Origin of the sequence: Variovorax gossypii, from assembly GCF_003965815.1 — a bacterium.
Lineage (GTDB): Bacteria > Pseudomonadota > Gammaproteobacteria > Burkholderiales > Burkholderiaceae_C > Variovorax > Variovorax gossypii.
Window position 1 is genome coordinate 285020 of sequence record NZ_RXOE01000004.1, and the last position, 109804, is coordinate 394823.

Consider the following 109804-nt stretch of genomic DNA (forward strand, 5'->3'; position numbering starts at 1 on the left):
CCTGCTTGCTGCCCTCTTCGACCTTCTCCACCGAGTCGCCGATCAGCGTCTTGATTTCCTTGGCTGCAGCAGCGGAGCGTTGAGCCAGACTGCGGACTTCCGAGGCCACCACCGCAAAGCCGCGACCTTGCTCGCCTGCGCGTGCGGCTTCGACCGCTGCATTCAGGGCCAGGATGTTGGTCTGGAAGGCGATGCCATCGATCACGCCGATGATGTCGACGATCTTCTTGGACGAGGTGTTGATCGCGCCCATCGTGTCGACCACTTGCGAGACCACACTGCCGCCCTTCACTGCGACTTCCGAGGCAGACACAGCCAGCTGATTGGCTTGCCGCGCGTTGTCCGCGTTCTGCTTCACCGTCGAGGTCAGCTCTTCCATCGACGCGGCGGTCTGCTCCAGCGAGCTCGCCTGCTCTTCCGTACGCGACGAAAGATCCTGATTCCCCGAGGCAATCTGCGCCGATGCCGTGGCAATCGTGTCGGTCCCCGTGCGTACCTCGCCGACGATCTTCACGAGGCTGTCGTTCATGCCCTTCAATGCATCGAGCAGCTGCCCGGTCTCGTCCGTCGTGTGCGCCTCGATGCGGCTGGTCAGGTCGCCCGAAGCGACAGACTGGGCCACCTTCACGGCTTCTTCCAGCGGCCGGGCGACGATGCGCGCGATCCACAGCGCCAGTCCGAGGCCGAGCGCCACGGCGCCCAGCAGCAGGCCGATCACCCACAGCCTGGCCTGCGCATGCACGGCGTCGGCTGTCTGGCCCGCGCGGACGGCGCCCGCCAGGTTCACCTGCGTGAGCTTGTCCAGCGCGGCGTTCATCTCGCGGCTGAGCTGCAGCGACTTGCCGCGGATCATGTTGCTCACCTGGTCCGTGTCCTGCGTGTGGGAAACGGCAACGATCTTCTTGTGCTCCAGCTCGTACTGCGACAGCAGCTTCGCGAACACCGGGTAGACCTCGCGCTCCTCGGGCTCCGAGATGAGCGCCTCGTATTCGGCGCGCTTCTTCTGCAGCGCTGCCCACGAGGCGTCCATCGCCTTCTCGTACTCGGCCATCTCGTTGAACGAGCCCGACAGCGCGTGTGCCATCTCCTGCGTGCGGAAGCCCGACACCATTCCCTTGAGCTCGAGCAGCGAGCGTGTGGCCGGCAGCCAGTTGGTCGAGAGGTCAGTGGACATCTCGTGGACCTTGCCCAGCTGCATCACGGAAATCACGCCCAGGCAGGCCGTGAGCACGAGGACCGCGACGAACGACACAAGAAGCTTGGTCGCGATCTTGAGGTTGTAGAAGGTTTTGATGATCTTTCCTTGGGGGGCCGCAGCCCGATAGCGTGTGTTGTTCGGGTCCTTGCCGGGTTCAGAACTCGCGCCAGTCGCCGGCACCGGCACTGGCACCGGCACTGGAGACGGCCAGCCGCGGTGCCGCGGCAAGCGACGGCTCGACGCGCGCGGGGCGCCGCGGTTCTTCGTCCAGTTTGAAAATGCTGACGGCCTGCACGAGGCCGCCGGCCTGTTCGCGCAGCGACTGGGCGGCCGCCGAGGCCTCCTCGACGAGCGAAGCGTTCTGCTGCGTCGCCTCGTCCATCTGCGCGATGGCCTGGTTGATCTGTTCGATGCCGGAGGTCTGCTCCTGGCTCGCGGCGCTGATCTCTCCGATGATGTCGGTCACGCGCCGGACGCTGCCCACGATCTCTTCCATGGTCCGTCCGGCCTCGCCCACCAGGGCGGTGCCCGCGTCGACCTTGCCGACGGAGTCGTCGATCAGGCCCTTGATTTCCCTGGCAGCGGCGGCCGAGCGCTGGGCGAGGCTTCGCACCTCGGATGCGACGACAGCGAAGCCCTTGCCCTGCTCGCCGGCACGCGCGGCCTCGACCGCCGCGTTCAGCGCGAGGATGTTGGTCTGGAAAGCGATGCCGTCGATCACGCCGGTGATGTCCACGATCTTCTTCGACGAGGCATGGATCGAGGCCATGGTGTCCACCACCTGGCCGACCACTTCGCCGCCCCTTAGCGCCACCCCGGAGGCCGACAGCGCCAGCTGGTTGGCCTGCCGCGCGTTGTCTGCGTTCTGCTTCACCGTGCCGGTGAGCTCTTCCATCGATGCCGCAGTCTGCTGCAGCGAACTGGCCTGCTCTTCGGTGCGCACCGAGAGGTCCTGGTTGCCGGCCGAGATCTGGCCCGAGGCGGTGGCGATGGCATCGGTGCCGGCGCGCACGCCGCTCACCACGCCGGCCAGGCTCCGGCGCATGCTTTCCACGGCGCGGGTGATCACGCCCATCTCGTCGCGGCGGTCGGAGGCCAGCTGCCGCGACAGGTCGCCGCGGCCGAGGGCCTGCACGTGCTCGCTGAGCAGGCCGAGCGGCCGCACCGTGCGGCGGATGAAGACAATCAGCGCGACGCCCAGCACCAGGGCCGCCAGCACGATGCAGGCGCCGATCCAGGCCATCTGGCGATAGAGCACCGCCAGCACTTCCGAAGCGGGAAACTCCGCCACCGCCAGCCAGCCCGCCGCCTCGCTCCTGGCCACCGAGGCATAGCGCCGGTTGCCGTCGCCCGAGGCGAGCACCGGGCGCGCGTCGTCGATCCATGTCGCGTCTGCAGCCGAGATCCGCGAGAGCCAGCCTGCCGATGCGCCTTCGGGCATGAACTCGGCCAGCTTCCTGCCGGCCGCCGTCGGATGGAAGACCAGCGTTGCCGCGCCGGCGGCGCCCGCGGGGTCGACGATGTAGAGCCCGCCGGTTTCGAAGATCCGCGTTCCGCTCACGGCTTCGCCGAAGGAGGCCTGCTGCCGGGAAATGTCCAGGCCGATGTAGAGCACCGCCACGACGCGGCCCGCCGCGTCGCGCACCGGCTCGTAGACGGTCATGTAGGGACGCCCGAAGAGCGTGATGCGCCCCACGAAGCGCTTGCCCTCGCGCAGCATGGGGTAGGCCCCGCTCTTGCGGTCCAGCAGCGTGCCGACGGCGCGCTCGCCGTTCTCCTTCTTCACCGAGGTGGTGACGCGGCGGAAATCGTCGCCCTGCGCGATGAACACGGTCGCATTGGCGCCGGGGAAGTCGCGCGCGAAGGCATCCACCTCGGCGATGCGCGCTGCGTCGATGGGCGTGCCGTCGCTGCTCAAGGTTCCCTGCCCCGCGCTGTCGAGCACGAAGCTGGACGCGAACTGGCGCCGGAAGACACCGAAGGCGTTCTCCGCCGTGAGGCGCATGGTCTGGTCGAAGATGTCCAGCGAACGGGCGATGGCCTCGGCCTTCGCATTGGCGTACTGGGCGGCGCTGCGCTTCTGCTGCGCGGAAGCCATTGCGTAGAAGACCGCCAGCACCAGTGTCGCCACCAGCAGCATGCCGCCGGCCGCGGCCAGGGTCATGGTGCGGGCCAGCGGAACGAAGGCGTGTTCGCGCTTCGCGGGGTTCGCGGTATTCATGAAGAAGGCTCCCGGCTCAGAACTCGCGCCAGTCGCCGGCACCTGCACCGGCGACCGCCAGTTGCGGCGTCGCGGGCAGCGATGGAGTGGCGCGCGGGAGGGCTGGCGCTTCGACCTGCGCACGGGACGCGGCTTGCTGGTCTTCGCCCAGCCTGAAGATGCTGACTGCGCGCACGAGGATGCCGGCCTGCTCCTGCAGCGACTGGGCTGCAGCCGAGGCTTCTTCCACGAGGGCGGCGTTCTGTTGCGTCACCTGATCCATCTGCGTGATGGCCTGGTTGATCTGCTCGATGCCCGAGGTCTGCTCCTGGCTCGCCGCGGTGATCTCGCCCATGATGTCGGTCACGCGCTTCACGCTGCCCACGATCTCTTCCATCGTGCGGCCTGCTTCTTCCACCTGCTTGCTGCCCTCTTCGACTTTCTCCACCGAGTCGCCGATCAGCGTCTTGATTTCCTTGGCTGCAGCTGCGGAACGCTGAGCCAGGCTGCGGACTTCCGAGGCCACCACGGCAAAGCCGCGACCTTGCTCACCAGCACGTGCAGCTTCGACCGCCGCATTCAGCGCGAGGATGTTGGTCTGGAAGGCGATGCCATCGATCACGCCGATGATGTCGACGATCTTCTTGGACGAAGCATTGATGGAGCCCATCGTGTCCACTACCTGGGACACGACGTTGCCGCCCTTCACCGCGACTTCCGAGGCAGACACGGCCAGCTGGTTCGCCTGCCGTGCGTTGTCCGCGTTCTGCTTGACCGTCGAGGTCAACTCTTCCATCGAAGCAGCGGTCTGCTCCAGCGAACTCGCCTGCTCTTCGGTTCTGGAAGAGAGATCCTGATTCCCCGAAGCAATCTGGCTCGACGCCGTGGCGATGGTTTCGCTCGAATCCTTGATCTCCACGACGATCGACGTCAGCTGCGACTGCATCTTCTGGATGGAGCGCAGCAGGCTGCCGTCGTGCGCAGCGTCGGCCTCGACAGCCAGCGACAGGTCGCCGCCGGCGATGCGGCCGACCACGTCGGCGGCGTACTGCGGCTCGCCGCCGAGCTGCCGCCCCATCAGGCGCGCCACCAGCACACCCAGCCCGACGCTGACCACGATGCCGGCCAGCGCCAGCCCGAGCATCGTCAGTCTGGAGGTCTTGTAGGTTCCGTCGGCCTGCGCGGCGCGTTCGCGTGCAAGGTCCTTGCTGTAGGCGACCATGCGCTGGAGCACTTCCTCCAGCCCGCGCGATTCCTTCAGCAGGCGCGCGCTGTCCTCGGTCACCTGGTTGTCGAACTGGGAGCTGTCCAGCGGCTGCTTGTTCAGCAGGGCCACGAAGTCGTTCATGTGCGCCGTCAGCGGCCCGATCAGCCCCTCGAACTGGCCGAACAGCTTCGCGCCGTCCTCGGTCTCGCCGAAGAAGGACTTGACCTCGGCGGCGCGCGCCGAAAGGCTCTCGATGGATGCTTTGACCTCGTTCGCGCCCGCGTTGCGCTCGCCGCGCGTGCCGGCCGACAGCAGCGTCATCTGCGCGCGGCTGGCGTACAGCAGGCGGATGTTGGCGTCCTGTACGGCCTGCAGGGCGCGAAGCTCGTTGGCATAGAGCGCCTCGGTCGATGCGCTGATGCGCCCCATGTGAAAGATGCCGAGCGCGCTCACGGCGGCGCCGATGGCCGCGACCACGAGAAAGCTGATGATCAGCCGGACGGTGACGCGAAGATTCTGGAACCACTGCATTGTGTTGCCTTCCGTTTCTTCGCTCATGCCGCCGACGCTGCGAAGGTCAGTCGATGCGACTGATCTTCGGCATGGCCGACTCCGAGGCGGAACACGCCGACCACCTGCGAGAGGCTTCCGGCCTGCTCACGCAGCGACTGGGCTGCTGCCGAGGCTTCTTCCACGAGGGCCGCGTTCTGCTGGGTGACCTGATCCATCTGCGTGATGGCCTGGTTGATCTGCTCGATGCCCGAGGTCTGCTCCTGGCTCGCCGCAGTGATCTCGCCCATGATGTCGGTCACGCGCTTCACGCTGCCCACGATCTCTTCCATCGTGCGGCCTGCTTCTTCCACCTGCTTGCTGCCCTCTTCGACTTTCTCCACCGAGTCGCCGATCAGCGTCTTGATTTCCTTGGCTGCAGATGCGGAACGCTGAGCCAGGCTGCGAACTTCCGATGCCACCACGGCGAAGCCGCGACCTTGTTCACCTGCACGTGCGGCTTCGACAGCAGCGTTCAGCGCGAGGATGTTGGTCTGGAAAGCGATGCCGTCGATCACGCCGATGATGTCCACGATCTTCCTGGACGAGGTGTTGATCGCCCCCATGGTGTCGACCACCTGGGACACGACGTTGCCGCCCTTCACGGCCACCTCGGAAGCCGAGACCGCGAGCTGGTTGGCCTGCCGCGCGTTGTCCGCGTTCTGCTTCACCGTCGAGGTCAGCTCCTCCATCGAAGCAGCCGTCTGCTCCAGAGAACTAGCCTGCTGCTCCGTACGCGAAGACAGGTCCTGATTGCCCGAGGCGATCTGCCCCGAAGCCGTCGCGATGGTCTCGGTGCCCGTGCGCACCTCGCCAACCACTTTCGCCAGATTCGTGTTCATGTTCTTCAGCGCCTGCATCAGCTGGCCCGCCTCGTCGCGGCTGCGCACCTCGATGTTCGCGCTCAGGTCGCCCGCCGCAACCGTCTCCGCCACCTGCACGGCCTGTGCCAGCGGGCGCACGATGCTGCGCGAGATGAAGAACGCGAAGACGCCGCCGCTGACAACGACCAGCACGGTCAGCAGCAGCTGCAGGTTGAAGCTGCGCGTATTGGCCGCGTCGATGGCCTCGCTCATGTCGTCGATGGCCTTGCGCTCCAGCGACAGCAGGTCCAGCACGCGGGTTTCATAGGCCTTGGCGGCCGGCTGGAAGACTTCCTTGAAGACCCGCGCGGTAGCCACCGTGTCGCCACCCGCCTTGGCCTTTCCCACGTCGTCCTTCGCGGCCTGGTACTTCGCGCGCAGCTCGATGATGGACTTGAGGATCGCCTTCTCCTCGTCGGTCACCAGCAGCTTCTCGACCTTGGCGATGGTCTCGCTGCCCTTCTTCACGCTGTCGGAAATGACGTCGGCGAACACCACCGGCAGGCTCTCGTCGGTGGTGCGGGCGATCATCGACGTGCGGGCGATGGCCGAGTAGGTCAGCACGTACCAGTCGGAGATCAGCCGCTCCTTCGCGAGCGGGCTGCGCATCATGACCCGCGTGGCCTCCGCGTTGCTGCGCGCGGAGACCAGCGCGATGGCGGTCGAGACCACGGTGAGGCCCAGGACGATGGCGAAGGCCAGCGCCAGCCGGTTGCCGATGCGAAGGTTGGAGAGGAAGTTCATGGTGCAGGCGTTCAGGGGTGGAAGATTGGGAGCCGGGCCAGGCCTTACAGCTGTGCTGCCGTGGCGCCGGTCTCAGGCGGTGGCGGCGGCTTCGACCAGGCCCATCTCCTCGCTGGACATGAGCCGGTCGATGTCCACCAGGATCAGCATCCGCTCCTCCAGCGTGCCCAGCCCGATCAGGTAATCCGCGTCCAGCACGGAACCCATCTCCGGCGCGGGCTTGATCTGCTCCGCCGTCAGCGTGATCACGTCCGACACGCTGTCCACCACCATCCCCACCACGCGACCTCCGATGTTCAGCACGATCACCACCGTGAACTGGTCGTACGTCGGCTCGCCCAGCCTGAACTTGATGCGCATGTCGATGATCGGAACGATGATCCCGCGCAGGTTCACCACCCCCTTGATGTATTCCGGCGCGTTCGCGATCCGCGTCACCGCGTCGTACCCGCGCAGCTCCTGCACCTTCTGGATGTCTATGCCGTATTCCTCTTCGCCCAGCTTGAAGGTCACGACCTCCAGGCGGGTCGCGCCAGCGGCCGCTGCCGACGTGGATGCGGCTTGTTGCAGGGGATCTTTTGCCTTGTTCAGCATCTTTTCTTCTCCGGGTTGAATGGGGTTGGTGTGTTCGCGTGGCTTCAAGCGCACTCAGGCAGCCTCGGCGACGGCCTCGGCGGTCTCGGCCCTGAACACGCGCACGGCCTTCACGAGGCCGTCGGCCTGCTCCTGCAGCAGCTGGGCGGTGGCCGAGGCTTCCTCGACCAGCGCCGCGTTCTGCTGGGTGACCTGGTCCATCTGCGTGATGGCCTGGTTGATCTGCTCGATGCCTTGGGTCTGCTCCCGGCTAGCGGCGGTGATCTCGCCCATGATGTCGGTCACGCGCCTCACGCTGCCCACGATTTCTTCCATCGTGCGGCCCGCTTCTTCCACCTGCTTGCTGCCCTCTTCGACCTTCTCCACCGAGTCGCCGATCAGCGTCTTGATTTCCTTGGCTGCTGCCGCCGAACGCTGGGCGAGGCTTCGCACCTCGGATGCGACGACGGCGAAGCCCTTGCCTTGCTCACCAGCACGTGCGGCCTCGACCGCCGCGTTGAGCGCCAGGATGTTGGTCTGGAACGCGATGCCGTCGATCACGCCGATGATGTCGACGACCTTCTTCGACGAGGCATTGATGGAGCCCATCGTGTCGACCACCTGCGAGACCACGCTGCCGCCCTTCACCGCGACTTCCGAGGCGGATACGGCCAGCTGGTTGGCCTGCAGGGCGTTGTCCGCGTTCTGCTTGACCGTCGAGGTCAGTTCTTCCATCGAGGCCGCGGTCTGTTCCAGCGAGCTCGCCTGCTGCTCAGTGCGCGACGAAAGATCCTTGTTGCCCGAAGCGATCTGGCTCGATGCCGACATCACGCCCGCCACGTTGGCCCCCACGTCCGCGACGATCGCGAACAGGTTCGCGCTCATCTGGTTCAGGGCGCGCAGCAGGCCGGTGATCTCGTCGCCGCGCCGCACCTCGAAGCGCGCGAGGTCGCCGCCGGCGATGGCGCGCGCGACATGCACCGCCTCGTCCAGCGGGCGGAACACCGTGCGAGCCAGGAACTGGCCCAGCCCCAGCCATGCGAGGGCGAAGCCCGCGCCGCCGACGGCCACGGCACCCGGCAGCCAGCTGTGCGCGCCCGCGGATGCGACCAGCCGCGACGCCTCCATCCAGCCAGCGATGCCCAGCCCCAGCGACAGCAGCGCCGCCGCGGAGGTCACAGCGAACACACGGCGGCGCACCGGAATGCGGCGCAGCCGGGCCAGCGGGCTGGTCCAGCCGCGCGAGACCACCTCGCCCTGCTGCAGTTCGATGTCCTTTGCCTGCCCTTCGCGGATGCGGGCGTACAGCGCCTCGGCCTCTGCGACCTCGATGCGGCCGGGCTTGCTGCGCACGGACATGTAGCCCTGCGTGCGGCCGTTGCGGCGGATGGGCGTGACGTTGGCCAGCACCCAGTAGAAGTCGCCGTTCTTGCGACGGTTCTTGATGAGTCCGGTCCAGGGCAGGCCCTGGGCCAGCGTCTGCCACAGGTCGGCGAAAGCCTCGGGCGGCACGTCGGGGTGGCGCACGATGTTGTGCGCCTTGCCCATGAGCTCGGCCATCGAGAAGCCGCTGGCCTCGATGAAGGCCGGATTGGCGTAGGTGATGCGGCCCTTCAGGTCCGTGCGGGACACGAGGGCGGCGTCGGGCGACAGTTCGTATTCGATGCCCGTGACGGGGAGGTTGACGCGCATGGTCTGGCCTCCTTCTTCAGGCCAGGGCCAATCGGTTGCCGCCGAGACGGAACACGCCTACGACGCTGGAAAGGCTGCTGGCCTGTTCGCGCAGCGACTGGGCTGCGGCCGAGGCTTCCTCCACGAGAGCCGCGTTCTGTTGCGTGACCTGGTCCATCTGCGTGATGGCCTGGTTGATCTGCTCGATGCCAGAGGTCTGCTCCTGGCTCGCCGCGGTGATCTCGCCCATGATGTCCGTCACGCGCTTGACGCTGCCCACGATCTCTTCCATCGTGCGGCCTGCTTCTTCCACCTGCTTGCTGCCCTCTTCGACCTTTTCGACCGAGTCGCCGATGAGTGTCTTGATCTCTTTGGCCGCTGCAGCCGAGCGTTGGGCAAGGCTGCGGACTTCCGAAGCCACCACCGCGAAGCCACGACCTTGCTCACCAGCACGCGCGGCTTCGACCGCTGCATTCAACGCGAGGATGTTTGTCTGGAACGCGATGCCGTCGATCACGCCGATGATGTCGACGATCTTCCTGGACGAGGCATTGATCGACCCCATCGTGTCGACCACCTGCGAGACGACGTTGCCGCCCTTCACCGCCACTTCCGAAGCGGACACCGCCAGCTGGTTTGCCTGCCGCGCGTTGTCCGCGTTCTGCTTGACCGTCGAAGTGAGCTCTTCCATCGAAGCCGCCGTCTGCTGCAACGAACTCGCCTGCTGCTCGGTGCGCGAAGACAGGTCCTGGTTCCCCGAGGCGATCTGGCTCGAGGCCGTGGCGATGGTGTCCGTTCCCTCGCGCACCTCGCCCACCACCTTGGCCAGGCTCTGGTTCATGTTCTTCAGCGCCTGCAGGAGCTGCCCTGCCTCGTCGCGGCTTTCCACATCGATGCGCGCGCTCAGGTCGCCGGCGGCCACCGTCTCGGCGACCTCCACCGCGTGCCCCAGCGGGCGCACGATGCCCAGCGTCAGGCGCCAGGAGAACAATGCGCCCAGCACCAGCGCAACGGCGGACAGCACCAGCAGCGTGGTGCGGCCCGCGGTGAAGTCGGTGCCGATGCCCTTGGCGGCTTCGTCGATCTTCTCCCGCTGGTGGTTGGCCAGCGCCTCGACGGCACCGCCGTACACGGCCAGGGCCTCGGAGAACCTGGTGTCCACGAGCTTGTTGGCCTCCGCGAGCTGGCCCGAGTCCTTCAGCTTGTTGAGAACGCCCACAGTCTCCAGCACCACCGCGCGGGAGGACGAGATCCGGGCGTAGAGCTCCTTCTCTTCCGGCGTGCTCAGCATCGACTCGAGCTTCTTCTGCGCCGGGCTGATGCGGGCCGAGCCCGCCGTCTGGAGCTTCGAGAAGTAGGCGGCGATCTCCGGATCCGTGGTCTTGACCATGGCGAAATTGGCCACGGTGTTGGAGCGCAGGTTGCTGAGCCATTCGCTCGCGAGCCGCTCCTTGACCATCGCCTGCGACACCATCTCGTCGGTCGCGTTGCCCACGTTCGTGAGCCGCAACACGCCCGTGCCTGCAATGAGCGCCATCAGCAGCAGCATCGCCGCGAAGCCGAGACCCAGGCGGGTGCCGATTTTCAGATCCTTCAGACTCATTGCTCTCTTTCTTCAACAACAGGGGACTGGTTCATCCTGTTATCGGCATCGGAGCGCAGGACTTGAGTCCTTTTTTCTCAAAACTCGGTCCAGTCGCCCTTTGCGTCGCCGGCCATGGCGAGCCGGGGGGCGGCTGCGGGCTCCCTGCGCACGGGCAAGGCCTTGGCCGGACGCTTGGGCACGGGCCTGGCGGGCTTCGGGATCGGGGTGATGCGTGTGAAGCTGGGGCGCGTGGCGGCCACGGCGTTGGCGTCGAGCTTGAAGATGCTGACTGCGCGCACGAGGGTGCTGGCCTGTTCCTGCATGGATTGGGCTGCTGCCGAGGCTTCTTCCACGAGGGCGGCGTTCTGCTGCGTGACCTGGTCCATCTGCGTGATCGCCTGGTTGATCTGTTCGATGCCAGAGGTCTGCTCCTGGCTTGCCGCGGTGATCTCGCCCATGATGTCCGTCACGCGCTTGACGCTGCCCACGATCTCTTCCATCGTGCGGCCCGCTTCTTCCACCTGCTTGCTGCCTTCTTCGACCTTCTCCACCGAGTCGCCGATGAGGGTCTTGATTTCCTTGGCTGCTGCAGCGGAGCGTTGAGCCAGGCTGCGAACTTCCGAAGCCACCACCGCAAAGCCGCGACCTTGCTCACCTGCACGTGCAGCTTCAACTGCCGCGTTCAGTGCGAGGATGTTGGTCTGGAAAGCGATGCCGTCGATCACGCCGATGATGTCCACGATCTTCTTGGACGAGGTGTTGATCGCACCCATCGTGTCGACCACCTGCGAGACGACACTGCCGCCCTTCACGGCCACTTCGGAAGCCGAAACCGCAAGCTGGTTCGCCTGCCGTGCGTTGTCCGCGTTCTGCTTCACTGTCGAGGTCAGTTCTTCCATCGAAGCAGCCGTCTGCTCCAGCGAGCTCGCCTGCTCTTCCGTACGCGACGAAAGATCCTGATTCCCCGAGGCAATCTGCGCCGATGCCGTGGCAATCGTGTCGGTCCCCGTACGCACTTCGCCAACGATCTTCACGAGACTTTCGTTCATCTCCTTGAGCGCGAGCATCAGCCGGCCGGTCTCGTCCTTCGAGCGCACCTCGATGCGCGCGCTGATGTCGCCGCCGGCGACCTTCTCAGCCACCTGCACCGCCGCGCCGATCGGCCTGGTGATCGAGCGGGTGATGCCCCATGCGATGGCCACACCGAGCAGGACGGCCAGGCTGCCCAATGCCAGCATCAGGTTGCGCGACCACATGTAGCCGGCGCCGGCCTCCTCGTTGGCCTTCAGCGAGCGCCTCTCCTCGTGCCCGCCCATCGCGTCGAGTTCGGTGAGCGCGGCCCGCACGGCCGGCTGGAACTTCGAGATGAAGATCGCGGTGGCCTCCTCGTTCCTGTTCTGCAGGGCGAGTTCGCTGAGCTGGGTGTTCAGCGGCACGAGCACGGACACCTTCTCGTCGATGCGTCCGAGCAGCGCCTTGCCTTCCGGCGTGATGACTATCTTGGCCAGCGCGGTGCGGCTCTCGGTGAAGCGCTCGCGCGCGGCGGCGATCTTCTTCGACTCCTCCTTCATGGCGGCGTCGTCGGACAGGAGGATCAGGTTGCCGTCGAGGATGGCGATGTCGCGGATCGCGTCCACCATCTTGTTGACCAGGGCCACCTTGGTGTTGTTGTCGGTGACGATGCTGTTGAGGCGCGTCTGGATGTCGGACATCGCACGGAGCCCGAGGCCCGCGATACCGATCAGCAGCAGGAGAACGATGGCGAAGCCCGATCCGAGGCGGGTGCCGATCTTGAGATTGAGAAACGATTTCATGGGGTAGCTGGTTCTTCTTTTCTGGAATCCGGGGCGTTGACGTGCTGCAGGACCCGGTCAAGCCGGTCCGATACCTTCGCGGCGTCGTGGGTCGAACGGGTGACCGAGCGCATGACGATCCACACGATGGCAACGGCGGTGAGCAATGCGGCCACGGACAGCGCGCAGACCGTCAGGCGCGCCCATTCGTAGCCGGCACCGGCCTTGAAGCCGAGGCTCAACGCCACGGCCAGCATGATCAGGAGAACGGCGAAGCTCGCGCCGATGCGCAGGGCGCGCCTGGGACTGAGACGTGTGCGCATGGGTGCTTCAGACCGCCTCTGCTTCTTCGACGTCGGCGTCGAGCTTGAAGGTGCTGACTGCGCGCACGAGGTTCTCGGCCTGCTCCTGCAGCGACTGGGCTGCTGCCGAGGCTTCTTCGACCAATGCTGCGTTCTGCTGCGTGACCTGATCCATCTGCGTGATGGCCTGGTTGATCTGCTCGATGCCAGAGGTCTGTTCCTGACTGGCTGCCGTGATCTCGCCCATGATGTCGGTCACGCGCCTCACGCTGCCCACGATCTCTTCCATCGTGCGGCCCGCTTCTTCCACCTGCTTGCTGCCTTCTTCGACCTTTTCGACCGAGTCGCCGATCAGCGTCTTGATTTCCTTGGCTGCAGTAGCCGAACGCTGGGCGAGGCTTCGCACCTCGGATGCGACGACAGCGAAGCCCTTGCCTTGCTCGCCGGCGCGGGCCGCTTCGACGGCCGCATTCAACGCAAGGATGTTTGTCTGGAAGGCGATGCCATCGATCACGCCGATGATGTCCACGATCTTCTTGGAGGACGCGTTGATCGAGCCCATCGTGCCGACCACTTGCGAGACGACACTGCCGCCCTTCACAGCCACTTCCGAAGCGGACACCGCCAGCTGGTTCGCCTGCCGTGCGTTGTCCGCGTTCTGCTTGACCGTCGAGGTCAGCTCTTCCATCGAGGCCGCGGTCTGCTCCAGCGAGCTCGCCTGCTCTTCCGTACGCGACGAGAGATCCTGGTTGCCCGCCGCGATCTGCCGCGAAGCCACCGCGATCGAATCGGTGGATGCCTTGATGCGTGTCACGAGATCGGTGAGCGTGTCTTCCATCTCGCCCATGCCGCGCAGCAGACGGCCGAAGTCGCCGCCGCGCTCGGTTTCGAATTCCTTGCTCAGGTCGCCCGCGGCCACGGTCTCCGCGATGAGCAGCGCCTCGCCGATGGGCTGCACGATGCTGCGCGTCAGCAGCCATGCGATGGCGGAACCCGCCACGATCGCGAGCGCGGCCAGCCCGACGATCCATCTGCGGCCCGAGCGGTACTGGGCGCCGATGCCGGCGGCGGACTTGTCGATTTCCTGCTGCTGGTGGCTCACCATGGCGCGGATGCTCGCGTCGTAGGCGTCGAGCGCGGGCAGCAGGCGCGTGTCGGTCAGCTTCGCCGCCTCGTCCTTGCTGCCGTCGGCCTTGAGCTTGAGGATCTGGTTGCGCAGCTCGACGTAGTCGCCGCGCTTCTTCTTGATGTCCGCGCTGAGCGCCAGTTCTTCGGGCGAGGCCAGCATGGCCTCGAGCTTCTTCTGCGTCTCTGTGATGAGGGCGCTGGTGGCCGAGATGTTCTTCTGCAGGTATTCCTGCACGGCCGGGTCGTCGCTCTTGAGCAGCGAGAAGGTGCGGATGCTGTTGGTGTTGGTGCCCAGCTGCCAGGCGGCCGCCAGCCGCTCCTTGGCGAGCGAATCACCGGCCATGCCCTCGGTCGCGTCGCCCACGGCCTGCAGGCGCAGCACGCCGATGCCGGCGATGAGCACTAGCAGCGCCAGCATGCATGCGAATACGGCGCCCATGCGCCGTCCCACTGTCCAGTTCTTCATCATGCGGAACCTCTTCTTGTCTCTTCGTTGTACGGGTTCGGGCGCTCAGGCAGCGATCTTCTCGACCAGGCCCATTTCCTCGCTGGACATGAGCCGGTCGATGTCCACCAGGATCAGCATCCGCTCCTCCAGCGTGCCCAGCCCGATCAGGTAATCCGCGTCCAGCACGGAACCCATCTCCGGCGCGGGCTTGATCTGCTCCGCCGTCAGCGTGATCACGTCCGACACGCTGTCCACCACCATCCCCACCACACGCCCTCCGATGTTCAGCACGATCACCACCGTGAACTGGTCGTACGTCGGCTCGCCCAGCCTGAACTTGATGCGCATGTCGATGATCGGAACGATGATCCCGCGCAGGTTCACCACCCCCTTGATGTACTCCGGCGCGTTCGCGATCCGCGTCACCGCGTCGTACCCGCGCAGCTCCTGCACCTTCTGGATGTCTATGCCGTATTCCTCTTCGCCCAGCTTGAAGGTCACGACCTCCAGGCGGGCGCCTGCGCCCTGGTGCTGGGGCGCCTGCGCGCGTGCGGTTCCTGCTGCGATCTCTGCCATGGGTCTTCCTTGATGCGGTGAGCGCGCTAGCGGCTCAACCGAACTTCTGCATGATGCGAACCAGCTTCTCGCCGTAGCGCGGATCGGTCGCGTAGCCGGCGCGCTGCAGGCCGTGGGCGGCCTCGGTCGGGTCGTCGGTGGCCAGCACGTTCGCGTAGCGCGGGTTGCGGGTGATGAAGCGCGCGTAGTCGGTGAAGGCTTCTTCGTACGAGCCGTAGGCGCGGAACTTCGCGCGAACCTTCTGCGGTTCGCCGTCGATGTACTCGGTAGTGGTCGTCTCGACCGTCGCGCCCTTCCAGCTGCGGTCGGCCTTGATGCCGAACAGGTTGAAGCTCTGCGTGCCGTCGTCGGCGCGGATCTCGCGCTTGCCCCAGCCGGACTCGAGCGCGGCCTGCGCGAGGATCAGCGGCGCGGGCACGCCGCTCGCGGTGCTCGCTGCCTGCGCGGATGCGCCCATGCGTCCGACGAACTCGTCGGCCTGCGCCTGCAGCGAGGAATTCGCGCCGGCGCCGGGTGCGCGCCGCTCGCTGTTGAATTGATAGATGCCGAGGTCGGCACCCGTGCGGGCCGTCGGCGCCGAGCCGATGGGAATGCCGGCGCGCGGCCCGTACGGCAGGCCGCCGCGCGGTTCGAGCGACATGGGCTTCGTTCCGATCTCCGCATCGGCTTCCGCGTCGGGCGGGCCCGATGGCATGCTGCGGCGCAGCTGCGCGAGCATCGCCTCGGCCAGCCCCACGCCGCGCCCCGAGAGGTTCTGCGTGAGCTGCTGGTCGAACATCGAGAGATAGACCTTCTGGTCCTGGTTGTCGAAGAGTCCGCTCGAAGGCGTCGCCTCGCGCATGCTCTTGAGCACCATGTTCATGAACAGCGCCTCGAACTGCCGCGAGACCTGCTGCAGGCCTTCTTCCGGCGAGCTGCGCACGGTGCGCCGCAGGGCGTCCACGCCCTGCACGTCGAGCGCGAAACGCTGGTCGAGCGCGCCGCTGCGGTCGGTGGCGGATACGGTCATCGCATCGGCCTCAGATGATTTCCAGCTCGGCGCTCAGCGCGCCGGCCGACTTCATGGCCTGGAGGATGGACACAAGGTCCTGCGGATTCGCGCCCAGGCTGTTGAGCCCCTTGACCACGTCCGACAGCGAGGCGCCGCCGCGCACCATCTGGATCGCGCCGCCGCCCTGGTTCACCGAGATCTGCGAGGTCTGCGCCGCCACCGTGCTGCCGCCCGAGAACGCGCCCGGCTGGCTGATGACCGGCTCGGTGTTGATGACCACCGACAGGTTGCCGTGCGCGATGGCGCAGTCCTTCACGCGAACGGCCTGGTTCATCACCACGGAGCCCGTGCGCGCATTCACCACCACGCGGGCGCCTGCCTGCGTGGGCGTCACTTCAAGATCCTCGAGCCGCGCGAGAAAGCCCACGCGCTGCTGCGGTTCGGGCGCGCGCACGCGGATCGAACGCGCATCGATGGCCTCGGCCGTGCCCGAACCGAACTGCCGGTTGATCGCATCCACCGCGCGCTGCGTCGTGCCGAAATCGGAGCGGTTGAGCTCGATCGAGAAAGTGCCCTCGGCACCCACAGGCGACTCCACCGTGCGCTCCACCAGCGCCCCGCCCGGAATGCGCCCCGAGCTGAGCTGGTTGACCTGCACCTTGCTCCCGTTGGCCGAGGCGCCCGCGCCGCCGACCACCATGTTCCCCTGCGCCACCGCGTACGTCTGTCCATCCACGCCCTTGAGCGGCGTCATCAGCAGCGTGCCGCCGCGCAGGCTCTTCGCATTGCCCATCGAGGACACCGTCACGTCGATGTTCTGCCCCGGCCGCGCGAACGAAGGCAGCGTGGCCGTAACCATCACCGCCGCCACGTTCTTCAGCTGCATGTTCACGCCCTGCGGAATCGTGATGCCCAGCTGCTGCAGCATGTTGTTCAGGCTCTGCGTGGTGAACGGCGTCTGCATCGTCTGGTCGCCCGTGCCGTCGAGCCCCACCATCAGCCCGTAGCCGATCAACGGGTTGTCGCGCACGCCCTGGATGCTCGCCAGCTCCTTCAACCGCTCGGCATATGCGGGGCCAAAAAACAAGGACGCGACCACCGCGGCCGCCGCGAAGCGCAAGCGAGCCCGACCGTTCGCGGGATGCCGCGGAACCGGCTTTGCCGGGCCGCAGGCATCGCCCCCTGCAAGGGGGTTGGAGAAGCGACACGAAGTGCGCGAAGCCTGGGGGTTTTTCATTTAAAACGGCATGACGTTGAGGAAGAAGCGCTGCATCCAGCCCATGTGCTGCGCCTCGTCGATATAGCCCTTGGCCGAGTACTCGATGCGTGCATCGGCCACCAATGTGGAGGGCACCGTGTTGTTGCCCGAGACGGTGCGCGGATTCACCACGCCCGAGAAGCGGATGTATTCCGTGCCCTGGTTGATGCCCATCTGCTTCTCGCCGCTCACCAGCAGGTTGCCGTTGGGCATCACGTCCGTGACCGTGACCGTGATCACGCCGTTGAAGGTGTTGTTGGCGTTGGCCCCGCCCTTGGCGTTGAGCGTGTTGGTGCCCGAGAGCTTGGCGTCCTGCCCGTCGAGCAGCCCGCCGATGAGCTTGGGAATGGCGGCGAACACGCTGGCCGTGCTGCCGGTGCGGCTGGCATTCGCACCCGAATTCTTGGTGGCGTTGACCTTCTCGCTGATGACGATGGTCAGGATGTCGCCGACGTTGCGCGGCCTGCGGTCCTCGAAGAGCGCATTGGCGCCGGGGCCGTCCTGGAAGATCGCGCCGGGCGAGCGCCGGCTCTGCACCGCCGCGTAGCTGTCGGCGCGCGCGGTCATCGGCTGGTGCACCAGCGGCTCGCGCGGAACCTGCGCGCAGCCGGTGGCGAGCACCGCCACCGTGACCGCGAGCAGCGACAGCAGCCGTGCCCTCGCATCGGCCGCGCCGCAGCGAGGAAGAAGACGCAACAGAAGACGCAACGCCTGAAGCATCACAGCTGGGCCAGTCGCTGAAGCATCTGGTCCGAGGTCTGGACCGCCTTGCTGTTGATTTCGTACGAGCGCTGGGTGGCGATCATGTTGACCAGCTCTTCCACCACGTTCACGTTCGAGGCCTCGACGTATCCCTGGCTCAGCGTGCCGGCGCCGTCGACGCCGGGGTTCACCTGGTTGGGCGCGCCCGAGGCGTCGGTCTCGGCGTACAGGTTCTCGCCCAGGCTCTGCAGGCCGGTCGGGTTGACGAAGGTGGCGAGCTGCAGCTGGCCGATCTGCACGGTGTTCGTGCTGCCCGCCTGCACCACCGAGACGATGCCGTCGCGGCCCACGGTGATGCTGGTGGCGTTGGCCGGCACCGTGATGGCGGGCTGCACGGGAAAGCCGCTGGCCGTGACCAGCTGGCCGTCGCGGTCGGTCTGGAACGAGCCGTCGCGCGTGTACGAGGTGGTGCCGTCGGGCATCAGCACCTGGAAGAAGCCGCCGCCGCTGATGGCCACGTCGGTCGGCTTGTCGGTCTTGGTGAGGTTGCCCTGCGAGTGGATGCGCTCGGTGGCGACCACGTGCACGCCGGTGCCGACCTGCAGGCCCGAGGGCAGGCGCGTCTGGTCCGACGACTGGCCGCCGACCTGGCGCAGGTTCTGGTAGACCAGGTCCTCGAACACTGCGCGGCTGCGCTTGAAGCCGGTGGTGCCGACGTTGGCGAGGTTGTTGGAGACCACGTCGAGCTGCGTCTGCTGCGCGTCGAGGCCGGTCTTGGCGATGTAGAGGGAGCGGATCATTTTTCTGGGAGTCCTGCGGAAGAGGTTGCGGATCGCGTCAGCCGTAAGCCAGCAGCTTGTTGGCGGACTGCGCGTTGGTGTCGGCCGTCTGCAGCGACTTCATCTGCATCTCGAAGCTGCGTGCGTTGGCGATCATTGCCACCATGGTCTCGACCGGGTTCACGTTGCTGCCTTCGACCACGCCGCTGACCAGCGTGACGGCCTCGTCGGCCTCGGCCGGAGGCTGGCCGGCGCGCATGCGGAACAGGCCGTCGTCGCCGCGCTCGAGCTCGGTGGCCTGCGGGTTGACCAGCTTGAGGCGGCCTACTTCCGCAATGCCCGTGAGCACGTTGGAAGCCGCGTCGCGCGCGCTCACCAGGCCGTTGGAAGCGATGCTGACCGTGGAGCCCGGAGGCACCGTGAGCGCGCCGTTGTCGCCCATCAGCGGGCGGCCGCCCATGGTGGTGAGCTGGCCGTCCGCGCCGATCTGGAGATTGCCCACGCGGGTGTAGGCCTCGCCGCCGTCGGGCGTCTGCACCACCAGCCAGCCCGAGCCGCTCACGGCCACGTCGAGCGCGCGGCCGGTTTCGGTGAGCGGGCCGTGGGTGAAGTCGGCGCCCGGCGTGGTGGCGGCCACGAAGGCGCGCGTGGGCGCTTCCTGGCCGACCACGGGCACGGCGCGGAAGTTGGCGATCTGCGCGCGGAAGCCCGGCGTCGAGACGTTCGCCATGTTGTTGGCGACGGCGGCCTGCTGTTCCATGACCTGCTTGGCGCCGCTCATGGCGACGTACAACATGCGATCCACTGGGTGCTCCTGCTTCTGTCGGTCTGTCGGTCGCGCCGCGTCAGCGGATGTTCATCAGCGTCTGCATGACCTGGTCCTGCGTCTTCACTGTCTGCGCGTTGGCCTGGTAGTTGCGCTGCGCGACGATGAGGTTGACCAGCTCGGAGGTGAGGTCGACGTTGGATGCCTCGAGCGCGCCCGACTGCAGCGAGCCGAGCTTGGTGCCTTCGCCCGGGGTGCCGGTGAGCGGGTTACCCGAGGCCTGCGTCTCGGCCCACACGTTGTTGCCCTTGGGCTCCAGGCCGTTCGGGTTGGCGAACGAAGACAGCACGACCTGGCCCAGCAGCTTGGTCTGTTCGTTGGAGAACTTGCCGGTGATGGTGCCGTCGGCGTTGATCGAGAACGAGGTGAGTTCGCCCGAGCGGTAGCCGTCCTGCGCGAGCTTGCTCATGGCGTTGGCGGCGCCGAACTGCGTGGTGCCCGAAATGTCGAGCGTGGGAGTGAGTGCCGCGGCGCCGTTGGTGAGGGTGAGCGTGCCAAGGCTCAGCTGGCCGCTGGCAGGCGCGGTCATCTTGCCGGCGGAGTCGAAGGTCAGGGTGCCGAGCGCGGCGCCGGCGTTGAGTGCCGCACCGTCGGCCGTGCCGTACACGCTCCAGGTGTTGGCGGGCGTCGCGCTCTTCACGAAGTAGACGGACACGTCATGCGGGTTGCCCAGCGAGTCGTAGATGGGGCCGACGGCGTTCGAGTAGTTGAAGGTGTCGGAATCGGTCGCGTTGAAGGGCACCTTGGTGGGCGTGGTCTTGCGCGCATCGAGGTTGAACTCGGCGTCGATGCCGGTCGTGGCCTTGGGCGTCATGGGCGTGGTCGGGATCTGGATGGCCGCCGGCGTGCCGCCGCTGATGCCGCCGTTCGCGTTCGCGCCGAAGCCGGTGAGGCGCAGGCCCGAGGCGTTGACGATGTAGCCGTCCTTGTCGCGCGTGAACTGGCCGTTGCGCGAGTACATGACTTCACCGGTGGCGCTGGTCAGGCGGAAGAAGCCGTCGCCGTTGAGGATGGCCACGTCCAGCGGACGGCTGCTCGACTGGGTCACGCCCTGCGAGAAGTTCTGCGTCACGCCAGAGACCGAGGCGCCCAGGCCGACGCGCGAACCCGCGTACACGTCCTGGAAGGTGGCGGCGGCCGACTTGAAGCCGACGGTGCCCGAGTTGGCGATGTTGTTGCCGATGACGTCGAGGTTGGCGGCGGCCACGCCGAGCCCGCTGATGCCCTGGGAAAAAGCCATGATCTATGGTTCCTTGCTTGTTGGTTTCGGTGCGATGGATGCGTTGGATGCGATGGGGGAAGAAGCCCTGCGGCTCAGAGGAACAGGCGCACGTCGGACAGGCCGATGTTGTTGCCCGTCATCAGCTCGAGCGTGACGCCGTTGGCGCCCTGCTTGACCGCCGCCACCTGCGAGAAGGTGAGCGCGGTGGCCTTCACGGTCGTGCCGTTGTTGGTCGCGTTCACGCTGAAGCTGTAGGCGCCCGCGGGCACCACGTTGCCCGTGTCGTCCTTGCCGTCCCAGGTGACGGCGTTGACGCCTTCGGTCATGGAGCCGGCATCGATGGTGCGAACGACCTTGCCGGTGGCGTCGACGATCTTGATCTCGACGTCGGAGGCGGTGCCCGGGAGCTCCACGGCGAAGGCCTGCGCCGCTGGCTCCTTGCCAGCCTCGGGGTCCTTGGTGGTGAGCGTGCTGCCCGGCGAGAGCACGTTGTAGCCGATGAGCGAGGTGGCCTGCAGCAGCTGGTTGGAGCTGGTCTGGTTCACAAGGCCCGAGAGCGTGCTGTTGAGCTTCTCGATGCCGCTGACGGTGCTCATCTGCGCGAGCTGCGAGGTGAGCTCGGCGTTCTGCATCGGGTTGAGCGGGTCCTGGTTGTTCAGCTGCGTGACCAGCAGCTTCAGGAAGCGCTGCTCGCTGTCGACGTTGGAAGTGCTGCTGTTGCTGCTCACCGCGGAGGTGGCGTTCTGTCCGGTGATGGACGAGGTGTCGGAAATGGCCATGGCGCGTGCGTGCCTGTTCTCTCTGTTGTTTCTCTTGGGGGGTTACTGGCCGAGGGTCAGCGTCTTGACCATCAGCGTCTTGGCCGTGTTGAGCACCTCGACGTTGGCCTGGTAGCTGCGCGAGGCGGAGATCATGTTTGTCATCTCCTCGACCACGTTGACGTTGGGCATCGCCACGTAGCCTTCGGCGTTGGCGTGCGGGCTCTTCGGGTCGAACACGAGGCGCGGCGGCGAGGGGTCCTCGACCACGCCCGCAACCGCGACGCCGCCGATGTCCCCGGCGCCGTATGCGGAAGGCGCGACCTGGAACACCACCTGCTTCGCGCGGTAGGGCATGCCGTCGGGACCGGCCACGCTCTCGGCGTTGGCCATGTTGCTCGCGGTCACGTTCATGCGCTGCGATTGCGCAGTCATGGCCGAACCCGCCACGTTGAAGATGTTCATGGAAGTGCTGTTGAAGGGCATGGTGATGGGCGCTCGCCGGCCTGCTTACTGCTGGATCGCAGAGAGCATCGACTTGATCTTCGAGTTGATGACGGTGAGGTTGGACTCGTAGCGCAGCGCGTTGTCCGCGAAGGCGATGCGCTCGACGTCCATCTCGACGGTGTTGCCGTCGAGGCTGGACTGGTTGGGCATGCGGTAGAGCAGGTCCTTGTCGGACACGGCCTGCGAGCTGGCCTGCCCCGCCAGGTGGCGCGACGAGGTGGTGGCGAGCGACACCGACTGCGACGACGCGCGGCCGCGCTCCACGGCTTCGCTCAGGCGTGCGCTGAAATCGAAGTCGCGCGCCTTGTAGTTGGGCGTGTCCGCATGGGCGATGTTGGCCGCCAGCACCTCCTGGCGCTCCGCGCGGAGATTGAGGGCTTCGCGGTTGAAGCGAAGCGCCGCATCCAGCTTGTCGATCATGTCTTTTCCATCCGTTGAGGCGTCGCCGGCGCACGAAGGCGCGGCGACAGATGGAAAGCGAGTCTATGCACGGGGCGCGTTTGCAATCGTCCGAACAAAGGGGGTTTTCGCCTGCTGCTCGCACCTTCGCCCGGCCGATGGATTCCTAGAATTTCCGTGCGGCGCCGTGCCTTCCTCCTGCGTGGCGCACCGCGATCCAGGCCCTCTCTTCCACACATATCCGACGACCCGATGACCTCTTGCGAGCTTCGCGATCACGCCCTGCGCACCGTGCTGCCGGTGCTTGCGGCCATGGCGTGCGCGGCATCCGCGTCGGCGTTCGCCGCCGGCACCGCCCATGGAGCCGACAGCGCCGACAACGCAGGCGCGGTCATCGAGAAATACCTGCAGCAGCAGACGAACGGACTGCCGGGCAAGGTGACGATCAGCCTCGAGGGACGCGGCACCTCCGCGCTGCCTGGGTGCGAAGCGCCCGAAGCCTTCCTGCCGTCCGGCGCGAAGCCCTGGGGACGGGTGTCGGTGGGCGTTCGCTGCCAGTCGGAGCGGCCGTGGACGCGCTTCGTGCAGGCGCACGTGGCGGTGGAAGGCAGCTATTTCGTGGCCGCGCGCGCGATCGACGCGGGCCGGCCGCTGGGCGCGGGCGATGTCGCCGAGCGCACCGGCGACCTCACGCGGCTGCCGCGCTCGGTCATCACCAGCGCGGCCGAGCTGGCCGGCGTGGTCACGGTCAACCGCGTGGCACCCGGGGCGCCGCTGCGCAAGGAGCTGGTGCGCGGCGTCACCGTGATCCAGCAGGGGCAGGCGGTGAAGGTCGTGGCCCAGGGCCAGGGCTTCGTCGTGAGCACCGAGGCCAAGGCCATGACCGGGGCGACCGTGGGGGCCGTCGTGCAGGCCAAGACCCGCGACGGGCGGCTGGTCAGCGGCGTGGCGGACGAAGAGGGACAGATCCAGCTGGCGCAGTGAAGCCAGGCACCCGTACATGCCCGCCATTCATTCCTAAAGTTCTTGCGCCGGCTGCCGATATACGGGTCAGCCCCTGAGGAATCACCTTGAAAATCGATCCCCCCTCCCCTTCGGCCAAGCCCATTACCCGAGCGCCCGCGGCCAACTCGGCCCAGGTGAGCGGCGCCGACGCCGCCCAGCGCACCAAGGAAGCCGCGCCGACCTCCGCGCAGGTTCACTCGCTGCCTGGCGCCACCGGTGCCGCCGCCGCGGACTTCGACGCGGCCCGCGTGGCGGCGATCCGCGAGGACATCCGTGCCGGGCGCTACCAGGTCCGCCCCGAGCGCATCGCCGACGGCCTGCTGGCGAGCGTGCGCGACCTGCTCGGCCCGAACCGCGAGGGCGGCAGCGAATGAAACCGAGCCTGCTGGGCCATCTGCGCACCGAAACCGCCTGCATCGAGGAATTCCTGTCGGTGCTGGACCAGGAGGCGCTGGCGATGTCCGACCGCGCATTCACCGACCTGGCGTCCATTGCCACCCGGAAGACCGTGCTGCTGGAACGCATGGCCGAGCTGGACGCGCAGCGCGAGGCCCTGCAGGCGACGCTGGGCTTCGGCCCCGGCCGCGCGGGTGCCGATGCGGCCGCCGCGGCCGGCGGCGCGGAAGTGGAGCGGGTCTGGCAGACGCTGCTGCAGGTCGCCGGACAGGCAAGGGAGCACAACCTGCGCAACGGCTCGATGGTCTACGCGCACCTCGATTTCACCCAGCAGGCGCTGCATTTCCTGCAGGCCAGCGCACAGCTGTTCTACGGACCGGACGGCGTGCGCAAGACACAGGCGGGCTCAGGCAACCGCCTCGCGGCGGGCTGATCGCGTGCGGGCCGGGCTGCTGGTCGCGCTGTGGCTGTGCGCCACCGCCCTGCACGGCGTGGCGGGCGCGGCCGACGGCGTGCTGGTCGCGAACGTGGCGCCGGGCGCGCTGCCGGGCGACGCGATCAACCTCGGACAACTCGACCAGACCAGGGCCGCGCTGCGCGACGTGGAGCGCGTCGCGTACTCGGGCACCGCAATGGCCGCAGCCATGACGGCTGCGTATGTGCCTGCGCTGCAGCCGGGCGAAAAGGCCATCGGCCTGGCCGTCGGCAGCTACAAGGGCTACGCCGCGGCGAGCCTGGGCTTCAGGACCATGTCGGACGACGGGCAGATGGCCTGGGGCATGACCGTCGCCAATGCGGGGCGGGACTGGGGCTTCAACGCCGGCATCGGCTGGAAGCTCCCCCGCTCCCGGGACGAGCGCTGAGGCAGCCCGCCGGAATCGCAAACACCATCACGATCACCCACACATGGAAGCTCCCGACATGGACAACGATGCTCACGGCGACTCGCGACAGGTGGCCATGGTGGGCTGCGACGACGCCCAGGGCCGGGCATGGGGCCAGAAGCTGCGGCTGATGGGCTGCACGCCGGTCCCGTTCGACAGCAGCGCCGACTTCCTTCGCGCCGCGACGCGGGGCCACCACTTCGACCTGCTGCTGGTCGTGCTGAAGGACGAAGGCGCGTGGCCGGTGCTCACGGCCATGTGCAAGGCGCTGCGCCTGCCGATCTTCCTGGTCGCCAACGCCATGCAGCGCGACCTGCTGGCCGAGGTGCTGTCGACCACCGACCCCGAGTCGCGGGGCGCCGGCATCGACTTCGCGGTGCTGCCGGTCGACGATTTCGAGGTGGGGCTTCGCGTGCGCGAGGCGCTGCGGCGCAACGAGGCCGTGCTCAACACGCAGGCGGTGAGCGCGATGTTCGGCGACTACCGCTTCATCGGCAGCCGCAAGGTGGTGGCGCGCAAGGGCGAGGAAGTGCGCTTGAAGCCGCGCGAGTTCGAGCTGGCGCTGCTGCTGTTCCGCAATGCCGACCGGCTGCTGGAGCGCGAATGGCTGCTGGGCTCGCTGTGGACGGATTCGCGCATCGAGCGCAAGAGCCGCGTGCTCGACTGCTGCGTGGCGAACGTGCGCCGCAAGCTGTCGCTGCACAAGGGGAATGAATTCGTCCTGCACTCGGTGTACGGGCGCGGCTACGAGCTTCGCCACGTGACCGCCGCGGCGCTGGCTGGGCCGGTGGACGACTCCGGTTTTCCGGACACGTCGAACGAGCCGCTCTGGCTGGGGGAAGCTGCCCGCGCATGACTTGGTTCGATGCGGGGCAGGAGAAAACGTGACGATCGCCGGCCTCGAGGAACCGCCAACATCGAAGGGGCGGGTGCCTGGGTCAGGCCACCTCTACCAACGCCGGCGGACCGTCCCCTCCAGTATCGGCGGCCAAACTTAAGCCGGGCTGAATATCGCCGGGGCAGGCCAGAATCCGGTGCATGCAACTGCAGATCGACCCGCACCAGGTGCACCTCTGGCACCTGTACGTTCCGGAACAGGACGACGCCGCCTGCGAGGAGGCCACCATGGCCCTGCTGACGCCCGAGGAACGCGGGAAGCACGGACGCTTTCACTTCGCCCGGGACCGGCGCAGATACCTGATGACGCGAGGGCTGATCCGCACGCTTCTCTCGCGCTACGCGCCCATTGCGCCCCAGGACTGGGAATTCGAGAACAACGCCTACGGCCGGCCGGCCATCGCCAATGTGCTGCAGCAGGCGCGGCGCCTGCGTTTCAACATCTCGCACAGCGCCTCGCTGGTGGTGGCGGCGCTGACGGTGGAGCGCGAGGTGGGCGTGGATGTCGAGCACACGGGGAGAAACGCGCCGCTGGAGATCGCCGAGCATTTCTTCTCCGCCAAGGAAGCGGAAGCCCTGAGGCAGCTCCCCACCGGGCTGCAGCCGGCGCGCTTCTGGGATCTGTGGACGCTCAAGGAAAGCTACATCAAGGCGCGCGGCATGGGCCTGTCGATTCCGCTGGACCGTTTCTCCTTCGGCCTCGACGAGGGCGACGGCACCGCCATCGCCTTCAGGCACGACCTGGCTGACGATTCCCCGGGGCGCTGGCGGTTCTGGCGCATGCAGCCGGACGAGGCGCATGCCGTGGCCCTGTGCCTCGAGCGAACGGCGGTCGAAGACGTGCGGTTCGTGTGCTTCAAGGCGACGCCGCTGCTCGCGTCGGTCGAGGAATTCGAAGGTACGGTGACCCGGCAGTCACCGGGCAGCTGACGAGCGCCTGCGGCTCAGCGCTCGTCGCGATGCGCCTCGAATTCGGCGCGATTCCACAAGTCGAAATACAGCACATCCGACCACTGAAGGCCGAGCGGGTGTTTCGTGGCGCCGTTGCGGGTGCTGTCGCAGTCGTCGTCGAGGCGAAGTCCGAAGAAGGCGTCGAGCGGAGCCGGGCACTTCTGCGCGATCGCCTTTTTCAGCTGCCGGCCCGCTTCGGCAATGTCGGCCGGCAGGGCGTCGAGGGCGGCGCCCACATGGCGGCACCGCGCGATCTCCGCCTCCACGCAGGCGAGCAACGCGTCTTCCGTCTCCTCGGACATGGTGTCGAGCTCGACCGTCTCCAGCAGCAGGTAGCGGTCGCGGTGGGCTTCGAGGAACGCGATCGTCTCGTCCAGCCAGACCGGGAGTTGGACCGGGGCCGCCGGCGGCGCGGCCAGTGTGGCTGCCTTCCTGCCGGGCGAGATCAGTTCCTTGAAGCGGCCCAGGAGGGACTGCGGCTGCCTGCCGGTCTCCGGGGCCTCCAGAAGCAGCGGCCGAACGATGTCGATGAAGCGCCGCACACGCTCGAAGCCGGGATCGAAGGAACTGCTGATCGCGTGCAGCCTGGTCTTGCTCCCCGGCTCGTCGCTGTCGAAGCCGTCCGACACCAGCGAGGCACACAGCTGCGGATCGCCCGACATGAGCAGCCGGAACATGAACGGCACGTCGTACGGCCATTCGGACAGGCCCGAGATGGTTTCCGGGCGGTCGGCATAGGAAACAGGCCTGTTGCCGAGGCTGTAGAGGTAGGAACGGTTGGCCAACTGGAACTCCCCTTTTTTCTGCACGCCCGCCCTCGATCGGGCGAGGCGCGGTGCATTCTAGGAGGCCGGCTGGCGGCCTCCGGGAGGCTGCCGTGGGTGAGCTGCGGGCAAAAAAATAGCCCCTTGCGGGGCCATTCTTGGAGGAGAGGGAGGGATTCGAACCCTCGGTACTATCGCTAGTACGCCTGATTTCGAGTCAGGTACATTCGACCACTCTGCCACCTCTCCGGTGCTGTCGAGCCTGCGATTCTAGCAGACAAAAAGCCGGGTTTTGAAGCCCCGGCCGATCAGGCCTTCAAAACTTCGAGGCCGCCGAGGTACGGACGCAACGCGGCGGGCACGTTGATCGAGCCGTCTTCGTTCTGGTGGTTCTCGAGCACGGCCACGAGCGTACGGCCCACCGCCAGGCCGGAGCCGTTGAGGGTATGCACGAGTTCGTTCTTGCCCTGCGCGTTCTTGAAACGGGCCTGCAGGCGGCGCGCCTGGAAGGCTTCGCAGTTCGAGACCGAGCTGATCTCGCGGTAGGTGTCCTGCGCCGGCAGCCAGACTTCGAGGTCGTAGGTCTTGGTGGAGCCGAAGCCCATGTCGCCGGTACACAGCAGCACGACACGGTACGGCAGCTCCAGCGCCTGCAGCACGACCTCGGCGTGGCCGGTCATCTGCTCGAGCGCGTCGTAGCTCTTCTCGGGATGCACGATCTGCACCATCTCGACCTTGTCGAACTGGTGCTGGCGGATCATGCCGCGCGTGTCGCGGCCCGCGCTGCCGGCTTCGGAGCGGAAGCACGGCGTGTGGGCGGTGAGCCTGATCGGCAACTGCGCCTCGGGCACCACCTCGTCGCGCACGAAATTCGTCAGCGGCACTTCGCTGGTCGGGATGAGGTACAGCGCCGAATGGTCGGGCGCGGGCTCGCCGTCCTGGCCGCCCTTCTTCGCGGCGAACAGGTCGCCTTCGAACTTGGGCAGCTGGCCGGTGCCGCTCAGGGTGGCGGCGTTGACGATGTAGGGCACGTAGCACTCGGTGTAGCCGTGCTTCTCGGTCTGGATGTCGAGCATGAACTGCGCGAGCGCGCGGTGCAGGCGGGCGATGGGGCCCTTCATGACGGTGAAGCGCGAGCCCGCGAGCTTGGCGCCCGTCTCGAAGTCGAGGCCCAGCGGCGCGCCGAGGTCGACGTGGTCCTTGGGCGCGAAGCCCAGCGGCGTGGCGCTGGCGCCTGCACCGCCCTTGGGAGCCCAGCGGCGCATCTCGACGTTGCCGGCCTCGTCCTCGCCGACCGGCACGCTGGCGTGCGGCAGGTTGGGCACGGCGAGCAGCAGCGCGTGCAGCTCGGGCTGGATCTCCTCGAGCCGCTTCGATTGCGATTCCTGCTCGGCCTTCAGCGCGTTGACCTCGGCCATCAGCGCGTCGGTCGATTCGCCCTTGGCCTTGAGCGGGCCGATCTGCTTGTTCAGCGAGTTGCGGCGCGCCTGGATTTCCTCGGTGCGGGTCTGCAGCGTCTTGCGTTCAGCTTCGAGCGAGGTGAATGCCGAAACGTCGAGATACGGCTGGTTCTTCTTGCGTTTTTCGAGGCCGGCCACTGCGGAGGCCAAGTCTTTGCGGAGCAGGGTGATGTCAAGCATGGGGGGATTTTAGGTGGGCGTAGCATCGTCGCCCCGCCAACCCACCTCGAAGGGAAAACGATGGAAGCCTATCTGACATTCAACGGCAATGCCGCCGAAGCGCTCGCCTTCTACGCCAAGGCGCTGGGAGGCAAGGTCGCCTTCAGCATGACCTTCGGCGAAAGCCCCGCCGGCGCCCAGACGCCGCCCGCCTACAAGGACAAGATCATGCACGCCACGCTCGAGGCCCGCGGCCACAAGCTGATGGCCTCCGATGCCCCGCCCGAGTGGCCCTTCGAGGGCTACAAGGGCTTCTCCCTCTCGGTGCAGGCCGACAACGTGGACGAAGGCAGGAAGCTGTTCGACGCGCTGGCCGAAGGCGGCAAGGTGACGATGCCCTACGGCCCACAGTTCTGGGCCACGGGCTTCGGCATGCTCACCGACAAGTTCGGCGTCGCGTGGATGGTGAACTGCGAGAAGTAAGGGGTTTTCAGGCGACCGTCGCGGGATCGACGTTCGCCCCGCAGACGATCAGGCACACCTTCTCGCCCGCGCGCGGCACGTAGACGCCGGTCTGCAGCGCCGCCAGCGGCAGCGCGGCGGCCGGCTCCACTGCCAGCTTCAGTTCCTTCCAGAGCCACTGCCGGGCTGCGCGGATGGCGTCGTCGGACAGCAGCAGCGCATCCTGCACCTGCTGCTGCGTGATCTCCCAGGCGATGGCGCCGATGCGGCGCGCGCCGAGCGAATCGGCGGCGATGCCGCCCACTTCCACATCGACCGGCTCGCCGGCCTCGCGGGCGCGGAACAGCGTGGGCGCCTTCTCGGGCTCCAGCGCCACGACGCGGGCGCGCTTCTCGAACCAGCCAGCCAGGCCGCCGATCAGGCCGCCGCCACCCACGCTCACCAGCACGGCATCGGGCAGGCCGCCCTGCTTTTCGATCTCGCGGCCCAGCGTGCCGGCGCCGGCCACCACTTCGGGCTGGTCGTAGGCGTGGGTGAGCAAGGCGCCCGATTCCTTCTGGCGCGCAAGGCAGGCGGCCAGCGCATCGGGGTAAAGCTCGCCGACCACGACCACCTCGGCGCCCAGTGCACGCAGCCGTGCGCGCTTGGCTTCGGGGGACACGCCCGGCAGGAACACCTGGCAGGGCACGCCCAGCGCCTGCGCCGCGGCGGCCGTCGCAATGCCCGCATTGCCGCCCGAGGCCACGACCACGCCGCTCGGCGGGATCTCGTTGGCCAGCAGCCGGTTCATCATGCCGCGCGCCTTGAAGCTGCCGCTGACCTGCATGTGCTCGAGCTTGAGCCAGATCTCGGCGCCCGGCGCATCGACGCCGAAGGCCGCCGCCGGCAGCTTCCACAGCGGGGTTTCACGCAGGAAGTGGCGGGCGCGCTCGCCCAGCCTTTGCGATGCGCTATCTATTTCGGAGCGCCAATCGACGGCGGGGGCGGTTTGCGTATTGCTCAAGAGATGTGTCCAGGAGGCGGAATGTCGTCGAGTTTGAGGCCCTTGGGCAGCGGGAACTTGATGGTTTCCTCGATGCCGTCCATCTTGCGGACCGACACGGCGCCGAATGCGCGCACCTGGTCGATCACGTCGCGCACCAGCACCTCGGGCGCCGAGGCGCCCGCGGTGATGCCGATGCGCGTCTTGCCCTCGAACCACGCGGGCTGGAGTTCGGCGGCCGAATCGACCATGTAGCTCTCGGTGCCCAAGCGCTGCGCCAGTTCGCGCAGCCGGTTGCTGTTGGAGCTGGTGGGGCTGCCGACGACGATCACGAGGTCGACCTGCGGGCTCATGATCTTCACCGCGTCCTGGCGGTTCTGGGTGGCGTAGCAGATGTCCTGCTGCTTGGGCTCGCGCACCTTGGGAAAGCGCATGCGCACGGCTGCGGCGATGTCGGCGGCGTCGTCCACGCTCAGCGTGGTCTGCGTGACCACGGCGAGCTTGTCGGTCTGCGCCGGGGCGACCTTTGCAACGTCTTCCACGTCTTCCACCAGGTGGATGCCGCTGGAGAGCTGGCCCATCGTGCCCTCGACCTCGGGGTGCCCCTTGTGGCCGATCATGATGAACTCGTAGCCTTCCTTCGCGAGCTTGGCGACCTCGACGTGCACCTTGGTCACCAGCGGGCAGGTGGCGTCGAAGATCGAGAAGCCGCGGTCGCGCGCCTCCTGCTCCACAGCCTTGCTCACGCCGTGCGCGCTGAACACCAGCGTGGCGCCGGGCGGCACGTCGGAGAGTTCCTCGATGAAGATCGCGCCCTTGGCCTTGAGCTCGTTCACCACGTAGGTGTTGTGCACGATCTCGTGGCGCACGTAGATGGGTGCGCCGAACTTGGCGATGGCGCGCTCGACGATCTCGATGGCGCGGTCCACGCCCGCGCAGAAGCCGCGCGGCTCGGCCAGGATGACTTCGGAGATTCCGGGGTTCATAGCACGCCGATGAGCTTCACTTCGAAGGTCACGGGCTGGCCCGCGAGCGGATGGTTGAAGTCGAAGCGCACCGCGGTGTCGTTCGATTCGATGACCGCGCCCGCGTAGCTGCCCGTGCCGTCGGGCGTGGGGAACTGCACCACGTCGCCCACGGCGTACTGCTCGTCGGGGTCGCCCATCTGCGCGAGCAGCTTCCTGGCCACCCACTGCTGCATGTCTGGATTGCGCTCGCCGAAGGCCTCGCCGGCGGGCAGCTCGAAGGTGGCGTGCGTGCCCTCCTCCAGGCCCATCAGGCGCTGCTCCATGGCGGGAGAAAGCTCGCCGGTGCCCAGCGACAGGGTCGCAGGCTTGTCGGCGAAAGTGTTGATGATGTCGCCCGCCGGCCCGGCCAGCCGGTAGTGCAGGGTGAGAAAGGAGCCGGAATTCACGACTTGGGACATGGAGCAGCGGAGGTGGGCAAAGACAGGGAGGTGTCCCGATAAACTGAGCCTCATTTTAAGGACCGGGGCTTCCACCCGGCTCCGCCAAGGTTTCACCCCGGGGTTTCATGTCTTTCAAGGATCTCCCTCTCGACGCCCGCCCGCGCGAAAAACTCATCTCGCGCGGCGCCTCCGCACTGGCCGACGCCGAGCTGCTGGCCCTGCTGCTGCGCACCGGCGTGGCGGGCAAGAACGTGCTGCAGCTCGCGCAGCAGCTGCTCGAGCGCTTCGGCGGCCTCTCGGGGTTGCTGCACACCGGCGCCGAAGACCTCAAGTCGGTCAAGGGCATGGGCGGCAGCGCCAAGCGCTCCGAACTCATCGCGGTGCTCGAGCTGGCGCGCCGCGCCATGGGCGAGAAGCTGCGCGAGCGCGCGGTGTTCGATTCGCCCGACGCGGTCAAGCAATACCTTCAGCTGCACATCGGCACGCGCCCCTACGAGGTGTTCGCGGTGGTTTTCCTCGACGTGCGGCACCGCATGATCGCGCTGGAGGAAATGTTCCGCGGCACGCTCACGCAGACCAGCGTCTATCCGCGGGAAGTGGTCACGCGCGCCATCCACCACCAGGCCGCGGCCGTGGTGCTGGCGCACAACCACCCGAGCGGCAGCATCGAGCCCTCGCGCGCCGACGAGTCGCTCACGCAGACGCTGCGCGCCGCGCTGGCCCTGGTTGACGTGCGCGTGCTCGACCACATCATCGTGAGCACCGGGCAGAGCTTCTCGATGGCCGAGAGGGGGCTGCTCTGATGGCCGCGCGCGCTCCCTCGATCAAGAATCTCGCCGACCTCAAGCAGGTGCAGCGCGTGCTCGCCGAAACCCGCGAGCGCGAGGCCGCGGAGGCGGCGGCCAAGGCGCAGGCCGAACGCAAGCGCGCGGCCGAGAAAGACCTGTTCGCCCGCGCCATCGGTGCCACCGAGCCGCTGCGCCGCAAGGCCGTGGTGCCGCTCGCGCCGGAGCCGCCCGCGCCCATCCCGGTGCAGCACCAGCTCGACGAGCAGCGCGTGCTGCGCGAATCGCTTTCCGACGAGTTCGACGTGACCACGCTGCTCGACGTGGACGACGCCATGAGCTTCCGCCGCCCCGGCATCGGAACCGACGTCACCGCACGGCTGCGCAAGGGCGACTGGGCGATCCAGGCGCAGGTCGACCTGCATGGGCTGCGCAGCGACGAGGCGCGCGAGACCCTGGGCGGCTTCATTCGCAATGCCTACAAGCAGGGCCTGCGCTGCGTGCGCGTGGTGCACGGCAAGGGACTGGGTTCGCCAGGCAAGCAGCCGGTGCTGAAGACCAAGACCCAGCGCTGGCTGATCCAGAAGAACGAGGTGATCGCCTTCGTGCAGGCCAAGCCGGCCGAGGGCGGAGCCGGGGCGCTCGTGGTGCTGCTGGCGCCTGCGCGGCGCTGAGCAGCTTCTTCGGCTCAGGCCAGCAGGTTCTTCAGCGGAACGGACGCATCCGCCACCGCCGCCGCATCGGGGCTGCGGCCCGCTTCGAGCAGCTTGCGGCTCATCATGTGGTCGACCGGAGCGTTCACCGACTCGACGCATACGAGCTGGCCGTCGACGTAGTGGAACAGCGAGAACGCTTCGGGCTTCGGACCCGCGCGTCGCACGCTGCTCAGGCCCGGCGTGCCTTCCGCGGGCATCAGGCCCACCATCTGCAGGCGCATGCTGCCCTGGTCGGACCAGAACCACGCGACCGCGTCGTGCGCGCGTGCCTCGCCGGTCAGCGTGGCGACCGCCGTGCGCGCCTGGTCGTTGGCGTTCTGCACCGATTCGAGCCGCAGCGCGCGGCCCGCGCGGCGATCGGGAAAGCGCGTGCAGTCGCCCACCGCGAGCACGCCGGCCGCGCTGGTCTGCATGTGGCCATCGACCACGATGCCGTCCGCGCACTCGATGCCCGCGGCTTGCGCGAGCGCGGTCTCGGGCACGGCGCCGATGCCCAGCAGCAGCAGGTCGACCGGCTGCTTCTCGCCGTTGACCTGCAGCGACACCAGCCGGTCGCCTTCGACCTCGAACGCGCCGGTCTGCGCGCCGAGCACGATGTCGATGCCCGCCGCGCGATGCGTGGCCAGCACGTGCGCCGACAGCTCGGGCGACACGGCACGCCCCAGCAGGCGTGGCGCGCTCTCGATGACCTGCACCGTCTTGCCGAGCGCCTTGGCGGTGGCCGCCACTTCGAGCCCGATGAAGCCGCCGCCGAGCACCGTGACCTTCTCCGCCGCTGCGAGCCGCGTGCGCAGGCGATGCGCCTCGTCGGCCGCACGCAGGCTGGCGACGTTCTCCAGGCCGGGCTTCAGGTCGGGCATCTGGCGCGCGCGCGTACCGGTGGCCAGCACCAGCTGCTCCCACGGCAGGATCGCGCCGGAACGCAGCGTGACGGTGTGCGCCTCGCGGTCGATGGCCACGGCCGCATCGCCCAGGTGCAGCGTGATGCCCGCCTCGCGATACCAGTCGGCGGCCTTGTGCGGCTGCGTGGTTTCCTCGGCGCTCTTCAGGAAGGCCTTGGACAGCGGCGGGCGGTGATACGGCTCGCAGGCCTCCTCGCAGACCAGGTGCACGCGCGCGCCCTGCCCGGCTTCAGCGAGGCCGGCGCAAAGCTGGGCCGCGGCGTGGCCGCCGCCGATGATGACGATGGAATTCATGGAAAGGTCCTTCGAGTCAATGTCTATTCAGTTCGCTGACGGTCCCGCCCTGTTGGCGGAACACCGCGGAACCGGCTTTGCCGGGCCGCAGGTGTTGCGCCCGGCAGGGGGTTGGCGCAGCGACACGAAGTGCGCGCAGCCTGGGGGCGAGCCTTATTCACCGCGGTTGCGCATCCAGTCGGCTGTCTTGAAGAAGGAGTCGCGAAGGCGTGCGCGCAGGTCTTCCGGCACGCCCGTCTCGCCCATCGCCTGGTCCATGCAGGCCAGCCACTGGTCGCGTTCCTTGATGCCGATGGTGTGGCCGCCAATGCTCTGCGGCAGGTGGCGCGCGCGCAGCATCGGGTGGCCGAAGCGATCGGTGTAGTGCTGCGGCCCGCCCAGCCAGCCGCAGAGGAACCAGAACAGGCGCTGGCGTGCATTGTCGAGGCTGGTGCCGTGCACCGCGCGCAGTTGCGCGTAGGCGGGCTCGAGGTCCATCAGGTCGTAGAAGCGCTCGACCAGCGCCTCCACTTTCGGCTCGCCGCCGATCCAGTCGAAGGGCGTGCCGGCGGGCGGCTTTTCTTGAATCTGCATGGGCGGAAGTATCCCCTCAGGCGCCTGCTAGAGCTGCACGAGGCCGGGAATGCCCACATCGGGGTTCACGTCGGCCTCGTAGTCCACGCCCTCCACGGCGAAGCCGAAGAGCCGCAGGAACTCGGTCTTGTAGCCGGCGAAATCGGTGAGCTCGCCGAGGTTGGCGTCGGTCACCTGCGGCCAGAGCTCCAGCACGCGCGACTGCACCTGCGGCGCCAGCTCCTTGTAGTCGGCGCGCAGGCGGCCTTCCTCGTCGATGTGCGGCGTGCCGCCGTAGAGGCTTTCGGCGTAGAGCCCGTGCACCTGCTCGATGCAGCCCTCGTGCGTGCCCTCTTCCTTCATCACCTTGAAGAGCAGCGACAGGTACAGAGGCATCATCGGAATCGCCGAGCTGGCCTGCGTGACCACCGCCTTGAGCACCGACACGCGCGCGTCGCCGCCCTTGGCCGCGAGCTGCGCGCGGATGCCCAGCACCTTCTGGTCGAGGTCCTTCTTGGCCTCGCCGATGGAGCCGTTCCAGTAGATGTCGTGCGTGATCTTCTCGCCCAGGTAGGTGAAGGCCGTGGTCTTGGCGCCATCGGCCAGCACGCCTGCCTGCTGCAGCGCGTCGATCCACATCTGCCAGTCTTCGCCGCCCATCACGGCCACGGTGTTGTCGATTTCCTCCTGCGTGGCGGGCTCGAGCACCGATTCCTTCACGGTCCCGCTGTCGGTGTCGAGGCCGCGCAAGGTCACCGCCTTGCCCACGGGCTTGAGCACCGAATTGAAGACCTGGCCGGTCTTCGGATGCGTGCGCCGCGGCGCGGCCAGGCTGTAGACGACGAGGTCGACCTGCCCCAGGTCGGCGCGGATGGTGTCGATGACCTGCTGCTTCATCGCGTCGGAGAAACCGTCGCCGTTGATGCTCTTCGCATAGCGGCCTTCGGCGTGTGCTGCGCGCTCGAAGGCGGCGGTGTTGTACCAGCCGGGCGAGCCGGGCTTGGTCTCGGTGCCGGCGCGCTCCATGAACACGCCCAGCGTGTCGGCGCCGCAGCCGAAGGCGGCCGTGATGCGCGCCGCGAGGCCGTAGCCTGTCGATGCGCCGATCACCAGCACCTTCTTCGGGCCGCCTTCGATGGCAGGCTTTGCCTTGACGTATTCGATCTGCTGGCGGACGTTGGCTTCGCAGCCGGCGGGATGGGTGGTGACGCAGATGAAACCGCGCACGCGGGGTTTGATGATCATGAGGATCTCGCTCGAAGAGATGCTGGAGGGAGGCGGGAAGGACCGGGAGAAAGGCGCCCGAAGCGCGTTTTTTGCGCCGCGAATTTAACCCAGCCCGAAAAAGCGGCCTTCAGCTTAACCATATGCATATGTCGATTGACGATTTAATAATCAGGGGTTTTATTGATATGGTCTCGCCCCTCTGCTTTCCACCAAGGAGAAGAACATGCGCATGAACCTGATTGCAGCCGCGGCCCTCGCCGCTTCCACTTTCCTGCTCGGCACCGCCGCCCACGCGGACCAGCTGGCCGACATCAAGAAGAAGGGCGAACTGGTCGTCGGCGTGCTCGGCACGGACGAGCCCGCGACCTTCGTCGACCCCAAGACCCGCCAGATCGTCGGCTACGAGGTGGACCTGGTGAACGCCGTCGCGAAGAAGATCGGCGTGAAGCCGGTGCTCAAGCAGATCGCCGTGGCCGCGCGCATTCCCGAGCTGCAACAAGGCCACGTGGACCTGGTGGCCGCCGGCCTCACGCACAACAAGGAGCGCGAGGCGCAGATCGATTTCTCGCTCACCACTTTCGTGACGGGCCAGAAGGCCATCGTGAAGAAGGACAGCGGCATCTCCGAAGTGCCGCAGCTCGCCGGCAAGAAGGTGCTGACCATCCGCGGCGGCACGCAGGAGCCGAACATCCGCAAGGCCGTGCCCAACGTCGAGGTCGTGACCTTCGACACGAGCCAGCAGGCCTTCCAGGCCCTGCAGCAAGGCAAGGGCGTGGGCTACGTGGACGACGAGGCCGCGCTGCTGCGCAGCTACGCCAAGCTGGGCCCGCAGAAGGCGCAGTACGTGGTGCTCAAGCAGAACCTGAGCACGGAGGCGCTGGCCATCGGCATCAAGAAGGGCGAGAGCGGCCTGAAGGCCGTGGTGGACGACACGCTGCGCGATCTCGAGAAGTCGGGCGAAGCGCAGAAGATCTTCATCAAGTGGTACGGCCCCGACACGGCATCGGGCTTCCAGTCGCGCGACTTCAAGCTCGAGAGCGACAAGATCGACTGAGCCAGGTCTCGAGCCTTTCTCCTTCCCCCGCTGGGGGAAGGCCGGGATGGGGGCAAGCGGCCTTCGCATGAGCGCCGCGTCGTTCCAGGCGCCGCCGTGCCCCTACCCCAACCCTCCCCCAGCGGGGGAGGGAGCCAAGCCCTCTCGCGGCGGTGATACTGTCGCCCCCCATGCCCCTGTTCGACTATTCCTTGCTGCTGACCGGCAAGTACCACGACATGCTTGTCGCGGGCCTGCTGCTGTCGCTGCAGCTGCTCGTGGCCTCGCTGGTGCTGGCGCTGCCCATCGCGCTGGTGGTGGCGCTGCTGCGGCTGTCGCCCTTCGCCCCGCTGCGCTGGCTCGGCTTTGCGTACGTGGAGTCGATCCGCAACATCCCGCTGCTCGCGCACATGCTCTTCTGGTATTTCGGCGCGCCCGAGCTGCTGCCTGAGGACATCAAGCAGTGGCTCTACGCGGGGCACATCGAGGCCTACAGCGCCATCATCGCGCTCGCGCTGTACACGGCGGCCTTCATGGCGGAAGACATCCGAAGCGGCATCCGCGCGATTCCCACCGTGCAGTTCGAGGCCGGCCGGGCGATGGGCTTCAGCTACCTCGCCACCATGCGCCGCGTGGTGCTGCCGCAGGCACTGCGCGTGACCATCCCGCCGCTCATCTCGCAGACGCTGAGCCTGTGGAAGAACACCTCCATCGCCACCGTGATCGGCGTGGCCGAGCTGATGTACCAGGCCGGCCAGGTCGAGAGCGCGACCTTCCGCAGCTTCGAGTCCTTCGCGTTCGCGAGCGCGGCCTACCTCACGGTGTCGCTGGCGATCACGGGACTGGCGACCTGGTATCACCACCGGTATCCGGTGCGGACGATCTGAGGAAGGCGACGGCGCGATGCTTCAGATCATCAACGACTACTGGGTCTACTTTCTCATCGGGCAGTACCCGAACGGCCCGCTTGGCGGGCTGGTGCTCACGCTGCTGCTGGCCTCCTGCGGGCTGGTGCTGGCATTGCCGCTGGGCATCGTGCTCGGGCTGGCGCGCGTGAGCCCGTGGCGCTGGCTGCGCTGGCCGGTCACGGGCTTCGTGTTCGTGGTGCGCGGGCTGCCGCTGCTGATGGTGATCTTCTGGGCCTATTTCTTCCTGCCCAGCGTCACCGGCGTGAAGACCGACCAGTTCACCACCATGCTGATCGCGCTGGTGATCTTCGATGCCGCCTACCTCGCCGAGATCGTGCGCGCCGGCATCCAGGGCCTGCCGCGCGGGCAGATGGAAACCGCCCGCGCACTGGGCCTGGGCTACGGCGCCGCGATGCGCCTCGTGGTGCTGCCGCAGGCGCTGCGCAGCATGCTGCCCTCGCTGGTGAACCAGTTCGTCTCGACCATCAAGGAGACCTCGCTGGGCTACATCATCGGGCTGGCCGAGGTGTCGTTCATCGCGACGCAGATCAACACGCAGGTGTTCACCAAGCCCGCGCAGATCTACCTGATCCTGGGCGGCACGTATTTCATCCTGTGCTTCGGCCTCTCGCGCTTCGCCTACTGGCTGGAACGCCGGCTCGCTCGCCGCGGCATCTCCACCGCCGCCACCAAGGTGTCCGCATGATCGAACTCGAAAAAGTCAACAAGTGGTACGGCAGCTACCACGCGCTGGTCGACGTGACCGAGACCATCCACAAGGGCGAGGTCGTCGTGGTGTGCGGGCCCTCGGGCTCGGGCAAGTCGACGCTGATCCGCACCTTCAACCGGCTGGAGCCGATCCAGTCGGGCCGCATCGTCGTTGACGGGCAGGACATCCACGCGCCGGGCCTGGACGTGAACGAATTCCGCTCGCGCATCGGCTTCGTGTTCCAGCAGTTCAACCTGTTCCCGCATCTCACGGTGCTGCAGAACTGCACGATGGCGCCGATGCAGCTGCGCGGCCTCACGCGCAAGCAGGCCGACGAACGCGCGATGGCGCTGCTGAACCGCGTCGGCCTGTCGAACAAGGCCAACGCCTGGCCGGGCGAACTGTCGGGCGGCCAGCAGCAGCGCGTGGCAATCGCCCGCGCGCTGGCCATGCAGCCGCCGCTGATGCTGTTCGACGAACCCACCAGCGCGCTCGACCCCGAGATGGTCGGAGAGGTGCTGCTGGTGATGCGCGACCTCACGCGCGACGGCATGACCATGGTCTGCGTAACGCACGAGATGGGCTTCGCGCGCGAGGTGGCCGACCGCGTGCTCTTCATGGACGAAGGCAAGGTGCTGGAGCGCGCCACGCCCGACGACTTCTTCAACCGGCCGCAGCATCCGCGCGCGCAGCAGTTCCTGGCCGACATCCGCTCCCCCTTCGCGAGAGACGCATGACCGACTCATCCCTCCCCCTCATCGACGTTTCCGCGCTCGTCGCAGGCACCGCCGGGCGCGATGCCGTCGCCGCGCAGATCGGCGCCGCCTGCCGCGCGCACGGCTTCTTCTACGTGACCGGCCACGGCGTCGACGCCACGCTGGTGAAGCGGCTCGAAGACCTGAGCCACCGCTTCTTCGATCTGCCCGAAGAAACCAAGATGCGGTGGCGCATGGCCCTCGGCGGTCGCGCCTGGCGCGGCTTCTTCCCGCTCGGCGGCGAGCTGACCTCGGGCCGGCCCGACTGGAAGGAAGGCCTGTATCTCGGCACCGAGCTGCCCGCCACGCATCCGCTGGTGCAGGCGAAGACGCCGGTGCACGGGCCGAACCTGTTCCCCGACGTGCCGGGCTTTCGCGAGACCATCCTCGACTACATGGAAGCCGTCACGCAGTTGGGCCACCGGCTGATGGAAGGCATTGCGCTGAGCCTCGGCCTGGAGGCCGGCTACTTCGCCGAGCGCTACACGGCCGACCCGCTGATCCTGTTCCGCCTCTTCAACTACCCGTCGCAACCGGTGCCCGAAGGCCTCGACGTGCAGTGGGGCGTGGGCGAGCACACCGACTACGGGCTGCTGACGATCCTGCACCAGGACCACATCGGCGGCCTCGCGGTGCACACGCCCGATGGATGGATCGACGCGCCGCCGGTGGCGGGCTCCTTCGTCTGCAACATCGGCGACATGCTCGACCGCATGACCGGCGGGCTCTACAAGTCGACGCCGCACCGCGTGAAGCGCAACACCTCGGGGCACGACCGGCTGTCGTTTCCCCTCTTCTTCGATCCGAACTTCGAGGCGCGCGTGCAGCGCATCGAAGGTCTGGCAGGGGCGGAAGCGCGCGACGACAGCGCCGAGCGCTGGGACCGCGCCAACGTGCACGCCTTCAGCGGGCGCTACGGCGACTACCTGCTCGCGAAGGTGTCGAAGGTGTTTCCGCAGTTGCGCGACGAGGTGCTCTGAACGGTGGGCACCGGCTCGTCGAGGAAGGCGTCTTCCCAGCGCTCGACTTCGGCGTCGGGATCGGAGATGGGCACGAGCTTGTCGCTGCGGCAGTAGAAGGTCCAGCCCTCGAACAGCACGTCGTAATAGGTGCCGGGCAGGTAGCGCTCGCTGGGCGCTTCGTAGGGCGCGGAGACCACCTCCACGATCCGGCCCACGGCACGCTCCGTGAAGGGCGACGCCAGGCAGCTGTCGACCACGTGGCAGAGCGTGCCGATCTTGATCATGCGGATTGCGCGTTGCGCGCCGGCTGCGGAAACCAGCGCGGCAGGTGCGCCAGCGCGTCGTGCAGCGAATCGAGCACGTGGAACGCCCGCTCGACGATGGATTCGGGCGGATGCTTGAGATCGGGCACGACCACCACCCGCAAGCCCGCCGCCAGCGCTGCCTTGGCGCCGTTCTCGCTGTCCTCGAAGGCGATGCATTCGGCCGGGTCCACGCCGAGACGCTCGGCCGCGAGCAGGTAGAGCGCCGGATCGGGCTTGGCGCGCACAACCTCGTCGCCGCCCGCGAAGGCCGAGAAGTGGTCCAGCACGCCGAGGCTGCCGAGGCAGGACTGGATCTGCACGCTGGTCGACGACGAAGCCACGGCGCAGCGCGTGCCGCGCTCGCGCAGCGCCGCCAGGATCTCGGCGGCGCCGGGCTTGATCGGGAACAGCGGCGTGCCGTCTGAGCGCTCCAGCTGCAGGCGCTGGCGCACGAGGTCTACTGCGTGGCTGTACGCGTCGGGCCCACCCAGCAGCGAGGCGAGGATCTGCTCGGACTCGGCGGTGGCCAGCCCCACCACCTGCATGTACTGGCTGTGCGAAAGCTCGATGCCGAGCGTGCGGGCGACATCGATCCAGGCAGCCATGATGGGGCGCTCCGAGTCGATCAGCAGCCCGTCCATGTCGAAGATTGCGGCGGCGAACATCGGGGCATCCTAATGAAAAACGAAAAAGGGGCCTGAGCGGCCCCTTTTTTCTTTCCTGTGCGAAGAGACCTCAGTCCCGCGCCAGCGCCCGGTTGAGCCCCAGCGCCGCCAGCGTGGCGATCGCACCCGACAACAGGTACACGCTCACGTAGGCCAGGCCGAAGTGGGCCGAGAGGCCGAGCGCGACCAGCGGAGCGAAGGCCGCGCCGATCAGCCAGGCCACGTCGGCCGTGAGCGCCGCACCGACGTAGCGGTACTTGGGCGCGAAGTTGGAGGTCACCGCGCCGGCTGCCTGGCCGTACGAGAGGCCCAGGATCACGAAGCCCAGCAGGATGAAGATGTCCTGGCCAACGCGGCCGCCGTCGAGCAGCGTGGGAGCGAAGCCGCTGAAAGCGGCGATCACCGCGGCCAGGCCGCCCAGCGTGAAGCGGCGGCCGATGCGGTCGGCCAGCAGGCCCGAGGCCACGATGCCGGCGGCGCCGAAGGCCGCGCCGATCATCTGGATCACCAGGAACTCGGTGACCGACTGGTCGGAGTACAGCGTGATCCACGACAGCGGGAACACCGTGATCAGGTGGAACAGCGCGTAGCTGGCCAGCGCGGCGAACGCACCGATCAGGATGTTGCTGCCCTGGGAGCTGACCAGCTCGGTGACGCTGGTGGGTTCCAGTTCGCGCTCTTCGAGCAGGCGCGAGTATTCGTCGGTGGCCACGAGGCGCAGGCGGGCGAAGAGCGCCACCACGTTGATCGCGAAGGCCACGTAGAAGGAATAGCGCCAGCCCCAGTCGAGGAAGTCTTCCGACGGCAGGCTGGAATACAGGTAGGCGAAAAGCGCGCTGGCAATGAAGAAGCCGATGGGCGCGCCCAGCTGGCCCAGCATGGCGTACCAGCCGCGGCGGTTGGCCGGCGCGTTCAGCGCCAGCAGCGACGGCAGGCCGTCCCACGAGCCGCCCAGCGCCAGGCCCTGGCCGAAACGGAACACAGACAGCAGCACGATGGCCGTGAAGCCCAGGCTCGAATAGCCCGGCAGGAAGGCGATGCCGGCGGTGGAGGTGCCAAGCACGAAGAGCGCCAGCGTGAGCTTGGCTTCCCGCCCGAAACGTCGCTGGATCATCATCGAGATGACAGTTCCGAACGGACGCGCGATGAAGGCGAACGAGAAGATCAGGAACGAATAGAGAACGCCCTCGAGATGCTGCTCGAACGGGAAGAAGACCGCCGGGAACACCAGCACCGAGGCGATGCCGTAGACGAAGAAGTCGAAATATTCGGAGGCGCGACCGATGACCACACCGACCGCGATCTCGCCGGGGGCGATGTGCGAGTGGTCGTCGCCCTGCCGGGCGCCGCCGTGATCGGCCGGATTCGGCAGCGGCTGTGCGCCTTGCGAAATGATGCTGGACGTCGTCATTGCTTGCTGTAATTCAGGTGTAACGCCGCGGCGCGACACCATAAGACCATGGGAGACCCCAGAGCGTCGCACCGAATCACATTTACCGCCATAGGACAAAACGTCCAATAGGCGAAACCCGTCATCGGGCGTAGATTGTGGGGTCTTTTTGCGTCGCCCCTGCACCTCTTTTCCCCCGGCATGCACATCCTCAAGAACCTTCGCCGAGCACTCCTGCTGCTCTCCGCCATGCTCCTGGCGGGCTGCAACACGGTGCTGATGAACCCCTCCGGCGACATCGCCCATCAGCAGGGACGCCTCATCGTCGTCTCCACCGTGCTGATGCTGATCATCATCATTCCGGTGATCGGCCTGACCATCTTCTTTGCCTGGCGCTATCGCCAGTCCAACAAGGAAGCCACCTACAGCCCCGACTGGGACCACTCCACCCAGCTCGAGCTGGCGATCTGGGCGGCGCCGCTGCTCATCATCATCGCGCTGGGCGCCATCACCTGGATCAGCACCCACGTGCTCGACCCCTACCAGCCGCTGCGCCGCCTCGACGCCCAGCGCCCGATCCCGGCGGAAACCAAGCCGCTGACGGTGGAAGTGGTGGCCCTCGACTGGAAGTGGCTCTTCATCTACCCCGAGCAGGGCATCGCCACGGTGAACGAGCTGGCCGCCCCGGTGGACCGTCCGATCACCTTCAAGATCACGGCCTCCTCGGTCATGAACTCCTTCTTCATTCCCGCGCTGGCCGGCCAGATCTATGCCATGCCGGGCATGGAGACCAAGCTGCACGCCGTCATCAACAAGCCGGGCGAGTTCGAAGGCTTCTCCGCCAACTACAGCGGCGCCGGCTTCTCGGGCATGCGCTTCAAGTTCCACGGCCTGAGCAACGAAGGCTTCGACCAGTGGGTGCAGAAGGTCAAGACCGGCAAGGACGGCGAACTCTCGCGCGACCTCTACAAGAAGCTCGAAGTGCCGAGCGAGCGCGAGCCCGTGCGCCACTACCCCACCGTTGCCTCCGACCTGTACGACGCGATCCTCAACCAGTGCGTGGACCGCAACAAGATGTGCATGAAGGAAATGATGGCCATCGACGCCAGCGGCGGCATGGGCAAGCCCGGCGCCTTCAACGTCGCCACCAAGCAGGCATGGGACGTCGACTCCCTCGATACGCCCAAGCGCAAGTACGTCACCGCGATGTGCACCACCGAAGAATAAGATGTTGCAGAACCTTGACCTGACGAAGCTCGTCTTCGGCCGCCTCTCCTGGGAGGCGATTCCCCTGCACGAGCCGATCCTGCTCGTGACCTTTGCCGGCGTGATCCTGGGCGGCCTGGCCGTCCTGGGCGCACTGACCTACTTCAAGCTGTGGGGCACCCTGTGGCGCGACTGGATCACCAGCATCGACCACAAGAAGATCGGCATCATGTACATCATCCTGGGCCTGGTGATGCTGCTTCGCGGCTTCGCCGACGCGCTCATGATGCGCGCCCAGCAGGCCATCGCCTTCGGCGACAACGCGGGCTTCCTGCCGCCGCACCACTACGACCAGATCTTCACCGCCCACGGCGTGATCATGATCTTCTTCGTGGCGATGCCGCTGGTCACGGGCCTCATGAACTTCGTGGTGCCGCTGCAGATCGGCGCGCGCGACGTGGCCTTCCCGTTCCTGAACAACTTCAGCTTCTGGATGACCACCTTCGGCGCAGGCCTGGTGATGGCGTCGCTGTTCGTCGGCGAGTTCGCCAAGACCGGCTGGCTGGCCTACCCGCCGCTGTCGGGCATCCTCTTCAGCCCCGACGTGGGGGTCGACTACTACATATGGTCGTTGCAGATAGCGGGGGTGGGCACGTTGCTTTCCGGCGTGAACCTGCTGGCCACCATCGTGAAGATGCGCGCACCCGGCATGACCATGATGAAGATGCCCGTCTTCACGTGGACCGCCCTGTGCACCAACGTGCTGATCGTCGCCGCCTTCCCGGTGCTGACCGCCGTGCTGGCCCTGCTGTCGCTCGACCGCTACGCAGGCACCAACTTCTTCACGAACGACCTCGGCGGCAACGCCATGATGTACGTGAACCTGATCTGGATCTGGGGCCACCCCGAGGTGTACATCCTGATCCTGCCGGCCTTCGGCATCTTCTCGGAAGTGGTCTCCACCTTCTCCGGCAAGCGCCTCTTCGGCTACGCCTCGATGGTGTACGCCACGGTCGTGATCACCATCCTGTCGTACCTCGTCTGGCTGCACCACTTCTTCACCATGGGCTCCGGCGCCAGCGTGAACTCGTTCTTCGGCATCACGACGATGATCATCTCGATCCCGACGGGCGCGAAGATCTTCAACTGGCTCTTCACCATGTACCGCGGCCGCATCCGTTTCGAGCTGCCCATGATGTGGACCATCGGCTTCATGATCACCTTCGTGATCGGCGGCATGACCGGCGTGCTGCTGGCCGTTCCCCCGGCCGACTTCGTACTGCACAACAGCCTGTTCCTGATCGCCCACTTCCACAACGTGATCATCGGCGGCGTGCTGTTCGGCATGCTGGCGGGCATCACCTACTGGTTCCCGAAGGCCTTCGGCTACAAGCTCGACCCGTTCTGGGGCAAGTGCTCGTTCTGGTTCTGGATCGTCGGCTTCTGGTTCGCCTTCATGCCGCTGTACATCCTGGGCCTGATGGGCGTCACCCGCCGCATGAGCCACTTCCAGGACATGTCGCTGCAGATCTGGTTCCAGGTCGCCGCCTTCGGCGCCGTGCTGATCGCGCTGGGCATCGCCTCGTTCCTGATCCAGCTGGTGGTGAGCTTCATCCGCCGCGACAAGCTGCGCGACACCACGGGCGACCCGTGGAACGGCCGTACGCTGGAATGGGCGACCTCGTCGCCGCCGCCGGCCTACAACTTCGCGTTCACGCCGCGCGTGCATGACAACGACGCCTGGTCCGACATGAAGGCCCGCGGCTACCAGCGCCCGCTGGAAGGCTTCAGCCCGATCCACATGCCCAAGAACACGGCCGCCGGCTTCATCATCGCGGCGCTGGCAGCGGTTTGCGGCTTCGCCCTGATCTGGCAGATGTGGCTGGTGGCCGGCATCGGCTTCGTCGCCATGCTCGCCGCCACGATCATCCACACCTTCAACTACAAGCGCGACTACTACATCCCCGCGGAAGATGTCGTCCGCACCGAAGACGCGCGCACGCGCCTGCTGGCTGCCAATGTCTAATACCACCGCTATCTCTTCCCCCGGCAACGTGGCCGCGAGCGCGCCCGCGTTCGAGGTCTTCAACGTCCGCAACGAAGACCACCACCCCGAGAACGGCACGCTGCTGGGCTTCTGGCTCTACCTGATGAGCGACTGCCTCATCTTCGCCTGCCTGTTCGCGGTGTACGGCGTGCTGGGCCGCAGCTACGCGGCCGGCCCCTCGGGCGCCGACCTGTTCGACCTGCCGCTGGTGGCGATCAACACCTCGCTGCTGCTGCTGTCGTCCATCACCTACGGCTTCGCCGTGCTCGAGATGCAGAAGCGCCGCATGCGCGGCATGCTGATCTGGCTGGCCATCACCGGCCTGCTGGGCGCAGGCTTCATCGGCCTGGAGCTGTACGAGTTCGCGCACCTGATCCATGAGGGCGCGGGCCCGCAGCGCAGCGCCTTCCTGTCGTCGTTCTTCGCGCTGGTGGGCACCCACGGCCTGCACGTGACCTTCGGCATCGTCTGGCTCATCGTGCTGATGATCCAGCTGCCCAAGCACGGCTTCACCGCCGCCAACCGCCGCCGCCTGATGTGCCTGTCGATGTTCTGGCACTTCCTGGACGTGGTCTGGATCGGCGTCTTCACCTTCGTGTATCTGATGGGATCGCTGCAATGAGCGCGCACACCGAAACCGCCGGCCACGGCGCACATGGCCACGACGACCACGGGCACGACGACGGCCCGGTGAGCCACAGCACCTTCAAGGGCTACATGACCGGCTTCGTGCTGGCCGTGATCCTCACCGCCATTCCGTTCTGGCTCGTGATGGCCAAGGTCTTCGACAAGCCCAACACCACCGCGCTCGTCATCCTGGCCTTCGCCGTGGTGCAGATCGTGGTGCACATGGTGTACTTCCTGCACATGGACGCCAAGTCCGAGGGCGGCTGGAACATGCTGGCGCTCATCTTCACGCTCGTGCTCGTGGTCATCACGCTGGCCGGTTCGCTGTGGGTCATGTACCACATGAACACCAACATGATGCCGCACTCGATGCACGACATGAAGAACATGCCCTGATGGCGCAGCAGGCCGTCCGCCGGCGCTCCACCGCCGCACGGGTGGCGCTGGCGGTCTGCGCAGTCCTCGCCTTCGCCGGCTTCTTCGCGCTCGGCACCTGGCAGGTCGAGCGCAGGGCCTGGAAGCTCGATCTCATCGCACGCGTCGACCAGCGCGTGCATGCCCCGGCCGCCACGGCCCCCGGGCGAACCGAATGGCCCACGGTCAACGCGGCCAACGACGAATACCGGCATGTCCGCCTTGCCGGCACCTTCCTCCACGACAAAGAGACGCTGGTGCAGGCCAGCACCAGGCTGGGCGCCGGCTTCTGGGTGCTGACCCCGCTGCGCAACAGCGCCGACGGCACCGTGGTGCTCGTCAACCGCGGCTTCGTGCCGCCTGAAGCACAGAAACGCGCGGCACGTACCGCGACCGAGCCCCAGGGCGAGACCACCGTGGCCGGCCTGCTGCGCCTGACCGAGCCCAAGGGCGGCTTCCTGCGCAAGAACGATCCGGCCGGCGACCGCTGGTTCTCGCGCGACGTGCAGGCCATCGCCGCCGCGCGCGGCCTGGCCGACGTGGCGCCCTACTTCGTCGATGCGGAGGCCGCGCCGCCCCCTGCGAATGCCACCGACACCCCCGCCTGGCCCGCCGGCGGCCTGACTGTCATTTCCTTTCCCAACAGCCACCTCGTCTACGCCCTGACCTGGTATGGCCTTGCCCTGATGGTGCTGATCGCGGCCTGGTTCGTGCGGCGCAGCGAAAATGCGGCCCATGCCGACGCCCGCCCCGCCGACCAAGATGCCCGCCGCGACGGCTGAATCCGCCGCGGTCGCGGGCGAGCTGCACCCGCCCCGCGCCGGCGTCGCGAGCCTGGACAACGCCATCGGCCACCAGAACATGCAGCAGCTGATACAGCTGCGCTGGTTCGCGGTGGTCGGGCAGGTCGCCACCATCCTGGTGGTGCACTACGGCTTCGAGATCCGGCTGCCGCTGGACCACATGCTGCAGGTGCTGGCCTGCCTCGCCCTCTTCAACATGGTGAGCCTGCTGCGCTCGCGCAGCCACCGGCGCGTGACCAACGGCGAACTGTTCCTCGCGCTGCTGGTCGACGTGGCCACGCTCACGGCGCAGCTCTACCTGAGCGGCGGCGCGACCAACCCTTTCGTGTTTCTCTTCCTGCTGCAGGTGACGCTGGGCGCGGTGCTGCTGAAGGCCTGGTCGACCTGGACCATGGTCGTCATCACCAGCATCTGCTTCGCCGGACTGGCGCTGTTCTCGCGCCCGCTCGCGCTGCCGCTGGACCACGACCGCGGCCTGTGGAGCCCCTACATCCAGGGCATGCTGGTGTGCTTCGCGCTGAACGCCGCCCTGCTGGTGATCTTCATCACCCGCATCAGCCGCAACCTGCGTGCACGCGACGCGCGGCTGGCCGACCTGCGCCAGCGCGCCTCGGAAGAAGAGCACATCGTGCGCATGGGCCTGCTGGCCTCGGGCGCGGCGCACGAGCTCGGCACGCCGCTGGCCACGCTGGCGGTGATCCTGGGCGACTGGCGCCGGCTGCCGCATTTCAGCTCCGACCCCGAACTGCTGACCGAGGTGGCCGAGATGGAGCTGCAGATCCAGCGCTGCAAGAGCATCGTGAGCGGCATCCTGCTGTCGGCCGGCGAGGCGCGCGGCGAATCGTCGGAAGAAACCACCGTCAGCACCTTCCTCGACGACCTGGTCGAGGAATGGCGCACCACCCGCCCGGTGGAAGACTTCGAGTACGACAACCGCTTCGGCCGCGACCTGCCCATGGTTTCCGACTCGGCCCTCAAGCAGATGATCTGCAACGTGCTCGACAATGCGCTGGAGGCGTCGCCGCACTGGCTGCGCCTCGAGGCGGCACACGACGCCGACGCGCTGACGATCACCGTCACCGACGCGGGCCCCGGCTTCCTGCCGGCCATCCTCAAGGAGTTCGGCAAACCCTACCAGTCGAGCAAGGGCCGCGCGGGCGGCGGGCTGGGGCTGTTCCTGGTGGTGAACGTGGCGCGTACCGTGGGCGGCCGCGTCGCGGCGGCCAACCGGCCGGAGGGCGGCGCCATCGTGAAGATCACGCTGCCGCTCGCGGCCATCGTGCTCGAGGAAGAAGAGACGGAAGTGGACGACGACGCGGACGACGAGGAAGCCCTCGCCGCCAGCCAGCAGGACCATCGGAATGGAAGGCAATGAGCGAAACGGAAGCTGAAGAGCAGCGCCAGTTGCTGATCGTCGAGGACGACGGCGCCTTCGCGCGCGCGCTCGGTCGCTCCTTCGAGCGCCGCGGCTATGCCGTGGCGCACGCGAGCAACCTCGCGGAAGTGGAAGCCCTGCTGGCCACCTCCACGCCCGGCTACGCCGTGGTCGACCTCAAGCTCAACGGCGAGGCCTCGGGCCTGGCGTGCGTGCAGATGCTGCACCGGCACAACCCGAAGATGCTGATCGTGGTGCTTACGGGCTTCGCCAGCATCGCCACCGCGGTGGAAGCCATCAAGCTCGGCGCCTGCCACTACCTGGCCAAGCCCTCGAACACCGACGACATCGAGGCCGCCTTCGGCCGCGCCACCGGCACCACCGAGGTCGAGCTGACCAATCGCTCCACCTCGATCAAGACGCTCGAATGGGAGCGCATCCACGAGACGCTGGCCGAGACCGGCTTCAACATCTCGGAGACCGCGCGCAGGCTCGGCATGCACCGGCGCACGCTGGCGCGCAAGCTGGGCAAGCAGCAGGTCAAGTAGCCGACCGGCTTTCATCGAACAAACCACTCTTGCGCACGGATCGACGATGACTTCCTCCCTTCCCTCGCAGACACGCGCCTCTCAACGCAGCAAAGCCTCCGTCCTCGCGGCACGCGACCAGACGGCGATGGAAGAGCTCTTCAACGCCCTGAGCCACGGCCTGGGCCTTGCGCTGGCCATCGCCTCGCTGCCCATCCTGGTCTACAGCGCGGCGCAGAAGGGCCAGGCCGCGGGCGTGGTCGGCGCCGGCCTGTTCGCGGGCACGGCCATCGTGCTGTACCTGATCTCGACGCTCTACCACGCGCTGCCGATCGGCCGCGCCAAGGCCTGGTTCAACCGGCTGGACCACGCCGCCATCTACCTCTTCATCGCAGGCAGCTACATGCCCTTCCTGTTCGGCGTGCTGCGCGGCCCGCTGGGCTGGACGCTGTTCGGCGCCATCTGCGCGGCGGCGGCGCTGGGCGTAGGCGCCAAGCTGTTCAACCGGCTGAAGCATCCGCTGTGGTCCACCGGCCTTTACGTGGCGATGGGCTGGATGGCGCTGATGGCCGCGGTGCCGCTGTACGAGCGCATGTCGGCGGCGGGACTTGGCTGGCTGGTGGCCGGCGGGCTCTTCTACACGGCCGGCGCGGTGGTGTTCCTGTTCGACAACAAGGTGCGCTTTGCACACTCGGTGTGGCACCTGTTCGTGCTCGCGGGAAGCACCTGCCATTTCTTCGCCGTGCTCTGGCACGCGCACGGCTGAGCGCTCATTCCAGGAACACCATGGAACCGGCTTTGCCGGGCCATCGGTGTTGCCCCCGGCGAGGGGGTTGGCGCAGCGACACGAAGTGCGCAAAGCCTGGGGGAGTATCAATAATGCGGGGGGAGTTCGTCGCGTGGGTTGCGCGCGGCGCCATCCTGGCCTGAGCTCTGCATCTGCTCCTTCAGCTGCGTGACCTGCAGGATCAGCCTGTCGATCTGCTGCTGCTGGCGATAGATCGTCATGTTGAGCTGGTCGAGCAGGTCTTCGGCATAGCTCGACTTGATCTCGAGCTCGGTCACGCGTTCGGCAATGAGGTCGTGGGGCGGGTTTTCCATGCCGCTATTGGACAGGAAGCCCGCCCCGCTCTTTGTGACGCCTTGCTTAGCGACGCACTTTCGCCTCGAGCAGATCGGCCATGCCGATGCGCCTTGCGAACTCGATGCGCACGCGCTCGGACACCTCGAACACCTCTGCCGCGCCGTCGCCCACGAAGTCGATCAGCGAACGCATCGGCCGGGTGCCGGCCGGCAGGCCCACGATGCGCACGATCTCGTCGGCCACGGCCTGCGGGTCGGCGTTGTCGGGCGTCAGCGCCGAGAGGCGCGCGCCGATCTGGTCCATCAGGCCGTCGTAGCGGCCGTATGCCGCCGCCGTGGTTGCATCGGCAGGCTTGCCCGCGCTCGGGAAGTGGTCGGTGCCTTTGGTGAAGGCGCCCGGCACGACGATCGAGGTTTCGATGCCGAAGCGCGCGATCTCGTAGGCCAGCGTGACGGCCAGCGAATCCATTGCCGCCTTGGCCGCGCCGTAGGGGCCCATGAACGGCGGGAAGCCGCCCTTGGTGGTGGTGCTGCTGATCCACAGCATCAGCCCCGACTCCTGGGCCCGCAGGTACGGCAGCACCGCACGATTCACGCGCTGCGCGCCGAGCACGTTGGTGTCGAACACCTTCACGATCTCCTCGGGCGTGAAGGCCTCCGTGGGCCCGACCACCAGATGGCCGGCGTTCTGCATCACGACGTCGAGGTGGCCCTGCTCCCGCACGATGGTCGCGGCGGCCGCATCGGCCGATTCCTGCGAAAGCACGTCGAGTTCGAGCGGATGCAGCTGGATGTTCTTCGCCGCGGCCAGCGCGCGCAGCTCGGCGGCGCGGCCGTTGTTGCGCCCGGCGATGTCGCGCATCGAGGCGTAGACGATGTGGCCCGCCTCGGCGAGCGACTGGGCGGTGAGCTTGCCGATGCCGGTACCGGCGCCGGTGACGAGGATGACGGATTGCATGATGAAACTCCTGGAATCAATGAACGAATGAATGAAATGCGAGGGGTCGACGAGCGCGTCTTCTTCAATGCACGCGCCGCTGCAGCGCATGGGCGGTCCACGCGGCTACCGAGCCCAGCGCGGCGGCGCCGGCCAGCGTTCCGAACAGCGAGAGTGACGGCGGCTGGTGGATCGCGAAGAAGGCGATCAGCCCGAGGAAGTAGCAGAGCAGGTTGTTGAAGCGCGGCACGCCGCGCAGCGACACCACGACGAGCGCGACGACCAGCACCACCAGAGGCAACGCCACGGCGCCCACGACGGGGCCCAGCGCACCGATGGCCAGGGCTGCAGCCTTGCCGATCAGCACGCCGAACCCCACGCACACGAGGTTGAACACGCCGTCGCGCGCCGTGACGCCGCGGGTGTAGAAGGCCACCCAGCCGACGAACATCGCCCACACGGGCAGTTCGAGGACGAGGGCCAGCGCCGAGGCTGCGGCGGCAACCACCGCGGCGGCCAGCGTGAAGGCCGAATAGGCCAGGCTGAAGAAGCGCGGGGCGGCAGCAGACGGATTTGGTCGGCTCATGACGATTTCTCCTGGGAACGGGCCGGCGTGCTTCAAGCCAGGCCGCCGTTGGCGCGCAGGATCTGGCCGTTGACCCAGCCTGCGTCGGGGCCGGCCAGGAAGGAGACCACCGAGGCGATGTCCTCGGGCTGGCCCAGGCGCTGCAGCGGCGGCGCCTTCGCGAAGTTCTGGATCTGCTCCTCGGTCTTGCCCTCGAGGAAGAGCGCCGTGGCGATCGGCCCCGGCGCCACGGCATTCACCGTGATGTTGCGGCCACGCAGTTCCTTGGCGAACACGTGCGTGAAGGACTCGACCGCCGCCTTGGTGGCGTTGTAGATCGCATAGCCCGGCATGTTCAGCGCGAGCACCGTGCTCGAGAAGTTGACGATGCGCCCGCCCTCGTTGAGGCGCGCGGCGGCCTCCCGCAGCGTGTTGAAGGTGCCGCGCACGTTGATGTCGAAGGTCTGGTCGTAGAGCGCGTCGGTGTGCTCGGCCAGCGGCAGGGTCTTGAGCACGCCGGCGTTGTTGACCAGCACGTCGACCTTGCCGAGCTGCGCCTCGACGGCGTCGAACATGGCGCGCACTTCGCCGGCGCTGGCCACGTCGGCCTTGACGGCGATGGCCCTGCCGCCGGCGGCCTGGAGTTCGGCCACGAGGGCCTCGGCCTGCGCCGGGCTCGACGCATAGTTGACGGCGACCGCGAAGCCGTCCCTGGCGAGGCGTTGCGCGACGGCGGCGCCGATGCCGCGCGATGCGCCGGTGACGATGGCGACCTTGGGTTGGGGTGAGTGGGTCATGGCTGTTCCTTTGCAGTGGTGGGTGGTTGGTGAAGCGAATCTTCGATCGTTCCATCCAAAAGATAATCAGCCGTCTTTTGCCATTACCATTCCATTTACTTCAACAATAGAACCGGCGCCGCCCATGGACCGCTTCCAGGAAATGCAGGCCTTCGTGCGCATCGCCGAGCGCCAGAGCTTCACGCAGGCAGCCGAAGACCTGCAGATTCCCCGCGCGACCGTCACCAACCTGATCAAGCGCGTCGAACAGCGCATCGGCACCCGGCTGCTGGAGCGCACCACCCGCACCGTGCGCCTCACGCAGGACGGCGAGGCCTACTACCGCCGCTGCGTGCGGCTGCTGGCCGACGTGGAAGAGGCCGAGGGCCTGTTCCGCGACGCCGCGCCCAAGGGCCTGCTGCGCGTGAACCTGCAGGGCACGCTGGCGCGTCATTTCGTGGTGCCGGCGCTGCCGGGCTTCCTGGCGCGCTACCCGGAGCTGGAGCTGCACATCGGCGAGGACGACCGCCTCGTCGACCTGGTGCGCGAGGGCGTCGACTGCGTGCTGCGCGCGGGCACGCTGCAGGACTCGTCGATGGTCGGGCGGCGCGTGGCGCTGCTGCCGCAAGTCACGGTGGCGAGCCCCGCCTACCTGGCGGTGCACGGCGAGCCGCGGAGTCCGGAGGATCTGGCCTCGCACCGCGCCATTCACTACATCTCCAGCGCCACGGGCAAGGCGGTGCCACTCGAATTCACGGTCGACGGGCGGCTGACGAGCGTGCAGCTCGGCGGCATCGTCTCGGTGACCGGGGCCGACCTGTACACCGGCTCGGCCGTCGCGGGACTGGGGCTGGTGCAGGTGCCGCGCTACCGCGTGGCCGGCGAACTGGCGGACGGACGGCTGAAGGTTCTATTGCCGGAGTTCGCGCCGCCGCCGATGCCGGTCTCCGTGCTCTATGCGCAGAACCGGCAGCTGTCGTCGCGCGTGCGCGTGTTCACGCAGTGGCTGCGCGACATCTTCGAGGCCGCCGAAGCGGCCTGAATCATCAGCAGGCCGTCGACTCCAGCGCCACGGCGCCGGCCTCGGCATGCGTCTCGCCGCGCAGGAAGGCGAACACGACGATTGCCGTCAGCACCGTCACGCCAGCCAGCACGTACAGCAGCGTGCCGAACGCCGCGCCATAGGCATGCAGCAGCCCCGCGCGGTCAATTCCGGGCAACAGCGCCAGCGCTTGCGAGAGGTTCCCGGTGGTCACGCGCTGCGCCGCCTGCGATGCGGCAGCGGCATGGCCCAGCTGCGCCGTCACCAGCGCAGTCAGCCCGGCGCCGACCAGCGCCAGCGCAATGCCCTCCCCCGCCACCCGCACCGTGTTGAAGATGCCCGAGGCCATGCCCGCGCGCTCGCGCGGCACCACGCTCACGGCCAGCCCGTCCATCAGGCCCCAGGGCAGCCCGATGCCGGCGCCGATCAGCAGCAGCGGCCACACCATTCCGGCGAGCGGCGTGCCCGGCGCACAGCGGCTGAGCCAGAACAAGCCGGCGGCGCACACCAGCAGCCCCACGGCCGAGATCGCGCCCGCCGAGAACCGGTGCGCCAGCGATGCCGCCAGCGTCGGCACGACGAGGATCGGCCCCGAGAGCGCGAACATGAAGGCGCCCGCCTCGATCGCGCTGCGCCCTTCGAGCCCCACGAAGCGGATCGGCAGCAGCACCAGCAGCACGACGAAGCCATAGGCCGGCGCGGCGGCCAGCAGCTGCACGCCCACGAAGCGCGGAAAGCGGAACAGCGACAGGTCGAGCATCGGATGCGCCACGCGCCTCTCGATGGCGACGAAGACGGCGCCCATCGCCGCCGCGCCCGCCAGCGCGCCGAGCACCCACGGGCTGCCCCAGCCGCTGTCGGGCGCCTGCAGCACGCCCAGCGTCAGCAGGCTCAGCGCGGCGGTGAAGCTCAGGGTGCCCGGCACGTCGAGCCCCATGGCCTGCGGGTTGCGCGATTCGTGCATCGACAGCGCGGCGATGCACAGCGCCGCGAGGCTGACCGCACCGGGGCTCAGCATCACCGCCTGCCAGCCGAAACTCTCCGCGAGCCAGCCCGAGAGGATGGAGCCGCAGGACAGCCCCACGCCGAACGAGGTGCCGATCAGGCTGAATGCCCGCGTGCGGGCCGCGCCGTCGAACACCTGCGCCAACGCGGCCGTGCCCGCCGCGAAGGCCGCCGCCGAGCCCAGCCCCTGCAGCGCACGCGCCAGGTCGAAGGACACGATGCCCGGCGCCAGGGTCAGCAGCGAGGCGCTGAGCGCCACCACCGCGAGCCCCAGCAGGAAGACGCGCTTGCGCCCGTATGCATCGGCCAGCGCGCCGGCGGCCATCAGCGTGGCGCCGAAGCTCAGCATGAAGGCGTTGGTCACCCAGTTGAGCTGCACCGGGCTGCCGCCCAGGGCGTCGCGGACGGCGGGCAGCACCACCGCCGGGCCGGTGAAGCTCAGCGGCATGCCCAGCGCCGCGAGGCAGACGGCGGCCAGGAGCCAGTTTCTGGAGGAGGACGGGGACATCGGGAACGTGCCTTCGCGGAAGGTGGAAAAGGAAGGCACGAAGATAGAAAGGAATCAATGCAATGAGAATTGCCCCATTGCTCCTCACACTCCCAACCAAAGGTTGCCAATCCATGGACAGCTTCAGCGGACTCGAATCCTTCGTACGGGCGGCCGACCACGCGAGCTTCGCCAAGGCCGGCCGGGAGCTCGGCATCTCGGCCTCGGCGGTGGGCAAGAACGTCGCGCGGCTCGAGCAGCAGCTCGGTGTGCGCCTCTTCAACCGCACCACGCGGCACATGCGGCTCACACAGGAAGGAGCCCTCTTCCACGAGCGCTGCCGCCGCATCCTCGACGAGCTGGACGACGCGCGGGCCATGATGCAGGACGCCGTGGCCGCCCCGCGCGGACGCCTGCGGGTGAGCCTGCCGACCATCGGCTATCGCTTCCTGCTGCCGATCCTGCCGGCCTTCAGGGAGCGCTACCCCGAGATCGAGCTCGACCTCGACTTCAACGACAGGCTGGTCGACGTGATCGCCGAGGGCGTCGACGTGGCGATCCGCAGCGGCGACCTGGTCGACTCGCAACTGGTGGCGCGCCGGCTCGGCCCGTTCCGCTTCGTGCTGGTGGCCTCGCCGGCCTACCTGGAGCGCCACGGCGTGCCGCAGATCCCCGCCGACCTCGCTCGGCACACCTGCCTGCGCTACAAGTTCGTCACCGGCGGAAAGATCGAGGACTGGGACTTGCCCGGCCTACCCACGCAACTGCCGCCCGGCCTGCTGTGCAACAACATGGAAGCCATGCTGGGCGCGGCCGTGGCCGGCCTCGGCGTGGCCTACATGCCCGACTTTCTCGCACGCGATTCGCTGTGCCGCGGCGAGCTGCAGCGCGTGCTGGCCACGCACCTCGTGCGGCAGGGCCAGTTCTCGGCGCTGTGGCCGTCGAGCCGGCAGCTGTCGCCTAAGGTGCGGGCGTTCGTGGACTTCGCGGGGGAGCGGATGTTCAGAGAGGAAGTCATGGCGCCATGACCGGACGCCAGCCGCTCCAGACTGAATTCAGACCATAATGAGTCCGACCAGGAATCAGGGATGAGCACCATGAATTTCTCGACCCAAGTCAAACCCATCAGCTACCTCAAGAGCCATGCCGCGGACATCGTGAAGACGCTGTCCGACACTCGTGAACCGATGCTCATCACCCAGAACGGCGAAGCCAAGCTCGTGGTGATGGATGTTCGCTCCTACGAGGAGCACGAAGCCACGCTCGCGCTTCTCAAGGTGTTGGCACTTGGCAACCGCGAGATCGAGCAGGGCCAGTTCCGCTCGGCGGAAGATGTGTTTGCGGACCTGGACCGCCAAGATGCAGAAGACGAAAAAGACACGAAATGAAGGTCGTGTTCCTGCGATCCGCGGAAGCCGACCTGAAGGACCTGAGGCGCTATCTCATCAGGAATTTCGGTGCGCAGGCCTGGACAGACTGCTATGGAAAGATCAGGAAGTCCGTCGCGATGATCGAGGCCCATCCGGAAGCCGGCCGGGTTCCCGAAGAGCTCGAAAACCTGAACGCAGCCCAGTACCGGCAGGTCATATCGGGCATGAATCGCATCATCTATGAAGTGAGAGCGGACACGGCTTACATCCACGTCGTCTGCGACACGCGAAGAGACCTGAAGGGCCTGCTCATGCGACGCATGGTCGGCGCCGCATGAGTTGAGGGCCGCGCCCGTCAGGCGACCTCTGCCGGCTGCTCCGCCTGCTGACTTACAGCGACGGCCTGCTCTTCGACGCGCTGCGCCGCTGGAGCCTCCACAGGCACTACAGCTACAGGCTCGACGGGCTTGGCGCTTTCGGCGACCACCGGCTTCGCCGGTTCGGGAGTCGCAGGTGCAGGCACTTCCGCAGGCGCGACGGCCGGTGCAGCGACTGCAACAGGCACCGCTTCTGCAGGCTTTGCGCTTTCCACGACGACTGGTTCCACCGCCTCAGGCTTGGCCACCTCGGCCTTTGCAGGGGCTGCGACCTTCGCCGGCACGGGCATGGCTGGTGCCGGTGCGGCCAGTGCGACAGGCGCTGCTTCCATCGGCTTGGCGCTTTCCACGACAACGGACTTTGCAGGTTCGGCCTTGACGGGTTCAGGCTTCGCGGCCTCGGTCTTCGCGGGAGCTGGAATCACGGCCGCCGCCTCGGCGGACTTGGCCGACTTCGCAGGCTTCGCGGGCGCGGGCTTCACCGGTTCCGGCGTCGCCACCACCGGCTTCGAGACTTCCTGCTTCACCGGCTCGCTCGCCATCCGGCTCAGCGCCAGCGCAGCCTTCAGCGGGAACAGCGTGCGCTCGTCGCCCTCCGCGGCATTGCTCACCGTGGTGCCCGCGGTCTCGCTCAGGCTGGCGGTGCGCACCGCGTCGAGCCGGTGCGCGGGCACCATGAACGGCGAATGCGTGGTGTAGACGATCTGGTTGCCGAAGTCCTTCTCCAGGTGCGCCAGCAGGTCGGCCTGCGAATGGGGGTGCAGGTGCAGGCCGGGCTCGTCGAGCAGCAGCACGGCGTCTTCCGCGTTGCCGCCACGGGTGTCGGCGAAGAAGGCGACGTAGAACGAGAAGAACCACTGGAAGCCGCGGCTGCGCTCCTCCAGGTTCACCTCGACCTCGTAGGCGGCGTTCGGGTCGGACACCAGCGTGTCGAGGTACTGGCCGTCGAGGTTGAAGCGAACCTTCAGCGCGCGGTCCTTCCAGATGCGGCGGATCTCGGCCGTCACCACCGAGCCGGCGCGGTTGACGAGCTGGTTGCGCGTGGCCTGGTCATTCCTGTCGAGCAGGGCCTGCAGCTGTCGCAGGTCGAGTCCCGCGACCTTGCACAGCTTGCCGAAGCTCCGCTGCTCGGGCGTGAGCTGGCCCCAGCCCTCGCGTCCCAGGTATTCGGCGATGTTCTGGCGGCCGGGCAGCGCCGGGTATTCGTCGACGTAGACAAAACGCGGCAGCTTGCCGATCACCCATTCCTGCGCGCGCTCCAGCGCGGGGGCGTCGTTGGCGATGGAAAGCGCGGTTTCCTCCAGCTCGGCGAGCATCTGGTCCTGCTTGTCGCTGAGCTCGGCGCCCGACACGGCCAGCGCCTTGCGCAGGGCCTGGGCCGCCTTGATGGCGCCCGCCGACCACTTGATGTAGTCGGGGCTCATGATCATCGCGGCGTCGAAGACGTCGGTTTCCTGCTCGAGAGCGGCCTTCGCGGCTTCGTCGGCGACCTTCTCGGCGGCCGCCTTCACGGCCGGCACGATCTTGCGGACCTTGGCCTTGGTGTCGCTCACGTCGAGCGACAGGGCGCCGAGCCCTTCGAACCCGGCCGAGCGGGCGGCGGCATAGCCCCGGCTCGCGGTGACGTGGCGCACGCCCGCCGCGCGCGGCAGGATCGCGGCCAGCTCAGCCTGCTCGCCTTCGTCGAGGCTCCAGCGCGTGAACACGACCGGGGTGTCGCCCGTGCACTCTTCCAGGCGGCGGTGGCGCGGGAAGTCCTTGATGGGGCTGAGTTCGGCAATGCCTTCGGCGGGGTTCAGGCTGTGGAGCGCACGCAGCAGGTTCGACTTGCCGCTGTCATTCCGGCCGAGGATCGCGGTGATCTGCGTGGAATCGATGAGGCCGCTGTCGTTGATCGAGCGAAAGTTGGTGATCTGGAATGACGCCAGGCGCATGCGAGGATTTCTCTCTTCTGAAATGAGTACGGGGCCGGGGAATGTATTGCATCCCCGGCCCCGTCTCGCCCCGAAGAGAAGAAAAATTACTCGGCCGCGCGCCGCAATGTGTCGACCACCGGCCGGCGAAGCACCTCGCGCAGGCCCCACCACCCGGCGCCGAGCGCCAGCACCGCGCCGGCCAGCGCACCGGCCACCGGCACCAGCGGCGAAGCGGTCCAGGTGAACTCGAACACGTAGCGCGCCAGCCCCCAGCCGATCAGCGCGGCCACGATGCTCGCGAGGAAGCCCGCCAGCAGGCCCACGCCCGCGAGCTCGGCGCGCTGCACCTGCCGCAGCAGGCTGGCGCGAGCGCCCACCGCGCGCATCACCGCGAACTCGCGTGCACGCTCCTCGCGCGTGGCCGTCACCGCGGCGAACAGCACCACGAGCCCGGCCGCGAGCGTGAAGCCGAACAGGAACTCGACCGCGCGGATCACCTGGTCGAGCACGCGCTGCACCTGGTTGATGGTGGCGCTCATGTCGACGTTGGTCACGTTCGGGTAGCTGCGCACCAGCGCGTTGTCGAAGCCGCGCGTCTCGGGCGCGCGGAAGGCGCCCATGTAGGTGGTGGGCACGTCGGCCAGCGAGGCCACCGTGTACATCACGAAGAAGTTGGCGTGCATCGAGCCCCAGTCGACCTTGCGCAGCGAGGTGATGCGCGCGTCGTTCTGCATGCCGCCGATGTCGAAGCGCAGCATGTCGCCCATCTTGAGGCCCAGCGTCTCGGCCAGGCCCTCTTCCACGCTCACCTCGCCGACGGCGCCGGGCGTCCACTTGCCGGTGGTGATGCTGTTGTGCGCAGGCGCGTCCACGCTGTTGCTGAGGTTGAACTCGCGGTCCACCAGGCGCCTGGCGCGGTCTTCGGTGTAGTCGTCAGGAGACACCGGCTTGTCGTTGATGGCCACGAGGCGGCCGCGGATCATCGGGTACCAGTCGAACTTGCTCACGCCCGCGTCGCGCAGCGACTTCTGGAAGGCCTCGCTCTGGTCGGGCATGACGTTGATGACGAAGCGGTTCGGCGCATCGGGCGGCGTGGCCTGGCGCCAGCTCGCCACGAGGTCGGTGCGCAGCAGCACCAGCAGCACCAGCGCCAGCAGGCCCACCGAGAGCGCGCTGACCTGCACCACCGCGTAGGCCGGCCGCGCCGAGATCTGCCGCGTGGCCAGCACCAGCCAGCGCGGCGCGGTCGCCTCATTGACGCTGCGGCGCAGCACCTTCACCGCCAGCCAGCTCAGCAGCGCGAACACCGCCACCGCGCCCGCGAACCCGCCGACGGCGATCAGGCCCAGCTTGATGTCGCTGCTCGCAGCCATCAGCAAGGCCGCGAAGCCCGCAACGCCGACGCCCAGCACCGCGAGCGACGCGGGCTTGAGCCCGCCCACATCACGCCGGATCACGCGCAGCGGCGGCACGCGCGCCAGCTGCAGCACGGGAGGCAGGCCGAAGGCGAATAGCAGCGTGAGCCCCATGCCCAACCCGAAGGCCACGGGCCACAGCGTGGCCGCGGGCAGCGCGGTCTCGACCAGACCTGCCAGCAGCAGCACGAACACGTAATGCACCGCGAAGCCGATGGCCACGCCCAGCGCGCTGGCGACGATGCCGATCACCGCGAACTCGAAGGCATAGGCCACGGCGATGGTGCGCTGGCTCTGCCCGAGCACGCGCAGCATCGCGCAGTCGTCGAGGTGGCTGGCAGCGAAGCCGCGCGCGGCCAGCGCCACGGCCACCGCCGACAGCAGCGCCGCGAGCAGCGCGACCAGGCTCAGGAATTTCTCGGCGCGGTCGAGCGTCTGGCGCATCTCGGGCCGGCCGCTTTCGAAGGAGTCGAGCCGCACGCCGCGCAGCTCGCCCTTCTTGATGGTGGCATCGGCCCAGTCGGTGAAACGCTTGACCGCGGCGTCGCTGCCCGCCACGGCATAGCGGTAGCCCACGCGGCTGGCAGGCTGCACGAGCCCGGTGCGGGCCACGTCGGCCTGGTTGAGCATCACGCGCGGCGAGAAGCTCATGAAGCCGGCGCCGCGGTCGGGCTCCAGCGTGATGACGCGACCCACGCGCAGGCCGGTGTCGCCCAGCAGCAGCGTGTCGCCGACCTTCAGTCCCAGCGAATCGAGCAAGGATGCATCGACCCACGTTTCACCGGGCGGAGGAATGTCTCGCGTGACGGCGCCGGCGCCGTCGATGGTGGTGGAAGTCTGCAGGCTGCCGCGCAGCGGATAGCCGGCCGTCACCGCCTTCAGCGCCACCAGCTTGCTGGCGCCGCCCTGCGCGTCGTCGGCGCGGGCCATGGTCGGAAAGCCGTAGGTACTGGTGCCCTCCAGCCCCAATGCCTTCGCCTGCGCCACGAAGGCCTCGGGCGTGGGGTTGTCGCTGACGATCACCGCGTCGCCGCCCAGCAGCTGGCGCGCGTCGCGCTTCAGGCCGCCCTGCAACCGGTCGGCGAAGAAGCCGACAGCCGTGAGCGCGGCCACGGCCAGCAGCACGGCGACGATCAACAGGCGCAACTCGCCGGCACGCAGGTCGCGCCAGAGCGTGCGCCAACCCAGACGGAGGGAGGCATTCATGGCGCGAACGATAGCCGACGCCCGGCGGCATGGCGGGTTTCGAGGGTTATTGCGCTCCTTTTGCCCTTGATCCTGGCAGGATGCTGTCGCATGATGCGACAAACGCATCCCGTTTGTCGCAAACCGGGCACGCCCGGCAAGCGGAATACGAGGCCATAAAAACAGCCCGTTGCCGGACCCGTCCTTCCCACAAGGAGTGTCGATGCCACGATGTCAGCAGCAGCGCTTGCAGATCATCGGCCTGTGCCTGACCGCGGGCCTGCTGGCGAGCGCCTGCGACCCCAAGCCCTCCTCGCCGCCGATGCCGAAGGCCTCGACCGGCGCGAGCCCGACGGGCATCGCCCCCGCCGCCTCCGGCGACAAGGTCGAATCCTCCACCTCACACCAGGGCCCGTCCGAAGGCGGCGCGGCCGTGGGCGGCATGAGCGGCCCGGGCGGCACCGGCTCTTCCGGCGGTGCGGCGCCCGCGCCCAGCGGAGGCGACGGCACCGCGCCAAAGTAGCCGGCGCGGCCCGCCAGGTTCATTCGAGTTACCCGCAAGAAGAAAAGAAGACCACGATGAAACACCCCATCACTTCACCGCTGCAGGAGGTTCCGTCATGGACATGAACCGCCGGCAATTCTTCCGCGTCAGCAGCGCGGGGCTGGTCGGCTCCAGCATCGTGGCGCTCGGCTTCTCGCCGACCGCCGCGCTGGCCGAGGCCCGCAACTTCAAGCTCGCGCGCACCACCGAGACGCGCAACACCTGCCCGTACTGCTCGGTGGGCTGCGGGCTCATTATGTACAGCCTGGGCGACAAGGCGAAGAACGTGGTGTCCGACATCCTCCACATCGAGGGCGATGCCGACCACCCCGTGAACCGCGGCACGCTGTGCCCCAAGGGCGCCGGCCTGCTCGACTTCGTGCACAGCCCCATGCGCCTGAAGTACCCCGAGGTGCGCGAGCCCGGCGGCACCGAGTGGAAGCGCATCGGCTGGGGCGAGGCGCTCGACCGCATCGCCAAGTTGCTGAAGGCCGACCGCGACGCCAACTTCCAGACCACCAACGCCGACGGCAAGACCGTGAACCGCTGGACCAGCTCCGGCATGCTCTGCGCCTCGGCCTCGTCCAACGAAACCGGATACATCACGCACAAGGCATTCCGCTCGACCGGAATGCTGGTGTTCGACAACCAGGCACGCGTCTGACACGGACCCACGGTGGCCAGTCTGGCCCCGACGTTCGGCAGAGGCGCGATGACCAACCACTGGCAGGACATCCAGAACGCGGATGTCGTGCTGATCATGGGCGGCAACGCCGCGGAGGCGCATCCGTGCGGCTTCAAGTGGGTCATCGAGGCCAAGAAACAGAACAAGGCAAGGCTGGTCGTGGTCGACCCGCGCTTCACGCGCTCGGCCGCCATGGCGGATTACTACGCGCCGATACGCGCCGGTTCGGACATCGCGTTCCTCGCGGGGGTCATCAACTACCTGCTTGGCAACGACAAGATCCAGACCGAGTACGTCCGCAACTACACCAACGCGACCTTCATCGTCGGCCCCGACTACAAGTTCGAGGACGGCCTGTTCAGCGGCTACAACGCCGAGAAGCGCAACTACGACCCCAAGTCGTGGGGCTACGCGCTCGACGAACAGGGCATGGCCAAGGTCGACATGACCATGCAGGACCCGAACTGCGTGCTGCAGGTGATGAAGCGGCACTACTCGCGCTACACGCCCGAGATGGTGAGCCGCATCACCGGCACGCCGAAGGACAAGTTCCTGAAGGTCTGCGAGTACATCGCGAGCACCAGCACCTCCCAGCGCACCATGACCATCATGTACGCCCTGGGCTGGACGCAGCACAGCCAGGGCTCGCAGATGATCCGCACCGGCGCCATCGTGCAGCTTCTGCTGGGCAACATCGGCGTGCCCGGCGGCGGCATGAACGCGCTGCGCGGCCACAGCAACATCCAGGGCCTCACCGACCTGGGGCTGCTGTCGAATTCGCTGACGGGCTACATGTCGCTGGCACGTGACAACGAGCAGACGCTGGAGGACTACTACAAGACCCGCGCGCTCAAGCCCCTGCGTCCCAACCAGATGAGCTACTGGCAGAACTACCCGAAGTTCTTCGTCAGCATGCAGAAGGCCTGGTGGGGCAACGCGGCCACGGCCGAGAACGACTGGGCCTTCCACTACCTGCCGAAGATCGACAGGCTCTACGACGTGCTTCAGGCCTTCGAGCTCATGAACCAGGGCAAGCTCAACGGCTACATCTGCCAGGGCTTCAACCCGGTGGGCTCGTTCCCCGACAAGAAGAAGATCGTCGACGGGCTCTCGAAGCTCAAGTTCCTGGTCACCATCGATCCGCTGCAGACCGAGACCAGCGAGTTCTGGCGCAACTTCGGCGAGTTCAACGACGTCAAGACCGCCGACATCCAGACCACGGTGTTCCGCCTGCCTTCCACCTGCTTCGCGGAGGAAGACGGCTCGCTCACCAACTCCAGCCGCTGGCTGCAGTGGCACTGGAAGGGCGCGGAGCCGCCGGGCGAGGCCAAGGGCGACATCGAGATCGTCGCGGGCATCTTCAACCGCATCCGCGCGGCCTACGCGAAGGACGGCGGCGCCTTCCCCGACCCGATCGTCAAGCTCACCTGGCCCTACAAGATTCCGCACTCGCCCTCCGCGCAGGAGCTGGCGATGGAATACAACGGCCGCGCGCTGGCCGACCTGACCGACCCGAAGGACCCGACCAAGCCGCCGCTGGCCAAGGCCGGCGAGCAGCTCTCGGGCTTCGGCCTCTTGCGCGATGACGGCTCGACCGCCTCGGGTTGCTGGATCTACGCCGGCGCCTGGACGCAGGCCGGCAACCAGATGGCACGGCGCGACAACGCCGACCCGTACGGCATCGGCATGGTGCAGAACTGGGCGTGGGCCTGGCCCGCTAACCGGCGCATCCTCTACAACGGCGCTTCGACCGACCCGACCACCGGCAAGCCGTGGATCGCGAAGCGCGGCCTCGTCGCGTGGAACGGCAAGCAATGGGGCGGCGCCGACGTGCCCGACATCCGCCCCGACGCGAGCCCGACCGACGCCGACGCGGTGCGTCCCTTCATCATGACCGCCGAGGGCGTAGCGCGACTCTTCGCTCCCACCGGCATGGCCGAGGGGCCGCTGCCGGAGCACTACGAGCCCTTCGAGTCGCCGCTGGTCAACAACCTGATGCACCCGAACAACGAGAAGGCGCGCGCCAACCCCGCGGCACGCATCTTCAAGGGCGACCTCGAGAGGCTCGGCGTGCCGAAGGACTTCCCGTACGTGGCAACCAGCTACCGGCTCACCGAGCACTTCCACTACTGGACCAAGAACGTACGCACCTCGGCCATCATCCAGCCGCAGCAGTTCGTCGAGATCGGCGAGGAGCTTGCCAAGGAGAAGGGTATCGGCCACGGCGACATGGTGAAGGTGTCGAGCAAGCGCGGCTTCATCAAGGCCGTGGCTGTGGTCACCAAGCGCATCGTCGGTCTGCAGGTGGACGGGCGCACGGTCCATACCGTGGGGCTGCCGAACCACTGGGGCTTCGTCGGCATCGCGAAGCCGGGCTACCTGGTGAACACGCTGACACCCTTCGTGGGCGACGCGAACACGCAGACGCCCGAGTACAAGTCGTTCACCGTGAACATCGAGAAGGCCTGAACGATGTCCTCTCTTCAAACCCTCGACATCGCCGCCCGCTCGGCCACGACCACGCCGTCGCCCGAGATCCGCCATCGTCCGCAGGTGCAGCCGCTCGCGAAACTGATCGACGTGTCGGCCTGCATCGGCTGCAAGGCCTGCCAGGTCGCGTGCATGCAGTGGAACGACCTGCGCGACGAAGTCGGCACCACGCACGGCACCTACGACAACCCGGTCGACCTCACGCCGGCCTCATGGACGGTGATGAAGTTCTCCGAGGTCGAGCCCGAGGCCGGCAAGCTCGAGTGGCTGATCCGCAAGGACGGCTGCATGCACTGCGACGACCCCGGCTGCCTGAAGTCGTGCCCCTCGCCTGGCGCGATCGTCAAGTACGCCAACGGCATCGTCGACTTCATCAGCGAGCATTGCGTGGGCTGCGGCAACTGCGTCACCGGCTGCCCCTTCGACGTGCCGCGCATCAGCAAGGTCGACAACAAGGCCTACAAGTGCTCGCTGTGCTCCGACCGCGTGGGCGTGGGCCTGGAGCCGGCCTGCGTGAAGGCCTGCCCCACCGGCGCGCTGCACTTCGGCACCAAGGAAGACATGCACGAGTACGCCTCGGAGCGCATCGTCGACCTGAAGGAGCGCGGCTTTTCCAACGCCGGCGTGTACGACCCGGCAGGCGTGGGCGGCACGCACGTGATGTACGTGCTGCAGCATGCCGACCGGCCGCAGCTCTACGCCGACCTGCCGAAGGACCCGCAGATCAGCCCGCTGGTCTCGCTGTGGAAGGGCGTGGCCAAGCCGCTCGCGATGGTTGCCATGATCGGCGCCGTGGTGGGCAGCTTCTTCCACTACATGAAGACCGGCCCCATCGAGCCCAAGGACGACCACCCCGACGCCGACCGCGACGGCAAGCCCGACGACGTGGTGGTGATCGAAGAGCCGCCGGCCTCGCCTTCATCCAACGCACCCCGCGCATGAGGAGAAGAACGCGATGACACGCTACTACCTTCGCCGCTACCGCGACGCCACGCGCATGAACCACTGGTTCGTCGCAATCATGTTCTTCGCCGCCGCGCTCTCGGGCCTGGCCTTCTTCCACCCCAGCCTGTTCTTCCTGACCAACCTCTTCGGCGGCGGGCCGTGGACGCGCATCCTGCATCCATTCATGGGCCTCCTGATGGTGCTGGGCTTTGTGTTCCTGTTCTTCACGATGTGGCGCGAGAACATCCTCGACAAGGGCGACCGCGAGTGGATCGCCAACGCGCCGAAGATGCTCAAGGGCGACAAGTCGGGCATGCCGCCGGTGGGCAAGTACAACGCCGGGCAGAAGCTGGTGTTCTGGGCCTTCGGCATCAGCCTGCTCCTGCTGCTGGTGACGGGCTTCATGTTCTGGAGCCCGTGGTTCGTAGGCTTCTTCCCGATCCTCGTGCGGCGCATCGCGGTGGTGGTGCACGCGGCCTCGGCCGTGGTGCTGATCCTTTCGGTCATCACGCACATCTACGCGGCGATCTGGGTCAAGGGCACGCTGCGCGCGATGACACGCGGCACGGTCACCGAGGGATGGGCCAAGCTCAATCACCCTCTCTGGCATCGCAAAATGACGCGAGGTGAGTGATACTGCGCCGATGACGAGCTCCCCCGGCAACCCACCGCCGATCCGGACCACACGCATCCTCGAGCCTGAGCAGATCGCCATGCAGGCCGGGCGGCAGATGCCGTTCCTGCGCCTGCCGGTGCGCTCCCTCGTGTTCTCCGACCGGCAATTGCGGCTGCGCCAGCTTGCAGCATCGCATCCGATGCGCGAGTACCTGATCTTCATCGCCGACCTCGCGCAGGCGCAGCACCAGGTGCTGCAGGACTACGCGTCGGTCGAGCTGCCCGAATCCGAAGCGCTCGAAGCCGCCGCGAAGGTGCTCAAGCCGCCGATGCCCGCCTTCGGCTGGACGCGCGATCCCGTGTGGCTGAAGGAACTGCGCCGCCTGCTCGGCCTCTTCCGCGCCCGCTTGCCCGAAGGCCCCGCGCGCGACACGCTCGACCGCGTGGTGGCCGCTGACGATGCATGGGTCAACGAGCAGGCCGATCGGCTCTCGCGCCGCATCATGTTCGGGCTCGATCTCGCAGCCGCGCCGCTGATCGCCGCCGGGCTGCAGGCGTACTGGACGCAGCTGGTGCTGCAGGTCGCCGAGCGCGAGGGCGAGAACATCTACGGACGTACCGATCCCGGCAACGAGTGCCCCTGCTGCGGCAGCGCGCCGACAGTGAGCATCACGCGCATCGGCGCCGACGAAGCGGGCTTCCGCTACCTGCACTGCTCGCTGTGCGGCACCGAGTGGCACTACGTGCGCATCAAGTGCACGCACTGCGAGAGCACCAAGGGCATCCACTTCGAGTCGCTCTCGCCGCAGCCCGGCGTAGAGCTGCCTGCGACAGGCGCGCGTGACGGCGCCGTCAAGGCCGAGTGCTGCGACAGCTGCGGCCATTACCTCAAACAGATCGCGATGGAGAAAGACCCCGAAGTCGAACCTGTCGCCGACGACCTGGCGAGCGTCACGCTCGACCTGCTCGTCTCCGAAGCCGGCCACCAGCGCAGCGGCCACAACCTGATGCTGCTCTTCGGCGACCCCGAAATACCCGACGACGGCGGAGGCGGCTGATGGCAACGCCCGAAGAGTCCGTGGTCCACGGCTCGACGGCAAGGCCCCAGGATCTGCCTTCTGTCGATCAACTGCTGCGCCTCGCCGTGCCGGGCGCATTGCTGGCCGAGCACGGCCATACGCTGGTGGTGAAGGAAGCGCGCGCGCTGCTCGAAGGGCTTCGCGCGCGGGCCGTGGCGGGCAAGCTCGCCGCTGCCGACGTGCAGCCCGACGCGCTGGGCGATGCGCTCGCATCGCGCATCCAGGCCCGCCTCGCGCCGCGCATGAAGGCGGTGCTGAACCTCACGGGCACCGTCATCCACACCAACCTCGGTCGCGCGCTGCTGGCCGACGCGGCGCTGCAGCGACTGCTCGCGGTGATGACATCGCCCAACAACCTCGAGTACGACCTCGCCACCGGCAGCCGCGGCGACCGCGACTCGCTGGTGGAAGAGCTGCTGTGCACCATCACCGGCGCCGAGGCGGCCACGGTGGTCAACAACAACGCGGCTGCCGTGCTGCTCACCATCGCGGCGCTGGCGCGCGAGCGCGAGGTGATCGTCTCGCGCGGCGAGCTGGTGGAGATCGGCGGCGCCTTCCGCATGCCCGACGTGATGGCCAGCGCGGGCGCGCGCATGGTCGAGGTCGGCACCACCAACCGCACGCATCCGCAGGACTACGAACGCGCCATCAACGAGCGCACCGCGCTCGTGATGAAGGTGCACACCAGCAACTACGCGGTGCAGGGCTTCACCGCCGCGGTCGACGAAGCCACGCTCGCCGGCATCGCGCACGCGCGCGGCGTGCCGCTGGCCACCGACCTGGGCAGCGGCTCGCTGATCGACCTCGCGCACTACGGCCTGCCGCGCGAGCCGCTGCCGCAGGAAATGCTCGCGGCCGGCTGCGACGTGGTCACCTTCTCGGGCGACAAGCTGCTGGGCGGGCCGCAGGCCGGGCTCATCGTGGGCAGCAAGGAGGCCGTGGGCCGCATCCGCAAGTTCCCGATGAAGCGCGCACTGCGCATGAGCAAGCTGCCGCTGGCCGCGCTCGAAGCCACGCTCTCGCTGTACCTTCGGCCCGAACGCCTCGCGCAGGACCTGCCGACGCTGCGGCTGCTCACGCGGCCCGCCGATGCGATCCGCGAGATGGCCGAGGCGCTGAAGGCGTCGGTGCAGGCCGCCGTATCGCCGCGCTTCACCGTCGAGGTGGTGCCGCTGCTCGGGCAGATCGGCTCCGGCTCGCTGCCGGTGGAGCGCCTGCCCTCGGCGGGTCTAGCACTCGCACCGGCCGGCACTTCGAAGAAAGGCATCGGCACCGCGCTCGATGCCCTCGCCACCGCGTTGCGCGGCCTTCCGCTGCCCGTGATCGGCCGCATTGCCGAAGACCGCCTGCTTCTCGACCTGCGCTGCCTGGAAGACAGCGCCACCTTCACAGGCCAGCTCGACACCCTGCGCGAGCGGCTGATGTAGCAGCCCCCGATTCCCTCAACCACCTGTCTGGAGAAAGCGATGAACCCCCTCGAAGTGCTCGCCGGTATCGAAACGCAAACGCTGCAGCCTCTGGCCCAGCGCACCGACGCAGAGGGACGCTTTCCACGAGAGACGATCTCGGCGCTGGGCGAGACAGGCCTGCTGGGGCTGGTCTCGGCCGCGTCGGTCGGGGGCCAGGGGCTGGGCCTGAAGGAAGCCGCGCAGGTGGTGTCGCGCATCGCGCAGACCTGTCCTTCCACCGCGATGGTGGTGTGCATGCACTACTGCGCCACTGCCGTGCTCGAACAGTTCGGCCCCGAGTCCGTGCGGCGCGCAATCGCCAACGGCAAGCACCTGAGCACGCTGGCCTTCTCCGAAGCCGATTCGCGCAGCCACTTCTGGGCACCCACCGGCACCGCGCGCGCGGACGGAAGCAACGTGGTGCTCGACGCCCGCAAGAGCTGGGTCACCTCGGCCTTCGAGGCCGACAGCTACGTGTGGTCGAGCAAACCTCTCGCGGCCGAAGGCGCAAGCACGCTGTGGCTGGTCGACGCCAAGTCCGACGGCCTGAGCCAGCCCGGCCGCTTCGACGGGCTGGGCCTGCGCGGCAACGCCTCGACGCCGATCACTGCAAAGGACGTACGCATCGCGGCCGGTGCGCGGCTCGGCGAGGACGGCAAGGGCTTCGACACCATGATGGGCGTGGTGCTGCCGTGGTTCTCGGTGCTCAGCGCCGCGTGCTCGACCGGCCTGATGGAAGGCGCCCTGAGCCGCGCCATCGGCCATGTGAGCCAGACGCGGCACCTGCATCTCGATTCGTCGCTGGCCGACCTGCCCACCGTCCGAGCCTATCTGGCAAAGGCACGCATCAAGGCCGACATGGCGCAGGCGCTGCTGGACGACACCGTCGCCGCCATCGGCGCGGGCCGCGCAGACACCATGCTGCGCGTGCTCGAGGTAAAGGCGGCAGCAGCCGAATCCGCGCTCGAAGTGACCGACATCGCGATGCGCGTGTGCGGCGGCGCGGCCTTCCGCAAGGAAGCGGGCATCGAACGCCTCTTCCGCGATGCGCGTGCATCGAGCGTGATGGCGCCGACCTCCGACGTGCTCTACGACTTCATCGGCAAGGCCATCACCGGCCTGCCGCTGTTCTGAGAAAGGGGCCGCGCGATGCCGCAGCAGACGCTGATCATGGGCGCCGTGGCCTACGCGCCCAAGGTCGTCACCATCTGGGAAGGCTTCAAGGCCTTCTTCGTGAAGAACGGCCTGCCCTTCGACTACGTGCTGTATTCGAACTACGAAAGCCAGGTCGAGGCGCAGTTCGACGGCACGCTGCACCTGGCGTGGAACTCGCCTCTAGCTTGGGTACGTGCCGAGCGCATCGCGCGCAGCCGGGGGCTGCAGGTGCAGGCCGTGGCCATGCGCGATACCGACTGCGACCTGCGCTCGGCCATCGTGGTGCGCGCCGACAGCCCGGTGCAATCGCTGGCCGATCTGCGCGGCAGGAGCATCGGGTTCGGCGCGCTCGATTCGCCGCAGGCCACGCTGATCCCGCTCGACCATCTGCGCACCGAAGGCCTGCTGAAGCCGCGCGACTTCCAGGCGCGCTACTTCGACGTGCTCGGCGGCAAGCACGGCGACCACATCGGCGGCGAGCGCGACGCGGCCCTCGCGCTGATGGCTGGCGAGATCGACGCCTGCTGCCTGATCGACGGCAACCACCTGGCCTTCGGCCTCGACGGCACGCTGCCTTCGGGCAGCACGCGCGTGCTGGCGCGCACCGGCGCGTACGACCATTGCAACTTCACCACCAGCCCGGATGCACCGGCCGCGCTCATCGACCGCTTCGTCTCGCTGCTGATGGCGATGCGCTGGGACGACCCGCAGGTGCGCCCGCTGCTCGAACTCGAGGGCCTGCGCGAATGGCGCACCGGCCGCACCAGCGGCTACGCGCTGCTCGAACGCGCGGTGGACGACGAGCACTTCTACGACGGCGATGGCCGCATCACCAATCCCGACTATCGATATTGAGTCGCTGGGCCTCGACCAGGGCGCCCTGCTGCTCATCCGCCGCGCGCTGGCCGAGCGGCCGGTGGGCGGCGAGCTGCGCGTGCGCGGGAACTCGCCCGACTGGCGCATGCACCTGGAGGCATGGTGCCGCAGCCAGGGGCACGTGCTGCACTTCGACGCGGCGCAGGAAGAAGCGTTCGTCACGCGCGGCCCGCATGCCGAAGGCCGCTGGCTCGGTGCGCAATCCACGGGCTTCGCGCAGGGCGACGCCGACGGCGCGCCGGCCGAAGACGCCGCGCCCGGCTGGGGCCTCGCCGCGCGCGGCGCCACAGTGGAGGCCGGCAGCCCGCCCTTCTTCTTCGCGCTGCACCGCCGCGACGAGCTCTGGGCCGAGACGGCCGGCGAGCTCTACCGGCAGGCGGCGGCAGCCCAATGGGATCCGGCGACCGCCATCGACTGGGACGCGCCCTTCGAGCTGCCGAGCGCCGTGGAAGCGGCCGTGGTGCAGGTGATGACCTACCTGATCGAGAACGAGAACGCCGCGCTGCTGGTTCCGGCGCGCCATCTGGGCCAGATCCACCCGCACTTCCGCGAAGTGCTGCAGCTGCTGGCGCTGCAGTGCGCCGACGAGGCGCGGCACGTGGAGGTGTTCACGCGCCGCGCCACGCTGCGCGGCCACCAGCCCGCGCTGTCGACGGCCGGCGGGCAGGCCTCGCTGCGCACGCTGTTCGACGCGCCCGATTTCTCCATCGCAACCTTCCTGCTGGCCGTGCTCGGCGAGGGCAGCTTCGTGAACCTGCTCAACTTCCTGCACGCGCACGCACCCGACCCGGTGACCCGGCAGATCGCACGGCTCGCCGCGCGCGACGAGGCGCGCCACGTCGCCTTCGGCATGGCGCATCTCGAATACCGGCTCTCGGTGCAGCCCGACTACCAGGTGCGGCTGCGCAACGCCATCGAGCTTCGCTACGACACGCTGGCCGGCACTGCGGGCCTCAACGAGGAAGTGTTCGACTCGCTGGTGCTGCTGGCGGCCGGCGAGCTCTCGCCTTCAGCCGTCGCGCGCGGCCATGCGGCCGTGCAACAGTTGCAGCGCGACATGGCGGCCGGCCGTCGCGCGCGCCTCGCGCGGCTGGGCTTCGACCGCGACGAGGCACAGCGGCTGTCCGAACTGCACACCCGCAACTTCATGTGACGACGCACCCACGATGATCATCGGCACTGCAGGCCACATCGACCACGGCAAGACCACGCTGGTGCGCGCGCTCACCGGCGTCGACACCGACCGGCTGCCCGAGGAGAAGCGGCGCGGCATTTCCATCGAGCTGGGCTACGCGTACCTGCACGCGCCCGACGGCGTGTCGCTCGGCTTCGTCGACGTGCCGGGCCACGAGCGACTGCTGCACACCATGCTGGCCGGCGCGACCGGCATCGACCATGCGCTGCTGGTGGTGGCCGCCGACGACGGCGTGATGCCGCAGACGCGCGAGCACCTGGCGGTGGTGGCGCTGCTGGGCGTGCGCGAGGCGACGGTGGCCATCACCAAGATCGACCGCATCGACGAGGCCCTGCGCGAGGCGCGGCTGGCCGAGGTGCGCGCCGGCATCGCAGCCCTGCTCGCGCCTACGCCGCTGGCCGGGGCGCCGATGCTGGCGGTGTCCGCCACGACGGGCGAAGGCATCGACGCACTGCGCGAGCGGCTGCTGGAGGTGGCCCGGCAGGAGCACGCGCGCGAGGAAGGCCTGGCCTTCCGCCTCGCGGTGGACCGGTCGTTCAGCCTGTCGGGCGTGGGCACGGTCGTCACCGGCACCGTCTTCAGCGGCACGGTGCGCGTCGGTGACGAGCTGCGCGTGGTGCCCGGCAACCGCACGGTGCGCGTGCGCGGCATCCATGCGCAGAACCAGCAGGCCGAGTCGGCGCATGCGGGCCAGCGCTGCGCGCTGGCGCTGGCCGGTGTCGCCAAGGACGAAATGCATCGCGGCGACTGGGTCTGCACGCCGGGCATCGCGCTTTCCACCGACCGCATCGACGTGCTGCTCACGCTGTGGCCCGACGAGGCCAGGCCCCTGCGCTCGGGCACGACGGTGCACGCGCACCTCGGCGCGAGCGACATGATGGCGTCGCTCGCGCTGCTCGATCGCGATGCGCTCGCGCCCGGTGAAACGGCGCTGGCCCAGCTCGTGCTCAAGGAGGCGGTAGGCGCCTGGCATGGCGATCGCGGCGTGCTGCGCGATGCCTCGGCCACGCGCACCGTGGCCGGCGTGCGCGTGCTCGATCCGTTCGCGCCGGTGCGCTATCGCCGCACGCCCGAGCGGCTGCGCACGCTCGCGGCCTGGGCCATCGAGGACCGCGCGGCGCGCGTGGCCGCGCTGCTGCACAACGCACCGCTCGGCATGGACACCGCGCGGACGGCGCAGGCGCTCTCGCTGTCCGACGAGGCTGCGGTGCCGCTGCCCGGCGATGCGGTGCGCATCGAACACACGGCCATCGCGCAATCTCACCTGGACGCACTCGAAGAACAGATCGCAGGCCGCCTCGCGGACTTCCATCGCACCGCGCCGGACGAGGTCGGGCCCGATGCGCGCCGACTCAAGCGGCTTGCAGGCCCGCGCGCGGACGACTCGCTCTGGCGCCACGCGCTCGACGACCTCGTCGCGCGTGGCGCGCTGGTGCGCAGCGGCACCTGGCTGCATCTGCCCGACCACGCGGCGCGCCTCAACGAGGCCGAGCAGAAGCTCGCGCAGAAGCTGCTGCCAAAACTGGCCGACGGCGGCTTCGATCCGCCGTGGGTGCGCGACCTGGCCAAAGACTGCGCGGCGAGCGAGCCGATGGTGCGGCAGACGCTCGCGAGCCTCGCGCGGCGCGGCGAGGCCTTCCAGGTGGTGAAGGACTTGTACTATCCGCTGGCGACCGTGGAGCGGCTGGCAATCATTGCGCGGGATTGCCTCGATGGCCCCGAAGGGCTGCAGGCCGCGAGTTTTCGCGATGCGACCGGGTTGGGGCGCAAGCGCGCGATCCAGTTGCTGGAGTTTTTCGATCGTGTCGGCTACACGCGGCGGGTGAAGGACACCCACCTGCTGCGGCCGGATACGTCGTTGTTCGGGGCGAGGCCGTGAACGACGAATCGAATCATGGAGGGAGATCGCCCCTGGTGGGGCGGCCGGGCTTCAAACCCGGTTGGTGGCGCCAGCCGTCGCCGGGAAGGTTCGACTCCTTCCTTCCTCCGCCATTTTTGTCTTGCTCCTTCCCCCTTTGGGGGAAGGCTGGGATGGGGGCAAACAGCGCTGGTTTTCTCACAGCGCTTCATCGACCGCCACCTGCCTCCACCCCGGCCCTCCCCCGGGAGAAATGCGGAGAACTACGGCACCACGTGCAGCGAGGGCTCTCCTGGTTCGACACGGCCGATCACCGCGGCGCGTGCGAAGCCTTCGTCACGGAAGACCTTCAGCACCGCATCGACCGCTTCAGGCGCGCAGCTCACGAGCAGGCCGCCGGAGGTCTGCGGGTCGCTCAGCAGGTTCTGCGTGGTGGCGTGCAGGCCGGGCGCGAGGCTCACTTCCGCGCCGTAGCCGGCCCAGTTGCGGCCGGAGGCGCCAGTGACGAAGCCTTCGGCGGCCATGGCCAGCACGTTCTCGAGCAGCGGCACCTTCGACCACTCGACGACCGCCCTGAGCTTCGCGCCGCGCGCCAGTTCGAGCGTGTGGCCGGCCAGGCCGAAGCCGGTGACGTCGGTCAGCGCATGCACGCCGTCGAGGGCCGACAGCGCGATGCCGGGGGTGTTGAGCTTCGTCGTGTTCTCGATCAACTGCCGGTAGCCGGTCTCGGAGAGCTGCTCCTTCTTGAGCGCGGCCGAGAGCACGCCCACGCCGAGCGGCTTGCCCAGCACCAGCACATCGCCCGCCTTCGCGTCGGCGTTGCGGCGCACGCGCTCGGGGTGCACCAGGCCCATGGCGACGAGGCCGTAGATCGGCTCGACCGAATCGATGGTGTGGCCGCCGGCGATCGGGATGCCGGCCGCGCGGCACACGTCCTGCCCGCCGCGCACGATCTCGGCGATGACTTCCACCGGCAGCTGGTTGATCGGCATGGCGACGAGCGCCAGCGCCATGATCGGGCGCCCGCCCATGGCGTAGACGTCGCTGATCGCGTTGGTCGCGGCGATGCGGCCGAACTCGTACGGGTCGTCCACGATGGGCATGAAGAAGTCGGTGGTCGCGATCAGCGCCTGCTGGTCGTTGAGCCTGTAGACGGCCGCGTCGTCGGCGGTCTCGATGCCCACCATGAGCTCGGGCGGGATCAGCCCGCCGGCCTGGTTCTTCAGGATCTGCGACAGCACGCCCGGCGCGATCTTGCAGCCGCAGCCGCCGCCATGCGAAAAACTCGTGAGGCGCAGAGGCGCGAGCGGGTTCATGAGCGTTGGGTTCATGGGGCGATTATCGAATCGGGCCCGCTTTCTACAATCCCGTCCCTTCCTATCCCGCACGCACCTGAGGCGCATCCATGAAAAAGACACTCACCCGACTGGCCCTTGCCCTGACCTTCTCCGCCGCGAGCCTCGGGGCCTTCGCCCAGGGGGTGCTGCGCGTCTCGGCCATTCCCGACGAGGCCCCCACCGAGCTGCAGCGCAAGTTCACGCCGCTGGGCGACTACCTGAAGAAGGAAACCGGCATGGACGTGCAGTTCACGCCCGTGACCGACTATGCCGCCGTGGTCGAGGGCCTGGCCACCAACAAGATCGACCTGGCCTGGCTCGGCGGTTTCACCTTCGTGCAGGCGCGCATCCGCACCAACGGCGGCGCGGTGCCGATCGTGCAGCGCGCGGAGGACGAGGTGTTCACCAGCAAGTTCATCGTGCCGGTGGACAGCACCGCGAAGACGCTGGCCGACCTGAAGGGCAAGACCTTCGCCTTCGGCGCGCCCTCCTCCACCTCGGGCAGCCTGATGCCGCGCTACTTCCTGCTGCAGGCGGGCATCAACCCCGAGAAGGACTTCAAGACGGTCGCGTTCTCGGGCGCGCACGACGCCACCGTGGCCTTCGTGGCCGCATCGCGCGCGGAAGCCGGCGTGCTCAACGCCTCGGTGTGGGACAAGCTGGTGGAGGCCAGGAACCCCAACGCCGCCAAGGTGCGCGTGCTGGCCACCACGCCGACCTACTACGACTACAACTGGACGGTGCGCCCGGGGCTCGATGCCGCCGTCACGAAGAAGCTGACCGACGCCTTCCTGAAGCTCGATCCGGCCAACCCGGCGCACAAGGAAATCATGGCGCTGCAGCGCGCGAGCAAGTTCATTCCGACCAAGTCGTCGAACTACGACGGGATCGAGACGGCGGGCAAGTCGGCTGGTCTGATCAAGTGAGCCTGCGCGGATGAGTTTTTCGCTGGAAGGCGCGGGCGTCGTTCACCCCAACGGCCAGCGCGCTCTGGCCGGCGTGACGCTGGCCGCGCGCGACGGCGAACGCATCGCCGTCATCGGGCCCTCGGGTGCCGGCAAGACCACGCTGCTGCGCGTGCTCGGCGCGGCGCTGCGGCCCACCGAAGGCGAGGTGCGGGCGCTGGGCGCCAGGCCGTGGCAGCTGACGGCGACGGCGCTGAAGAAGCTGCGCGCGCGCATCGGCACCGTGCACCAGTCGCCGCCCATCGCGCCGAGGCTGCGCGTGGTCACCGCCGTGCTCGCGGGCCGGCTCGGCGAGTGGTCGATGCTGCGCGCGCTGGGCTCGCTGCTGCATCCCTCGGACATCGCCGGCGCCCATGAGGCGCTCTCGCGGCTGGCGATGGAAGACCGGCTGTTCGAACGCTGCGACCGCCTCTCCGGAGGCCAGCTGCAGCGCGTGGGCATCGCGCGAGTGCTGTACCAGCGCCCTGCATTGCTGCTGGCCGACGAGCCGGTGTCCGCGCTCGACCCCACGCTGGCCGACGCTGCCATCGGCCAGCTCGTTGCGCAGAGCGAATCGACGGGCGCCACGCTGATGGCCTCGCTGCACGCGGTGGACCTGGCGCTGCGCTGGTTTCCGCGCATCGTCGGCATGCGCGGCGGAACGGTGATGTTCGATCTGCCGGCCGCGCAGGTCACGCCCGAAATGCTCGATGCACTCTACGCCAGCGAAGGCGGCATCGCGACGCAACGGCCGCTGCCGGCCGGCGCGATGGTGGAGGCGGCCTTCCACCGGCCGGACTGTCCTTGAACGCCGCAACCAGGGCTGCCGCACTGCGCGATCCGCACGCCGCGCGGCGGCTGGCCGCCTGCGCCGCCGCGCTCGTCATCGCGTGGCCGATGCTGGCGCTGTCCGAATTCAAGCCGTGGGCACTTTTCACCGGCGGCAATCTCGCGGTCATCGGCGGCTTTCTCGCGGGCTTCTTCCCGCCCGACGGCTCGCCCGCCTTTCTCGCCCTGCTCCTCAAGGCCACGCTGGAGACGCTGGCCATGGCCACGGCCGGCACCGCGCTGGCGCTGCTGATCGGCGCGCCGCTGGGCTTCGTGACGACGCGCGCGCTTTCCATCTCGCGCATCGGGCCGGGGCCGGGCCGCGTGCAGGCAGGCATCGTGCGGCAGGCCGCGCGCTGGCTGCTGATGGTGCTGCGGGCGATTCCGGAGATCGTCTGGGCACTGCTCTTCGTGCGCGCGCTCGGGCTCGGCCCGGCCGCGGGCGTGCTGGCGCTGGCCATCACTTACGGCGGCATGCTGGGCAAGGTCTATGCGGAGATCCTCGAGTCGGCCGACACCCGCCCCGCCCGCACGCTGCTCGAATGCGGCAGCGGCCGGCTCGCGGCGCTGTGCTACGGCCTGCTGCCGAACACGGCGCAGGAGCTGGCCTCGTACACCGTCTATCGCTGGGAATGCGCGGTGCGCGCCTCGGTGGTGATGGGCTTCGTCGGCGCGGGCGGGCTGGGGCAGCTGATGGACCAGTCGATGAAGATGCTCAACGGCGGCGAAGCCAGCAGCATCCTGCTGGTGTTCCTGGCGCTGGTGCTGCTGGCCGACCTGCTGAGCAGCGCGCTGCGGAGGCTGCTGGCATGACGACGAAGACAATGCCTCCGCGCCCGCCACCGTGCTGGCGATGCCGCATCGCCCTGCTGCTGATCGGCGCGGCCGTCGTGGCGAGCTTCGTCTACCTGGGCATCGACTATCGGGCCCTGGGCTCGGCGGAATCGCTGCGGCTCATGGGCAAGTTCGTCGCCGAGTTCTTCCCGCCCGACGTGTCGCCGGACTTTCTCGCCAGGGTCGGGCATGGGGCCTTGCAGACGCTGGCGGTGTCGGCGCTGGGCACCGTGCTGGCAGCCCTTGCGGGCGCGGTGCTGGCCTTGCCTGCCTCCGGCCGCGCCGGGTGGATGCCGCGCCATGCGGCGCGCTTCGCCCTCAACTTCCTGCGCAGCGTGCCCGAGCTGGTCTGGGCCGCGCTGATGGTGCTGGCCGCCGGCATCGGGCCGTTCGCGGGCGCGCTGGCGCTGTCGCTGCACACCACGGGCGTGCTGGGCCGGCTGTTCGCCGAGGCGCTGGAGAACGCGCCGCGCGAACCCGAGCACGCGCTGACGCTCTCGGGCGCGGGCCCTGTCGCCTCCTTCAGCTACGCCAGCCTGCCCATCGTGCTGCCGCAATGGGTGGCCTACACGCTCTACCGCTGGGAAATGAACATCCGCATGGCGGCCGTGCTGGGCTTCGTGGGCGGCGGCGGGCTGGGGCAGTTGCTGTACTTCCACCTGTCGATCTTCCAGCAGCAGCAGGCGATGACGGTGCTGATCGCGATGTTCGTGCTGGTCACGCTGGTGGACTTTGCGAGCGCTCGCTTGCGCAAGGGCCTAGGACCGGCCTACGCCTGATTGCCTCGGTCGCCGACAATCGGGGCATGAGGTTCCTTCTGCCATGAGTCATCGCCAGCCCGTGCGGGTGGCCGACCGCCACGCCTTCGACACGCTGATCGACGCCCGCTCGCCGGCCGAGTTCGCGCTCGACCACATTCCCGGCGCCATCAACTGCCCGGTGCTGAACGACGAGGAACGCCACATCGTCGGCACCGTCTACGTGCAGACCGGCGCCTTCGAGGCCCGCCGCATCGGCGGTGCGATGGTGGCTGCCAACATCGCACGGCACCTGCGCGAGACGCTGGCCGACCGGCCCGAGAACTGGAAGCCGCTGGTCTACTGCTGGCGCGGCGGCATGCGCAGCGGCTCCATGGTTACCTGGCTACGTTTGGTCGGCTGGGACGCCCAGCAGCTCGCGGGCGGCTACAAGAGCTTCCGCCGGCACGTGATCTCGCAGATCGACACGCTGACGCCGAAGCTAGACCTGCGCGTGATCTGCGGCGCCACCGGCAGCGCCAAGACGCGCGTGCTGCACGCGCTGGCCGCGCGCGGCGCGCAGGTGCTCGACCTGGAAGACTTCGCCCGCCACAAGGGCTCGCTGCTCGGCTCGCTGCCGGGCGTCGCGCAGCCTTCGCAGAAGCACTTCGAGACGCGCATCGGTGCGGTGCTCGAAAGCATCGACCTCTCGCGTCCGCTGTACGTGGAGGGCGAGAGCATCCGCATCGGACGGCTGTCGCTGCCCTTGCCGCTGGTGGCACGCATGCGTGCGGCGCCGTGCATCGAGGTGTCGGCCACGCCCGAGACCCGGCTGGCCTACCTGCTTCGCGACTACGCCTACCTGGGCGACGACCGCGACGCGCTGGCCGACAAGCTTGGCGCGCTGAAGGAGCTGCAGGGCAAGGAAACCGTTTCTCGCTGGCAGCAGTGGGCGCACGAGGCCGACCTGCCGCATCTGTTCGCGGAGCTGATGTCGCTGCACTACGACCCGCATTACCAGAAGTCGCAGGAGCTGCACTTCCGCAGCTGGGCGAAGCGCCAGCGCGTTGTGGCGGGCGATCTATCGGATCAGGGCATCGACGCCGTGGCCGATGCGGTGCTGGCGCTCGACAGCGGCGCCGCGAGCCCGTCGGCATAGAGCACGCCGCGCGGCGCACGGCACAGGCCCCAGAACCGCAGGCCGCAGAGCTCGGCCATGCGCACGCCCATGGCGGTGGGCGCCGAGATGGTGGCCATCGCCGCGATGCCGAGGCGCGCGCACTTGCGCACCAGCTCATGGCTGCCGCGGCTGGACATCAGCACGAAGCCCGGCTCCTGCAGGCGGCCCGCCTGAGCGAGCCTGCCGAGCAGCTTGTCGAGCGCGTTGTGGCGGCCCACGTCTTCCATCAGGTCGGTGAGTTCGCCGTCGACCGTGGCCCATGCGGCCGCGTGAATGGCGCCTGCCTCGGCGTTGAACACCTGGCGCGGCGGCATGGCGGCGAAGGCGCGCAGCACGGTCGGCAGGTCGATGCGTTCGATCCAGTCGCGCGGCGGCACGGGCTGCGGTGAGAGGTCCAGTCCAGCGAAGCTCTCGACGCCGCACACGCCGCAGCCGGTGCGGCCCGCGAGGCTGCGCCGGCGGTCCTTCAGGCGTTCGAAGCTGCGCGTGGAGATTTCGAGCTGCACCTCGATGCCGGGCATGCCATCCGGCAGGCCGGCATCAGAAGCATCGACGGTGCGCACGTCGATGCCGCGGCAGTCGCTGGCGGTGTCGAGGATGCCCTCGCTCAGCGCGAAGCCGAGCGCGAAAGCTTCCAGGTCCTGCGGCGTGGCCATCATCACCGCGTGCGAAACGCCGTTGAACACCAGGGCCACCGGCACCTCGGCCGCCAGGGTGTCATCGCGCAGCTCGCCTTCGGGCGCGACGCCGCGCTCGCCGAACACGCGCACGGCGTGCCGCGACAGCGGCGGCAGGGTGTCTTCGGGATCGTCGGTATCTGGCTGCGACATGTTGGCTCCGGCTGGGCGAGCCATTGTCGGCTCAGTCGCGGCTTTCGTCTTCGGGAGGCAGGGTTCCCACCTGTGCCCGCCCGGCTTCAAGCAGGTGCGCGACCCAGCGGTCGTCGTGCTGCACCACGCGCACCCAGCCGGGGCCGCGTACGCCGCCGATGGCCGCATCGCCCATCATGGTGAGCCGGCGCATCAGCACGCTGGCGCCCTGGCCGAGCCGCTTGCCCAGGCGCGGCAGCGAGACACCGGTGCCGTCGGGCTCCTGCGCGAGCATGCGCAGGATGGCCACCGACAGGCTGTCCTGCAGCAGGGCACTCATGCCGCTGCCACCATGCCGTCCGCTTCGTCCTCCGCCAGCTTCTGGATGGGCAGCTCGTGCGGCACCAGCACCACGGGAATGGACTTGGAAGTCGGCGTGCCCGCGTTCTCCGCCACTGCCGAGAGCGGCACCAGCGGATTGGTCTCGGGGTAGTAGGCAGCGATGTTGCCGCGCGGGATGTCGTAGGCCACCAGCTTGAAGCGGTCGGCGCGGCGCTCCTGGCCGTCGTTCCACACGGTCTGGATGTCGACCCAGTCGCCGTCCTTCATGCCGAGCGCGCGGATGTCTTCCTTGTTGATGAAGACCACGCGGCGCTGGCCGAACACGCCGCGGTAGCGGTCGTCCATGCCGTAGATGGTGGTGTTGTACTGGTCGTGCGAACGCGTGGTCAGCAGCGTGAAGACGATGGTGTCGCCCTTCTTCGCGAAGCGCGCGCGGGCACGGTGCGACGGGGTGTCCAGCGGCACGGCGTGCGTGAAGAACACGGCCTTCTTCGAGGCGGTGTTCCACACGCGCTCGCTCGCGGTGTTGCGCAGGCGGAAGCCGCCGGGGTGCGCGACGCGGGCGTTGAAGTCCTTGAAGTCGTCGAACACGGCTTCGATCTTGTCGCGGATGCGCGCGTAGTCCTCGACGAGCCACAGCCACGGCGTGCTGCTGCGCGCGCCGATGGTGGCCGCGGCAAGCCGCGCCACGATGGCCGGCTCGGACAGCAGATGCTCCGACGCGGGCGGGTTGATGCCCATCGAGATGTGCACCATGCTCATCGAGTCTTCCACCGTCACGCCCTGCTGGCCGCCGGCCTGCATGTCGATCTCGGTGCGGCCCAGGCACGGCAGGATGAGCGCCTCGCGCCCGTGGATCACGTGGCTGCGGTTGAGCTTGGTGGTCACGTGCACCGTCAGCTCGCACTGCTTCAGCGCCTTCCAGGTCTGGTAGGTGTCGGGCGTGGCGGCCGCGAAATTGCCGCCGAGCGCGAAGAACACGCGGCCCTTGCCGTCGAGCATCGACTGGATGGCCTCGACGGTATCGACGCCGTTGCGGCGCGGCGGCTCGAAGCCGAACACCTTCTGCAGCCGGTCGAGCAGCGCGGCGGGCGGCTTTTCCCAGATGCCCATGGTGCGGTCGCCCTGCACGTTGCTATGGCCGCGCACCGGGCAGGCGCCAGCGCCTTCGCGGCCCATGTTGCCGCGCATCATGAGCAGGTTGCCGATCATCTGGATCGTGGCCACCGAATGCTGGTGCTGCGTGATGCCCATGCCCCAGCAGGCGATGACGCTCTTGGCGCCCAGGTACACGTCGGCCGCGGCGCGGATCTGCTCTTCGCTCAGGCCCGATTCGCGCACCAGCACGTCCCACGGCTCGGCGCGCAGGTCGGCCGCCAGCGCCTCGAAGCCGGTGGTGTGCTCGGCGATGAATTCATGGTCGAGCACCGAGGGCTCGCCGCGCGCCACGGCTTCGTCCTCGCGCTCGATGACGTGCTTCATCATCCCCTTGATGGCGGAGAAGTCGCCGCCCACGCGCAGCTGGAAATAGTGCGTGCTGATGGGCGTGGAGCCCAGCGTCGCCATCTCCAGCTTGTCCTGCGGGTCGGCAAAACGCTCCAGGCCGCGCTCGCGCAGCGGGTTGAAGCTCACGATGCGCGCGCCGCGCTTCGAGGCCGCGCGCAACTCGCCGAGCATGCGCGGGTGGTTGGTGCCGGGGTTCTGGCCGAAGATGAAGATCGCGTCGGCCTTCTCGAAGTCGTCGAGCGTGACCGTGCCCTTGCCCACGCCGATCTGCGGACGCATGCCGCTGCCGCTGGGCTCGTGGCACATGTTCGAGCAGTCGGGGAAGTTGTTGGTGCCGTACTCGCGCACGAAGAGCTGGTACAGGAAGGCCGCCTCGTTGCTCGCCCGGCCCGAGGTGTAGAAGATGGCCTGGTCGGGGTCGGGCAGCGCGTTCAGGTGACGGGCGATCCGCGCGAAGGCGTCGTCCCATTCGATCGGCACGTACTTGTCGCTCGCCGCGTCGTAGGCCATGGGGTGAGTGAGCCGGCCCTGGTCCTCGAGCCAGAAATCGCTCTGCTCGGCCAGCTCGGCCACCGTGTGCTTCGCGAACAGCTCCGGGCCGGCACGGCGCGCGGTGGCTTCGGCGGCCACGGCCTTGACGCCGTTCTCGCAGAACTCGAAGGTGGAGGCATGGTTGCGGTCGGGCCAGGCGCAGCCGGGGCAGTCGAAACCGTCGGGCTGGTTGGCCGAGAGCAGCGTCTTGGCGCCCTTGATGGGAATGTCCTGCCGCAGCAGCGCGTTCGTCACGCTGCGCAATGCGCCCCAACCGCCCGCGGGGCCCTTGTAAAACTCGATCTTCTGCTCGCTGCTCATGCGAGCGAGTGTTCGCCGTGGGCCGGCGGAGCGTCAAATTGAATCGGGACATGCGGTGATTCAAAAAGGAAATGAACGGGCCGCCGCCCTTCCCTCAGTGATAGTCGTCTTCGCGCTGGTGCCTGACGGCGGCCACGACGATCGAGTCGCTTGCTTCAATTTCGAACAGCGCCACATAGCCGCTGGCGCCGAACGGGATCACGAGCTCGCGGATGAAGGGGCTGTCGCCGGCTTTGCGGCAAGTGAAGGGCGAAAAGCCGAGGGTCGCTATGCCCTGCTCGATCGCTTCGAGTGCCCGCGCAGCCAGTTCAAGATCGCCGTCTCTGGCGAGTTCCCGTTCCAGGACGAAGTCGTACAGCCGCTCCAGGTCTTCGGCCGCCTGGCGCGTGAACCGGACCGAGTAGCTCACCGGCGGGCTGCGCCTTGCCGCTTCTTCGCTGCCGATTCGAGCTTGGCCCTGAGGCGCTGCATCACTTCGCCCGCCTCGACGTATTCACCACTGCGCCGCGCGCTGGCCAACGACTTCATGCCGCGGGCGACGAACTCGGCCTGGCTCTTTCGCTGCAGCACACAGGCGCGGACGGCCGCTTCGACGAACTGGGACAGGGTCTCGCCTTCGCCGAGCACCCGTTCGACCTCGTCCCGGAATTCGGGCTCGACACGCACGGAGGGAATGGTGGCGGTTTTCATCGCCAAAGTGTATCGCTTATGCGATGCAAGACGTCAGTTGCGCACGTCCTGCATCAGCAGCCCGCGCAGCTTGCGCCTCAACGGCGTGTCTTCCACGTGCTGCACGCCGGCAACGTCGCGCAGCGCGAAGTCGCGGCTTTCGGCATTGTGCAGGTCGATCTCGCGCACCACCCTGCCCTCGCTGTAGACGAAGGCCACGTCGGCCAGGGCGAGGACGTCCTCGATGTCGTGCGTGATCATCAGCACCGGAATGCCCCATTGCCTGCGCACCTGCGCGAGTTCGTTGCGCAGCTCGGCGCGCAGCATGGGGTTGAGCGCGGCGAAGGGCTCGTCGAGCAGCAGCACCTGCGGTTCGCAGGCAAGGGCTCGCGCGAGCGCCACGCGCTGCCTCTGGCCGCCGGAGAGGTTCTGCGGGCGGCTGTCGGCGAGCGCGGCGAGGCCGAAGCTCTCCAGCAGGGCCTGCACGCGCTCGGCATCCTTCGCGGCGGGCTTGCGGCGGTGCCAGGCGGTCAGCCCGAAAGCCACGTTCTCGCGCACGCTCAGGTGCGGGAACAGCGCGTAGTCCTGGAACAGGTAGCCGATGCGCCGCTGCGGTGCCGGCACGTCGATGCCCTGCGCCGAATCGTAGAGCGTGCGGCCGTCGAGCCGCACGTGGCCCGAACTGGGATGCAGCAGGCCTGCGATGGCCTGCAGGGTGAGCGACTTGCCCGCGCCCGACGGGCCGTAGAGCGCGGCAAAGGGTACGTCCGTCGCGAAACGCACCGCGAGATCGAAGCGCCGGCGGCCGTCGGCCACCGTGAGCTTCAGATCGACATCGATCATGGCTTGCCGAATCCGTAGCGCGTGAGCACTTCCTGCGCGGCGGGCGTCGAGAGGAAGGCGATGAAGTCGCCGGCCAGCGCCTTCTGCTTGCTTTCGGCGACCACGGCGATCGGGTAGGTCACGGGCGTGTGGCCGGTGGGCGTGAAGGCGATCTTCACCTTGTCGCCGGCCACGGCCGCGTCGGTGCGGTAGACAAAGCCGGCCTCGGCCTCGCCGCGGCTCACGTAGTCGAGCACCTGGCGCACGCTGTCGGCCTGAACGAACTTGGGCTCGAGCGTGGTCCAGAGGTTGGCGTTGTCCAGCACCTGCTTGGTGTAGCGGCCGACCGGCACGGTCGCGACCTTGCCGACGGCGATCTTCTTTACGCCCGCGCTGCCCAGGTCCTGCAGCGACTTCAGGCCCACGCCCTCCTTGGCGGGCTCGATGAGCACCAGGCTGTTGGTGACGAAGTCCTTGCGCGTGGCGGCATCGATCGCCTTCTGCTCGACGCCGCGGTTCATCGTCTCCTGGTCGGCGCTGGCGAACACGTCCACCGGCGCGCCCTGGCCGATCTGCTGCAGCAGCACGCCCGAGGCGGCGAAGTTGAAGCGCACCGAGGCACCCGCCTTGGCCGCCTCGAACTTGGGTCCGATCTCCTTGAACGCGTCGGTCAGGCTGGCGGCGGCGGACACGGTGATCTGCTGGGCCGCTGCGGCCAGCGGCAGCGCGAGCGCGACGACGAGGGACAAGAGACGGAATGGACGCATGATGATCTCCGGAAAGTAATAGAGAGCTGAGAACTAAAGAGAAACTACGTCCCCTTCGGGGAACACCGCGGAACCGGCTTTGCCGGGCCGCAGGTGTTGCCCCTGCAAGGGGGTTGGCGTAGCGACACGAAGTGCGCGAAGACTGGGGGTGTGCTCATTTCAGCGAGAAGAAGCGGTTCGACAGCACCAGCACGGTGATCGACAGCAGCGAAGTCACGATGACCAGCAGCAGCGCGAGGTCGTCGTGCCCCTCCTGCACCGCGTCGTATATGGCCATCGACAGCGTCTGGGTCTGCTTCGGGATGGAGCCGGCCACCATCAGCGAGGCGCCGAACTCGCCCATGGCGCGCGCGAACGCGAGCAGCGTGCCGGCCAGGATGCCGGGCCAGGCCAGCGGCAGCGTGACGCGCAGGAAGACCGAGAACGGCGACTGCCGCAGCGTGCTGGCGGCGGCTTCGAGCGAACGGTCGACGCCCGAGAACGCCGCGCTGGCCGACTTGAGCACCAGCGGCAGCGCCACCACGGCCGAAGCCACCACCGCGCCGTGCCAGCTGAAGATGATGGTGTAGTCGAGGTGCTCGCGCAGCCACGCGCCCAGCGGGCTGCGGCGCCCGGCCGCCACCAGGATCGCGTAGCCGATCACCGTGGGCGGCAGCACCAGCGGCAGCATGAACGCGGCCTCCAGCACGTTGCTGCCGAAGAACCTCTTGCGCGCGAACACCCAGCCCAGCGCCACGCCGACGATCAGCGCCAGCACGGTCGCCACGGCGGCGACCTTGAGCGACAGCACCAGGGGGAACCAGTCGGTCGAAGCGATGAGCGAATTCGTCGTGTTCATGAAAATACGGCGAGATTGTTACACGGGTGAGCCCTAAGGTTCACACGGGGATGCGCAAACCAATGAGTCTTCATATACTGGGGAATACAGCGTTGGAGACACCCCCATGCGCCCTTCCGCCCACGAAACCGTCGTCCGCTCGATCTCCGGCCAGCCGGAGCTTCGCCATCACGTGACGCAGGTACGGGAATGGCGCATCGAGCGCACCATGGACGCCGACGGCTTCGTGCTGTCCATCACCGGCTCCGACGGCGCGAGCCAGTCCTTCTTCGTGGCGACGGCCGACGCGGACGACATCGGCGAGGTGCTGCGTCGCCAGGCAGTGTGGGTCGACCGGCCACAGGGAGCGATGAAGGAGCAATGAAGGAGCGGCGACACGCATGTGGCGGCACATGACAGGTGCGGAACGCATTCTCGAAGTCCTGCTGACGCGGCGCTCGGTATCGCCCCGGCGCCTGGAGCAGCCCGGGCCCAATCCCGACGAGCTCGACGCGATCATCAGGGCCGGCCTGCGCGCGCCCGACCACGGCGGCCTGCATCCGTGGCGGGTGATCGAGTTTCGCCCGCAGAACCGCGAAGCGCTGGCCTGGTGCTTCGAGCAGGAAAAGCTCCGGCGCGATCCGCTGGCCAGCCCCACCGACCTGCGGCGCGCCCGCGAGCACGCCACCCGGCCGCCGCTGCTGCTGGGCTTCGTGGTATCCCCGCGAGAGCGCAGCAAGATCCCGACGCGCGAGCAGTGGCTGAGCGCGGGCGCTGCACTGGGCAACCTGCTGAGCGCCGCTCATCAGCTGGGCTATGGCGCGATCGTGCTGAGCGGCGAGCGCTGCTTCGACGAGACGCTGGCGCGGCAGGTGGGCGTGCTGCCGGGCGAGTACCTCGCGGGCTTCATCAGCATGGGCAGCATCGGCGAGGCGCCGCCGCAGGCGCGCGAGGTGCTGTCGCAGAGCGTGTGGTCTTGCTGGCAGGGCTGGCAGGAAGAAGCCGGCCAGCCTGGCCGACCCGAGCAGCCCGGTCAGTCCATCCTGCCGTCGGACCGGGTGCGCGGCAGTTGATCGAGCCTGTCGCCGAACCAGCCGATGCGCGCGGTTTCGCGCACGTCGAACTTCGGCACGTAGGGCTTGATGTCGAGCACGGGCGTGCCGTCCATCATGTCGTTGCCGCTGAAGTGCAGCGTCGTGCCCTCGACCGAGGTGAGCCGCACGATCGACAGGCCCAGCCGGTTCGGCCGTGCCGGCGCGCGGGTGGCGAAGACGCCGTGCGAGGCGTTGCCCTGCTCCAGGAAGGGCACCACCTCCAGCCGCTCGTGCGCGCACCGGTGCAGGTGCGTGACGAGGATCAGGTAGTCGAAGCCCTCGATGTCGCGCAGGCCCGGCGCGAACTCGGCGAAGACCTCGACGCGCCCGGTTTCATCGGGCGCTCCGGCGGTCTGGATCGGCATGCCGGTGGCCTCGGTGAAGCGGCTGCGCACCAGCCCGACCGGACGGCAGACGACATCGGCAACGGCTTCGGAACTCATGGCGCCAGCAGCCGTGTCAGCGCGCGGATGTCGGCCGCGGCCGCAAGGCGCGCGGCGTTCTCGATGGCCCTGTAGTGCTTGACGATCTCCTCGCCCACCGGCGTGAGCGCCGTGCCGCCGCCGCGCGAGCCGCCGGCGGCGGTGTTCACGGCCGGCGAGGCCAGCGACTGGTTCATCTCGTCGATCAGCATCCAGGCCCGGCGGTACGACATGCCCAGCAGCCGGGCTGCCGCCGAGATCGAGCCGGTCTCGGCCACGGCTTCGAGCACGGCGATCTTGCCTGGGCCGATGGCGATGGTGTCGTCCCGGTAGACGCGCAGACGGAACTGGACTTTGGATTTCATGTGGGCGCCAAGCGTAAACCAATGCGGGCCGCCATTGTCCGCCCGCGGCGGGCCGGCGCGGCCGACAGCCGTCATGCAAGAACGAATACGGCGCATGCGCCATGGGAAAACAAGGAGTTCCAGTGAAAGACCGCACCCTGTTCCTGATGTCCGCGCGCTGGCTGCGCCGCGGTGCCGCTGCCGCCACGGCCATCGCGGCGATGGCGATGCTGGCGGGTTGCGCCGGCAGCCCGCCGCGCACGAGCGGCATGGCCCCGCACACTGCGGCCGCCGTGCCCGGCGAGGATACGTCGCCCTCCTTCACCGTCTCGGGCGCCGTGGGCAAGCGCGCAGTCTTCGACCTCGCCGCACTGCAGGCCCTGCCCGCCGTCACGGTGACGGTCGGCAGCAACAGCTACACCGGCGTGAGCCTGTGGGCCTTGCTGAACGATGCGACGGTGGGCCTCAGGCCCGACACCGCGGTGCGCAACCCGGTGCTCTCGATGTATGTGGTGGCGGTGGGCAGCGACGGCTACCGCGCGGTGGTCTCGCTCGCGGAGATCGCACCCGAATCCGGCAACCGCGTTGCGCTGGTTGCCTACAGCCTGAACGGCGCGCCGCTGGGTCGCAACGGCGTGGCTCGGCTCGTGCTGGCCGGCGACGTGAAGCCGGGCCGTTCGGTGGCCCGGCTGGCGGCGATCGAAGTGTTCGCCGCGCAGCCTTCGGGCCGCTGATCCTGCGAGAAGGAAATCAGCCGAAGAACTTGGCCGCGCTGACCAGCGTCTTGTAGACGCCCCAGGCCAGCGGAATGCCCACAGCCAGCCAGGCCAGCGCGACGACCGCCGGGCTCACCGTGTCGGCACGGCCCGAGCCGCTGCCCACTTCGGCGGCCGAGGCCTTCTCGTGCGCAAGCTTCTTCTCGACGGCCAGCTCTTCGTCGCTCATGAAGTGCTTGTCGGCCACCGGGCGCACCAGCAGGTTGGCGATGAAGCCGATCACCAGCATGCCCACGAGGATGTACATGGTCTGGTTGTAGACCTGCTCGCGCGGCAGGCCCAGGCCCAGCTGGTACTCGCGCATGTAGTTCACGACTACCGGGCCGAGAATGCCGGCCGTGGCCCACGCCGTGAGCAGGCGGCCGTGGATGGCGCCCACGAACTGCGTGCCGAACAGGTCGGCCAGGTAGGCCGGCACGGTAGCGAAGCCGCCGCCGTACATCGACACGATCACGCAGCACGCGCCCACGAAGAGCAGCTTGCTGCCCGCGCCGGCCGACGAGGGAATGCTCGCGTACAGGATGCCGCCGAGAACGAAGAACACCGTGTAGGTGAGCTTGCGGCCCAGCTTGTCCGACAGGCTCGCCCACACGAAGCGACCGCCGATGTTGAAGAGCGACAGCAGCGCGGTGAAGCCGCCCGCCACAACGGCGATGGCCGCCAGTTGCGTCTTGTCGAGTTCGCCGTACTTGGCCGGCAGGTCGATCAGCGAGCCGCCGAACACTTCCTGCAGCATGGGCGATGCCATGCCGATCACGCCGATGCCCGCGCTCACGTTCATGCACAGCACCAGCCACACGAGCCAGAACTGCGGAATGCCCCAGACCTTCTTCACGTGCACGTGGCGCTGCGTGATCATGGTGTTGCTGGTCTGCGCCGGCGGCGGCGTCCAGCCTTCGGGCTTCCAGCCCGAGGGCGGCACGCGGTAGCCCAGCGCGCCGGCCATCATGAAGACGAAGTAGCCCAGCGCCATCACGACGAAGGTCTGCATCACGCCCACATCGGTGGCGGTGGAGAAGCGCTTCATCAGGTCGACCGCCAGCGGCGAGCCGATCATCGCGCCGCCGCCGAAGCCCATGATGGCCATGCCGGTGGCCATGCCGCGGCGGTCGGGAAACCACTTGATCAGCGTGCTCACCGGCGAGATGTAGCCGAGGCCGAGGCCGATGCCGCCGATCACGCCCGAGCCGAGGATCATCAGCCAGAACTGGTGCAGGTGGATGCCCAGTGCCGACAGCAGCATGCCGCCGCACCAGCACAGCGCCGACACCACGCCGGCCTTGCGCGGGCCCGCGCGTTCGAGCCAGCCGCCCCACAGGGCCGCGGAGCAGCCGAGGAAGACGAAGAACAGGGTGTACATCCAGCCGAGCGTTGCCACGCGCCAGTCGCAGGTGGTGGCGAAGAGCTCGGCGAAGAAGCTCATGTCCTTGGCGCAGGCCTGGGCGCCGGTGCCGGCGGTGCCCAGCGCCTTCGACAGCGGCAGCCAGAACACCGAGAAGCCGTAAGCCATGCCGATGCACAGGTGGATGGCCAGTGCGGCCGGCGGCACCAGCCAGCGATTGAAGCCGGGGCCCGCGATGATGCGTTCTTTTTCCAGGAAGCCGGGTTGCTGCTGCACCCCGCTTCCACCAATGCGATCTCCCTCGAGAACGCCCGCAGATGAGCCTGCCATATTTCTCCTAGTTCGCCGGACGTGTAAGTTATTGCTAATCCGGGCCGCGGAGTGTGTGCGAACGCTTTAATCGCCGTCAAATTCGATCAGGGCATGACCTGATTCAATAACTAAATGAAGAGGCCTCTTTGTGGCTCTTTGTTTGCAGCCGCCGGCCGCCTCGTCATTCGCCGAGCATGCCGCTGTGCTGCTGCAGCTGCGCCTGCCACTCGGGCGTCTGCAGGAAGGCCAGCGCCGCCTCGAGTGCGCGCGAGGCGCGCACGCCGTCCTGCGTCATGAAGCCGACGGGCGTGCGCACGTCGGGCTCCACCAGCGGCAGCGCCTCGAGTTCGCGATGGCTTCGCACCGCATCGACCATGCTGCCGGGCAGCACGCTGTTGATCGTGCCCGCGCTCACCGCCAGCGCAAGCGCCAGCACCGAATTGGTCTCGATGGACGGCACCACCGACACGCCCACCTCGCGCAGCGCCTGGTCGACGATGGTGCGGTTGTGCATGTCGGAGGTGAGCAGGCACAGCGGCAGCCTGCCCGCCTCGGCCCACGACATCGGCTCGCCGATGCGCAGCTGGTCGGCCGACGCCTTCTTCGCACGGCGCAGCAGGAAGTAGTGCTCCACGCTCTGCGGCCAGGCCGTGAGCTTGATGCCCGGCAGGTGCATGCGCTCGGTGTAGCCCAGCGCGAGGTCGACCGACAGGTTCTCGAGGCCCGTCTCCAGGTCCTGCGAGCTCATCGAGAGCACGGCCGGCACGATGCCCGGATGGCGCTCCTGCAGCATGGCCGCGAAGCGCGACAGCAGCGGGATCGCGGTGGGCACGGCCGCCATGCGCAGCCGTCCGTGCGGGTTGTTCATGTCGCTGCGCAGCTCCTGCAGCAGCACTTCGTTGTCGCGCAGCATGCGCTGCGCCGTGGCCAGCACGCGCTCGCCCTCGTGCGTGAGGCCCACGTACACGCGGGCGCGCTTGACGATGACGACGCCGAACTCCGTCTCCAGCGCGCGCAGCGCGTTCGACAGCGCCGGCTGCGTGATGTGGCAGGCCTGAGCGGCGCGGCCGAAGTGCTTGTGCTCGTTCAGCGCCACCAGGTAGCGCATCGAGGCGAGCAGGTTCATCGAAAGGCCGTTCCTAGGTGTTCTTGCTGATCGAGATCGTCGGGAACTTCGCCGAGAAGTCCTTCGCCTTCTCGGCGATGCCGACCGCCACGCGGCGCGCCACGGCCTTGTAGATGCCGGCGGCCTCGCCGTCGGGGTCGGACACCACGGTCGGCGCGCCGCTGTCGGCCTGCAGCCGGATGTTGATGTCCAGCGGCAGCGCGCCGAGGTACTCCATCTGGTATTCGGCCGCCATCTTCTTGCCGCCGTCGGCGCCGAAGATGTGCTCGGCATGGCCGCAGTTCGAGCAAACATGCACCGCCATGTTCTCGACGATGCCGAGGATCGGCACGCCGACCTTCTCGAACATCTTGATGCCCTTCTTGGCGTCGAGCAGCGCGATGTCCTGCGGCGTGGTGACGATCACCGCGCCCGTCATCGGCACGCGCTGGCTCAGCGTGAGCTGGATGTCGCCGGTGCCGGGGGGCATGTCGACGATGAGGTAGTCGAGGTCTTTCCAGTTGGTCTGGCGCAGCAGTTGCTCGAGCGCCTGCGTAGCCATGGGGCCGCGCCAGATCATGGCCTGATCCTGGTCGACCAGGAAGCCGATCGACATGACCTGCACGCCGTGGCGCTCCATGGGCTCCATGGTCTTGCCGTCGGCGCTGTCGGGGCGGCCCTCGATGCCCATCATCATGGGCTGGCTCGGGCCGTAGATGTCGGCGTCGAGCAGGCCGACCGTGGCGCCTTCCGACGCCAGCGCCAGCGCCAGGTTGGCCGCCGTGGTGCTCTTGCCCACGCCGCCCTTGCCCGAGGCCACCGCGATGATGTTCCTGACGTTGGGCATCAGCTGCACGCCGCGCTGCACGGCATGGCTGATGACCTTGGTGACGATGTTGACCGACACGTTCTCCACGCCCGGCAGCGCCTTGGCGGCCGCCACCAGCTCCTTGCGGATGGCCGCGTGCTGGCTCTTCGCCGGGTAGCCGAGTTCGAGGTCGAACGAGACGTCGCCCTCCGAGACCTGGAGGTTTTTGAGCGACCGGGTCGCCGCGAAAGCCTTGCCGGTGTTAGGGTCCTGGACGGCCTTGAGTGCCTCCATGAGCCCTTCTGGGGTGAGTGCCATTGATCAAACTCCTGAATGGCCGGTAGTCTAAGGTGCTCCACAGGCCCGCACCGCACGGTCCTCCAATAGCCCGACAACGAACAAAAATGCCCGAGACAAGCCCCGTCACAGGTCTCCTGCTCACCGGGGGCGGCGCCCGGGCCGCCTACCAGGTCGGCGTGCTGGAAGCCATCGCCGAGATCCGCCGCGCGGCGGGCATCGCGGTCACAGGCACCGGCAACCCCTTCCAGGTCATCACCGGCACTTCGGCCGGCGCCATCAACGCGGCGGCGCTGGCCTGCGGCTGCGACGACTTCGACCACGTGGTGGGCCACATCGCCGATGTCTGGAGCCGGTTCCGCGCCGAGCAGGTGTACCGCGCCGATTCGCTCTCGGTGATCGGCAGCGGCACGCGCTGGCGCATGCTTCTCGGGTTCGGGCGCTTCGCGGCCAACTGGATGCGCATCAAGCCGAAGTCGCTGCTCGACAACTCGCCGCTTGCCGAGCTGCTGCAGCGCATGGTGCTGCTCGACCGGCTGCCGCAGCTCATGCAGAAGGGCCACCTGCAGGCGCTGGCCGTGACCGCGTCGAGCTACAGCTCGGGCGAGCACGTCACTTTCTTCGAGGCGGCCGTGCCGATGGAGCCGTGGGTGCGCTCGCAGCGCCTTTCGGTGCGCGACCGCATCACGCACGCGCACCTGCTGGCTTCGTCGGCCATTCCCTTCGTGTTCCCGGCCACGGCGTTGCCGATGCAGGGCCACACCGAATACTTCGGCGACGGCTCGATGCGCCAGTCGGCGCCCATCGCGGCGGCCATCCACCTCGGCGCGCAGCGCATCGTGGTGATCGGCGCAGGCCGCATGCACGAGCCGCGCGACGCCACAGCGCCCAACACCCACAGCGGCTATCCGACGATGGCGCAGATCGCGGGCCATGCGCTCTCCAGCATCTTCCTGGACGCGCTGGCGGTGGACATCGAACGCCTGCGCCGCATCAACCACACGCTGGGGCTGATTCCCGAGGAAGCGCGCGCGCAGAGCACGCTGCGCCCGCTCGACCTGCTGGTGATCTCGCCCTCGGAACGCCTCGACGTGATCGCGGCGCGCCACGTAGACGCCCTGCCCGGCGCTGTGCGGCACCTGCTGGGCGGCTCGAAGGTCGCGGCCGACGTGAAGGGCGGCGCGCTCGCGAGCTACTTGCTGTTCGAGTCGAGCTACACGCGCGACCTGATCGCGCTGGGCCGCGCCGACACGATGAAGCAGCGCGACGAGGTGCTGCGCTTCTTCGGCTGGAACGCGGCTTAGGGCCGGGTCACGCGCGCCTGCCGGCCAGCCACCGCGCCTGCGCCTCGACGACCTCTTCGCCGGAACGCCCGGTGATCGCGCGGTACACGCCCGGCGCCGTCGCGCCTTCGGTGCTGATGAGCAGCACGCGGGCATCGGCGCCCAGTCGTGCCGCGTCGCGGGCAGAAGGGTCGGCCGCCAGTGCCTGCAACGCCGCGAGGCCGGCGGCGCCCGATTCGCCGCTGAGCACCGGCACATCGCCCGCTTCCCCGCTCGCAAGCACGCGCATCGCCTGTTCGGCCTGTGCGTCGGTCACCGTCATGAACAGGTCGACGGCGGGTTGCAGGAAGCGCCACGCGAGCGGCGAGGTCTCGCCGCAGGCCAGCCCTGCCATCACCGAGTCGACCGAGCCCGTCGCACGGCTCGGGCGGCCGTTACGCGCGCTCTGCAGCAGGCAGTCGGCCTGTTCGGGCTCGACGACGATGAAGCCCGGGCGGGCCGCGCCGAAGCGCTCCCAGAAATGGCTGACGACGCCCGCGGCCAGCCCGCCCACGCCGCCCTGCACGATGACGTGAGTGAAGGGACACGGCGCATCGGCGGCAATGTCTTCGAGCAGTTCGTCGGCCAGGATGCCGTAGCCCTGCATCACGTCGCGCGGCACCTCCTCGTAGCCCTCGTAGGAGGTGTCGGAAACCACCTCCCAGCCATTGGCACGGGCCAGCCGCGCGGCCTCTTCGACCGATTCGTCGTAGTTGCCGGCGATGCGCACGATCTCGGCACCCAGCGCCGCGATGGGAGCCTCGCGCTCCTCGCTGACCTGCGCATGCAGCACGATCACGCAGCGGCAGCCGATGCTCTGCGCGGCGGCAGCCAGTGCGCGGCCGTGGTTGCCGTCGGTGGCGCTGACGACCACGAAGTCGCGCAGTGCTTCAGCGTGCCTGCCCGCCAGCAGGTCCGCAGGCGTCCAGCCGCTTTCAGGCCAGCGGCGAAGCACCAGCCGCAGCAGCGCCACGGGCGCGCCGAGCACCTTGAAGCTGCCGAGCGCCGAGCGCGCCGACTCGTCCTTCACCGTCAGCCCGCCGATGCCGAGCCGACTCGCGAGCCCCGGCAGCGACCATGCCGGCGTGGGCGCAGGCTGCAGCCGGCTCCATGTCGAGAGCCATTGCCGGCTTTCCTTGCCGCGCGCGATGCTCATCACATCGCGCAGGGATTCGTCGTATGCGCGGTGCCGCGCCTGGGGGTTCCTGAAAATCATGGGATCCGTTCGATCGATCAGTTGGTGGCGCCGGCCGGCGCGGGCAGGCGCATGCGGACGATCTCCGCGAAGTAACGGGCGCCCGTGGCGAGCACCTCGTCGTTGAAGTCGTAGCTGCCGTTGTGCAGCGGCGTGTCGCCGGCCTCGCCCTCGGCGCCGTTGCCGAGGAACACGAAGGCGCCAGGCACCGCCTGCAGAAAGGCGCCGAAGTCTTCCGAGATCATCATCGGCGCCACGTTCGCATCCACGTTCTCCGCGCCCACGATGGCCGTGGCGGCGGCCACCGCCACGGGCACGCACTCGGCCCAGTTCACGGTGGGCGCGAACTCGTGCGTGTAGCTGAACTCGCAGCCGGCGCCGTGCATGCGGCAGATGCCTTCGCTGATCTCGCGCATGCGCGCGGCCAGCATGCGCTGCACCTGCGGGTCGTAACTGCGCGTGTCGCCCTTGATGACGACGTTCGACGGGATCGCGTTGCGGATGCCGTCGGTGATGAACTCCGTGCACGACACCACCGCCTGCGCGCCCGGATCGAGCGTGCGCGACACGATGGTCTGCAGCGCCAGCACGATCTGCGCGCCGATCACGATGGGGTCGATGCCCATGTGCGGCCGGGCGGCATGCGTGCCGCGGCCCTTCACGTGGATCACGAAGTTGTCCTCGCTGGCCATGAGGCCGCCCTCGCGCGTGGCGAAGGTGCCGGCGCGCATGCCCGGCATGTTGTGCAGGCCGTAGATCTCGTCGACCGGGAAGCGCTCGAAGAGGCCGTCTTCCATCATCGCCTTGGCGCCGCGGCCGTGCTCCTCGGCGGGCTGGAAGATGAAGCGCACGGTGCCGTCGAAGTCGCGACGCTCGCGCAGCAGCTGCGCCGCGCCGAGGATGATCGACATGTGGCCGTCGTGGCCGCAGGCGTGCATCTTGCCGGGCGTGCCCGAGGCGTAGGCGCGGTCGGTGGGCAGCTCGGTGATGTTGAGCGCGTCCATCTCGGCGCGAAGGCCGATCGTGCCCTTGCCGCTGCCCACCTTCAGGTTGGCCACGAGGCCGGTGCCGCCGATGCCGGTGTGCACCTCCAGGCCCAGCGCCTTCAGCACGCGGGTGACGAAGGCTGATGTCTTCGCCTCCTCGAAGCCGGTTTCGGGAATGGCGTGCAAGGCGCGGCGCCAGCCGGTAAGCGTGTCGCGCAGGGGTGCGTCGTGGAGGTTCATGACGGGATGCTATTGACAATGGTGCGAGACAGGTACGCAAAATCGAGGCCTCCGACGCAACGTTTTTGCGCGCACCACCGTTCATCCATGACCCCGCTCGACGCCCTCGACCTCCGCCTGCTGGAACTGATCCAGGCCGACAGCCGCATGCCCCAGAGCGAACTGGGCGAGCGCGTGCACCTGTCGACCGCGGCTGTGAACCGCAGGCTCAAGCGCATGCGCGACGAGGGCGTGATCCAGCGCTACGGCGCCGTGCTGTCTCCGGCCGCGCTGGGCCATCCGCTGACCATCGTGGCCGAGGTGGAAACCGAAAGCGAGCAGCTCGAGCTGCTCGACGCGATGAAGAAGAGCTTCAGGGACTGCCCGCAGGTGCAGCAGTGCTACTACGTGACCGGCGAATGGGACTTCATCCTCGTCTTCGTGGTGCGCGACATGGCGCAGTACACGGCGCTCACGCGGCAGCTCTTCTTCCAGAGCAACAACGTCAAGCGCTTTCGCACGCTGGTCACCATGGACCCGGTGAAGCTCAGTCTGGACGTGCCGGTGTCCGGAAGCTGAGCCGTTCGGCCGGCGACATCAGCATCGAGCGCAGCAGCAGCGCCACCGCGCAGACGATAGGCACCAGCGCCAGCAGCCGGCCCGGTTCGAAGGCCAGGCCGGCGGCCACGCCGAAGGCGCAGCCGATCTTGATCCACGGGGGGACCGCCTCCCAGCCGCGCCGGTGCGTGGCGGCGAATCCGACGAGCGCTACCCAGCCATACAGACCGCCGAAGACGGAGAAGACCCAGCTCAGCAGGTAGTAGACCGTGTCCATGTCGCGGAACACGATCGCCGTGCCCAGGCTCTGCCAGGTGTGGCGCCAGCCGTCGAAGAGGAAGAAGCCGGTGGCCGAGGCGGCCCACCAGAAGAAGGCATACAGGCTCGCTATGCCGGCCAGCGCGGCGAGCCAGGCGAGTGCGCGCCGCGTGATGTCGTCGTAGGGCATGTGGTCGCGCCACGCGACGATGTGTCCGTTGTCCATTCGGGGCTCCAGTGGTTTTCGCAATGGAGACCGAAGTTAGGCACCGGATGTGCGGGCTGCGTGAAGCCCGTGTGAAATGCGGTGAACGGAAGAAGCCGGCTCGCGGGCCCTGCCGCTACTGGAAGAGCGCGACGAAGGCGTAGATGCCGGCGACCAGCCAACCGGCCTTTGCCGCATTGCCCGCGCTTTCCCTGGAGATCGGATACATCTTCGCGCGCCTCCATGCCCACACGTTGAAGGCCACCGCAAGCACCAGCCCGCTCACGAAGAAAAGCCCCGAATGCAGCCCGAGCCCGCCGATCAGCGAGACCATGAAGATCACGATGCCGCCCACCCAGATGCCGCTGCTGGTGCTGGCCAGCACATGCGAAAGGCCGCCGCAGGCCGAACATTCTGCCGGCACGGCACGGCTGGACCAGCGCTTGGCGAGACCGCCGATGCTGGGCTCCTTGCAGCGTGGGCAGATGTGCTTCATGCGTGAAGCATCGCGATGGTCACCCCCGCGACGACGATGACAATGGCAAGAAGTATCTCGAAACGGGCGATGCAGAACAACAAGACGGTCGGCACGCCGCTGGCAAACACCCGGAGGCGATCCGCCACGCGATTGCCGCGCGGGAGCGCCGCCGCGATGACCAGCGGCACCACCGTGAGCACGAAGCCCAAGACGAGCAGCGCCGCCACCGCCTTGAACAAGAAAGAGAGCGGGATCGTCATCGGCGCCGTCAGGCGGTCAGCCCGCCTCGGAAATCCCCAGCTCCGAACACACCCGCCCCAGCAGCGCCTTCAGCGACGCCACCTCGGCTTCCAGCCGCGCCACGTTGGCCTTGAGCGCCGCGACCTCGCCGAGCGACACGTCGTTCGCCGCATATGCCGCATCGGACGAGGCACCTGCAGGCCCGGCCACCTCTTCGGCCGGCGCACCGCTCAACAGATGCGCCCAGCGGCTCTCGCGCGCGCCCGGCAGGCGCGCCAGCTTCACCACGAGCGCGCCGGCCGGCCGTTCCGCGAGCTCGTTGAGAAATCCCTCGACCGACGAGATGTCGGCGAAGTTGTGCATGCGGTCGCAGGCGATGCGCAGCTCGCCCGCCGTCTGCGGGCCGCGCAGCATCAGCACGGTGAGCAGGATCACCGACTGCGACGGAATGCGCAGCACGCGATCGACGTTGTGCTCGTAGCGGAAGGCCCGCCCGCCGCTGGTCTCGGCCACGAGGCTGTAGCCCCTGAGGCTGTCGACGGCGGCCTGCACCTGCGACTCGGTGAGTTCGAGCACGGGGTTGCGGCTGGTCTTCTGGTTGCAGCCCGACACCAGCGAATTGAGCGTGAGCGGATAGCTGTCGGGCACGGTGCGCTGCTTTTCGGCGAGCACGCCGAGCACGCGGGTTTCGACAAGGGACAGGACGGGCAGCGAGGTGGTGGAAGACATGGCTCGAAATCGATGATGAAACTCAGGGCGACGCAACGCCGAGGATAGGCCCCAGCTCCCGCACGAAATCGCTTCTGTGCAGCGACGGCGAATGCAGCGCCGACACCGTGCCGTCGAGGTACAGCGCGTCGCGGCAGTGGAGCACGTCGCGGAAGTAGAGCGCGAACTCGTGGAAGTTCACCGGTACGTCGCTGATGACGAAGATCGCGGTGTGGCCGATCACGCCGACGCCGTTGCGGATCTTGCGCGAATCGGAATGTGGAATGAAGGCAGGATGCACGACGCCGCGGCGCAGCAGCAGCGGGCCCGACTGGGTCGCCAGGCGCACGCCCTTCGCCAGCGCCGGGTACTCCGACGACTCGACGACGCGCGGCCCGGCGTCCGACACGAGGAACACGCCGTTGGGCTTGAGGAAGAAGTTGCCCGCGCCGTCGGCCAGGTTGAGCGGCGACTCTTCGCGGCCGCCGCGCACCAGCAGGCCGACCGGGGAGAAGTCCTCGTGGTACATGCCGGCGTTCATCGCGAAGCCCAGCTGGCGGCCACGCTCCTTCAACCAGGCATCGAGCCGGTCGAAGCGCTTGAACGGCACGCCTGCGTCGTCGCGCAGGAACAGCTCGAGCCGTTCCTTGCGCAGGTCGATCTTCACCACGGTGAAGCGCTGGTCGGCTGCGGCAAGACCAGCCAGGCCCGCGAACAGCAGGACTCCCAGGAGCAGCGCAAGCCTTCTTCTCATGCGGCGCCCGCAAGCCCCCGCCGGGTTCAGCCGCCGTTGATGCGGCTGACCAGCGCCTTCGTGAACGCCTCGGTGCCCGCCGTGCCGCCCAGGTCGCCGGTGCGCACCTTGTCGATGTTCAGCGTCTCGTCGATCGCGGTGCGCAGGCGCGTGGCCAGTTCGGGCAGCTTCACGTGGTCGAGCATGAGCGCGGCGGCCAGCAGCAGTGCGGTGGGGTTGGCGATGCCCTTGCCGGCGATGTCGGGCGCGGAGCCGTGCACGGCCTCGAAGATCGCGGCATCGGTGCCGATGTTGGCGCCGGGCGCCATGCCCAGGCCGCCGACCAGGCCGGCCACGAGGTCGGACAGGATGTCGCCGAACAGGTTGGTGGTGACCAGCATGTCGAACTGCCAGGGGTTGAGCACCAGCTTCATCGCACAGGCGTCGATGATGACCGTGTCGAGCTCGAACTTGCCCTTGTACTTCTTTTCGTAGAGGTCCAGGCCGGTCTCCAGGAAGATGCCCGTGAGTGCCTTCATGATGTTGGCCTTGTGCACCAGCGTGACCTTCTTGCGGCCGGTGGCGATGGCGGTTTCGAAGGCGTATTCGAGCAGGCGGCGGCTGCCCTGGCGGGTGTTGATGCCGGTGGCCATGGCCACGGCGTGCGGGTCGCCGTCGATGGGCACGTAGTGCTCGTGGCCGATGTAGAGGCCCTCGAGGTTCTCGCGAACGACCACCAGGTCGATCTTGTCGAATCGGCCGCCGGGAATGATGGTGCGCGCGGGGCGCAGGTTGGCGTACAGCTGGAATTCCTCGCGCAGCCGCACGTTCGACGAGCGGTACCCGCCGCCCGAGGGGGTCTCCAGCGGGCCCTTCAGGGCCAGCCGGGTCTTGCGGATGCTGTCGAGCGTGGCCTGCGGCAGCGGATCGCCCGAAGCCTTGACGCCGCCCAGGCCGGCGATCTGCGTGTCCCAGACGAAGGGAGCCTTCAGCGCATCGAGCGCGGCCAGCGTGGCGTCGACGATTTCGGGGCCGATGCCGTCGCCGGGGATCAGGGTTGCGGGAATGGAAGTGGTGGTCATCGGCTGCGTCTCGCTTTCAGCTTTTCTGGATCGGGGGGCTGGAGCATACGTCGCCCGCGCGACAGCCCGCCGCCGAGTGCCCCCACGCTCAGGCCACCTTCTGCGCCAGTTCGTCGTCCACCAGCGCCAGCCGGCCCACGACGCGGCCCGGCGCAAGCAGCGCCCCGGGAGCGATCACCGCATTGGCCCCGATCCGCACCCCGTCGCCGACCAGCGCACCGAACTTCTCGCACCCCGTGCCCTGCAGTGCCCCGCCCTCGCCGCCGCGCACGAAGACCTGCTTGTCCGCGCGCTCGTTGCGGTGGTTGCAGACGATGCTGCCGGCTTCCATGTTGACGCCCGCGCCGATGACCGAATCGCCGACGAAGTTGAAATGGGCCAGCGCCGTGCCTTCGAAGACGAAGGACGATTTCAGCTCCACGCCCGGCCCGATGCTGCAGCGGGCGTCGACCCAGTTGCCGCCGCGCAGGTAGGCCCCTGCGGCCACGAAACAGCCCGGACCGAGGATCAGCGGCCCCTTGAGCACCGCGCCCGGCTCGACCCTGGCGCTGGGGTGAATGGCCACTTCGCCCTCGACGGCATAGTCGCCGGCAGGCAGTCCGGCCAGCAGCCGGCGCACGATTTCCGGGGCGTGCGGCGGCAATTCCCAGGGCAGCGAGGCAGCCCATGGCGCAAGGGGAGACCCGGCGAATCCGGCGACGTAGGCGGCAAGTTCGATGTCGTGCGTCATGGGGTCGATGCTGCCACCAGACCCGCCGCGGGACGCCGCAACCTAAAATGCCCGGTTCTCCCCGTCAGCCACTCCGAAAGCGCCCTCCCCGATGTCCGCCCCGCGCAAGCTCTTCGTCACCACCGCCCTGCCGTATGCCAACGGCAAGTTCCACATCGGCCACATGATGGAATACATCCAGGCCGACATCTGGGTGCGGAACCAGCGAATGAACGGCGCCGACGTCAACTTCGTGTGCGCCGACGACGCCCACGGCGCGGCGATCACCATCGCGGCCGACAAGGCCGGCGTGACGCCGCAGGCCTTCGTGGCCGAGATCGCGGCCGGCCGCAAGCCGTACCTCGACGGCTACTACATCTCCTTCGACAACTGGCACTCGACCGACGCGCCCGAGAACCACCAGCTGGCACAGGACATCTACCGCGACCTGCGCGCCAACGGCCTCATCAGCACCAAGAGCGTCGAGCAGTTCTACGACCCCGAAAAGGGCATGTTCCTGGCCGACCGCTTCATCAAGGGCGAGTGCCCCAACTGCCATTCGAAGGACCAGTACGGCGACAACTGCGAGGTGTGCGGCGCCGTGTACGCGCCCACCGAGCTGATCAACCCCTACTCGGCCCTGTCGGGCGCCAAGCCCGAACTGCGCAGCTCGGAGCACTTCTTCTTCAAGCTCTCGGACCCGCGCTGCGAGGCCTACCTGAAGGAATGGACGGCGGCCGCCGGCCACGTGCAGCCCGAGGTGCAGAACAAGATCCGCGAATGGCTCTACAAGGACGACGAGGGCAAGGGCGGCCTCGGCGACTGGGACATCAGCCGCGACGCACCCTACTTCGGCATCGAGATCCCCGATGCGCCAGGCAAGTACTTCTACGTGTGGCTCGACGCCCCCGTGGGCTACCTGGCCTCACTGAAGAACCTGCTGGACAAGCGCTGCATCGAGCTCGGCGGCGACGGCATCTCGTACACCGAGTACATGGCCGACCCCGACCTGGAGCAGGTGCACTTCATCGGCAAGGACATCATCACCTTCCACACGCTGTTCTGGCCCGCGATGCTGCACTTCAGCGGCCGCAAGGCGCCAGACGCGGTGTACGTGCACGGCCACCTGACGGTGAGCGGCGAGAAGATGAGCAAGAGCCGCGGCACCGGCATCGACCCGCTCAAGTACCTGTCGATCGGGCTCGACCCCGAATGGCTGCGCTACTACATCGCCGCCAAGCTCAACGGCCGCAACGAGGACATCGACTTCAACCCCGAGGACTTCGTCGCTCGCGTCAACAGCGACCTCGTGGGCAAGTACATCAACATCGCCAGCCGCGCGGCGGGCTTCATCGGCAAGCGCTTCGGCGGCAAGCTGGGCGAGGTGTCGGCCGACGGCGACGCGCTGCTGTTCGCGCTGCGCGACGCGGCGTCGCAGCTGCATTCGCTCTACGACGGCCGCGACTACGCCCGCGCGCTGCGCGAGGTGATGGCGCTGGCCGACAAGGTCAACGAGTACGTCGACCAGAACAAGCCATGGGAGCTGGCCAAGAAGGAAGGCGCCGAGGCGCGCCTGCACGACGTGTGCACCGTGTGCATCGAGGCCTTCCGCCTGCTCACGCTGTACCTGAAGCCGGTGCTGCCGGCGCTGGCGGTGAACGTCGAGGCCTTCCTGAACATCCAGCCGCTGGCCTGGACCGACGCCGCGCAGCCGCTGCCCGTCGGCCACGCCATCGGCGAGTACAAGCACCTGATGCAGCGCGCCGACGTCAAGCTGGTCGACAAGCTGTTCGACGCTCCGGAACCTGCCGCAGCCCCCGTGGCCGCACAGCCCCAGGAACTGCCGGGCGGCGAAGCCATCGCGCCGACCATCACCATCGACGACTTCGCGAAGATCGACCTGCGCATCGCCAAAATCGTTGCCTGCGAGAAGGTCGAGGGCTCGACCAAGCTGCTGCGCCTGACGCTCGACGCCGGTGAAGGCACCGACCCGCAGGGGAGTCCAGTTCTGCGCAACGTGTTCAGCGGCATCGCCTCGGCCTACCAGCCCGAGCAGCTCGTAGGCAAGCTCACGGTGCTGGTCGCCAACCTCGCGCCGCGCAAGATGAAGTTCGGCGTGAGCGAAGGCATGGTGCTGGCAGCCAGCCACGGCGACGAGAAGGCCCACCCCGGCATCCACGTGCTCGAACCCTGGCCGGGCGCTACGCCGGGCATGCGGGTTCGCTGATCGACTTCGAAAAAGGAACCGCCATGACCACCCTGCTGCGCCGCGCCCTCGTGCTCGCCTCGCTTTCGACTCTGCTCGGCGGCTGCGCGGTGGTGACGGTGGCCAGCACGGCGGTGAGCGTGGGAGCCGGCGCGGTCGGGCTGGCGGCGGATGCGGCCATCGGCACCGCGCGCATCACGGGCAAGGCCGTGGGCGCGGCGGCCGACGCGGTGATTCCCGACAGCCAGTAAAGCTCTCGCGCAGCTCAGTCCGCCAGGCCCAGGCGGGCTATGTGCGGCGGCGTGTGCGACGCCCTTTCCTTTCGCACGAAGGCAGACCTCAGCCCGGCGTGCGGCTCGCGGGCGTCGAAGAAGTTGCGGCGCATGTGCGCCAGTTCCTCGTCGCGGTAGCGCTGCAGCGGCTTCAGCGATTCGTCCTGCTCACGGATCGCCTTCTTCCGCGCGACACGTTCGGCGAAGTCGGGCGAAGCGGCCAGCTCGGCGGCGAGCCGGGCCACCTCGTCGCCCAATTCCTCCGGCGCGGCCCGCAGCACGCGCTCCGCCATCCCGAGTTCGACCGCGCGCTTCGCGCTCACCGGCAGCGCCGACTGCGTGAGCCGCAGCGCCTCGCTCTCGCCCACGCGGCGCGGGAGGATGTAGGTCCAGTACTCCGAGCCGTGCAGGCCCATCAGCTTGTAGTGCGGGTTGAGCACGGCGCCGTCGCGGCACCAGACCTCGTCGGCCGCCAGCGCGAGCATCACGCCGCCGGCCGCGGCGTTGCCGCCCAGCGCCGACACGGTGAGCCGGTCGGTGGTGCCCAGCACGGCCTCGACCAGATCATTCATCGCGTGGATGTTGGCCCACGATTCCTCGGCCGGGTCTTCGGCCGCCTCGATCACGTTGAGATGGATGCCGTTGGAGAAGAAGTCGCGCATGCCGCCCAGCACCAGCACCGAGGTCGCGCGCGTGCAGGCGAAGCGGTAGGCCTCCAGCAGCCGCCGGCACTGGGCGGTGCTCATCGCGCCGCCGGGAAAGGAGAAGTTCAGCACGCCGACCGCGCCCTGCTCGCTGTAGCGGATGTCAGAAAAGGTACGGCGCCCGGCCGGCAGATCCAGTGGTGCCGGTACCTCAGGCACCGTGGAAGGCAGCAGTTCGCCGAGCGCCTCGGTGGCAGGCAGCTTGTAGCTGGGCAGCCTCGAACCGGGCTCGCGCCAGGGCCTCAGCTGCCGGATCCACACCGCGCCGTCGACGGTGGCGCGGCAGATGGCGCCGGCGCGGGTGGCGATCAGCTCGCCGGGCTTGCCGCCGCGCAGCTCGTCCTCGGGATGGCCGCCGTGCAGGTACCACTGCGCGCCCAGCAGTTCGTCGAGCACGCCGGGCTGCGAATCGGCCGCGCGCAGTTGGCGCAGGATCGTCTCGGTGGTGTCGGAAGTCCAGTCGATGCGCCGCCGGGCCTGCTTCATGAAGGGCCGCCAGCCGGCGGCCAGCGCCGCGGGTTCCTGCTTCTGCGGCTTGTGCCTGCCCGAGGCGAAGCGCTCCACCGCGAGCAGCACCGCGTCGACCGCCGCATCGGCCACTTCGCCGCGATAGAGATCGCTCTTGCCGGCCTGCGGGGGCACCTTCAGCGGCGACCACGCCCAGACATCGCCCGCGTCCATCTCGGCCACGGCCTCGAGCACGGTGACGCCCCAGCTTTCGGCGCCGCCCTGCAGCGTCCAGTCGAGCGACGAGGGGCCCCGGTCGCCCGGCGGGCCGGGATGCACGATCAGGCAGGTGTGGGCGCGCCAGATGTCCTCTGGAATCGCGCTGGTAAGCATCGGCGCCACGATGAGCTGGGGCGCCTGCGCCCGCACGGCTTCACGCATTTCGTCGTCATTGCCGAGGGCCAGCACCACGCCGACGGTGTGGCCCCGATCCTGCAGTTCCGCCAGCACCCGCTGCGTCAGGCTGTTGAACGCGCTCGCGACAAGCAGGATGTGCATCTGACGGCCCCGGTAATGTCGGTGACGAAATGTCAATGAATGTCAAAAATGTATCTGCATCCTTTGTTTTGAATAAGTCGACCGAAAGTTTTCCTTCGGCGACCAGGCCGATCAGACCGACCGGGCGTGCCGCAGCAGGAACGGCAGAACCCGCGCCAGCACCTCGTCGGGCGCCTCTTCCGCCATCTGGTGGCCGCAGTCGATGGTCCCGCCTTCGACCTCGTCCGCCCAAATCTTCCAGATCTCGAGCGGATCGGGCTTCGCGGTGTTCGACGCGCTCCACAGCACCTGCACCGGACACGCGATGCGGCGCCCCGCGGCAAGGTCGGCGCGGTCGTGCTGCAGGTCGATGGAGGCTGCGGCCCGGTAGTCCTCCACGATCGCGTGGCGCACCGACTCCTTTGCAAAGGCGCGGTGGTATTCGGCCAGCGCCTGCGGCGTGACGGCATCGACCTTCTGCACCGCGTTGCGCAGCGCCCAGTCGAGGTAGTAGGCCGGGTCGGCGCGCAGCATGCGCTCGGGCAGGTCGAAGGGCTGCGCGAACAGGTACCAGTGGAAGGCCTTGAGCCCGAAGGCCATGCCGGCGCGCTTCCACATTTCCTCGGTCGGCACCACGGTGAGCGAGACGAAGCAGTTCACCGCCTCCGGCGAATCAAGGCACAGCCGGTAGCCCACGCGCGCGCCGCGGTCGTGGCCCATGACGGCGAAGCGGGTGAAGCCCAGGGCGCGCATCAGCGCGAGCTTGTCGGCCGCCAGCGTGCGCTTGCTGTGGTTGACGTGCAGCGGGTCTCCGGCCGGGCCGGTGCTGTCGCCATAGCCGCGCAGGTCGGGCGCGACCACGGTGAAATGCCGGGCCAGCGTCGGCGCGATGCGATGCCAGGCCACGTGCGTCTGCGGATAGCCGTGCAGCAACAGCAGCGGCGGTCCGCTGCCGCCGACTTCGGCGTGGATGACGGCATCGCCCAGCGGCACGTCGTGCACCGCGAAGCCGGGGAAGAACGGCGTGCGGCTCATTGCAGGGCCTCGGCGAAGAAGTCGGCCATGCGCTCCAGCTGCTCGTCCATCATGTGGCGGCCGTGCACGATGCGCGCGCCCTGGCGCTGGGCCAGCGCGAGAAGCGGCGTGGTGTGCGGCTCCATGATGACGTCGGCCACGGTCTGGCCGGCGCGGATCGCCGATGGCGCGATGGGCAGCGGATCGCCATCGCGCATGCCGGCCGGCGTGGCGTTGACGAGCAGGTCGCGCGGGCTCGCGGCGTCCCAGTCGCCCGCGGCATGGCCCAGCGCGCGCAGCCGATCGACGAGGTCCGCGCGTTTCGCGTCGTCGGCATCGCGCACGTCGATGCGCGCCGCGCCGGCTGCGGCCAGCGCGAAGGCGATGGCGTTGCCCGCGCCACCCGCGCCCGCGAGCCCCACGCTGCGGCCATTCACGTCGAAGCCGTTGCGCACGAGCCCCGAGACAAAGCCCGCACCGTCGAGCAGGTCGCCCTGCCACGCATCGCCCTTGCGGCGGACGACGTTCACCGCCCGCGCCTCGCGCGCGGCGCGCAGCGTTTCGATGGGCAGGCCGGCCACGAGCTGCTTGTGCGGCACGGTGACGACCACGCCCGCCACGTTGCGCACCGCGAGCAGCGTCTGCAGCAGCGGCGCCACGTCGGCCGCCCGCACATGCAGCGGCACGAGCACCGCGTTGATGCCGCGCCGCTGCAGCAGCCTGGTGAGCGGCAGCGGCGCCTTCACCTGCGCGACGGGGTCGCCGATGATGCCGAGCACGGCGGTCCTGCCGTCGAGCTTCAGGCCGCTCCAGTCGAGGGCGGTGTCGGGGAGGATGTCGTCAGGCATGGGCATGGCCGTTTCTGTGAAGGAATTCGGTGGTGGTGCGGAAGGCCGCGGCGGCGCGCGCATGCGGATCGAGCGTGGCCATGCGGATCGCGCTGGGGGCCTCGACCGACAGCAGCGCATCGGGCGCGAGATGCATGAGCAGGCGATGCACCGGCAGTTCGCCCTCGCCGGGAAAGAGCCGGTGCGCCCGCCCCTCTTCCCCGGGCGACAGGCCCGGATGGCGCCGGGCGGGCGCGTCGTTGATCTGCATGAAGTACCGGTCGATGTGCGTGCCTTGCATGTCGTCGGGCACGCAGCCGGCGCGGAAGAAATGCAGCGCGTCGATCACCACGCGCGCCGTGTCGCTTCTCGACGCGGCCACGAGCTGCTGCGCCGCCCGCAGCGAGCGCGCGGCCGTGTAGATCATGAATTCCACGCCGAGCGCGAGCCCGTGCGGCCGCGCGCGTTCGGCCAGCGCCGCGAGGCTGTCGCCCGCGCGCGCGGCGTCGCTGTCGTCCACGTTGACCATGAGGCAGCGCGCGCCCAGCGCCTCGGCCGATTCGAGCACGCCCGCGAGCGGCGCCGCGTCGAAACCGGGCCCGATGCGCACGATCTCCACGTCGTGCACGCGCAGCCCCAGGTCGCGCAGGCGCGCCGAGGTCTCCCGCAGCATCTCGCCGCCCACGGCCATCGGGAACGGCGCTTCGCCAAGGCGCGCGGGGTTCAGGCGGATGCCGACGCCCGCGAAGCCCGCCGCGTGCGCGGCCTCCACCAGCCGGGGCGGCGCGGCGTCGAGCATCCCGAGGTGGGCGAGCGACAGGCGGAAGTTCATGCCTCGGCAGTGTGCGCCCGCGGCGTTTCGGCCGCAGCCTGCCTCAGGGGCACACCCTGTGCCGTCAACAGCGCCTGCAGCCGCCTGACGTCCACGTCGCGCGGCAGCACGCCCGCGTCGGCCGCGAGCGCCGCCGCCGTGCCGGCCGCCTGCCCCGTCAGCCAGCACTGAGGAATCTCGCGCATGAAGCCGTGCGAGTTGGTGTCGCACGAGATGTGCTTGCCCGCCGCGAGCACGCCGTCGAGCTTCTCGGGCACCAGCGCGCCGTAGGGCACGGAGATGTTCGGAAACTTCGGCGACGGGCTCGGGCTGATGCCCACCTCGTCGGCCTCCACCGCGCCCGCGTCCCACGCGCCGCGCCGCACGCTCTTCACGCCCACCAGCCGGCGGCCGTGGCGCGTGCCGATCTGCGGCGCCATGAGCATGTGCCA

Annotated in this window: 114 protein-coding genes and 2 tRNA genes (2 of these 116 cut by a window edge); 49 read left to right on the top strand and 67 right to left on the bottom strand. The window is 68.3% G+C overall.

All coding sequences use genetic code 11. The annotated features are described in order from the left end of the window. From EJP69_RS18120 to flgB, 20 genes are all read right to left on the bottom strand, one after another. Window positions 1-1294: the 5' portion of a methyl-accepting chemotaxis protein gene (locus EJP69_RS18120; protein ID WP_126472055.1), read on the bottom strand. Its footprint begins 425 nt before the window's first position; only the first 1294 of its 1719 coding nucleotides appear in the window; its start codon is at window positions 1292-1294; its stop codon lies off the left edge, out of view. Window positions 1295-1352: 58 nt separating this feature from the next. Further along, a complete protein-coding gene (locus EJP69_RS18125) occupies window positions 1353-3419 on the bottom strand; it encodes a methyl-accepting chemotaxis protein (protein ID WP_126471887.1) in 2067 nt (688 codons plus the stop codon). Window positions 3420-3435: 16 nt separating this feature from the next. Further along, window positions 3436-5136, bottom strand: a complete 1701-nt coding sequence (locus EJP69_RS18130; RefSeq protein WP_126471889.1) for a methyl-accepting chemotaxis protein — start codon at window positions 5134-5136, stop codon at window positions 3436-3438. 23 nt (window positions 5137-5159) lie between these two features. Next, a complete protein-coding gene (locus EJP69_RS18135; protein WP_126471891.1) occupies window positions 5160-6761 on the bottom strand; it encodes a methyl-accepting chemotaxis protein in 1602 nt (533 codons plus the stop codon). 72 nt (window positions 6762-6833) lie between these two features. After that, entirely contained in the window at window positions 6834-7355 is a 522-nt protein-coding gene (locus tag EJP69_RS18140) for a chemotaxis protein CheW (RefSeq protein ID WP_093445745.1), read from the bottom strand. A 54-nt stretch (window positions 7356-7409) separates the two neighbouring features. Next, the gene (locus tag EJP69_RS18145) at window positions 7410-9026 is read right to left on the bottom strand and encodes a methyl-accepting chemotaxis protein (RefSeq protein WP_126471893.1); all 1617 of its coding nucleotides are present in this window, start codon (window positions 9024-9026) and stop codon (window positions 7410-7412) included. Between the two features lie 16 nt (window positions 9027-9042). Further along, the gene (locus EJP69_RS18150; RefSeq protein WP_126471895.1) at window positions 9043-10608 is read right to left on the bottom strand and encodes a methyl-accepting chemotaxis protein; all 1566 of its coding nucleotides are present in this window, start codon (window positions 10606-10608) and stop codon (window positions 9043-9045) included. A gap of 77 nt (window positions 10609-10685) precedes the next feature. After that, on the bottom strand, window positions 10686-12404 hold the full coding sequence (locus tag EJP69_RS18155; protein ID WP_126471897.1) for a methyl-accepting chemotaxis protein: 1719 nt from the start codon (window positions 12402-12404) through the stop codon (window positions 10686-10688). After that, window positions 12401-12706, bottom strand: coding sequence for a hypothetical protein (locus tag EJP69_RS18160; protein WP_093302117.1), 306 nt, complete (start codon window positions 12704-12706; stop codon window positions 12401-12403). Before EJP69_RS18160 ends, EJP69_RS18155 begins: the two co-directional genes overlap by 4 nt. Window positions 12707-12713: 7 nt before the next feature. Continuing rightward, a complete protein-coding gene (locus EJP69_RS18165; RefSeq protein ID WP_126471899.1) occupies window positions 12714-14282 on the bottom strand; it encodes a methyl-accepting chemotaxis protein in 1569 nt (522 codons plus the stop codon). A 42-nt stretch (window positions 14283-14324) separates the two neighbouring features. Continuing rightward, window positions 14325-14837, bottom strand: coding sequence for a chemotaxis protein CheW (locus tag EJP69_RS18170; RefSeq protein WP_093197921.1), 513 nt, complete (start codon window positions 14835-14837; stop codon window positions 14325-14327). Window positions 14838-14871: 34 nt separating this feature from the next. Further along, on the bottom strand, window positions 14872-15846 hold the full coding sequence (gene flgJ / locus EJP69_RS18175) for a flagellar assembly peptidoglycan hydrolase FlgJ (RefSeq protein ID WP_093197924.1): 975 nt from the start codon (window positions 15844-15846) through the stop codon (window positions 14872-14874). Between the two features lie 10 nt (window positions 15847-15856). After that, entirely contained in the window at window positions 15857-16948 is a 1092-nt protein-coding gene (locus EJP69_RS18180) for a flagellar basal body P-ring protein FlgI (protein WP_126471901.1), read from the bottom strand. A 117-nt stretch (window positions 16949-17065) separates the two neighbouring features. Beyond that, on the bottom strand, window positions 17066-17806 hold the full coding sequence (locus EJP69_RS18190) for a flagellar basal body L-ring protein FlgH (RefSeq protein WP_420824221.1): 741 nt from the start codon (window positions 17804-17806) through the stop codon (window positions 17066-17068). Beyond that, window positions 17806-18588: a flagellar basal-body rod protein FlgG gene (gene flgG, locus EJP69_RS18195; protein WP_093197930.1), complete on the bottom strand. Its 783-nt coding sequence runs from the start codon at window positions 18586-18588 to the stop codon at window positions 17806-17808. The genes EJP69_RS18190 and flgG overlap by 1 nt, the downstream gene beginning before the upstream one ends. Before the next feature lie 37 nt (window positions 18589-18625). After that, window positions 18626-19372, bottom strand: coding sequence for a flagellar basal-body rod protein FlgF (gene flgF / locus EJP69_RS18200; RefSeq protein WP_093197932.1), 747 nt, complete (start codon window positions 19370-19372; stop codon window positions 18626-18628). Window positions 19373-19412: 40 nt separating this feature from the next. Next, on the bottom strand, window positions 19413-20633 hold the full coding sequence (flgE, locus tag EJP69_RS18205) for a flagellar hook protein FlgE (protein WP_093197935.1): 1221 nt from the start codon (window positions 20631-20633) through the stop codon (window positions 19413-19415). A 74-nt stretch (window positions 20634-20707) separates the two neighbouring features. Beyond that, window positions 20708-21394: a flagellar hook assembly protein FlgD gene (locus EJP69_RS18210; protein ID WP_093197936.1), complete on the bottom strand. Its 687-nt coding sequence runs from the start codon at window positions 21392-21394 to the stop codon at window positions 20708-20710. Window positions 21395-21436: 42 nt separating this feature from the next. Further along, window positions 21437-21838, bottom strand: coding sequence for a flagellar basal body rod protein FlgC (flgC, locus tag EJP69_RS18215; RefSeq protein WP_170217164.1), 402 nt, complete (start codon window positions 21836-21838; stop codon window positions 21437-21439). A gap of 45 nt (window positions 21839-21883) precedes the next feature. Beyond that, complete coding sequence (gene flgB / locus EJP69_RS18220) at window positions 21884-22300, bottom strand: flagellar basal body rod protein FlgB (RefSeq protein ID WP_093302127.1); 417 nt, start codon at window positions 22298-22300, stop codon at window positions 21884-21886. A gap of 231 nt (window positions 22301-22531) precedes the next feature. On the opposite strand from flgB, the gene flgA reads away from it, so the two are divergent. The 6 genes from flgA (at window position 22532) to EJP69_RS18250 (ending at window position 26391) form a co-directional block, all read left to right on the top strand. After that, window positions 22532-23263, top strand: coding sequence for a flagellar basal body P-ring formation chaperone FlgA (gene flgA / locus EJP69_RS18225; protein WP_176947471.1), 732 nt, complete (start codon window positions 22532-22534; stop codon window positions 23261-23263). A gap of 86 nt (window positions 23264-23349) precedes the next feature. After that, window positions 23350-23658 carry a flagellar biosynthesis anti-sigma factor FlgM gene (flgM, locus tag EJP69_RS18230; protein ID WP_126471903.1) on the top strand — a complete coding sequence of 103 codons (309 nt, stop codon included), beginning with the start codon at window positions 23350-23352 and terminating at the stop codon, window positions 23656-23658. Further along, window positions 23655-24113 carry a flagella synthesis protein FlgN gene (locus tag EJP69_RS18235; RefSeq protein WP_176947472.1) on the top strand — a complete coding sequence of 153 codons (459 nt, stop codon included), beginning with the start codon at window positions 23655-23657 and terminating at the stop codon, window positions 24111-24113. The genes flgM and EJP69_RS18235 overlap by 4 nt, the downstream gene beginning before the upstream one ends. A gap of 4 nt (window positions 24114-24117) precedes the next feature. Next, window positions 24118-24543 (top strand): YadA-like family protein, encoded by a 426-nt coding sequence (locus EJP69_RS18240; RefSeq protein WP_093197947.1) that lies wholly within the window; start codon window positions 24118-24120, stop codon window positions 24541-24543. Window positions 24544-24586: 43 nt separating this feature from the next. After that, window positions 24587-25420, top strand: a complete 834-nt coding sequence (locus tag EJP69_RS18245; RefSeq protein ID WP_206169346.1) for a winged helix-turn-helix transcriptional regulator — start codon at window positions 24587-24589, stop codon at window positions 25418-25420. A 182-nt stretch (window positions 25421-25602) separates the two neighbouring features. Further along, window positions 25603-26391: a 4'-phosphopantetheinyl transferase family protein gene (locus tag EJP69_RS18250; RefSeq protein WP_126471907.1), complete on the top strand. Its 789-nt coding sequence runs from the start codon at window positions 25603-25605 to the stop codon at window positions 26389-26391. A 14-nt stretch (window positions 26392-26405) separates the two neighbouring features. Here the strand turns inward: EJP69_RS18250 and EJP69_RS18255 are convergent, their stop codons facing one another. The 3 genes from EJP69_RS18255 to serS form a co-directional block, all read right to left on the bottom strand. Continuing rightward, window positions 26406-27197 carry a DUF7822 domain-containing protein gene (locus EJP69_RS18255; protein WP_126471909.1) on the bottom strand — a complete coding sequence of 264 codons (792 nt, stop codon included), beginning with the start codon at window positions 27195-27197 and terminating at the stop codon, window positions 26406-26408. 138 nt (window positions 27198-27335) lie between these two features. Further along, window positions 27336-27425, bottom strand: a tRNA-Ser gene (locus EJP69_RS18260). A 59-nt stretch (window positions 27426-27484) separates the two neighbouring features. Then, window positions 27485-28816 carry a serine--tRNA ligase gene (gene serS / locus EJP69_RS18265; protein ID WP_126471911.1) on the bottom strand — a complete coding sequence of 444 codons (1332 nt, stop codon included), beginning with the start codon at window positions 28814-28816 and terminating at the stop codon, window positions 27485-27487. 60 nt (window positions 28817-28876) lie between these two features. On the opposite strand from serS, the gene EJP69_RS18270 reads away from it, so the two are divergent. Continuing rightward, on the top strand, window positions 28877-29278 hold the full coding sequence (locus EJP69_RS18270) for a VOC family protein (protein ID WP_093197961.1): 402 nt from the start codon (window positions 28877-28879) through the stop codon (window positions 29276-29278). Window positions 29279-29285: 7 nt separating this feature from the next. Here EJP69_RS18270 and EJP69_RS18275 read toward each other — a convergent pair whose 3' ends face one another. Genes EJP69_RS18275 through EJP69_RS18285 form a run of 3 tightly spaced genes read right to left on the bottom strand, consistent with a single transcriptional unit; the run spans window position 29286 to window position 31665 of the window. Further along, a complete protein-coding gene (locus EJP69_RS18275; protein WP_126471913.1) occupies window positions 29286-30260 on the bottom strand; it encodes a threonine/serine dehydratase in 975 nt (324 codons plus the stop codon). Continuing rightward, entirely contained in the window at window positions 30257-31225 is a 969-nt protein-coding gene (gene ispH, locus EJP69_RS18280; protein WP_093197966.1) for a 4-hydroxy-3-methylbut-2-enyl diphosphate reductase, read from the bottom strand. Before ispH ends, EJP69_RS18275 begins: the two co-directional genes overlap by 4 nt. Then, entirely contained in the window at window positions 31222-31665 is a 444-nt protein-coding gene (locus EJP69_RS18285; protein ID WP_019656687.1) for an FKBP-type peptidyl-prolyl cis-trans isomerase, read from the bottom strand. Before EJP69_RS18285 ends, ispH begins: the two co-directional genes overlap by 4 nt. A gap of 107 nt (window positions 31666-31772) precedes the next feature. Between EJP69_RS18285 and radC the strand changes: the two genes are divergently transcribed. Next, window positions 31773-32450, top strand: a complete 678-nt coding sequence (gene radC, locus EJP69_RS18290; protein WP_093197968.1) for a RadC family protein — start codon at window positions 31773-31775, stop codon at window positions 32448-32450. Further along, a complete protein-coding gene (locus EJP69_RS18295) occupies window positions 32450-33106 on the top strand; it encodes a Smr/MutS family protein (protein WP_093302146.1) in 657 nt (218 codons plus the stop codon). The genes radC and EJP69_RS18295 overlap by 1 nt, the downstream gene beginning before the upstream one ends. A gap of 14 nt (window positions 33107-33120) precedes the next feature. On the opposite strand, the gene EJP69_RS18300 is transcribed toward EJP69_RS18295, so the two are convergent. The 3 genes from EJP69_RS18300 to fabV form a co-directional block, all read right to left on the bottom strand. Next, complete coding sequence (locus EJP69_RS18300; protein WP_093197973.1) at window positions 33121-34344, bottom strand: NAD(P)/FAD-dependent oxidoreductase; 1224 nt, start codon at window positions 34342-34344, stop codon at window positions 33121-33123. Window positions 34345-34497: 153 nt separating this feature from the next. Continuing rightward, window positions 34498-34917 carry a group II truncated hemoglobin gene (locus EJP69_RS18305; protein WP_007839268.1) on the bottom strand — a complete coding sequence of 140 codons (420 nt, stop codon included), beginning with the start codon at window positions 34915-34917 and terminating at the stop codon, window positions 34498-34500. A 27-nt stretch (window positions 34918-34944) separates the two neighbouring features. Beyond that, window positions 34945-36141, bottom strand: a complete 1197-nt coding sequence (fabV, locus tag EJP69_RS18310; RefSeq protein ID WP_126471915.1) for an enoyl-ACP reductase FabV — start codon at window positions 36139-36141, stop codon at window positions 34945-34947. Window positions 36142-36346: 205 nt separating this feature from the next. Here fabV and EJP69_RS18315 point away from each other — a divergent pair, with 205 nt between their 5' ends. The 5 genes from EJP69_RS18315 (at window position 36347) to EJP69_RS18335 (ending at window position 40508) form a co-directional block, all read left to right on the top strand. Beyond that, entirely contained in the window at window positions 36347-37177 is an 831-nt protein-coding gene (locus EJP69_RS18315) for an ABC transporter substrate-binding protein (RefSeq protein WP_126471917.1), read from the top strand. 170 nt (window positions 37178-37347) lie between these two features. Further along, window positions 37348-38043: an amino acid ABC transporter permease gene (locus EJP69_RS18320; protein ID WP_126471919.1), complete on the top strand. Its 696-nt coding sequence runs from the start codon at window positions 37348-37350 to the stop codon at window positions 38041-38043. A gap of 16 nt (window positions 38044-38059) precedes the next feature. Further along, complete coding sequence (locus tag EJP69_RS18325; protein WP_093302151.1) at window positions 38060-38770, top strand: amino acid ABC transporter permease; 711 nt, start codon at window positions 38060-38062, stop codon at window positions 38768-38770. Continuing rightward, window positions 38767-39510 (top strand): amino acid ABC transporter ATP-binding protein, encoded by a 744-nt coding sequence (locus EJP69_RS18330; protein ID WP_093302154.1) that lies wholly within the window; start codon window positions 38767-38769, stop codon window positions 39508-39510. The genes EJP69_RS18325 and EJP69_RS18330 overlap by 4 nt, the downstream gene beginning before the upstream one ends. Continuing rightward, entirely contained in the window at window positions 39507-40508 is a 1002-nt protein-coding gene (locus EJP69_RS18335; protein WP_093302156.1) for an isopenicillin N synthase family dioxygenase, read from the top strand. Before EJP69_RS18330 ends, EJP69_RS18335 begins: the two co-directional genes overlap by 4 nt. On the opposite strand, the gene EJP69_RS18340 is transcribed toward EJP69_RS18335, so the two are convergent. From EJP69_RS18340 to EJP69_RS18350, 3 genes are all read right to left on the bottom strand, one after another. Next, window positions 40451-40774 (bottom strand): hypothetical protein, encoded by a 324-nt coding sequence (locus EJP69_RS18340; protein WP_093302159.1) that lies wholly within the window; start codon window positions 40772-40774, stop codon window positions 40451-40453. The two genes, EJP69_RS18335 and EJP69_RS18340, sit on opposite strands and share 58 nt — an antisense overlap. After that, window positions 40771-41460 (bottom strand): HAD family hydrolase, encoded by a 690-nt coding sequence (locus tag EJP69_RS18345; RefSeq protein WP_093302161.1) that lies wholly within the window; start codon window positions 41458-41460, stop codon window positions 40771-40773. Before EJP69_RS18345 ends, EJP69_RS18340 begins: the two co-directional genes overlap by 4 nt. 70 nt (window positions 41461-41530) lie before the next feature. Further along, on the bottom strand, window positions 41531-42871 hold the full coding sequence (locus tag EJP69_RS18350; RefSeq protein WP_093197997.1) for an MFS transporter: 1341 nt from the start codon (window positions 42869-42871) through the stop codon (window positions 41531-41533). Between the two features lie 180 nt (window positions 42872-43051). Here EJP69_RS18350 and cyoA point away from each other — a divergent pair, with 180 nt between their 5' ends. Genes cyoA through trhA form a run of 8 tightly spaced genes read left to right on the top strand, consistent with a single transcriptional unit; the run spans window position 43052 to window position 50615 of the window. Then, complete coding sequence (cyoA, locus tag EJP69_RS18355) at window positions 43052-44077, top strand: ubiquinol oxidase subunit II (protein WP_093197999.1); 1026 nt, start codon at window positions 43052-43054, stop codon at window positions 44075-44077. A 1-nt stretch (window position 44078) separates the two neighbouring features. Further along, complete coding sequence (gene cyoB / locus EJP69_RS18360; protein WP_093198002.1) at window positions 44079-46082, top strand: cytochrome o ubiquinol oxidase subunit I; 2004 nt, start codon at window positions 44079-44081, stop codon at window positions 46080-46082. After that, window positions 46075-46725, top strand: coding sequence for a cytochrome o ubiquinol oxidase subunit III (gene cyoC, locus EJP69_RS18365; protein WP_093198004.1), 651 nt, complete (start codon window positions 46075-46077; stop codon window positions 46723-46725). Before cyoB ends, cyoC begins: the two co-directional genes overlap by 8 nt. After that, window positions 46722-47126 (top strand): cytochrome o ubiquinol oxidase subunit IV, encoded by a 405-nt coding sequence (gene cyoD, locus EJP69_RS18370; protein ID WP_093198007.1) that lies wholly within the window; start codon window positions 46722-46724, stop codon window positions 47124-47126. Before cyoC ends, cyoD begins: the two co-directional genes overlap by 4 nt. Next, window positions 47126-47926 carry an SURF1 family protein gene (locus EJP69_RS18375; protein ID WP_126471921.1) on the top strand — a complete coding sequence of 267 codons (801 nt, stop codon included), beginning with the start codon at window positions 47126-47128 and terminating at the stop codon, window positions 47924-47926. Before cyoD ends, EJP69_RS18375 begins: the two co-directional genes overlap by 1 nt. Continuing rightward, entirely contained in the window at window positions 47907-49322 is a 1416-nt protein-coding gene (locus EJP69_RS18380; RefSeq protein WP_093302487.1) for an ATP-binding protein, read from the top strand. The genes EJP69_RS18375 and EJP69_RS18380 overlap by 20 nt, the downstream gene beginning before the upstream one ends. After that, complete coding sequence (locus EJP69_RS18385) at window positions 49319-49870, top strand: response regulator transcription factor (RefSeq protein WP_126471923.1); 552 nt, start codon at window positions 49319-49321, stop codon at window positions 49868-49870. Before EJP69_RS18380 ends, EJP69_RS18385 begins: the two co-directional genes overlap by 4 nt. Window positions 49871-49916: 46 nt before the next feature. Then, entirely contained in the window at window positions 49917-50615 is a 699-nt protein-coding gene (trhA, locus tag EJP69_RS18390; protein ID WP_206169347.1) for a PAQR family membrane homeostasis protein TrhA, read from the top strand. A gap of 107 nt (window positions 50616-50722) precedes the next feature. Here the strand turns inward: trhA and EJP69_RS18395 are convergent, their stop codons facing one another. The 4 genes from EJP69_RS18395 to EJP69_RS18410 form a co-directional block, all read right to left on the bottom strand. Further along, window positions 50723-50950, bottom strand: a complete 228-nt coding sequence (locus EJP69_RS18395) for a SlyX family protein (protein WP_093302172.1) — start codon at window positions 50948-50950, stop codon at window positions 50723-50725. Between the two features lie 46 nt (window positions 50951-50996). After that, window positions 50997-51890, bottom strand: coding sequence for an SDR family NAD(P)-dependent oxidoreductase (locus tag EJP69_RS18400; RefSeq protein WP_126471925.1), 894 nt, complete (start codon window positions 51888-51890; stop codon window positions 50997-50999). A gap of 64 nt (window positions 51891-51954) precedes the next feature. Continuing rightward, window positions 51955-52455 carry a DUF1097 domain-containing protein gene (locus tag EJP69_RS18405; RefSeq protein WP_126471927.1) on the bottom strand — a complete coding sequence of 167 codons (501 nt, stop codon included), beginning with the start codon at window positions 52453-52455 and terminating at the stop codon, window positions 51955-51957. 32 nt (window positions 52456-52487) lie between these two features. Continuing rightward, entirely contained in the window at window positions 52488-53231 is a 744-nt protein-coding gene (locus tag EJP69_RS18410; RefSeq protein ID WP_126471929.1) for an SDR family oxidoreductase, read from the bottom strand. Between the two features lie 124 nt (window positions 53232-53355). Between EJP69_RS18410 and EJP69_RS18415 the strand changes: the two genes are divergently transcribed. Next, window positions 53356-54252, top strand: a complete 897-nt coding sequence (locus tag EJP69_RS18415) for a LysR family transcriptional regulator (protein ID WP_126471931.1) — start codon at window positions 53356-53358, stop codon at window positions 54250-54252. A 4-nt stretch (window positions 54253-54256) separates the two neighbouring features. Here EJP69_RS18415 and EJP69_RS18420 read toward each other — a convergent pair whose 3' ends face one another. Further along, complete coding sequence (locus EJP69_RS18420) at window positions 54257-55765, bottom strand: MFS transporter (protein WP_126471933.1); 1509 nt, start codon at window positions 55763-55765, stop codon at window positions 54257-54259. 113 nt (window positions 55766-55878) lie between these two features. Between EJP69_RS18420 and EJP69_RS18425 the strand changes: the two genes are divergently transcribed. The 3 genes from EJP69_RS18425 (at window position 55879) to EJP69_RS18435 (ending at window position 57452) form a co-directional block, all read left to right on the top strand. Then, window positions 55879-56772 carry a LysR family transcriptional regulator gene (locus tag EJP69_RS18425; RefSeq protein ID WP_126471935.1) on the top strand — a complete coding sequence of 298 codons (894 nt, stop codon included), beginning with the start codon at window positions 55879-55881 and terminating at the stop codon, window positions 56770-56772. 69 nt (window positions 56773-56841) lie between these two features. Continuing rightward, complete coding sequence (locus tag EJP69_RS18430) at window positions 56842-57132, top strand: type II toxin-antitoxin system Phd/YefM family antitoxin (RefSeq protein ID WP_126472059.1); 291 nt, start codon at window positions 56842-56844, stop codon at window positions 57130-57132. Further along, entirely contained in the window at window positions 57129-57452 is a 324-nt protein-coding gene (locus EJP69_RS18435) for a type II toxin-antitoxin system RelE/ParE family toxin (RefSeq protein WP_126471937.1), read from the top strand. Before EJP69_RS18430 ends, EJP69_RS18435 begins: the two co-directional genes overlap by 4 nt. 17 nt (window positions 57453-57469) lie before the next feature. On the opposite strand, the gene EJP69_RS18440 is transcribed toward EJP69_RS18435, so the two are convergent. Both EJP69_RS18440 and EJP69_RS18445 read right to left on the bottom strand, forming a co-directional pair. After that, a complete protein-coding gene (locus EJP69_RS18440; protein WP_240652195.1) occupies window positions 57470-59425 on the bottom strand; it encodes an AAA family ATPase in 1956 nt (651 codons plus the stop codon). 86 nt (window positions 59426-59511) lie between these two features. After that, entirely contained in the window at window positions 59512-62028 is a 2517-nt protein-coding gene (locus EJP69_RS18445; protein ID WP_126471939.1) for an ABC transporter permease, read from the bottom strand. Window positions 62029-62230: 202 nt separating this feature from the next. Between EJP69_RS18445 and EJP69_RS18450 the strand changes: the two genes are divergently transcribed. From EJP69_RS18450 to EJP69_RS18505, 11 genes are all read left to right on the top strand, one after another. Further along, window positions 62231-62530 carry a hypothetical protein gene (locus tag EJP69_RS18450; RefSeq protein ID WP_126471941.1) on the top strand — a complete coding sequence of 100 codons (300 nt, stop codon included), beginning with the start codon at window positions 62231-62233 and terminating at the stop codon, window positions 62528-62530. A 97-nt stretch (window positions 62531-62627) separates the two neighbouring features. Further along, on the top strand, window positions 62628-65705 hold the full coding sequence (fdnG, locus tag EJP69_RS18460; protein WP_148112194.1) for a formate dehydrogenase-N subunit alpha: 3078 nt from the start codon (window positions 62628-62630) through the stop codon (window positions 65703-65705). Window positions 65706-65708: 3 nt separating this feature from the next. After that, window positions 65709-66668 carry a formate dehydrogenase subunit beta gene (gene fdxH, locus EJP69_RS18465; RefSeq protein ID WP_093198046.1) on the top strand — a complete coding sequence of 320 codons (960 nt, stop codon included), beginning with the start codon at window positions 65709-65711 and terminating at the stop codon, window positions 66666-66668. A gap of 13 nt (window positions 66669-66681) precedes the next feature. Next, window positions 66682-67305, top strand: coding sequence for a formate dehydrogenase subunit gamma (locus EJP69_RS18470; protein ID WP_093302200.1), 624 nt, complete (start codon window positions 66682-66684; stop codon window positions 67303-67305). 10 nt (window positions 67306-67315) lie between these two features. Further along, window positions 67316-68344 carry a formate dehydrogenase accessory protein FdhE gene (fdhE, locus tag EJP69_RS18475; protein WP_126471945.1) on the top strand — a complete coding sequence of 343 codons (1029 nt, stop codon included), beginning with the start codon at window positions 67316-67318 and terminating at the stop codon, window positions 68342-68344. After that, entirely contained in the window at window positions 68344-69792 is a 1449-nt protein-coding gene (gene selA, locus EJP69_RS18480) for an L-seryl-tRNA(Sec) selenium transferase (RefSeq protein ID WP_126471947.1), read from the top strand. The genes fdhE and selA overlap by 1 nt, the downstream gene beginning before the upstream one ends. A gap of 39 nt (window positions 69793-69831) precedes the next feature. Beyond that, complete coding sequence (locus EJP69_RS18485; protein WP_126471949.1) at window positions 69832-70947, top strand: acyl-CoA dehydrogenase family protein; 1116 nt, start codon at window positions 69832-69834, stop codon at window positions 70945-70947. A 15-nt stretch (window positions 70948-70962) separates the two neighbouring features. Continuing rightward, window positions 70963-71823: a phosphate/phosphite/phosphonate ABC transporter substrate-binding protein gene (locus EJP69_RS18490; protein WP_126471951.1), complete on the top strand. Its 861-nt coding sequence runs from the start codon at window positions 70963-70965 to the stop codon at window positions 71821-71823. Further along, window positions 71789-72997, top strand: a complete 1209-nt coding sequence (locus EJP69_RS18495; protein WP_126471952.1) for a diiron oxygenase — start codon at window positions 71789-71791, stop codon at window positions 72995-72997. The genes EJP69_RS18490 and EJP69_RS18495 overlap by 35 nt, the downstream gene beginning before the upstream one ends. A 13-nt stretch (window positions 72998-73010) precedes the next feature. Then, window positions 73011-74918: a selenocysteine-specific translation elongation factor gene (gene selB / locus EJP69_RS18500; RefSeq protein ID WP_126471954.1), complete on the top strand. Its 1908-nt coding sequence runs from the start codon at window positions 73011-73013 to the stop codon at window positions 74916-74918. A 17-nt stretch (window positions 74919-74935) separates the two neighbouring features. Beyond that, a tRNA-Sec gene (locus EJP69_RS18505) sits at window positions 74936-75031 on the top strand. Between the two features lie 129 nt (window positions 75032-75160). On the opposite strand, the gene selD is transcribed toward EJP69_RS18505, so the two are convergent. After that, the gene (gene selD, locus EJP69_RS18510) at window positions 75161-76228 is read right to left on the bottom strand and encodes a selenide, water dikinase SelD (RefSeq protein ID WP_240652196.1); all 1068 of its coding nucleotides are present in this window, start codon (window positions 76226-76228) and stop codon (window positions 75161-75163) included. Window positions 76229-76302: 74 nt separating this feature from the next. On the opposite strand from selD, the gene EJP69_RS18515 reads away from it, so the two are divergent. The 5 genes from EJP69_RS18515 to mnmH are packed head-to-tail and all read left to right on the top strand — an operon-like array spanning window position 76303 to window position 80736. Next, window positions 76303-77160: a putative selenate ABC transporter substrate-binding protein gene (locus tag EJP69_RS18515; RefSeq protein ID WP_093198071.1), complete on the top strand. Its 858-nt coding sequence runs from the start codon at window positions 76303-76305 to the stop codon at window positions 77158-77160. Between the two features lie 10 nt (window positions 77161-77170). Next, complete coding sequence (locus tag EJP69_RS18520) at window positions 77171-77986, top strand: phosphonate ABC transporter ATP-binding protein (protein WP_093302220.1); 816 nt, start codon at window positions 77171-77173, stop codon at window positions 77984-77986. Then, on the top strand, window positions 77977-78819 hold the full coding sequence (locus EJP69_RS18525; RefSeq protein ID WP_420824222.1) for a PhnE/PtxC family ABC transporter permease: 843 nt from the start codon (window positions 77977-77979) through the stop codon (window positions 78817-78819). Before EJP69_RS18520 ends, EJP69_RS18525 begins: the two co-directional genes overlap by 10 nt. Beyond that, window positions 78816-79619 carry a phosphonate ABC transporter, permease protein PhnE gene (gene phnE, locus EJP69_RS18530; RefSeq protein ID WP_206169348.1) on the top strand — a complete coding sequence of 268 codons (804 nt, stop codon included), beginning with the start codon at window positions 78816-78818 and terminating at the stop codon, window positions 79617-79619. The genes EJP69_RS18525 and phnE overlap by 4 nt, the downstream gene beginning before the upstream one ends. A gap of 43 nt (window positions 79620-79662) precedes the next feature. Then, window positions 79663-80736, top strand: coding sequence for a tRNA 2-selenouridine(34) synthase MnmH (mnmH, locus tag EJP69_RS18535; RefSeq protein WP_126471958.1), 1074 nt, complete (start codon window positions 79663-79665; stop codon window positions 80734-80736). On the opposite strand, the gene fdhD is transcribed toward mnmH, so the two are convergent. The 8 genes from fdhD to modB form a co-directional block, all read right to left on the bottom strand. After that, window positions 80667-81587, bottom strand: coding sequence for a formate dehydrogenase accessory sulfurtransferase FdhD (gene fdhD / locus EJP69_RS18540; RefSeq protein ID WP_093302228.1), 921 nt, complete (start codon window positions 81585-81587; stop codon window positions 80667-80669). The genes mnmH and fdhD overlap by 70 nt on opposite strands. A 31-nt stretch (window positions 81588-81618) precedes the next feature. Beyond that, window positions 81619-81906, bottom strand: a complete 288-nt coding sequence (locus EJP69_RS18545) for a hypothetical protein (protein WP_093198085.1) — start codon at window positions 81904-81906, stop codon at window positions 81619-81621. Beyond that, on the bottom strand, window positions 81903-84266 hold the full coding sequence (locus EJP69_RS18550) for an FdhF/YdeP family oxidoreductase (RefSeq protein ID WP_126471960.1): 2364 nt from the start codon (window positions 84264-84266) through the stop codon (window positions 81903-81905). The genes EJP69_RS18545 and EJP69_RS18550 overlap by 4 nt, the downstream gene beginning before the upstream one ends. A 94-nt stretch (window positions 84267-84360) precedes the next feature. Next, window positions 84361-84675: a type II toxin-antitoxin system RelE/ParE family toxin gene (locus EJP69_RS18555; protein WP_126471962.1), complete on the bottom strand. Its 315-nt coding sequence runs from the start codon at window positions 84673-84675 to the stop codon at window positions 84361-84363. Continuing rightward, window positions 84672-84956: a YlcI/YnfO family protein gene (locus tag EJP69_RS18560; RefSeq protein ID WP_126471964.1), complete on the bottom strand. Its 285-nt coding sequence runs from the start codon at window positions 84954-84956 to the stop codon at window positions 84672-84674. Before EJP69_RS18560 ends, EJP69_RS18555 begins: the two co-directional genes overlap by 4 nt. Window positions 84957-84989: 33 nt before the next feature. After that, complete coding sequence (locus tag EJP69_RS18565) at window positions 84990-85778, bottom strand: ABC transporter ATP-binding protein (protein ID WP_126471966.1); 789 nt, start codon at window positions 85776-85778, stop codon at window positions 84990-84992. Beyond that, window positions 85775-86524 carry a molybdate ABC transporter substrate-binding protein gene (gene modA, locus EJP69_RS18570; protein WP_126471968.1) on the bottom strand — a complete coding sequence of 250 codons (750 nt, stop codon included), beginning with the start codon at window positions 86522-86524 and terminating at the stop codon, window positions 85775-85777. Before modA ends, EJP69_RS18565 begins: the two co-directional genes overlap by 4 nt. Before the next feature lie 154 nt (window positions 86525-86678). Beyond that, entirely contained in the window at window positions 86679-87362 is a 684-nt protein-coding gene (gene modB / locus EJP69_RS18575) for a molybdate ABC transporter permease subunit (protein WP_126471970.1), read from the bottom strand. A gap of 106 nt (window positions 87363-87468) precedes the next feature. Here modB and EJP69_RS18580 point away from each other — a divergent pair, with 106 nt between their 5' ends. Next, complete coding sequence (locus EJP69_RS18580) at window positions 87469-87726, top strand: hypothetical protein (RefSeq protein ID WP_093198102.1); 258 nt, start codon at window positions 87469-87471, stop codon at window positions 87724-87726. Window positions 87727-87754: 28 nt separating this feature from the next. After that, window positions 87755-88414, top strand: a complete 660-nt coding sequence (locus EJP69_RS18585; RefSeq protein WP_240652197.1) for a nitroreductase family protein — start codon at window positions 87755-87757, stop codon at window positions 88412-88414. On the opposite strand, the gene tsaA is transcribed toward EJP69_RS18585, so the two are convergent. Then, window positions 88375-88878: a tRNA (N6-threonylcarbamoyladenosine(37)-N6)-methyltransferase TrmO gene (tsaA, locus tag EJP69_RS18590; protein WP_126471972.1), complete on the bottom strand. Its 504-nt coding sequence runs from the start codon at window positions 88876-88878 to the stop codon at window positions 88375-88377. The two genes, EJP69_RS18585 and tsaA, sit on opposite strands and share 40 nt — an antisense overlap. Next, complete coding sequence (locus EJP69_RS18595) at window positions 88875-89222, bottom strand: winged helix-turn-helix domain-containing protein (RefSeq protein ID WP_093198108.1); 348 nt, start codon at window positions 89220-89222, stop codon at window positions 88875-88877. The genes tsaA and EJP69_RS18595 overlap by 4 nt, the downstream gene beginning before the upstream one ends. A 122-nt stretch (window positions 89223-89344) precedes the next feature. Here EJP69_RS18595 and EJP69_RS18600 point away from each other — a divergent pair, with 122 nt between their 5' ends. Next, on the top strand, window positions 89345-89935 hold the full coding sequence (locus EJP69_RS18600; RefSeq protein ID WP_126471974.1) for a molybdopterin-binding protein: 591 nt from the start codon (window positions 89345-89347) through the stop codon (window positions 89933-89935). A gap of 16 nt (window positions 89936-89951) precedes the next feature. Here EJP69_RS18600 and EJP69_RS18605 read toward each other — a convergent pair whose 3' ends face one another. The 3 genes from EJP69_RS18605 to apbC form a co-directional block, all read right to left on the bottom strand. Beyond that, complete coding sequence (locus tag EJP69_RS18605) at window positions 89952-91649, bottom strand: OFA family MFS transporter (RefSeq protein WP_126471976.1); 1698 nt, start codon at window positions 91647-91649, stop codon at window positions 89952-89954. Between the two features lie 163 nt (window positions 91650-91812). After that, on the bottom strand, window positions 91813-92757 hold the full coding sequence (locus tag EJP69_RS18610; protein ID WP_093198116.1) for a LysR family transcriptional regulator: 945 nt from the start codon (window positions 92755-92757) through the stop codon (window positions 91813-91815). Window positions 92758-92770: 13 nt separating this feature from the next. Beyond that, window positions 92771-93862, bottom strand: coding sequence for an iron-sulfur cluster carrier protein ApbC (gene apbC, locus EJP69_RS18615; protein WP_126471978.1), 1092 nt, complete (start codon window positions 93860-93862; stop codon window positions 92771-92773). Between the two features lie 86 nt (window positions 93863-93948). Between apbC and EJP69_RS18620 the strand changes: the two genes are divergently transcribed. Further along, the gene (locus tag EJP69_RS18620; RefSeq protein WP_126471980.1) at window positions 93949-95145 is read left to right on the top strand and encodes a patatin-like phospholipase family protein; all 1197 of its coding nucleotides are present in this window, start codon (window positions 93949-93951) and stop codon (window positions 95143-95145) included. 7 nt (window positions 95146-95152) lie between these two features. On the opposite strand, the gene EJP69_RS18625 is transcribed toward EJP69_RS18620, so the two are convergent. Both EJP69_RS18625 and EJP69_RS18630 read right to left on the bottom strand, forming a co-directional pair. Beyond that, window positions 95153-96379: a diaminopropionate ammonia-lyase gene (locus tag EJP69_RS18625; protein WP_126471982.1), complete on the bottom strand. Its 1227-nt coding sequence runs from the start codon at window positions 96377-96379 to the stop codon at window positions 95153-95155. A 17-nt stretch (window positions 96380-96396) separates the two neighbouring features. After that, complete coding sequence (locus EJP69_RS18630; protein WP_126471984.1) at window positions 96397-97584, bottom strand: M20 aminoacylase family protein; 1188 nt, start codon at window positions 97582-97584, stop codon at window positions 96397-96399. 87 nt (window positions 97585-97671) lie between these two features. Here EJP69_RS18630 and EJP69_RS18635 point away from each other — a divergent pair, with 87 nt between their 5' ends. Next, window positions 97672-98142 carry an Lrp/AsnC family transcriptional regulator gene (locus EJP69_RS18635; protein WP_240652198.1) on the top strand — a complete coding sequence of 157 codons (471 nt, stop codon included), beginning with the start codon at window positions 97672-97674 and terminating at the stop codon, window positions 98140-98142. On the opposite strand, the gene EJP69_RS18640 is transcribed toward EJP69_RS18635, so the two are convergent. The 7 genes from EJP69_RS18640 to EJP69_RS18670 all read right to left on the bottom strand — a co-directional run bounded on the left by EJP69_RS18640 (window position 98111) and on the right by EJP69_RS18670 (window position 102555). Beyond that, the gene (locus EJP69_RS18640) at window positions 98111-98605 is read right to left on the bottom strand and encodes a hypothetical protein (protein ID WP_126471988.1); all 495 of its coding nucleotides are present in this window, start codon (window positions 98603-98605) and stop codon (window positions 98111-98113) included. The two genes, EJP69_RS18635 and EJP69_RS18640, sit on opposite strands and share 32 nt — an antisense overlap. Window positions 98606-98720: 115 nt before the next feature. Next, window positions 98721-99080 (bottom strand): hypothetical protein, encoded by a 360-nt coding sequence (locus tag EJP69_RS18645; RefSeq protein WP_126471990.1) that lies wholly within the window; start codon window positions 99078-99080, stop codon window positions 98721-98723. After that, the gene (locus EJP69_RS18650) at window positions 99077-99322 is read right to left on the bottom strand and encodes a hypothetical protein (protein ID WP_093302268.1); all 246 of its coding nucleotides are present in this window, start codon (window positions 99320-99322) and stop codon (window positions 99077-99079) included. Before EJP69_RS18650 ends, EJP69_RS18645 begins: the two co-directional genes overlap by 4 nt. 16 nt (window positions 99323-99338) lie before the next feature. Then, window positions 99339-100031: a YceH family protein gene (locus EJP69_RS18655; protein ID WP_126471991.1), complete on the bottom strand. Its 693-nt coding sequence runs from the start codon at window positions 100029-100031 to the stop codon at window positions 99339-99341. Between the two features lie 22 nt (window positions 100032-100053). Continuing rightward, window positions 100054-100764 carry a phosphodiester glycosidase family protein gene (locus EJP69_RS18660; protein ID WP_126471993.1) on the bottom strand — a complete coding sequence of 237 codons (711 nt, stop codon included), beginning with the start codon at window positions 100762-100764 and terminating at the stop codon, window positions 100054-100056. A gap of 26 nt (window positions 100765-100790) precedes the next feature. Further along, a complete protein-coding gene (locus EJP69_RS18665; RefSeq protein WP_093198144.1) occupies window positions 100791-101825 on the bottom strand; it encodes an isocitrate/isopropylmalate dehydrogenase family protein in 1035 nt (344 codons plus the stop codon). Between the two features lie 88 nt (window positions 101826-101913). Continuing rightward, complete coding sequence (locus tag EJP69_RS18670) at window positions 101914-102555, bottom strand: LbetaH domain-containing protein (protein ID WP_126471995.1); 642 nt, start codon at window positions 102553-102555, stop codon at window positions 101914-101916. A 91-nt stretch (window positions 102556-102646) separates the two neighbouring features. Here EJP69_RS18670 and metG point away from each other — a divergent pair, with 91 nt between their 5' ends. Further along, window positions 102647-104761 carry a methionine--tRNA ligase gene (metG, locus tag EJP69_RS18675; protein WP_126471997.1) on the top strand — a complete coding sequence of 705 codons (2115 nt, stop codon included), beginning with the start codon at window positions 102647-102649 and terminating at the stop codon, window positions 104759-104761. A 23-nt stretch (window positions 104762-104784) separates the two neighbouring features. After that, complete coding sequence (locus EJP69_RS18680; RefSeq protein ID WP_126471999.1) at window positions 104785-104991, top strand: hypothetical protein; 207 nt, start codon at window positions 104785-104787, stop codon at window positions 104989-104991. A 14-nt stretch (window positions 104992-105005) separates the two neighbouring features. Here EJP69_RS18680 and EJP69_RS18685 read toward each other — a convergent pair whose 3' ends face one another. From EJP69_RS18685 to EJP69_RS18700, 5 genes are all read right to left on the bottom strand, one after another. After that, window positions 105006-106721, bottom strand: coding sequence for an enoyl-CoA hydratase-related protein (locus EJP69_RS18685; RefSeq protein WP_126472001.1), 1716 nt, complete (start codon window positions 106719-106721; stop codon window positions 105006-105008). A 111-nt stretch (window positions 106722-106832) separates the two neighbouring features. After that, window positions 106833-107735 (bottom strand): alpha/beta fold hydrolase, encoded by a 903-nt coding sequence (locus EJP69_RS18690; RefSeq protein WP_126472003.1) that lies wholly within the window; start codon window positions 107733-107735, stop codon window positions 106833-106835. Then, window positions 107732-108568, bottom strand: a complete 837-nt coding sequence (locus EJP69_RS18695) for a shikimate dehydrogenase family protein (protein WP_170217156.1) — start codon at window positions 108566-108568, stop codon at window positions 107732-107734. Before EJP69_RS18695 ends, EJP69_RS18690 begins: the two co-directional genes overlap by 4 nt. Continuing rightward, window positions 108555-109373 carry a sugar phosphate isomerase/epimerase family protein gene (locus EJP69_RS29510; protein ID WP_170217157.1) on the bottom strand — a complete coding sequence of 273 codons (819 nt, stop codon included), beginning with the start codon at window positions 109371-109373 and terminating at the stop codon, window positions 108555-108557. Before EJP69_RS29510 ends, EJP69_RS18695 begins: the two co-directional genes overlap by 14 nt. Then, a protein-coding gene (locus EJP69_RS18700) for an FAD-dependent oxidoreductase (protein ID WP_126472007.1) crosses the window boundary here: on the bottom strand, window positions 109370-109804 show its 3' portion. It continues 1011 nt past the right edge of the window; the window shows 435 of its 1446 coding nt (coding positions 1012-1446); the start codon falls outside the window, past its right edge — the gene reads right to left on this strand; the stop codon is at window positions 109370-109372. The genes EJP69_RS29510 and EJP69_RS18700 overlap by 4 nt, the downstream gene beginning before the upstream one ends.

Bases quoted from the DNA above. Each gene is read 5' to 3' on its own strand.
- EJP69_RS18345 (WP_093302161.1), bottom strand. From the start codon at position 41,460: ATGTTCGCCGCCGCAATCTTCGACATGGACGGGCTGCTGATCGACTCG.
- EJP69_RS18680 (WP_126471999.1), top strand. From the start codon at position 104,785: ATGACCACCCTGCTGCGCCGCGCCCTCGTGCTCGCCTCGCTTTCGACT.
- EJP69_RS18435 (WP_126471937.1), top strand. From the start codon at position 57,129: ATGAAGGTCGTGTTCCTGCGATCCGCGGAAGCCGACCTGAAGGACCTG.
- EJP69_RS18270 (WP_093197961.1), top strand. From the start codon at position 28,877: ATGGAAGCCTATCTGACATTCAACGGCAATGCCGCCGAAGCGCTCGCC.
- flgB (WP_093302127.1), bottom strand. From the start codon at position 22,300: ATGATCGACAAGCTGGATGCGGCGCTTCGCTTCAACCGCGAAGCCCTC.
- EJP69_RS18400 (WP_126471925.1), bottom strand. From the start codon at position 51,890: ATGCAATCCGTCATCCTCGTCACCGGCGCCGGTACCGGCATCGGCAAG.
- EJP69_RS18495 (WP_126471952.1), top strand. From the start codon at position 71,789: ATGGCCGCATCACCAATCCCGACTATCGATATTGAGTCGCTGGGCCTC.
- EJP69_RS18640 (WP_126471988.1), bottom strand. From the start codon at position 98,605: ATGGACAACGGACACATCGTCGCGTGGCGCGACCACATGCCCTACGAC.
- flgA (WP_176947471.1), top strand. From the start codon at position 22,532: ATGACCTCTTGCGAGCTTCGCGATCACGCCCTGCGCACCGTGCTGCCG.
- EJP69_RS18135 (WP_126471891.1), bottom strand. From the start codon at position 6,761: ATGAACTTCCTCTCCAACCTTCGCATCGGCAACCGGCTGGCGCTGGCC.
- EJP69_RS18630 (WP_126471984.1), bottom strand. From the start codon at position 97,584: ATGAACCTCCACGACGCACCCCTGCGCGACACGCTTACCGGCTGGCGC.
- EJP69_RS18585 (WP_240652197.1), top strand. From the start codon at position 87,755: ATGACAGGTGCGGAACGCATTCTCGAAGTCCTGCTGACGCGGCGCTCG.
- EJP69_RS18130 (WP_126471889.1), bottom strand. From the start codon at position 5,136: ATGCAGTGGTTCCAGAATCTTCGCGTCACCGTCCGGCTGATCATCAGC.
- EJP69_RS18320 (WP_126471919.1), top strand. From the start codon at position 37,348: ATGCCCCTGTTCGACTATTCCTTGCTGCTGACCGGCAAGTACCACGAC.
- serS (WP_126471911.1), bottom strand. From the start codon at position 28,816: ATGCTTGACATCACCCTGCTCCGCAAAGACTTGGCCTCCGCAGTGGCC.
- EJP69_RS18695 (WP_170217156.1), bottom strand. From the start codon at position 108,568: ATGCCCATGCCTGACGACATCCTCCCCGACACCGCCCTCGACTGGAGC.
- EJP69_RS18250 (WP_126471907.1), top strand. From the start codon at position 25,603: ATGCAACTGCAGATCGACCCGCACCAGGTGCACCTCTGGCACCTGTAC.
- EJP69_RS18410 (WP_126471929.1), bottom strand. From the start codon at position 53,231: ATGACCCACTCACCCCAACCCAAGGTCGCCATCGTCACCGGCGCATCG.
- selD (WP_240652196.1), bottom strand. From the start codon at position 76,228: ATGAACCCAACGCTCATGAACCCGCTCGCGCCTCTGCGCCTCACGAGT.
- ispH (WP_093197966.1), bottom strand. From the start codon at position 31,225: ATGAACCCCGGAATCTCCGAAGTCATCCTGGCCGAGCCGCGCGGCTTC.
- EJP69_RS18415 (WP_126471931.1), top strand. From the start codon at position 53,356: ATGGACCGCTTCCAGGAAATGCAGGCCTTCGTGCGCATCGCCGAGCGC.
- EJP69_RS18430 (WP_126472059.1), top strand. From the start codon at position 56,842: ATGAATTTCTCGACCCAAGTCAAACCCATCAGCTACCTCAAGAGCCAT.
- EJP69_RS18620 (WP_126471980.1), top strand. From the start codon at position 93,949: ATGCCCGAGACAAGCCCCGTCACAGGTCTCCTGCTCACCGGGGGCGGC.
- cyoC (WP_093198004.1), top strand. From the start codon at position 46,075: ATGTCTAATACCACCGCTATCTCTTCCCCCGGCAACGTGGCCGCGAGC.
- EJP69_RS18605 (WP_126471976.1), bottom strand. From the start codon at position 91,649: ATGGCAGGCTCATCTGCGGGCGTTCTCGAGGGAGATCGCATTGGTGGA.
- EJP69_RS18565 (WP_126471966.1), bottom strand. From the start codon at position 85,778: ATGATCGATGTCGATCTGAAGCTCACGGTGGCCGACGGCCGCCGGCGC.
- EJP69_RS18375 (WP_126471921.1), top strand. From the start codon at position 47,126: ATGGCGCAGCAGGCCGTCCGCCGGCGCTCCACCGCCGCACGGGTGGCG.
- modA (WP_126471968.1), bottom strand. From the start codon at position 86,524: ATGCGTCCATTCCGTCTCTTGTCCCTCGTCGTCGCGCTCGCGCTGCCG.
- fabV (WP_126471915.1), bottom strand. From the start codon at position 36,141: ATGATCATCAAACCCCGCGTGCGCGGTTTCATCTGCGTCACCACCCAT.
- EJP69_RS18165 (WP_126471899.1), bottom strand. From the start codon at position 14,282: ATGATGAAGAACTGGACAGTGGGACGGCGCATGGGCGCCGTATTCGCA.
- EJP69_RS18235 (WP_176947472.1), top strand. From the start codon at position 23,655: ATGAAACCGAGCCTGCTGGGCCATCTGCGCACCGAAACCGCCTGCATC.
- tsaA (WP_126471972.1), bottom strand. From the start codon at position 88,878: ATGAGTTCCGAAGCCGTTGCCGATGTCGTCTGCCGTCCGGTCGGGCTG.
- mnmH (WP_126471958.1), top strand. From the start codon at position 79,663: ATGAGTCATCGCCAGCCCGTGCGGGTGGCCGACCGCCACGCCTTCGAC.
- EJP69_RS18295 (WP_093302146.1), top strand. From the start codon at position 32,450: ATGGCCGCGCGCGCTCCCTCGATCAAGAATCTCGCCGACCTCAAGCAG.
- fdhD (WP_093302228.1), bottom strand. From the start codon at position 81,587: ATGTCGCAGCCAGATACCGACGATCCCGAAGACACCCTGCCGCCGCTG.
- metG (WP_126471997.1), top strand. From the start codon at position 102,647: ATGTCCGCCCCGCGCAAGCTCTTCGTCACCACCGCCCTGCCGTATGCC.
- EJP69_RS18450 (WP_126471941.1), top strand. From the start codon at position 62,231: ATGCCACGATGTCAGCAGCAGCGCTTGCAGATCATCGGCCTGTGCCTG.
- cyoA (WP_093197999.1), top strand. From the start codon at position 43,052: ATGCACATCCTCAAGAACCTTCGCCGAGCACTCCTGCTGCTCTCCGCC.
- EJP69_RS18160 (WP_093302117.1), bottom strand. From the start codon at position 12,706: ATGCGCACACGTCTCAGTCCCAGGCGCGCCCTGCGCATCGGCGCGAGC.
- EJP69_RS18595 (WP_093198108.1), bottom strand. From the start codon at position 89,222: ATGAAATCCAAAGTCCAGTTCCGTCTGCGCGTCTACCGGGACGACACC.
- flgE (WP_093197935.1), bottom strand. From the start codon at position 20,633: ATGGCTTTTTCCCAGGGCATCAGCGGGCTCGGCGTGGCCGCCGCCAAC.
- EJP69_RS18650 (WP_093302268.1), bottom strand. From the start codon at position 99,322: ATGACGATCCCGCTCTCTTTCTTGTTCAAGGCGGTGGCGGCGCTGCTC.
- EJP69_RS18660 (WP_126471993.1), bottom strand. From the start codon at position 100,764: ATGAGAAGAAGGCTTGCGCTGCTCCTGGGAGTCCTGCTGTTCGCGGGC.
- phnE (WP_206169348.1), top strand. From the start codon at position 78,816: ATGACGACGAAGACAATGCCTCCGCGCCCGCCACCGTGCTGGCGATGC.
- EJP69_RS18635 (WP_240652198.1), top strand. From the start codon at position 97,672: ATGACCCCGCTCGACGCCCTCGACCTCCGCCTGCTGGAACTGATCCAG.
- EJP69_RS18325 (WP_093302151.1), top strand. From the start codon at position 38,060: ATGCTTCAGATCATCAACGACTACTGGGTCTACTTTCTCATCGGGCAG.
- fdhE (WP_126471945.1), top strand. From the start codon at position 67,316: ATGACGAGCTCCCCCGGCAACCCACCGCCGATCCGGACCACACGCATC.
- EJP69_RS18625 (WP_126471982.1), bottom strand. From the start codon at position 96,379: ATGATTTTCAGGAACCCCCAGGCGCGGCACCGCGCATACGACGAATCC.
- EJP69_RS18490 (WP_126471951.1), top strand. From the start codon at position 70,963: ATGCCGCAGCAGACGCTGATCATGGGCGCCGTGGCCTACGCGCCCAAG.
- EJP69_RS18405 (WP_126471927.1), bottom strand. From the start codon at position 52,455: ATGAGCCGACCAAATCCGTCTGCTGCCGCCCCGCGCTTCTTCAGCCTG.
- flgC (WP_170217164.1), bottom strand. From the start codon at position 21,838: ATGAACATCTTCAACGTGGCGGGTTCGGCCATGACTGCGCAATCGCAG.
- EJP69_RS18350 (WP_093197997.1), bottom strand. From the start codon at position 42,871: ATGACGACGTCCAGCATCATTTCGCAAGGCGCACAGCCGCTGCCGAAT.
- EJP69_RS18520 (WP_093302220.1), top strand. From the start codon at position 77,171: ATGAGTTTTTCGCTGGAAGGCGCGGGCGTCGTTCACCCCAACGGCCAG.
- EJP69_RS18170 (WP_093197921.1), bottom strand. From the start codon at position 14,837: ATGGCAGAGATCGCAGCAGGAACCGCACGCGCGCAGGCGCCCCAGCAC.
- EJP69_RS18155 (WP_126471897.1), bottom strand. From the start codon at position 12,404: ATGAAATCGTTTCTCAATCTCAAGATCGGCACCCGCCTCGGATCGGGC.
- EJP69_RS18140 (WP_093445745.1), bottom strand. From the start codon at position 7,355: ATGCTGAACAAGGCAAAAGATCCCCTGCAACAAGCCGCATCCACGTCG.
- EJP69_RS18545 (WP_093198085.1), bottom strand. From the start codon at position 81,906: ATGAGTGCCCTGCTGCAGGACAGCCTGTCGGTGGCCATCCTGCGCATG.
- EJP69_RS18580 (WP_093198102.1), top strand. From the start codon at position 87,469: ATGCGCCCTTCCGCCCACGAAACCGTCGTCCGCTCGATCTCCGGCCAG.
- EJP69_RS18655 (WP_126471991.1), bottom strand. From the start codon at position 100,031: ATGTCTTCCACCACCTCGCTGCCCGTCCTGTCCCTTGTCGAAACCCGC.
- EJP69_RS18190 (WP_420824221.1), bottom strand. From the start codon at position 17,806: ATGCTTCAGGCGTTGCGTCTTCTGTTGCGTCTTCTTCCTCGCTGCGGC.
- radC (WP_093197968.1), top strand. From the start codon at position 31,773: ATGTCTTTCAAGGATCTCCCTCTCGACGCCCGCCCGCGCGAAAAACTC.
- EJP69_RS18245 (WP_206169346.1), top strand. From the start codon at position 24,587: ATGGAAGCTCCCGACATGGACAACGATGCTCACGGCGACTCGCGACAG.
- EJP69_RS29510 (WP_170217157.1), bottom strand. From the start codon at position 109,373: ATGAACTTCCGCCTGTCGCTCGCCCACCTCGGGATGCTCGACGCCGCG.
- EJP69_RS18380 (WP_093302487.1), top strand. From the start codon at position 47,907: ATGCCCGCCGCGACGGCTGAATCCGCCGCGGTCGCGGGCGAGCTGCAC.
- EJP69_RS18420 (WP_126471933.1), bottom strand. From the start codon at position 55,765: ATGTCCCCGTCCTCCTCCAGAAACTGGCTCCTGGCCGCCGTCTGCCTC.
- EJP69_RS18690 (WP_126472003.1), bottom strand. From the start codon at position 107,735: ATGAGCCGCACGCCGTTCTTCCCCGGCTTCGCGGTGCACGACGTGCCG.
- cyoB (WP_093198002.1), top strand. From the start codon at position 44,079: ATGTTGCAGAACCTTGACCTGACGAAGCTCGTCTTCGGCCGCCTCTCC.
- selB (WP_126471954.1), top strand. From the start codon at position 73,011: ATGATCATCGGCACTGCAGGCCACATCGACCACGGCAAGACCACGCTG.
- EJP69_RS18645 (WP_126471990.1), bottom strand. From the start codon at position 99,080: ATGAAGCACATCTGCCCACGCTGCAAGGAGCCCAGCATCGGCGGTCTC.
- EJP69_RS18305 (WP_007839268.1), bottom strand. From the start codon at position 34,917: ATGCAGATTCAAGAAAAGCCGCCCGCCGGCACGCCCTTCGACTGGATC.
- EJP69_RS18330 (WP_093302154.1), top strand. From the start codon at position 38,767: ATGATCGAACTCGAAAAAGTCAACAAGTGGTACGGCAGCTACCACGCG.
- fdxH (WP_093198046.1), top strand. From the start codon at position 65,709: ATGTCCTCTCTTCAAACCCTCGACATCGCCGCCCGCTCGGCCACGACC.
- EJP69_RS18285 (WP_019656687.1), bottom strand. From the start codon at position 31,665: ATGTCCCAAGTCGTGAATTCCGGCTCCTTTCTCACCCTGCACTACCGG.
- EJP69_RS18515 (WP_093198071.1), top strand. From the start codon at position 76,303: ATGAAAAAGACACTCACCCGACTGGCCCTTGCCCTGACCTTCTCCGCC.
- flgJ (WP_093197924.1), bottom strand. From the start codon at position 15,846: ATGACCGTATCCGCCACCGACCGCAGCGGCGCGCTCGACCAGCGTTTC.
- EJP69_RS18665 (WP_093198144.1), bottom strand. From the start codon at position 101,825: ATGACCACCACTTCCATTCCCGCAACCCTGATCCCCGGCGACGGCATC.
- EJP69_RS18125 (WP_126471887.1), bottom strand. From the start codon at position 3,419: ATGAATACCGCGAACCCCGCGAAGCGCGAACACGCCTTCGTTCCGCTG.
- apbC (WP_126471978.1), bottom strand. From the start codon at position 93,862: ATGGCACTCACCCCAGAAGGGCTCATGGAGGCACTCAAGGCCGTCCAG.
- EJP69_RS18150 (WP_126471895.1), bottom strand. From the start codon at position 10,608: ATGAGTCTGAAGGATCTGAAAATCGGCACCCGCCTGGGTCTCGGCTTC.
- EJP69_RS18440 (WP_240652195.1), bottom strand. From the start codon at position 59,425: ATGCGCCTGGCGTCATTCCAGATCACCAACTTTCGCTCGATCAACGAC.
- EJP69_RS18340 (WP_093302159.1), bottom strand. From the start codon at position 40,774: ATGATCAAGATCGGCACGCTCTGCCACGTGGTCGACAGCTGCCTGGCG.
- EJP69_RS18670 (WP_126471995.1), bottom strand. From the start codon at position 102,555: ATGACGCACGACATCGAACTTGCCGCCTACGTCGCCGGATTCGCCGGG.
- EJP69_RS18395 (WP_093302172.1), bottom strand. From the start codon at position 50,950: ATGGAAAACCCGCCCCACGACCTCATTGCCGAACGCGTGACCGAGCTC.
- EJP69_RS18610 (WP_093198116.1), bottom strand. From the start codon at position 92,757: ATGAACCTGCTCGCCTCGATGCGCTACCTGGTGGCGCTGAACGAGCAC.
- EJP69_RS18485 (WP_126471949.1), top strand. From the start codon at position 69,832: ATGAACCCCCTCGAAGTGCTCGCCGGTATCGAAACGCAAACGCTGCAG.
- EJP69_RS18425 (WP_126471935.1), top strand. From the start codon at position 55,879: ATGGACAGCTTCAGCGGACTCGAATCCTTCGTACGGGCGGCCGACCAC.
- EJP69_RS18685 (WP_126472001.1), bottom strand. From the start codon at position 106,721: ATGCACATCCTGCTTGTCGCGAGCGCGTTCAACAGCCTGACGCAGCGG.
- EJP69_RS18335 (WP_093302156.1), top strand. From the start codon at position 39,507: ATGACCGACTCATCCCTCCCCCTCATCGACGTTTCCGCGCTCGTCGCA.
- cyoD (WP_093198007.1), top strand. From the start codon at position 46,722: ATGAGCGCGCACACCGAAACCGCCGGCCACGGCGCACATGGCCACGAC.
- EJP69_RS18385 (WP_126471923.1), top strand. From the start codon at position 49,319: ATGAGCGAAACGGAAGCTGAAGAGCAGCGCCAGTTGCTGATCGTCGAG.
- selA (WP_126471947.1), top strand. From the start codon at position 68,344: ATGGCAACGCCCGAAGAGTCCGTGGTCCACGGCTCGACGGCAAGGCCC.
- modB (WP_126471970.1), bottom strand. From the start codon at position 87,362: ATGAACACGACGAATTCGCTCATCGCTTCGACCGACTGGTTCCCCCTG.
- EJP69_RS18145 (WP_126471893.1), bottom strand. From the start codon at position 9,026: ATGCGCGTCAACCTCCCCGTCACGGGCATCGAATACGAACTGTCGCCC.
- EJP69_RS18550 (WP_126471960.1), bottom strand. From the start codon at position 84,266: ATGAGCAGCGAGCAGAAGATCGAGTTTTACAAGGGCCCCGCGGGCGGT.
- EJP69_RS18300 (WP_093197973.1), bottom strand. From the start codon at position 34,344: ATGAATTCCATCGTCATCATCGGCGGCGGCCACGCCGCGGCCCAGCTT.
- EJP69_RS18470 (WP_093302200.1), top strand. From the start codon at position 66,682: ATGACACGCTACTACCTTCGCCGCTACCGCGACGCCACGCGCATGAAC.
- EJP69_RS18560 (WP_126471964.1), bottom strand. From the start codon at position 84,956: ATGAAAACCGCCACCATTCCCTCCGTGCGTGTCGAGCCCGAATTCCGG.
- EJP69_RS18210 (WP_093197936.1), bottom strand. From the start codon at position 21,394: ATGGCCATTTCCGACACCTCGTCCATCACCGGACAGAACGCCACCTCC.
- flgG (WP_093197930.1), bottom strand. From the start codon at position 18,588: ATGATCCGCTCCCTCTACATCGCCAAGACCGGCCTCGACGCGCAGCAG.
- trhA (WP_206169347.1), top strand. From the start codon at position 49,917: ATGACTTCCTCCCTTCCCTCGCAGACACGCGCCTCTCAACGCAGCAAA.
- EJP69_RS18445 (WP_126471939.1), bottom strand. From the start codon at position 62,028: ATGAATGCCTCCCTCCGTCTGGGTTGGCGCACGCTCTGGCGCGACCTG.
- EJP69_RS18315 (WP_126471917.1), top strand. From the start codon at position 36,347: ATGCGCATGAACCTGATTGCAGCCGCGGCCCTCGCCGCTTCCACTTTC.